The following is a 115,343-nucleotide window of genomic DNA, read 5'->3' on the forward strand; positions in this document are numbered from 1 at the left end:
CGGCAATCCCGGCCATGGCGATGGCATTGTTGCGCTTAAGCGCGAGCGCCTGCTTGAGGGCCTCGAAACCATCCCGAAAGTAACCGGAACGCAGGAGCGCCACGCCTGAAATGGCGAGGGCTTCATCGTGCTTTGACAGCGGTGCAAGCAATGGACGCACCACATCGTAGGCTTCCGCATGGTGCCGGGTCTTGATAAGCAGCCAGGCCAGGCCGCAGCGTGCCGGGGCCAGTTCCGTATCGAGGGCCAGCGCCTGGCGGTACACGGCCTCAGCCGCCTCGAAGTCCCCGTTCCGCGCCAATTTGCGCCCCTGCTTCACGAGGTTGGCCGCCTGGCGACGCGCCTCGGAAGCCTCATCCCCCCCCAGGACTGAAGGTGCGGCCCACGTCACCGTCCCCCAGTGCGTAACGCAAAACGTCAGGCACAGGACGGTTGTCCACCGTACCAGGCTTTCAAAAGCCATCGGCCGCCATAAACGGGTAGCGCGGAGCAAGCTTCCCATGAGAACCAACCTCCCTGAATGAGCAGATGAGACACAACCGAATCCGCGCAAGCACGGGAACTGGGGGGCAGCCCGTTTGCACCATCACCGGGTTGCTGGAAACCTAAAGCCGAGCCGTCAGACCGAAACCCGCTCTGACCCAAAAAGGCGTTGCAACGTATGAAAAAGGAGTAAGCCGAACGATAGCCTGCGTTTGTTGTGCGTGGGCAGGATTATAGGCTAACCCGCGCCGGTATGCAAAAAGATGTGGCGTGGCCGCCGTCCCTCACCGGAGGTATCTGCCTGACGCCCGCGGAGCACCCAACCGGGGATATGCCCGCCGGACGGAATTCCGATTTACCCTCATCGCCAAGGGAACTAGCATGGGAGTCACCATCTTCTGTGCCTCGTCCTGGACGGACACCCGTCCCAGTCGAGCCATGAGTCGGGCCCTGAATTGAGCCATGAAAATTGTTTGTCCCGAATGTCAAACCGAAGCGGCGCCGGGGATGAAGTTTTGCCGCAACTGTGGCGAAAAGCTCCCTGACCCACTCGCATCGGCGCCGACGGTTGTTGGCACGGCCCTGCCACCACCAGACCTGGCAAGAACGGTTGAAAGTCCGGCCGCCATACCACCCAGTCCGCCACCTGAAGCCTTCAAAACCGTAGTGGGGCAGGCCGTCACACCGCCGAAGCCACCTCCCGACGCCTTCAAAACCGTAGTGGGGCAGGCCGTCACACCACCCAAGCCACCTCCCGACGCCCTCAAAACCGTGGTGGGGCAGGCCGTCACACCGCCCAAGCCGCCTCCCGACGCCCTCAAAACCGTGGTGGGGCAGGCCGTCCCGGCCGCTGCCCCATCCCAACCCACATCGTCAGGCCCGGCGGCCACGGAGCCGGAACCGGCACAGGAACTGGCAGCCGACAGCGGCCGGCGCTTTGTGTACCTCATGCTGACGCTGGTGGCGCTGGGTTTTCTGGCCGGACTGGCGCTGTTTGTTGCCGTCTATGTCTTTGGCGAAAAACCCACGCCAGCCACCCCGGCAGCGCGTACGGGCACGGAGTTCCTCGACGCTTCCATCACCCGCATCGAGCTGTGCAGTTTTCGGGTGCTGCCGACCGAACCCGATGCCTTTGACTTCCAGGCAGCGTCCAGTGCCTTTCCGGCGGGCATCCGGGCGGTTGCCATTCGCGTCAGTGGCCGCACCCGCCCCGATGGCGACTACCGTGTGGTCTGGCGTCGGCTCGAAACGGCCGCGCCGCTGATGGCCCAGTCCATTCAGTCCCTGACCGAAAGCCAGCAGGCCGTCCGTCTGCTCTATCAGCCGGATGGAATGCCCCTGTCTTCCGGGGCCTATCTGGTTGAAATTCAGGATGGTGACCGGCCGCTGGCCCGTGCCTATTTCACGATTGGTCTTCCGGCCAAACCGTAGGCCCACAGCCCGGAACTGCGCACGCGAACGGTCATCCGGGCAAGCTGGTGGGCAGGTCCGTTGTTTGGGCAGGGGACGCTTTGGCCGCGACACGGAGTTCCGCCAGCGCCGCCGAAAGCACCCGCACCGACGACACGAGCAGCAGAAGCACCAGCCCGCTGGCCACCACGACATCCGGCCACGCCGCCGCTGTCAACCACACCAGTGCGGCCGCCACCAGAACCGCCACATTCCCTGCCACATCATTCCGGGAACAGGCCCAGACGGAACTCATGTTGATGTCTTCCTCGCGGTGCTGCCACAGAAGCCACAGGCAGGCGCCATTGGCGGCGAGTCCGAGCAGACTGAAGACGCCCATGACCTCAAACAACGGCACGCCCGGATGGAAGAGCCGGTGGACGATTTGCACCACAACCCCTGCGGCGGCGGCAAGGATGAGGCCGCCTTTGAACAGGGCGACGCGCGCCTTGGCGGCCCGGTCACGGGAAACCACGTAGAGGCTCAGTCCGTAGGTCAGCGCATCGCCCAGGTTGTCCAGGCTGTCCGCCAGCAGGGCTGTCGAACGGCCATACCACGCCGCACCGACCATCACGCCAAACATGAGCGCGTTGATGCCGAGCGTCAGCCACAGCGTACGCCGTTGCCGCGCGGAACAGGGATTGAACGCACTTTCGTCGTGGCAGCAGCTTCCCATGGCAGCCTGTCTCCCGCACCGTCAGGCAAAAGTGATCGTCAGGGTGTCACCGCTGTAGTCGGCGCCAACGGCTTCCTTGTTCCGTACTTCGGCCGGCAGCGGGATGTTCCGCTTGAAATGACCGATTTCAAGCACGAGTTCACCGGCGCGGGTGACGAGGTCAAGACGTTCCAGCTCCAGGTTGGGAAGCCGGAGTTTGAGGGCATGCTGACCCTCGGCCCCCGCTTCCAGCGTCATCAACGGCGACGGCAAAGCCCGTTCCAGTGGATCGCGTCCTTTGAAGACATGTTCGGCCAGCGCCGTCAGGGCTGGCAACCCAATGGGTTCTTCCGCCTGGTCGGGTACTTCCACCACCGGCAGTCCGGCAGAGCTCTGCGCCAAGGTAGCCAGCGCCGCTTTCTGCGTGGGTAACTCCCGGCGGACACGATTGACGAAGATGCTTTCCACCGGACATTCGTACAAATGGTGATACGTCACCAGGCGAAGGCCGTCCGTCACGGCCAGCCGTTCCGGGCGCGTCACCAGACGGTGTGATGTCACTTCCGGGTTGGTCAGCGCCGCCCGCATTTCGCCGACCCGGCGGCTTACTTCCGGGAGCATGTCCATCGGATTCCGGCTGGGGAAAAGGGACTGCATCACGGGTGTCGCCACCAGGGCCAGCCGCCGATACCAGGTCTCGATGCTCGAAAGTATCCACTTGAGACCTTCCGGGCCGGACAGCAGGGTCATCATCCCGGCCGTGGGCGGCGTATCCACCACCACGACCTCATACTGCCCTTCGCGGCTGGCCCGCCAGATTTCCGTCATGGCCGTCAGTTCTTCGAGCGCCGGGAACAGCAGCACTTCCTGCACGTAGGCCGACTTGCCCGTGCCAATTCCGCGCAGAATCGTGGCCACGTAATCCTGTATTTCGGGCCACTGGGTGCGCATTTCGGCCAGGGCGCTGACTTCACGTGCCTCCAGGTTGGGAGCGACCGGCGTTGGTGCATGTCCGACCGTTGTTCCAAGTACGTCGCCGAGGTTATGCCCGGCGTTGACGCTCATCAGGAGCGTCCTGTGGCCACGGGCGGCACAGGCCAGGGCCGTGGCGGCTGACAGCGTCGTTTTTCCGACGCCTCCTTTGCCAAAATACGTCACAATCCGCATACGCTTTCCTTTGGAGCCTGCTTGCCAGAATGAGGGTTGTTCGTGGGCTGGCAGCCAACGATATGTGGTTCAGGCACGAAATGCCACACACCAGCGCGACCTGGGCTTGGACTCAAGCCTGCCACAACACGCCCAGCACGGTGACGTCATCGCGCTGCACGGCTGTTCCACAATGCCGCTCGAAAGCCAGTGCCAGTTCCTTCCCCTGAAGCGCCGGGGGCAGCAGCGCCTGACGTGCCAGCAACGTACGTAGTCCTTTTGCCCCCAGTCCACGAGACGAGTGTTCACCATTCTGGTCGGCGAAACCGTCGCTGGTGAGGTAAAAACTGCGCACCGTGCTGAGTTCGATAGTTGTTTCAGCAAAGTAGCGGTCACTCCGCTGTCGCTCCCCGCCGATGCTCCGGCGGGACCCCTTGACCTCACAGCAGGTTCCGTCCAGGTGAACCACATAGAGTGGGCGGCGCGCACCGGCAAACGTCATCTGTGTGCTGTCGTGCCGAAGATAGCACAGGGCCACTTCCATCCCGTCGCTGGCGGCCGTTCCATGTGTTTGGCCCTGTGTCTGGCGCAGGGCGTGGCGCACCGCCAGATCGAGCCGTTCGAGCAGCAGTCCCGGCGGAGGCATTTCCACCACCAGGCGATTGAGCAAATCAATCCCGATGAGGGACATGAACGCCCCGGCAACCCCATGTCCGGTACAGTCGGCAACGGCCAGGTACGTGACCTGGGAGGTGTGGTGAACCCAGTAGAAGTCGCCACTCACCACGTCCCGCGGACGGAAAAAGACGAAAGCGCCCCGGCCGATGCGGGCCAGGTCATCGGCTTCCGGCAGCAAGGCCTGTTGAATCCGCTGTGCGTAGGCAATGTTGTCCGTCAACTCGGTCTGCTTTTGTTCCAGTTCATCCCGCTGGCGGGTGATGACCGAGGTTCGCTCCACCACCTTGGCTTCGAGGTCACGATTGAGGGCATCGAGTTCGCCATAGACGCGGGCAAAACGGTTGGCGAGCGAAAGCGCCATGGAAAGAAGGATGGCTGCCAGGCCCCACGAAGTCAGAGGAATGGTTGTATAAAACCCAAGCCGGATGCCCAGCAGGTCGTTGAGTGTGCAGCTCATCGAGATAAGCAGTCCGACCACAATCGTCCGTGCTTCACGGTTTCCACGTCTGGCTTCGGCAACGATCAGCGCCACGAACAGCGCCGGGAACAACAGCGATACCCATACCCGTGGCGTCGAAATCAGCAGGGAAAAGGCCAGACTGGGTATCACCACGGGCGCTATCCCCAAAAGCGCCAGGAGGCCAAGGTAGCCTTTGACGAACCACCCCATGCGCCGCCCAAAGAGCGTCCACAGAAAACAGGCCTGCGGTATGAACAGGACGGAGATCGTGAAGCTGTTGAGCTGCCACAGCGACACATAATCTATCCATTCCGAAGCCCACCACCGCGCCCCTGACCCATACCAGTTGATGGCAAACAGAATGGCGAAAAGCCCGAACCACAGATACTCGCGCTGCTCGCGGCGGCGGAGAAAGAACAGCAGGTGAAACAGCCCGGCCAGAAAGAACACCAGCGCCAGCACGAGCTCGGTCACTTGTGACTGCTTGCGTTCCAGGATGGCCAACTGAACCGCCTGCTGCACCTGGAGGGCATCTCCGATGAGAAACAGGCCGCCGTCGAAACCACCTCCCTGGGGTGTCCGCTGCATGCTGGCCGGAAACGGCCGGAAGCGTACGGCAAGGACGAGCGGCCGGCCAGGCAAAAGGGCCTCGGCCGGTATGAAGAAAAACTGCGGATGTGGAACGGCAAACGTGCCTTGTCCAGCCCATGGCCCAAAGCGCCCCACCAGATACCCGTTGGCATAGACCTCATAACTCGCCCAGTCAGCTCCCCCCAGCGCCAGTCCCAGCCCGGCGCGGGAGGCTCCAGCTTCCGGCGGCAACTGCACGGTCTGGCGATACCAGGCCACGCCGGCATACCCGCGATAGCCCTGTTTTCCCCACGGCCGGGTGATTTCGATGGGCGTCCATCCGGTGCTGGTCGTGTCCGGCGCGGCCCAGGCCGGGTCATCTCCCGTCCGAAACAGCCACTTCCCATCGAGTGACGTTGGGTGTTCCATCGTCACCCTTGGAACCGGCTCTCCAAAGGCCGGACTTCCTGCGCTGAGGACAAGCCCCCACCAGAGACCCACCGCCCAGGGAAGCCACACTACAAACATTCGGGATGTCCGCCTTGACCAGGCTGTCATGCCCAACCGTCCTGCCCAATCATTCCTGTATCAATCCTGTACCGACGGCGCGTTTTTCGTCGGGCTACGCTAAAGTGTTCCCGGCCGCCCTGCAAGCGAGCCACCCCGGATGCCCACCCTTGCCGTCATCATCATTGCCCGCAATGAAGCCGCCCGGTTGCCGGCGGCGCTGGATTCCGTCGCCTGGGCGGATGAACGCATCGTCGTCGTGGATACGACAACCACCGATACCACGGCCGAAGTCGCCACGGCGCACGGGGCGCGGGTTGTCTGGCATCCCTTCACCGGCTACGCCGCGCAGCGCAACTTTGGCGACACCCTGACCACCTGCGACTGGATTTTCTGCCTTGATGCCGACGAACGTGCCACGCCGCCCCTGCACAAGGCCATTCACACAGCCATGCAGACGCCGTCGCCCTGCGTGGCCTTCACCGTCCGGCGGCGCAACCGTTACCTTGGGCAGTGGGTCCGGTACGGCGGCTGGTATCCCGACCGCCAGTTGCGGCTCTATCGGCGTGGCGCCGGGCGTTGGCGCGGCGAGTTCATTCACGAGTCCTTCGAGCCGATGGGGCCGGTCGGCCACCTCGACGCAGACATCGAGCACGAGGCCATCACCTCCCTGGCTGACCACCACGCCAAAATGAACCGCTACACCGACCTGGCCGCCCGGGCACTCCTGGCCGCCGGGCAGCAGTGCCCGTTCTGGAAGCTGCTTTTCTGGCCGCCGGCCACCTTTTTCAAAACCTATTTCCTGCGCCTGGGCTGTCTCGACGGCTTCCCGGGCCTGTGCATTGCCTGGTTTGCCGCGCATTACGTGTTTTTGAAGTACGCCAAGGCCCGCGCCCTTGCTGCCGCACCGCCCACGCCGGATAACCCGGCGCTGGAAAACCCGGCACAGACGCCGGAAGACGCCACCCACGCGGACTTGCCTCACTGAACCGGAGCATTGTTGACATGCTGTTCGGTTGTGCGCTGGCGCATCTGGCGGCGATTGAATCCGTAGAGCGGCAACCCAAGAGCAATGATGCCCAGACCAATCCCGGATGAAACCGGATTGGTCACCAGCGTGTTGACGATGAGCCACCCGGCCACGCCGAGAAACACCAGCGGCACGACGGGATACCCCAGCGTCCGGTAGGGACGCGCCACCTGCGGCTGCGTCCGGCGCAGCACGAATACCCCGGCCGTGGCGAGGCCGTAAAACACCCAGGACGCAAAGACGACATAATCCGTCAACTGGTCAAACGTGCCGGACACCGCCAGAACGCAGGCCCAGAGTCCCTGCGCCAGCATGGCCCAGGCTGGCACAGCCGCCCGGTTAAGCTGCCCGAAGCGGGCAAAAAACAGGCCGTCCCGCGCCATGGCGTAGGGCACCCGCGCGTTGGTCAGAATAGAACCGTTGAGCGCACCCAGGCTCGACAGCACGAACGCCACGGACACCAGCCGGGCCCCGCCGTCGCCAAAGAACGTCTGGGCGGCTCTGGTCGCCACGGGCGGCGCTTCCGGGTAGGCCGTGGAGTTGGCCGTGGCAATGGCGCTCATCGGCAGGGCGTAGCAGTACGCCAGGTTGGCCAGGCCATACACCGTCAGCACGATCAGCATGCCGAAGATGAGCGCCCGGGGGATGTTCCGTTCGGGATGCTGCACCTCGCCGGCCGCCATCGGCAGGTTGTTCCAACCATCGAACGCCCACAGCGCCGCCAGCATGGCCGCCCCGAAGGTTGTGACATTGACCGTTGCCGGCACGTCAGAGACCCAGACGTTGGACCAGTTCCCGGTCGGCGAGCCAAGCAGAATACCCCCCACAATGGCGACGATGGCGCCGACCTTGACGGCCGTCAGTACGGATTGCAGCCGCCCCCCAACCACGACACCCAGGCTGTTGAGCAGTGAAAACAACGTGATTGCGCCAATGGCGATGAGCTGGCGCGGCCCGAACTGCCAGGCTATATCAGCCCCGAAAAGGCGGAATGTCGTGACATACCAGGGACGGCCATAGTCCACGACCCCGCCCAGAAAAATGGCCAATCCCACGCCGTAAATGGCTATCGAACCGGCCGCGGCCACGGCAAACCGCATCCAGCCGTAGAGAAAGGCCAGCCAATCGCCATAAGCCGCGCGCAGAAACACGTACTCACCGCCGGCGCGTGGCAACATCGCACCCAGTTCGGCGTAGGTCAGGGCGCCGGCCAGAGACAGCAAACCGGCAGCCACCCAGGCGGCCAGCACGGCCAGCGGTGAACCCAGCGCCTGCCCCATCACGGCCGTCTTGAGAAAAACACCCGTTCCGATAATCGTCCCAACGGTCAGCGCCAGCGCGTCGGTCAAGGTCAGTCCACGCCGGAGTTGTGGTTCGTCGGTCGGTACAGAAGCCATAGTTTCAGGACGGACAGCCCGACGCCGGCGATGAAGCCGCTGCCGGTTGAGCCAGCCTCCGTCAGGGAGTACAAAGTTGTGACGACAAAGGTATGGTGTTGCCACCTTATCCCGCTTCCAAAAGAAAGCAACATGTTCCCGGCCCGCCTGACTGCCTGCTCCCTCGCCAGCTTCCTGCTCCTTGGACTCGTGACGCTATGGCCACTCCGGCCGGTCGCCCTGGCCCAACGGGCGGACCCGGAAGCCCCGCCCGCCCAGTGGACACGCATCAGTGATTTCGATACGCAGCACCTGGCGCTGGACCTGCGTTTCGACTGGCCAACCGAAACCGTCCACGGCACGGCGCGGTTGACGTTCAAGCCTGTCCGGTCGGATTTCCGCCGCCTCACGCTCGATGCCGGGCAGCCGATGACTGTTCTCGAAGTCACCACGGAAAGCGGTGCAAAGCTGGACTTCCAGCACGACAAAGCGGCCGAAAAACTCACGATTTCGCTCGACCGAGGCTATGGGCGAAGCGATACCGTGACACTGGTCATCACCTATCAGGCCCGGGCGACACCGCCCACCGGCGGACTCTTCGGCGTGTTTGGCACGGGACTGACATTTCTGCGCCCGACCTCGACGGCTTCCAAACGCCGGTATCAAATCTGGTCCCAGGGTGAGACCGAATACAATCGCAACTGGTTTCCCTGTTTTGACTTTCCCAGTGACAAGTTCACCTCGGAAGTCCGCGCCACGGTCGAAACACCCTACACGGTCATCAGCAACGGGCGGCTGGTTTCGGATACAGACAACGGCGACGGTACGCACACCGTCCACTGGCGGATGGAACAGCCGCATGCCAGTTATCTGCTCTCGATTGCCATCGGGCAGTACCGCGTCATCACCAACGAGTACGACGGCATTCCGGTGCAATCCTACGTCTATCCTGACCGGTACGCCGACGCCCGGCGCGCCTTCGCCAACCTGCCGCGCATGATGGCGTTTCTTTCGACCGAAACAGGCATCCGCTACCCTTATGCCAAATATGCCCAGACGATGATTGCCGAGTTTGGCGGCGGCATGGAAAACATCACGACGACCCACCTGGCCGATAACCTGCTCCCCCGCGCCCATGAGGAACTCGATAACATCGAAGCCCTGCAGGCTCACGAACTGGCCCACCAGTGGTTCGGCAATCTGGTGACGTGCCGGGACTGGTCGGAAATCTGGCTGAGCGAAGGTTTTGCCACCTATTTCGAGGCGCTCTACATGGGGGAGCGGTTTGGGATGGCCCGGCTGCGGGCCATCCTGGCCGAACACCACGCCACGTATCACCAGGCCTGGAATGAAGGGCTGCGGCGGCCCATGGTCACCCGGCAGTTCGCCCACCCGGACCTGCTCTTTGACGCCTACGCCTATTCACGCGGCGCGCTGGTGCTCGACATGCTGCGGTTTGTCGTCGGCGACGAAGCCTGGCGCGAAGGCATCCGGCACTACCTGCAACGGCACCAGTTCCAGAACGTCGAAACCGGCGACTTCCGGCGGGCGATGGAAGAAGCCAGCGGTATGGGGCTTGACTGGTTCTTTGACCAGTGGGTGTACCGCATGGGACATCCGGTGTTTGAAGTCACTCATCGTTACGACGCCGACCGGCGGCAACTTACCGTGAAGGTTTGCCAGGTGCAGAAGCCGGAGCCGGCATCCCGACACGTGCAGACGGAGTATTTCCGCACCCCGGTTGAAGTGGAGATCGTCTCGGCCCAGGGACGCCGGCAGACTGTCCGGTGGTTTGTCGAAGCCCGGGCCGAGCAGGAATTTTCACTCCCGCTTGACGCTGCGCCACGGGCGGTTCGCTTTGATCCGCAGCACCGCCTGATTCGGGAAGTCGTCGGCGAAACAGCGCCGCTCCGGGAAGTAGCGGGTGTGGGATGGTGGGGCTGTCAGCACCGGCATCAGCACTGGTATCAGCCGGGGCTGTCGGCCACGGCCGTGACACATCGGCGATGCAATCCATTGCTGAGTCGTGTAGTCTTTCCCCACAGGCATTCCCAGCACTGCGAGGACGAGGGCCATGAGCGAACCGACTTCACTCGATGAGCAACTCAGTCAGCTCGAAACCGAAATCCGCCGTCTCAAAATCGAGTTTGACATCTTTTTCAATGGGGGACGGGAGCGCCCGCCTTACGACACGAAATACCGCATTGACAAGATGGTGAAGCGAATCGAGGAAAACAAATCGCTGCGGTTTCAGCAACGGTTTCGCTTCAATCAAATCCTGGCGCGTCTGGCAGCTTTCCAGCGACTCTGGGACCGCACCGTGAAGGACCGGGAAGAAGGACGTGACCTGCGTACGCAGTATCTGGTGAACTTCCGTGAAAACGAGGAGCGCCGCCGCGAAGAGTTCGGCGAAGCCATTGACGAACTCGATGTGGATGCCGTGCTCAGTGACTTCCGAAACAACCCGCTGCCGCCACGTTTTGAACCCACCACGGTACAGATGAGCCGCCACGTATCGCAGGACCAACAGGAATCCAACATTCGCCGGCTCTACGAGAGCCTCCAGCAGGCCAAGCGCACGGTGGGTGAGCCAGTCAACACGAGTTATGAGCAGTTCCGGCAGATCATCGTCCAGAACACCCAGAAACTGTGCGCCGAACGCCAGACGGACCAGGTGAACTTCACCGTGGACATCGTTGATGGCAAAGTGAAGTTCAAAGCCAAGTAATCCTTTTCTCCACAGCACGGCACCCATGGCCAAACAACCTGAGCTGACACCGGATGCCATCGGGCAAACCCGCCTTGCGTCGTCAACCAGCGCGCCGGCCCTGACGGAAGGGCTGCCCGACCAGACGCAGGTCTCTGCCAGAGAGTCCGGCACCAGAGCGGAAACCGGCCCGGTGGCGGAACAAACCATCCAGCTTGGCACGGGGCCGGTGGACCAGCGGGAGGCAGGGCGGAAGACGGCCCCGGCGCAGCCGCCTTCCACCCAACCCGTCGGCATGGAGACAACCTCTCCTCCAAGACAACGTCCGGTTGAAGGGCTGGCTATCGGGCAACGCTTCCAGGGCAAGTACGAAATCCTCCGGCTGCTTGGCGTCGGCGGCATGGGGCGGGTCTATAAGGCACGTCACTGCGAACTCGATACGCTTGTCGCCATCAAAATCATGGTCGGCAGCCTGTCGAGTGACCGTGAAGCCATCGAGCGTTTCAAGCGTGAGGCCCGGGCAATGGCGCGCGTCCAGCATCCCAATGCCGTACGGGTGCTCGATTCCGGCCTCGAGCAGGGGGATTGCTACCTCATCATGGAGTTCCTCGAAGGCGAAACGCTCCGGGAACGCATGACGCGCCTGCGCCAGCAGGGCACATCCCCTTCGCTGGAAACCATCATCCGCTACGCCGAACAGGTTTTTGCCGTGCTGGAGTTCATGCACCGGCAAAACATCACGCACCGCGACCTCAAACCCGACAACATCTTTCTGGCCCGCACGCCTGACGGAGAAGAAATCGTCAAGGTGCTCGACTTCGGGATTGCCAAAATCCAGACCGCAACCGTGGTCGGCATGACGACCGAGGGTACGATGATGGGCACACCACGCTACATGTCCCCGGAACAGTGCCGTGGGGCGGCCATTGACGGACGTGCGGACATCTACTCCATGGGCGTCGTGCTCTACGAAATGCTGGCTGGTCAACCACCCTTCGACGGCGACACGGCCATTGCCGTCGCGCTCAAGCACATCAACGAGCCGCCGCCCCCGCTGCGGCAACTCAACCCCAACGTTCCCGAAGCCGTGGCCGCCGTCATCCACCGCGCCCTTGAAAAATCGCCCAGTCAACGTTTCCGCACGGCGCAGGAATTTTCGCAGGCGCTTCTAAAAGCCGCCGGCCTGACACCGGTGCAGCCGGGATTACCGGCGGCCGTCGCTCCTTCCAGTGGGATTCCCAGCGAGGACGTGCCCACGCTGAAGCGACCGGCCGACAGCGGTGACACGCGCCCCTACGGCAGCGGTCTGCCGCTGGACGAAGGTGCGGCCAAGCGGCCCAACTGGTTCCTTGCCGCCGCCGCCGGCATCATTGTCTTGGGACTGATCGTTGTCGGTGTACAACTGTCTCGGCAATCTGTGTCCCAGCCGGCTTCACCTGTTACATCCCCGTCCCCAAGTGCCCCGGCAGCGCCCAAGGTGCTGGAAAACTTCATCCTCATTCCGGCGGGAACCTTCACCATGGGGCGCGATGCCGGCCCGGACGATTTCACCTCCGACAAGCGCGTGCCGGCGGATGAAACCCCTGCCCACCAGGTCACGGTCCCGGCTTTTTATCTGGCGAAGTATGAGACGACCAATGCCGAGTACAAACGCTTTGTTGCAGCAACGGGCCACCGGGCACCGCGAAGCTGGAAGCAGGGCAACTATCCGCCCGGACAGGACGATTTCCCGGTCACGGATGTCTCCTGGCAGGATGCGGTAGCCTACTGCGAATGGCTGACGAAGACGAATGGGGAAGGCATCACCTTCCGCCTGCCTACCGAAGCCGAATGGGAGTATGCCGCGCGTGGCACGGACGGCCGTCTTTTCCCGTGGGGCAGCTTCTGGCGCGATGGCACCGCCAACACCCGGCAGGCCAAGGTAGGAGCGACTGGCCAGTCGCCCCTACTGTTGCTCCTGCCGGTCAATGTCGAGCCGAACAACACCCGCGACAAAAGCGCCTTCGGCGTCTTTGGCATGGGGGGCAACGTGTGTGAATGGACGGCATCCGATTTCGCGCCGTATCCCGGCAGCACCTACCGCCCGGCCGGGCGTGATCTTGAATGCAAGGTGTATCGCGGCGGCCACTTCGCCTCACCGCTCAGCGATGCCCTCGCCTCCAGCCGCAAATGGACCTTGCCCGACAAAACCCAGGAATTCCTTGGCTTTCGTGTCGCCGCCACCCCGGCGCAACCATGAGGTTGAAAACCGTCAACCACCCTCTGCATTCCCTGCTCGTGTTGCTCACCGTTCTGGCGGTCAGCGGCTCGTCCGCAATGGCCCAGAAAGAAGCCGGTGTCATCGTCGAGAAAAAAGTCAGGACGGCGAACTATCGCCCGCCTTCCGTAGGGTCGCTCATGGTCGCCAGCAACACCCCAACGGGCGAAGTACTGCTCAACGGCCAGCCCAGCGGACAGTTGACCGATGCCAGGTTCATGAAGCGGCTCAATCCGGGACGTTATCGGCTTGAAGTCCGTGCCGCCGACTACCTGCCCTTCTCCCGCGAAGTCACCATCACGGCCGGACGCGCGGAAGCCGTCATTGCCGAACTCAAACCCAACTTCGCCACCCTTTCCCTGCCAAACCTGCGCCTGCGCCCAACGCCCAAGCCGGCCGTTTTCGTGGACGGCCAACCCCTGGACGAAGGACGGTGGCGGTTGGACGGCCAGCGGCTGGAAGCACGCATCAGCCCACCGGGCACACGCACCATCCTGGTCAGGCAGGGAACGCGCGTCGTCTATCGGGGAACCCTCAAACTGGAAGCGGCTGCAGCCAAGGTTGAAGTCGCCGAACCGCCGAAAGCCATCCTCCGCATCGAGTCGCTACCTACGGCCCGCGTCTATGCCGACGACGTGTACTGCGGAGATGTTTCAGCCGACGGCACGCTGGTGATTGACCAGCTTTCACCCGATGAAACCCACCGGCTGCGCATCGAGGCCGAACGCTACCGGACGTTTGAAACCGACCTCATCGTGACGACTGAGCAACCGACCCTGCTGCGCGCCCGCCTGGAAGCCATCATCGAGTTTGCGGACAACTTCACCAACCTTTACAAATGGGACGCCCCGCCCGGATGGGCCGTGGAAAACCAGCTTCTGCGTGTCAGCGGCCCGGCGTTTGCCGTCGGACTGCCCAGAGACGTTGGCTTTCGGGGCTGTGAAATCAACTTCGACCTGCGGATGACCCAGGGCTGGCGGGCCGCATGGATCGTACGTGGGCGCGATGAACGCAACGGCTACCTGTTCATTCTGGAAGCTCCAACGCCCACGACGAGTCGGATTGACACCTATCTCTACCGGGACGGCGCCATCGGGACGCCGGTGCAAAGCGACCCGCTGCCGCTGCGCTTCGAGGCGCGCAAGTGGAACCGCATCCGCATCGTTGCCCGCGACAACAAAATCAGCCACCTCATCACCCCCAGCGACAGCCCCGACGAAATCTCGGTGGCGCTGTTCCAGGACCGCGACAAGCTCTTTCCCTACGGTGCGCCGGGCTTTGTTTCCCTGCCGGACGCGACGTTCTATGTCGGTGGGTTTGTCGTCTGCCCGGAAGGGGCCGACTGCCGTCCCGAAATCAGGTAGCTGGTGCGGGCATCCACCAGCCCATCAACCCCACGGTCACATCCAGGAAGGCGGCAGAAACCACAGATGCGGTTTCCCAACGTGACAGTGCAGTGCCCGTGCGATGAGATTGCCCCAGGGCATCGAAAGCCAGAATGTCAGGCGTGGCAACGGCAACATGCTTCATTGACCTCCATTCTTCCCGGAGTGGGCCGTGGCGATGTGGGCCAGGCGGGTATCCAGACTCGGTAGCGGGTGAAACACCTGCTGCTTGCGACCGGTGATGTCCGGCTGGGCGCGATTGATTTCTGCCAGTGCAATCAGGGTGTCGCGCAACACCCGTGGATCACCGCCCTGGGCAAGGTAAAAGCGGTCTGCCGCCAGAACGCTGCGCCGTCCCAGGGCTGGCAGGACAAACAGGCCGGCAAAGTTCCACCACGTCATGCCAACGGCCAGTGTCAGCAGGTCCGCCAGTCCGCCATTCAGCCCGAAGTTGGTCAGTGCAGCCACAACGGCCAGCCCGGCAGAAAGCCACAGGCTGGATACCAGAACGCCCAGCGTACGGTGGCCCGTCTGGAGATGCCCCACCTCGCGCACGAGCAGGCAGGCCACCTGCTCCGGGCGCAGCTTGTCAAGCGTCGTCTGGCTTATCCACAACTGCGTCGTTGGCCCCCAGCCGACCAGGCCGCCATTGACGGCTTCATCCGCATCACCGGTGAAGACCACCAGTTTGGGTAGCTTTGAGCGTAGCGCAGGCGGCACCGCGTCAACGACCGGCGGCGCGTCAAAGGGCTTCCGGCGCACCACCGGCGGCAGCAGGAAAGGCTGGAGCAGGGCCAGCACCAGAGAGACGCCGGCCACCAACCCGGCCGCCGCCAGCCACCACCAGCCGGGCAGCCACTGATGCAACTGCCACAGGGCGGTCAGGCCGAGCACGAACATAACGCCCTGTCCGGTCACGCCGGTCAGATAAGCCATCAGCCAGTGACGCAACGTGCGCTGCGTCATGGCGAAACTGCGTTCTGCTGCCCAGCCGGTCAAAAGCTCCAGCGGTGCGTTGACGGCGGCGTACAGGACATAAAAGGCCGCCAACCCCAGCACAATCCTCCCGACCGAAGGCTGGGCCTCGATACCCAACGCACGGGACAGGGCAACGTGTCCCCCGGCCAGGATGAACACCGTGAAAAACATCAGATTCCAGCCAATTGCGCCAATTCCGCTCCAGAGACGAAAGTCCTGGTAGGCGCGGCCTGCCGTCAGCAAAGCGGTTTGATTCGTCATACGTCGTGGTGTTGCGAGGGGCAACCGGAGTAGCGCCCGGAGGGAGTCTGTGATGGTGATGCGCCAGTGAGCGGGACGCAACCCGTCTTTCCCGTCCGGTTTCCTGTCCGGCAACCCGGCCGTCCGCGCCGGGCAGGGGCAGGCGAGAAGACAGATTTTTCCGTTGCATCCCGGCGTCGTTCGGCCTAATGTTCTGAATGATGGTTCATTCAGTGCATCAATCCGGTGCACGCCTTTTGTCCCACCAAACCTTGTCCCTGTTTCTGGAAAGGCGACTCCACCTATGGCGCGACTCGTGGCCAGCCGTACCGCCGACAAGCCTCCGGCCCCGGCTTCGCGGGGCGAAAACGGCAAGCATGACACGATTTTACGCGCGGCCGTCACGGTCTTTGCACGCAACGGCTACTTCAACTCGAAGGTGTCGGACGTGGCACGGGAAGCTGGCGTGGCGGATGGGACGGTCTATCTGTACTTCAAAAACAAGGACGACCTGCTGTTTTCCATCATCACGGAAATGCTGGATTCGTTCATCGTCCACGTCCGAACGGCGATTGCGCCTCTGAGCAGCCCACTGGCCCAACTGCGCGAAATTGCACGCCTGCACCTCGAAATGCTTGGCCGTGACCGCGACCTCGCCGTGGTGTTTGAAGTCGAAATCCGGCACTCGACGAAGTTCATGGAGGAGTTTTCGACCAAAAAACTGAGCGAATACCTTGACCTTATCCAGCAGGTCATTGAAGCCGGTCAGAGGGCCGGCGAGTTTCGTCCTGACATCAACCCGCGCATTGCCACCAAGGTCTTTTTCGGTGCGCTCGACGAAATGGTGACGAACTGGATTCTAAGTCGTCGCGGCAAGCCCCTGGCGGCAGCCGTCGAGCCGGTTCTGGACATCCTGCTGCATGGTTTTGTGCCCCATCCGGCGTCTGTCGCCGCATCACCGACCAAGGAGTAGCCCATGGCTTACGGAACGTCCCCTGCCGTTGCCAAAGTCCCGACGACCCTGTGTGAAGCCTATGCTGCAGCCATCCGCAACCATGCCAAAGACGATGCCTTTGCCTACAAACACGCCGGGCAGTGGGTCAAGGTCTCGCACGCGGCCTTTGCCGAGCGCGTCCGCAAGGCACGCACTGGTTTCCTGGCACTGGGCATCCGACGCGGCGACCGGGTGGGGCTGCTTTCGGAAAACCGCCTCGAATGGACGATTACCGATGTGGCGCTGCTGAGCTGTGGCGCGGTGGATGTACCAATCTACGCCACCTCGACCGGCAGCCAGATTGCCTACATCATCAACGATGCCGGCGCGGAAGCCTTAGTGCTGTCGAACCAGAAACAGTTCGACAAGGTGGCGGCCGCTATCGGCGAGATGCCCCAACTGAAGTTCATCGTGACGTTCGACCCGGTCAACGTCACGGCTCCGCTGCCGTCGCGGGTGAAAGTCCTCACCTTTGAAGAGCTGGCACAGCTTGGCGACCGTGGTGGCGCCGGCGAATTCCTCGATGAGATGGCCCATGCGGCCAGCCCCGAAGACCTGGCCACGCTCATCTACACCTCTGGGACAACGGGCGACCCCAAAGGCGTCATGCTCACCCACGACAACCTGACGTTCAACCTCGTCGCCAATGTCGAACGGCTGACTGACCTGGGACCTGAAGATACCGCCCTGTCTTATCTGCCGCTTTCCCACGTCTATGAGCGGACGGTCATGAACGTCTTTGTGTATTCGGGCGTCTCGATGTACTTCGCCGAAAGCGTGGACACGGTGGCCCAGAACCTCATGGAAGTGCAGCCGACAGTCATGACGAGCGTCCCCCGTATCTTCGAGAAAATTCTGGCCAGGATTGAAGAAGAAGGACGCAAGGCCGGCGGACTGAAAACCAAACTGTTCACCTGGGCTATGGAAACCGGCCGCGAGTACTCGCGGGCTGTGCACCGGGGAAATGTTCCTCCGATGCTTTCGCTTCAGTATGACATTGCCTATGCCTTGGTTCTTTCCAAAATCAGAAACAAAATCGCTCCGCGCATCAAGTTTTTTTCCTCTGGTGGTGCAGCCCTGGCCGAAGACGTGATGCATGCCTTCTCCAGCATGGGGCTTACCATCCTGCAGGGCTATGGGTTGACGGAAACTTCTCCGGTCATTACCTCCAACACGAAACACGAAAACCGGCCCGGCACCGTCGGCAAGCCTCTCCGTGGCGTGGAGATCAAAATCGCTCCCGACGGTGAGATTCTCACCCGCGGCCGGCACGTCATGCGTGGCTACTACAACAAGCCGGACAAGACCGCCGAAGTGCTCACCCCGGATGGCTGGTTTCACACGGGCGATATTGGTGAAATTGACCCTGATGGTTTCCTGCGTATTACCGACCGCAAGAAAGACCTGTTCAAAACTTCGGGTGGCAAATACATCGCCCCGCAACCGATTGAAAATGCCCTGGTGACCTCCCCCCATATCACCCAGGCGGTAGTGGTTGGCAATGGGCGCAAGTTTCCCGGAGCTTTGATTGTGCCAACCCCTTCCAGTGTTCAAAACCTGGCCCGTGAGTTTGGACTCACCAATGCCAGTTACGCAGAACTGCTCAAGCATCCCAAGATTCTTGATTTCTACCGTCAGGAAGTGGCACGTCTGACGCCACATCTTGCCCAGTGGGAAAAGATCAAAAACATTGCCCTGCTTGAAAATGAACTGACGATTGAAAGTGGCGAACTGACGCCGACACTCAAAGTCAAACGACGTATCGTGGATGAAAAATACAAAGCTGAAATTGATGCCATCTACGACGAAAAAAACCTGGCTTCGGCCAGCTAAAGCCAGCGGGTGTCAGGCTGGCTTGGGCTGTGGCGATGACATTTCGACGACAAAGGATGACATTTCGACGACAAAGGACGTGTGACTATGGCTCGTAATATGGAAAAGGCGGCCGTACTCGGCGCCGGCGTGATGGGCGCCCAGATTGCCGCGCACCTGGCCAACGCCGGTATCCCCGTGGTTTTGCTGGACATCGTTCCGCCGGACACCCCGGCGGCGGCTGACGCCACAGCGCGCAGCCGTTTTGCCCGGTCGGCGCTCGAAAAGCTGCACAAGATGAAACCGGCGCCTTTTTTCCTGGCCAGCCATGCCGCCCGAATCCGGGCCGGCAACTTTGAAGACCACCTGGAATGGCTCCGGGACGCCGACTGGATCATCGAGGCCGTTACCGAAAACCTCGCCATCAAACGGGCGCTCTACGAAAAGATCGAACCGTTCCGCAAACCCGGCAGCCTCATCACTTCCAACACGTCCGGGATTCCCATTGCCTCGCTGGCCGAAGGCCGTTCGGAAGACTTCCGGCGGAACTTTCTGGGCACGCACTTCTTCAATCCGCCGCGCTACATGTATCTCGTCGAGCTGATCCGCACGCCCGACACCGACCCCGAAGCGTCCTGCTTTGCGTCCAAGCTGTGCGACGAGCTGCTCGGCAAAGGCATTGTCTATGCCAACGACCGCCCCAACTTCATTGCCAACCGCATCGGGATTTACGGCTTCATGCGGACGATTCAGGTCATGATGGAAATGGGGCTTTCCGTTACCGAAGTGGACAAAATGACCGGCCCGGCCATCGGGCGTCCGAACAGTGCCACGTTTCGTACCGGTGACCTGTCCGGTCTCGACACCACGGTGGCCGTGGCCCAAACCGTCTATGAGACCATCCCGGAAGATGAATGCCGGGCGCTGTTCGTTCCGCCGGACTTCATTCGCCAGATGGTTGAGCGGCGCTGGGTTGGCGACAAAGCCGGACAGGGCTTCTACAAACGGGTGCAAACCGAAGCCGGGCGCGAGATTTATGAACTGGACTACCGGACGATGGAGTACCGTCCCCAGCCGAAGGTCAACTTCCTTTCCCTGGAAGAAGCCAAACGCATCAGCGATCCCCGTGAACGGCTGCGGTTTCTCATCAACGGCAAGGATACGGTCGGGCAGTTCCTGTGGTCGGTCATTGGAGACGCCCTGGTGTACACCGCCAATCGCATCCCCGAAATCACCGACGATCTCGTGCAGGTGGACCGCGCCATGAAGTGGGGCTACAACTGGGAACTGGGGCCGTTTGAGACCTGGGATGCCTTGGGTGTTGCGGAAACGGCCAAGCGCCTGGAAGCCGACGGCAAACCGATTCCATCCCTGGTCACCGACCTTCTCTCCAGCGGCAAGACCAGCTTTTACGACAAGTACGAGACACAAACGGTCGTTTTCGTCCCAGCCAAAAAGACTCACGAACCGGTTGGCGACCGGGTGGGTGTGATCCTGCTCAAGTCGGTCAAAGAGCGGACGGGTGTCATCAGGAAAAATGCTGGTGCGTCACTCATTGATCTCGGCGACGGTGTGGCCTGTCTTGAGTTTCACACCAAGATGAACGCGCTTGGGGGCGACACCATTCAGATGATCCAGTTCGCCGTCAAGGAAGTGGCGCAGAACTTCGTCGGCCTGGTTGTCGGCAACCAGGGCGAAAACTTCAGCGCCGGCGCCAATTTGATGATGATGCTGATGGGCGCCCAGGAAGGCGAATGGGACGAACTCAACCACGCCATTCGGACATTCCAGAACACCGTCATGTCCCTGCGCTACTCGCCCAAGCCAACGGTCGTAGCGCCATTTGGGCTGACGCTGGGCGGCGGCTGCGAAATGACCCTGCACGGCGACCGGGTTCGGGCGGCGGCGGAAAGCTACATCGGGCTGGTTGAAGTCGGCGTGGGCCTTCTGCCGGCCGGCGGTGGCACAAAGGAGATGCTGGTTCGCTGCGCTGACCGCGCCCGTGGGACGGAAGCTGACCTCATGGTGTTCATCAAGGAAGCCTTCCAGAACATCATGCTGGCGAAAACCTCCACCAGCGCCGAAGAAGCCCGCGAACTGGGCTATCTGCGGCCGACCGACGGCATCACCATGAACCGTGACCGCCTCATTGCCGATGCCAAGCAAGCTGTTCTGGCGCTGGCGCTCGAAGGCTACCGGCAACCGGCGATGCGCACGGATATTCCTGCGCTGGGGGAGTCGGGGCTGGCGGTGCTCAAGCTGGGGCTGCACCAGATGCTCCGCGCCGGCTATGCCACCGAACATGATGTGGTCATCGGAACCAAAGTCGCCAAAGTGCTGACCGGCGGTGATTTGAATCACCCCAGCACCGTTTCGGAGCAGGACCTGCTCGACCTGGAACGGGAAGGATTCCTGAGCCTCCTGGGCGAACGCAAAACCCAGGAACGCATCCAGCACACACTCAAAACCGGTAAACCACTGCGCAACTAGGCAGTGGCCCGAACAACACAGCTTACCCCGTGGAGGACGTATGGCCCGCACGCCTGAAGAAATCGTCAAGCGTTACAAGGAAGCCAACATCTGGCTGCGTCACTGGAAACAACAAATTGGACTCGCCAAAGATGCCGAGCAGCGGGAGATGTTTACGCAGTACTACGAAGAGCGTGTCCAGGAAATTGCGGCGCTCGAAGAACCCTACCGCGCAGCACTGAAGATACTCAACCAACAGGAGAGCTGAACGCTGAACCGCAGTTTTTTCCGAGGTGTCACTTATGAAGGAAGCCGTCATTGTTTCTGCCGCCCGCACGGCGGTCGGAAAAGCCAAAAAAGGCGCTCTGGCGCACGTTCGTCCCGATGACTTCGGCGCAGTTGCCATTCGCGCCGCGGTCGAGCGGGCATCCCCGCTCGACCCGGCCGCCATTGACGATGTCATCTTTGGTTGCGCCATGCCGGAGGCCGAACAGGGCATGAACGTGGCCCGGATCGCGGCCCTCCGTGCCGGCCTGCCGGTATCGGTCAGTGCGGTGACGGTCAACCGCTTTTGTGCTTCCGGTTTGCAGACGATTGCGTTTGCCGCTGACCGCATCCGGGCTGGGGGAGCTGAAGTTATTGTTGCGGGTGGCACGGAGAGCATGTCGCTGATTCCGATGACCGGCAACAAGCTGTCCCCCAATCCCACTCTGGTGGACACCTACCCCGATGTGTACCTGAGTATGGGGCTGACGGCTGAAATGGTAGCCCGCAAGTACGACATCTCCCGTGAGGATGCCGATGCGTTTTCGTACCGCAGCCATCAGCGCGCCCTTGCTGCCCAGCAGGCCGGCAGGTTTCAGCCGGAAATTGCCCCGGTGACCGTCATCCGCAAGGACCGTGACGCCCGTGGAAAAACCATCACGACCGAGCAGGTGTTCGATGTGGATGAAGGCCCCCGGTCAGACACCACGCTCGAAGCCCTGGCCAGGCTCAAGCCGGCCTTTCACGTCGCCGGACAGGTGACGGCCGGTAATGCTTCGCAAACCAGCGATGGCGCGGCGGCCGTGGTGGTGATGTCGGAAACCAGGGCCCGGGAACTGGGCCTCCCCCCCCTCGCCCGCTTCGTGGCGTTTGCCACGGGCGGTGTGGCTCCCGAAATCATGGGCATCGGACCCGTGGAAGCCGTTCCCAAAGCTCTCAAGCAGGCCGGCCTGAGCCTTGATGCCATCAAACTCATCGAGCTCAACGAGGCCTTTGCGGCGCAATCGCTGGCAGTGATGAAGGTGCTGGAACTCGACCCGGAACGGGTCAACATCAACGGTGGCGCCATCGCTTTGGGGCATCCACTGGGCTGCACCGGCGCCAAGCTGACAGCTTCACTCATCTATGAACTACGTCGCCAGGGTGGGGGCTACGGGATGGTCACAATGTGTATCGGCGGCGGCATGGGTGCGGCCGGCATCTTTGAGGTCTTCCCCGAAGCTGCATAAATCCAGATGCGCGGAGGAATCGCCATGATGATGCGTCGTACCTGGTACTGGGTTTCACTGACGATGGCCCTGTGGCTGACTGGGACGGTGGTGGCAGCCGCCCCCAGATGCGCACAGGAAAAAGCCGAACCCAACACCCGTGCAGCTTCGGCGCCGGAAGTCGTCAGCGAGGCGCTCGGCATCCGGTTCACCAAACCGGACCGGCTGTGGACGGTCCTGAATGAAGAGGATTCAAGCCTCCCCAAGCTGGTCTGTCTGGCCGAGGAAGCCGATACTTGGTCTCCCCGTTTTGCGGTCTTGGCGCTTCCAAGCATCATCATGCCGAACGGCATGGAAGCCCGCCTGCGACATGTGAAGATAAGTTATGCCGACAATCGCCGCCTGGCCCAATCACAGGACACGGCCGACATCACGGCCTCTCAGCTTCGCATTCTCAAATTTGAGAAAACGACCTTTGCCGGCAGAGAGGCAACGCTCTTTGTTTACGAAATCAACAGTGAAAAGAGCTACCGCACGGTTGAATATGGGTTTCTTCATCAAAACAACTTTTACATCATCCAGGCTGCAGCACCGACTGACCTCTGGGAAAAACCGGAGGGCGCGGCCATGTTTGATCGCTCGTTCAAAAGCTTTTCATTCCTGAAGTCTTCATCACGTAAATAGGCGTTGCTCCTCCCTCGACGCCAGCCATCACAACCCACTGACGATACCGGGCCGGGAAGGCTTCCAACCCGGTATGGAAAGGATGTTCACCCATGTCAGCCGCAAGACCTGCCCCTGAAACCCAGGCCACCTATCCCAAAGGTGGTAGTTTCCTCATCGAAATGGTCTCTCCCCAGGAAGTTTTCACACCAGAAGACTTCAACGATGAGCAGCGCATGATTGCCAAAACAACGGCTGACTTCGTCAACAACGAAGTCCTGCCAAATATGGAAAAACTTGAAGAACAATACAAAACCGGTGACTTCAGTTTGACCGTCAGCCTGCTGCGCAAGGCAGCCGACATCGGACTCCTCGCTGGGGATATTCCGGCGAAGTATGGGGGACTCGAGCTGGACAAGGTATGCCAGATGCTGGTGTCTGAATTTATTTCGCGTTCGGGTGGCTTCTCCGTGTCGCTGGGTGGCCACACCGGCATTGGCACATGGCCCATCACCTACTTTGGTACTCCAGAACAAAAGGCATACTACTTGCCCAAGCTTGGAACTGGTGAGTGGCTGGCGGCCTACGCTCTTTCTGAACCGGGCAGCGGCTCGGATGCCCTTGGCGCGCGGGCCAGGGCGGTTCTCAATGCGGAAGGGACGCACTACATCCTCAACGGCACGAAGATGTGGATTTCCAATGCCGGATTTGCCGACATCTTCATTGTCTTCTGCAAGGTGGATGGTGAAAAGTTTTCAGCCTTTATTGTCCACCGCGACTACCCTGGTGTTTCGACCGGCAAGGAAGAAAACAAGATGGGTATTCACAGCTCATCCACCCGGCAACTCATTCTCGAAAACGTCCCGGTGCCAAAAGAAAATTTGCTTGGGGAGATCGGCAAAGGTCACCTCATTGCTTTCAACTGTCTGAACTTGGGGCGCTACAAACTCGGAGGTGGGGTCGTCGGCGGCGCAAAATCCATCCTCGAACACACGGCCAAGTATGTGATGGAGCGCAAACAGTTTGACCGTCCGATTGGTTCATTTGGCGCCATCAAGCATAAGATCGGCGAAATGGTGGCCCGTATTTATGCTACGGAGAGTATGTCCTACCGCACGGCCGGACTCATCCACAACATTCTGGCCGAGGTTGATGCCGACGATGCCGATCGCATCCTCAAAGGGATTGAAGAGTACGCCATCGAGTGCTCGATTATGAAAGTCTATGGCAGCGAAATGCTTGGCTACGTCGCTGACGAGGCGGTTCAGAGCTTTGGCGGGTATGGCTACTCCGAAGAATATCCGGTGGCCCGGGCCTACCGTGATGCGCGCATCAACCGTATCTTTGAAGGGACAAATGAAATCAACCGCCTTCTCATTCCCGGCATGTTGCTCAAGCGGAGCATGCGTGGAGAGTTGCCGATCCTGCAGGCCACACAGCGCATTCTCGATGAACTGCTGGCTGGGCCTTCCTTTGAGGAGGAGGATGACGCACCGCTGTCCAAAGAACGGAAAGCTATTGTGGATGCCAAGAAAATTGCCCTGCTCATTGCCGGCATTGCCGTCCAGAAATACGGTCAGAAACTGACTGAAGAGCAGGAAGTCCTGATAGCGTTCAGCGACATTGCCATGGATGTCTTTGCCATGGAGAGCAGTTACCTGCGGGCGCTCAAGCTTCACCAGTCCCGCCCCGCTGAAGCTGCGACCCGTGACGCCCTCGCCGCAACGCAGGTCTTTATTAACGATGCCGTCGGACGCATTGAGCTGACAGCCCGCCGCATCCTGCCCACCCTCTCGGAAGGTGACAACCTTCGGATACAGCTTGCCGCCGTCAAACGCTTCAGCAAGTACGATCTGGTGGACACGGTTCGGCTGCGCCGCTACCTGGCTGACCGCGCCTGTGAGGTGCAGGGCTATCCGGTCTTTGCCATCTGATACTGGCTGAGGGTGCCAATCCTGACGCGGGAGCCGTTCCTGGCTCCCGCGCTTTTCATTGACCTGCCTCTTGCCTCTGCGCCGATTGACGAAAACCAATTGCCGGAGTCAGCTTAATTCACCTACCGTTTGAATATGGGGCCAGGAAGCACGGACTGTACGGCAGGCCGCTGCGCGACCAGGCCCCGGGACAAGGCATATCCAACAAGGAAGGCGGCACGTGTCGGACTGGTTGTGGATGATGACGGGCTTGCTTGTATGCCTCCCCGTTGGCGGGCTGGCTTTGGTTCTGCTCTATCGCACGATCCAAGTGCGGCGTGTCGCCCGGCAAAGACAGGATTACGAGCGTTGTCGCGCCCAGCTCCAGGAACTGTCTGACACCCTTGACCAGGCCCAGTCACCTGAAGACATTCTGCCGCTGACCCAACGGTTCAAGGCCACCACCCGCGACGAAGTGGCAGCTATCAAACATGTCATCATCGAGGCATACGGCACCGCACCGGAACCCACACGGAAAGCGCTCGCCCTGCTCTATGAAAGCCTCGGACTCATCGCTGATGACCTTCAAATCATCCACAATGGCAACCTCGAAGAACGTTCACGGGCCACATTCCGGCTTGGGCGGCTCCGGTATCTCCCGGCCCTTGATGCCTTGGAGCGGGTCAGCAAACACAGCTCGACTGAATTGCGTTTGGTGGCCATCTGGGCATTGACGGAGATTGCCGATACCCGGTGTGTCAAGCCGGTTGTCATCGCTCTTTCCGAGGCCAATGGTTGGCAACTTATGCAGGCGGCCAACCGCCTGTTGGGGATGCAACGTGACCTGACACTGCCTCTGATGGAACTCTTGGATTCTGCCGGGGGCATGCGCGAACGCCGCGAGCGCATTATGACGACGGTGCTCGATCTCATCACGGACTTTGGAAGGCGCGCCCAAGAGTACATCAACCCCATTGCCGGACGCCAGGCAGCACTGCGCCTGCTGCAAAGTGACTCTGTCAATCTTCGTACCCGTGCCCTCCGCGCCCTGACGGCACTTGGAGTCGAGTCTTCCCAGGAAATCGAAAGTGTCTTACGGGCCCTCAGGGACAAAGACTGGGAGGTCCGTGCTGTGGCAGCCCGGGCAATTGGTGACTTACAGATCACGGCCGGACTGTCGGGACTTCAGGAAGCCGTGAGCGACCAGGCGTGGTGGGTTCGGCACAATGCAGCCCACGCCCTCAAAAAGCTGGGGGATGCCGGGGAAGTCGTCCTGCTTCAACTTCTGCAAAGTGATGACCGCTTCACCCGTGAAACCGTTACTCAGGTCCTGCAGGGCAGTTGACCCCTCTGGGACATTGGACAACCTATGTCACTCGCCAGCTTAATCGATCATACATGGCTTAAACCTGAAGCTACCAAGGCCGACATCGCGCGGCTTTGCCACGAGGCACAGACCCATGGTTTTGCAGCCGTATGTGTCAATCCCATCTGGGTTTCCCATGCCGCCCGGATACTGGCTGGTTGTGGTACAGCCGTATGTACCGTCATCGGCTTTCCCCTGGGGGCCACAACAACCGAGGTCAAGGTCTATGAAGCCCGACAGGCGCTTGAGAACGGTGCCCGTGAAATAGACATGGTTATGGCTGTCGGGCAGCTCAAGGATCGGGATTTTTCATTTGTTGAAGCCGACATCCAGTCCGTCGTCAACCTGACGCACCAATATAAGGCCCTGTGCAAAGTCATTATCGAGGCTGCATTGCTCACTGATGATGAAAAGGTACAAGCCTGCACCATTATCCAGGCGGCCGGAGCAGACTTTGTCAAAACATCAACTGGCTTCAGTCAAGGTGGGGCAACAGTAAGGGATGTCGTGTTACTCCGCCAAAGCGTAGGTCCAGCCATCGGGGTCAAAGCTTCTGGTGGGATCCGCAGTCGGGAAACTGCCGAACAACTGATTGCGGCCGGTGCAACCCGCATTGGCACAAGTAATGGCATAGCTATTCTGCAGGACCGTCAGGTATCTTCCACGTACTGAGCTACTCGGCAGTTTTGTCCTTGAGCAGGGTTACACGGGTGAGTTGGGTAGGCAGAGACTCACGATAGACAACTTCCAGGCGCTGCCCCGGCTTGATGTCTGACAGGCGAATTTCCTTACTACGACCAAGTATTGGAAAACCCTTTTCAGTTCCTATTTTGGCATTGCGTGAAACACGGTAGGTCAGTTCATCGCCCGTAATCTCGTCAGTTGCATCTATTGTATACAGGTCCGGGTTCACCGATTTCACGACCAGAACCGTCTTCAGATTGCGCTTGACTTCACTTGCCGTACGTGGTGCCCTCCCAACTCCAACGCTGCCCTGCCCGAACATGGGGACAGAACAGGTCAGCAGAAAGAAACCTGCAAACCAAACCAGATTGGCTGAAAGAAATCTCATAGTTTACCTCCTCAGTAGGTTCAGAATCAAAGCAACCCAATATGATAAAAGCCGTCATCTTTGACTTCGATGGAATTATTGCGGACACCGAAGAACTTCATTTCACTTGCTTGAAAGACATCCTATATCAGGAAGAAATCTTCATCAATCGTCAAACGTATGACGAGATTTATTTGGCACTGGATGACAAAAACTGCTTTAAGAGGGCTTTTGCAACAGCCAAATCAAAAGAACTTTCTCATCAGGAAATTGAAGAACTAGTCAAGCGCAAGGCAAATTTACTTCAATCTAATCTAACAGAGGTTAAATTATTCTCAGGAACTTCCGAGTGGATAAAAAAACACGCATCAGAAGTTTTACTTGGTATATGCTCAGGCGCACTCCACCGGGAAATTACACAAGTTCTTAGCAAACACTCTTTGTTGGAATACTTTGCAGTTATTGTCACGGCTGAAGATGTTGAGCAAAGTAAGCCATCACCAGAAGGCTACCTGTTGGCTTTGCAACGGCTGCAGGAAATATCAGGCAGACACATCTCCCCCTCCGAGTGCCTTGTCATCGAGGATTCAGTAGCCGGTATAGAGGCGGCCAAAGCGGCCCGCATGTACTGCGCAGCTATAACCAACTCTTATTCCAGAGAAAAACTCTGTCAGGCTGACGTTATCTTTGACTCAATCCTAGAGCTTTCCTTAGAAAGACTCGACATCCAGCTCAGGCCGCCTGACATTCTTCCATCTGGCTAGTATGTCACGTCAACTACCCAATTGGCTTATTGAACTCTGTAGAGACATCAGCTCAACAGGTGGAAAAGCATTGCTCGTAGGTGGCTGCGTCAGGGACAGACTGCTTGGCTACCCGGTAAAGGATTACGATATTGAGGTTTATGGACTACCCAGTGAACAACTCAGGGAGGTGCTCGAAAAACATGGAAGAGTAAACACAGTGGGCGAACACTTTGCTGTTTATAAGCTGAAACCCAATGCCGAACCAACTTATGAGGTAGATGTATCACTACCCAGACGCGAGTCCAAGCATGGGTCTGGACACCGCGGCTTCATCATTCAGGGAGACCCCTGGATGACATTTCAGGATGCAGCGAATCGGCGTGACTTCACCATCAATGCCATCCTGCAAGACCCACTCAGCGAAACCATCATTGATCCCTGTCAGGGGTTGTCTGACCTCGGTAGAAGAGAGCTACGCGCCGTCAATGCAAATACATTCAAGGATGACTCGTTGAGAGTTCTGCGGGCAGCACAACTGTCTTCCAGATACAGGCTGAAAATAACTGATGAAACAAAACTCCTATGCCAAGAGACGAACTTGAAAGATATTCCCAAAGAACGGATATGGGATGAGGTTAAAAAACTTCTCTTGCTTTCTCCCTGCCCATCCTTGGGATTTGGCTATTTCTTGGAGCTTGGAGTTGTTGGGCAGCTTTTCCCTATGCTGTGGGAGTTGCAAAGCTCACTCGTTGGGAAAAACCCGTACTCAGCAGAATCTGCTTGGAACTACGTACTGTCTTCCCTCGACCGAGGGAAAACGTATATAGAAGAGTTGAGTGAACCTGAGAAAATATCAGTCCTTGTGTCTGTTATTGGGACAAGATTAAGTGAAAATAATCTGATAAAGCTCTTGGATGCTCTTGGTATTTATACTTATCAGGGTTATCAACTGCGCGCTCAAATTATCACATTGAGCAAGATACACCTGCTTCCGTATAAAATTTTTCACCAGATTCAGGAGCAGAGGTTTTATGCTTTTGCCCTGAAGAGAGTGGCCAGACTTACTGATCTCAAGCTGATTGTCTGTCTCTCAGAGTCCCTACACCTTGATGCTTCGGAACAAATATCAGATTGGCTTAGGAAAAGTTCAAACTCGATAAGCCGATCGGAAAGTCCAATACTCAGAGGTCATCATATCCTGAGAACGGGCTTGAACCAAGGACCGGCAGTAGGAAAACTGATTCGGCAGATTTATGAATATCAAATTGAAGGCAGAGTCAAAAACCTTGAAGATGCTGAGCAATTGGCAACAAATCTTCTTCTGAGAGAAAAGTCAATTAGTGGTTTAGGAAAGTTTCAAGAAAACGGGTAGAGAAATGGCCCGATCTGAAAGTATCACTGTCCATAATTCTTTGGTGAAGCGGTATTGTTGTCTTGATCCCCTCGATAACAAAGGTTTCCAGTGCTCTTTTCATGCGGGCAATGGCTTGGTTTCGATTTGGTGCATGGACAATCAACTTGGCAACCATTGAGTCGTAGTAAGGCGGAACCCTGTAGCCTGAATACACATGGGTATCAACCCGAACACCAGGTCCACTGGGAATATTGAGGGAAGTGATACATCCCGGTGAAGGAGTAAATTTTTCTGGGTCTTCAGCATTGATCCGGCATTCAATTGCATGCCCCTTGAGATTAACTTTATCCTGCGAGATGGTCAGTTTCTCTCCGGCAGCAACAAGGATTTGCTCACGCACCAAGTCAACATCAGCGACAAACTCCGTCACTGGATGCTCAACCTGTATCCTTGTGTTCATTTCCATAAAATAAAAGTTTAATGCTTCATCTACAATAAACTCTACCGTTCCCACACCGGCATAATTCACCTTATGACAGGCCCCGAGTGCAGCCTGCCCCATCTGCTCACGCATTTCGGGCGAGACAACTGGACTTGGAGACTCTTCTATAAGCTTTTGGTTTTTGCGCTGTATTGAGCAATCTCTCTCACCGAAATGAATTGTATTACCATGTTTATCTGCCAAGACCTGAATTTCAATATGCCGGGGCTTTTCAATGTACTTCTCCACGTAAACACCAGGATTTCCAAAAGCAGCAGCAGCTTCTGATTGAGCCGACTGAAAGGCCGAGCGCAGTTCCTCAACTGATCTGACAATACGCATGCCCCGCCCACCACCACCGGCGGTAGCCTTGATCATCAAAGGGAAACCTATTTCGGCCGCAACAGATTCCGCCGCATCCAGCGACTCAAGCACTCCATCGCTACCCGGCACGACAGGAACACCCGCAGCCTGCATGGTGGACTTGGCTGTCGCCTTGTCACCCATAGTTCTGATAGCGCTTGGTGAAGGCCCGATGAAGGTGATGTTACAGGCTTCACAAACCTCAGCAAAGTGGGCGTTCTCTGATAGAAATCCATATCCAGGATGGATCGCGTCAGCATCCGTTACTTCAGCCGCACTAATCAAAGCGGGTATGTTCAGGTAACTTTGCTTGGAGGGTGGCGGGCCAATGCAGACAGCCTCATCGGCAAAGCGCACGTGCAATGAGTCAGCATCCGCCTGAGAATAGACAGCGACTGTTTTCAGTCCAAGCTCCTTACAAGCCCATATAATACGGCAAGCAATCTCGCCTCGATTTGCAACAAGCACTTTTCTGAATAAAGGCACTATTGCTTCCTCTTCAAAGAAAAGAGTGGCTGACCGAATTCTACGGGTTTTCCATTCTCCTGATGTATTTTTACTATTTCGCCAGCAACATCAGACTCAACCTCATTCATCAACTTCATGGCCTCTATGATACAGAGCACAGTACCTGGTGAGACCTGACTGCCTACTTCAACAAACGGCTTGGAATCTGGACTGGGAGCACGGTAGAAAGTCCCAACAATTGGCGAAAAGATTACATGCAGCGTACTATCTTCCATTTGATCTTCAGCACTGGCCGGCTCTTTTGCAGACTGACCAGCAGGAGGCTTTCCCTCTTGGGGAGAGAAACGTGATTCGGCAGAGGAATCAGCAGAGGAAGAAGACACTGATGTGGTTGGGGTGCCGGTCAAATGAGTTGTCCTGATGCGGAGTTTCAAGCCAGCTTTATCAATTTCCAACTCAGCTATGTTTTTACCGCTGACAAACTCTATAAGCTCTTTAATTTCTTTTAAGTTCACCAGAGCCAACCTCTTAAAAAAGGAGCTTCGACACCTCAAGTACCGAAGCCTGTCAGGATACCTGCTTACTTACAAGGGGACTTTCTTACAAGGGGACTTTATCTATCGCTCAGTGTCAACAAACTCGATGACGGCAAGCTCTGCTCCATCGCCCCGGCGGCTTCCAAGTTTCAGGATCCGGGTGTAACCGCCCTTCCTTTCTGAGTAACGTGCAGCGAGTACATCAAAAAGCTTGGCCAAGGCAGCAATCCCAGCCGTTCTTTCAGAACCGTGTTTCAAGCGTTTCGGATTTGCATTCCACCCCTGGTTGCCAGCATGAAAGTAGCCTGCCGCTAACCGTCGGGCATGTAAGTCGCCTCTTTTCCCAAGAGTGACAGCCCGCTCAACAAAAGGGCGAAGTTCTTTTGCCTTCTGCAGGGTAGTGATCAATCGCTCATTTAAAACCAGGGAGGTAGCCAGATTTCTCAGCAGAGATTTTCTGTGAGACGAAGTACGTCCCAATTTTCTGTGTGCATTCAAGTGTCTCATATCTGCAACTTCTCCATAAATTCAGTCAGAGAAATCTAGTCATTTCTGTAGCCCATTATGTTTCCGTCCTCGTCGAATATCGCCCCCAAGCCAAGTCCCATGGCTGCCAGAATCTCTTTTATTTCGTTGAGAGATTTGCGCCCAAAGTTCTTGGTTTTCAACATCTCCTGTTCGTTTTTCTGTACAAGCTCCCTTATAGTCCTTATGTCTGCGTTTTTTAGGCAATTGTATGATCTTACACTCAGTTCCAGTTCCTCTACAGAGCGATCCAGATTCTCATTCTGCACTGGTCGTCGCTCAGTTATCTTGACTGGCTCCATGTCAACTTCAGTTTCCTCGAAGTTTATGAAAATTGACATGTGATCCTTGACTAATTTTGCGGCCAGTCCGATTGAGTCAGCAGGCTTTATGCTTCCATTTGTCCAGACTTCAAGTATCAGCTTTTCATAATCTGTGTCTTGCCCAAGACGTGCTGACTCAACATTGCAACGAACACGTTTGATTGGTGAATGAACTGAATCGATTGGTATATATCCGATAGCAAGGTCTTCATCAAAATTCCTATCCGCAGATACATATCCACGCCCCATCTTCAAACGCATCTCGATATTGAGCGATCCACCTTCACTGACAGTAGCTATGTAAGCATCGCTCTCTAAGACTTCTACCCCTTCCTCTACTTCTATGTCACGAGAATATACTTCACCGGGCTGGTCACATTTCAGACGCAATGTTGAAACCAGCTTCCCGGAAGTTATCTTGAATGGTATCCTTTTGAGATTGAGAATTATGTCTGTTGCATCTTCAACAACGCCGGGTATCGAAGAGAACTCGTGCAGCACGCCCTCAATTCTGACGGCCGTAATAGCAGCCCCCTCCATCGAAGAATAAAGGGCACGCCGGATGCTGTTGCCAACAGTTGTTCCAAAGCCTCTCTCGAATGGCTGTGCATAAAAACAGCCATAAGTCTCTGTGAGGGTTTCAAGATTACAATCCAGTTTTTTTGGTCGCTGAAAGGGCGTCAACATAATTTCTCACACCGTCTTGCAAATCGTTGGAAGTGGTTACTTGGAGTACAGCTCCACTATCATCTGTTCGTTGACTTGGTGCGTAATGTCCTCACGTCGTGGAAGTGCAACAATGCGCCCGGACAAAACCTGTCTGTCTCCAACCTCTATCCAGTCTGGACGTCCTCTGCCGACCGCAGTCTCAAAGGATTGAAGTATGTGCGGGTTGGATGCACTTTCTCTCTTTATTGAGACAATATCTCCCACTTTTACCTGAAATGAAGGTATGTCTATCTTTCTTCCATTTACCAAGACATGTCCGTGATTAACCAACTGCCTTGCATGAGCTCTGGAGGTAGCAAAACCAATTCTGTAAACAACATTGTCTAAGCGTCGTTCTAGCAGGATTAACAGATTTTCTCCTATGATCCCACGTTGACGGGATGCTTTTTCAAAGTAATTCCTGAACTGGCCCTCCAGCATTCCATATATTCTTTTTACTTTTTGTTTTTCTCTTAACTGTTCACCGTATCCAGTCAACTTTCCACGCTTTGAGTCTTTGCCATGTTGCCCTGGAGGGTATGTACCTTTCTTCTCTATTGCACAAGAAGGTTTGTAACATCGATTTCCCTTGAGAAAAAGTTTTACCCCTTCACGACGACAAAGCCGACAAACAGCGTCACGATATCTTGCCACGTTTCTTCCGCCTCCTTAGCTCTTGAAAAGACAACTCACACACGACGGCGTTTGCGAGGGCGACATCCGTTGTGTGGGATTGGGGTTACATCGCGGATAAGCTGAACTTCTATGCCATTTGCCTGTATTGCTCTTATCGCCGATTCACGACCAGAGCCGGGCCCGCTGATTCTGACTTCGCAGGACTGCATACCTGACTCCTTGGCAATTGACGCAGCCTTGGCAGCAGCTTGCTGCGCAGCAAAAGGGGTTCCCTTTCTGGAACCTTTGAAGCCGAGTGCCCCGGAGCTGCTAGCAGCCAGAAGATTACCGCTCAAGTCAGTTATACTGACTATCGTGTTGTTGAATGAAGCTTGAATGTGGACTATACCTCTTGGGATATTCTTCTTTTCCTTTTTTTTGTAATTTTTCTTTTTCAGTCCACTCTTGGTAGTGTTGACCTTCTTTGGCATACTCTTAGACTCTCTCCAATCCTCAAGTCAATGAAGTTACTTCTTACCAGGCGCCTTCTTCTTAGCTATCGTTGCCCGGCGAGGACCTTTGCGGGTCCGCGCATTTGTATGCGTCCTCTGACCTCGAACTGGAAGACTTTTTCTGTGCCGTAAACCTCTGTAGGACTGAATTTCCATAAGGCGCTTGATGTCCAGTTGAATTTGCTTTCTCAGGTCTCCCTCTACAACAACAGAGTTGTCTATGACGGCTCTAATACGCCCCAACTCATCCTCAGATAGGTTACTCATTTTGGTATTGGGATCGACATTCGCCTTGTCTAGTATCTTAGTAGATAAAGACCGTCCTATACCATATATGTAGGTCAAGGCTATAAGTACTTTTTTATTTTCTGGAAGATCAATGCCAGCAATACGCGCCATGTTACTATCTCCTGGTTTTCTATTCTGTCAGCCCTGCTTCTGTTTATGTTTGGGATTGACACAAATTACCCGAACGGTCCCAAACCTGATAATTACTTTACAGGATTTACAAATCTTTTTTACTGAAGCTCTTACTTTCATAAACAATTTGCTCCTATTTCATTTATACCGGTAAACAATTCGTCCCCTTGTCAGATCATAGGGGGAAAGCTCAACTAGAACTTTGTCACCGGGTAGTATTTTTATGAAGTTTTTTCGCATCTTACCAGAAATACGCGCAAGCACTACATGCTTATTTTCAAGCTCAACCTTGAAGGTTGCATTTGGTAGTGCTTCTATGACAAATGCCGAAGCTTCAATTGAATCTTCTTTAGGCACAACCTTTACCCTTACCTGAAACAAGAAGACTTGAGGTGATAACCTTTTGCCCCTCTCAGAGCGCCGTGAGAATCAACGGACCATTGGGTGTGATAGCAACAGTATGCTCAAAGTGGGCCGAAGGTTTGCCGTCATTTGTTACCACTGTCCAGCCATCACTTTCAATCTTCACACCAGCAGAGCCCATGTTAACCATGGGCTCTATAGCCAAAACCCACCCGCTTCTCAAACGAGGGCCTGTATTCGGACGATGCCCACAGTTAGGAACCTGTGGGTCTTCATGCATCTTACGCCCAACTCCATGACCACAGAACTCTTTCACCAAGCTATACCCATACGATTCAGTGTATGACTGTATTGCATAAGTAATATCGTATAGGCGGTTTCCTTCCACCATCTGTGATATTCCATAGTAAAGTGAACGATTAGTGATACTTATCAGCTTTTGAAGCTGTTCTGAAACCTCCCCAACAGGAATTGTAATTGCAGCATCAGCTACATATCCATCAAATACAACCCCCGCATCTATGCTTACAATATCTCCATTCTTTATCAGCTTTTGACCCGGAATACCGTGAACAACTTGTTCGTTCACAGAAACACATATACTTGATGGATATCCTCTATAACCTTTGAACGGCGAGTAAAGTTTTTTACGGACCAACCAGCCTTCTGCAATTTCATTCAACCTGGCTGTCGTTATACCAGGAACAGCAGTTTCCTTCAGCAAAGCCAAAAGCTCTGCCAGATACTTTCCGGCAGAATGCATTCTCTCTATTTGCTGACGTGTTTTAGTTGTAATCATAGCACCTTGGATAAATGGCAGGTCAGCTCATCATAAACTTCATCCAGTGATCTATTCCCATCTACTGACACTAGCAGGTGCTTGGCTTTATAGTAATCCAAGACAGGAAGCGTTTGGAGCGTGTACTCTCTCAATCGCTCTCTGACAACGAGCTCATTATCGTCAGACCTGTAAGCAAAATCAGCACTTCCACACTGATCACAGATTTTCTCGTTTCGCGGTCTAAGGAAATACTTATTGTATATTGCTCCACATCCTCTACAAGAAAAACGACCAGTTACTCTCTTCAAAAGAACATCTTCAGGAACTGCAATTTCCACCACCAGCAACTTGTAGTTTTTGACCTGCAAAAGGCTTTCTAAAAAAATGACCTGATCGATATTTCGCGGATAGCCATCTAATATAAAACCCTTTTTACAATCTGGCTCAGACAGCCTGGAAGTAACCAAGTCAGCCAATATACTATCAGGAACGAGGCCACCCGTTTCCATAATAGCCCTAATCTCTTCTGAATTCCGGCTGCTTCCTGATGCCACTTGGCGAAGAATATCTCCCGTTGATATCTTGGGTATTCCTAAAAATGCGCTGAGCTTGCTGGATTGAGTACCTTTACCCGACCCAGGTGGACCGATCATAACTATCGCAACAGGAACACTACTGTCCATCCGTAACCTCCTGTTGCATACGACGCCCTCTGACTTTGACCCCTCCTCCAGTTAGATCATACTTCTTGGCCAACAAACGAGCCTCCACCTGTTGCGCCGTGTCCATAGAGACACTTACAGCAATCAATAAGGATGTACCACCAAAATAGAATGCATAGCCAAAGCCCTTAACAATCCAAGAAAGGGCAGAGTTGGAGGAAAGAGCTGCATAAAGCCATTCACCAAATAGGGGAAACTCACCAACATCCAGTCCGCTTGCAATAAACTGAGGGATAAAACAGACCATTGAAAGGTATAACGCCCCAACCAAGGTAAGTCTCGTTACAATCGTGTCCAAGTACTCAGCAGTTGATTTACCAGGTCTTACGCCTGGGATGTAACTACCGTATTTTCTAAGGTTGTTTGAGACTTCTTGAACATCGAAAATTACAGACACATAAAAAAATGAGAAAAATATTATTCCTACCGTAAACACCAACTCATACAATGGATGGCTGGGACGGAGGTATTTTGTCATGATTTCGGCTAATGATCCATCTGCACTTGCAAACTGAGCTATTGTTATTGGAAAAGCAAGAAGAGACGAGGCGAATATGACAGGTATCACACCTGACATATTTATCTTCAATGGCAGATAAGACTTGGACTCAGAAAGCTCATTTTTCCGTTTTGCATATTCAATGAGTATAGGGCGATACGCCTTCTCGACGAACACTATCACTGCCACAAGCCCGAGTAGCAATGCGAGTAGCAGAACTGTCTCGAGCGCCGAAATGGGATCAGATCCTATGTTGCCAAAAAACTGAACAAGCATAGAAGGGAACCTGACTATAATACCAGCAAATATCAGAAGGCTGATACCATTCCCAATGCCTCGCTCTGTAATTTGCTCACCAAACCACATGACTATTGCCGTGCCAGTGGTCAGAGTGATCACTGAAACAGGAACAAACAAACTTGACGATATACTGACAAGACCAGGCTGAGACCGTATCCAAAGGGTTATGGCTACGGACTGAAATACAGACAGGCATATAGTCAAGTACCTTGTGTATTGATTGATTTTACGCCGCCCTACTTCTCCTTCTTCCTGAAGTCGCTTCAGAGACGGGATAACGACTGTGAGTAGCTGTACAACGATCGAGGAGGTGATATATGGCGTGATACCCAGCGCAAATATAGATATTACCTTTAGATTCCCACCCGAAAACAAATCCAAAACGCCAACTAGGGAGCCCTGTAAGCTCTGCCATAGTATTTTCAGCTTTTCCTGATCTATTCCTGGGACACGGATGTGACTGCCTATTCTATACAACAAAAGCATCAAAAGAGTAAAAATCAATCTACTCCTTACGTCCTTTGATTGCAGAATAGCTGCTATTTTCTGCCTTATATCCTCTATTCTTAGCATTTCAGAAGCCTACTGACTTTCGTAGCTTTGTCGAGAGAGTCAAGTTTTCTTCAATTACAACCTTCTTGCCTGCTGGTATCTCGCCAATTATCTTGAATCTCTGTGAAGACAACTTAATAAGTCCTTTTTCTACTAAAGATTTGGTAGATATTTGCTCATCTGAAGTGTAATGCTGGATGAGCTTACCAATGTCCAATGTGTGAAATTTGCTCTTTTTTTCTGTTGGACGGGTAAAACCTCGCTTTGGCAGTCTACGGTGCAAGGGCATTTGCCCACCTTCAAATCCACGCTTTGAAGCAAAGCCTGAACGAGACTTCTGACCCTTAACTCCTCGTCCCGAAGTTTTGCCAGTTCCAGAAGCCGGGCCGCGCCCTATCCTTTTCTTCGCCTTTCTGTCAGGACAGACAAGACTTTTCAAAGACAACATCTCAATCCCTCTCACTTTATAAGTCTGCTAAGTTCTTTCCCCTCATCAAAGCCACCTGCTCCTTCGAACGAACAGCAGCGAGGCCGGCAAAAGTAGCTTGTACTATATTGGCTGGATTGTTAGATCCAAGAACCTTGGTGACAGCATCTCGAACGCCAAGAACTTGTAGGACAGACCTTACAGTCGCACCAGCAATTACCCCTTTTCCTTCTTTGGCTGGCTTGATGAGCACCTTACCAGCACCAAACCTGCCAATTACACCATGAGGTAGAGTTCCACCATCCAAGTTTACCTTTATCAGATTTTTCTTCGCTGACTCTATGCCTTTCCTGATAGCTACAGGAACCTCTGATGCCTTTCCCCGCCCAAAGCCCGCAACTCCGTTTCCGTTACCTACAACAACAAGAGCACTGAAGCTCATGTTTTTTCCACCCTTTACAACTTTTGTAACCCGCTTGATGGATATAACCGAGTCCTTGAGTTCAGTTTCACCCAACTCAAATGAAATTTTATTTCTCATGAGATTACCCTAAAAAATTAGTCCTTCTCGTCGAGCTGATTCAGCCAACTGCTTAACTCTGCCATGATATTTGTAACCATTTCTGTCGAAAAAAACTTTGGTTACACCTTTTTCTTTTGCTTTTTCAGCAATCTGCCTGCCAACTTGATCAGCTATGTACACCTTCCGGGTCATTCCAGCATCAGCGCGCGTTCCCTCTTGGAGATTCAATGAACTCGCTGCACAAAGGGTGATGCCTTTTATGTCATCTATAATCTGCGCATAAATATGCTTTGCACTTCGGTGTACGCACAAGCGAAGTCGAGAAGGTAACAGGTTTTTTCTTGTTCTCTTGTGATTCATACTTACTGTCCCCATAGTTCTATTTTTTGCCACCCTTGGCACCTGATTTTCCAGGCTTCAGAAGCATTGGCCTGCCGGCATAGCGAATACCTTTACCCTTGTACGCATCAGGAACCCTGAGATTTACCAAGTTGGCAGCAACTTGTCCAACTTTTTCCTTGTCAGACCCTCTAATAGTTAGTGTTGTTTGATATTGTTGTATCTGTTTTTGCACTTTTTCAATCGTACAGTCTATGCCATCTGGGAGTAAATACTCTACGGGATGTGAGTATCCCAAGCTGAAGATGAGCTTGCCATCTTTCTTTTCAACTTTATAACCAACGCCAACCAAGTCCAGATCAATTGAGAAATTGGACTTGAATCCATTAACAGTGTTGTTGATTAGAGTCCTCAACAATCCTTGATACTGATGGCTCGACTTGTTTGTAGGTATAACACTAAGGTATCCATCTGAAATATCTATCTTTAATCCCTCGTTGATTTTTAATTCAACGAAAGTATTATCTTTGCCAATAATAAGCGTATTATTGGCGACCTTTACCGAGAGGTCAGAAACTTGAATCGGGCGATTACCTATTCTTGACATGGTTTTTCACAGTGACTTCGTGCAGCAGTCAGTAGACCAGACAGAGAACCTCTCCTCCAACGCGTTTCTGGTAGGCTTCCTTACCAGTCAGTATTCCACAGGAGGTGCTCAGTATGCAGGTACCAAGTCCATTCAGCGGACGGGGTATTTTTTTTACGTTGACATAAACTCTTCTTCCAGGGCGAGACACCCTGGAAAGGTGATGAATTGCCGGCTCAGAAGATTGAGCATATCTTATGTAGATGCGTATTGTCCGCTTACAGCCGTCACCTGTAACTTTGTAATTATTGATATAGCCCTCTTCTCTCAAAAGTCTGACAATCTCCGCCTTCATTTTGGAGTAGCCAACGTCAACTTTCGAGTGACCTGCTTGGATGGCGTTTCGGATTCTGGTTAAGAGATCACTTATCGGATCGGTCATACTCCCCTCCCCAAGTCTAAGACCAAAGCATATCTGCTATTTTCTAAAAGGCATCCCAAGGCATGCGAGAAGCTCTTTTGCTTCTGTATCTGTTTTGGCTGAAGTAACAAATGTTATATTCATACCCCTAAGCTTCTCAACTTTAGCAATATCTATTTCAGGAAAAACAATTTGCTCCCTTATCCCAAGAGTATAATTTCCTCGTCCATCAAAGGATTTCGTGGATACTCCCCTGAAGTCACGAACGCGAGGTAGAGCTATGTTGACCAGTCGTTCAAAAAATTCATACATCCTTTTCCCACGCAAAGTAACCATCACACCTACGGGATCATTTTCACGGAGCTTAAATGATGCTATTGACAACTTTGCACGGGTTACCACTGGTCTCTGACCAGTGATAAGAGAAAGTTCCTGTAAACCTGTCTCAAGAACCTTCATGTTCTTCGAGAGAACATATTCCTTACCAAGGCCCATGTTTATGACGATTTTTTCAAGCCTCGGTACAGACATAACATTTTTGTAACCAAATGTTTTGCACATCTGGTCTATCAGAACTTCTCTACTGGTTAACATATCCAAAATCCATAACTGAGTTATGCTGCTATTGCTTTCTGACCTTTGAAAAAGAAATCCAAGCTTCTTTTTCCACTATCCCTCCATCCTCTTGGGATGAGGCGTTCCTCTTAACATGCTTTTTGCTTACACAGGCCCCTTCCACCAGAAGCCGCAAACTATAGCGATCTACTTTTTTCACCAGACCAGTCTTACGCTTGTCCTTACCCGAGATCAAAATCACAGTATCCCCAACTCTCAGATTCTTCATCAGCTTCTTGCTTTTCATATCACCTCTGGTGCCAGTGAAATTATCTTCATAAACTTTCTATCCCGTAATTCTCGGGCAATTGGACCAGACACACGGGTTCCCACAGGGTCCCATCCCTCACTTCCTTTTTTTACCAAGACGGCTGCATTCTGATCAAAGCGGACGTAACTGCCATCCTTTCTTCGTACCTCTTTGCGTGTCCTTACAATAACCGCCTTTACAACCTGTCCCTTCTTCACAGCACCATCAGAGGCTGCTTCCTTGACATTTGCAGTAATAATATCACCAAGAGATGCCTTTCTTCCGACTGAACCACCAAGCGGCAAGATACATGATATCTTTTTGGCCCCTGAATTGTCAGCAACATCAAGCATAGTGCGCATCTGTATCATAGAAACACCTCCGTGACTTGTAGAATGACACTACGGAATTCTCTGTATCAGCTCTTTTACAATCCAGCGTTTTCTTGCAGACAGCGGACGGGACTCAATAATCTTTACTTTGTCACCAACTCTACAGGAAAGTTCATCATGGGCCAGAAATTTTGATCGGCGACGAACAAACTTTTTGTAGATTGGATGCATCACCAAACGCTCTACCTTTACTGTAACAGTTTTCTTATTCTTCGTGCTGACCACAAATCCTATCTTTTCTACCTTTTTACTTTTCATTATCATACTTCTGCTCTCTTTTCATTTATTATCGTTTTAATTCTAGCTATACCTTTCCTGACAGTAGAAATTTTATTAGCCGCTTCGCGAATACCCAAGTTTTTCTTTATAGATAACTTTGCCAGCTCCAGCTTCATCTCTTTTTCCAACTCAACTAGTTCTTGCACAGACTTTGAGCGAATTTCACTAAGTGTCATCACAGTATTGCTCCGTTTTCAGATTCTCGGTGAACGAACTTGACCTTTATTGGTAGTTTTTGAGCAGCCAGATACATTGCATCACGAGCCAAGTCCTCACTTACCCCTTCGACTTCAAAGAGTATTCTTCCTGGCTTAACCACAGCCACCCAACCCTCAGGAGCGCCCTTCCCTTTACCCATTCGGGTTTCGGCTGGCTTCTTTGTAATGGGTTTGTCCGGGAAAATCCTGATCCATATTTTGCCGCCCCTCTTGAGGGAACGTGATATGGCTATTCTGGCGGCCTCTATTTGACGACTGGTTATCCAAGCCGCTTCCAATGCTTTCAGACCAAATTGTCCGAAGCTGATGGTAGCACCAGACGTGGCCAGTCCTGAACGACGCCCTCTTTGCTGTTTTCTGTACTTTGTCTTTTTTGGAGATTTATATTCGGCCATACTTCCCGTCTCATTTCACAGAGTTGCTAGCACCCCTCCAAGAGTCACCCTGATTGAGGCTACGCCTTGTAGAATATATTTCACCTTTGTATATCCAAACTTTTATTCCAATGACCCCATACGTGGTATGTGCCTCAGCAAACCCATAGTCAATATCGGCCCTTAGTGTATGGAGCGGCATTCTGCCCTCAAGATACTGCTCACTTCTTGCAATTTCTGCTCCATTGAGTCGGCCGGACACTATTACCCTGACCCCTTGCGCACCAAAGCGGCGTGAACTTTCAGTTACCTTCCGCATTGCCCTCCTGAAGGCAATGCGCTTTTCTATCTGTGAGGCAATCTGTTCCGCCTGCAACTGAGCGTTCAGTTCAGGTTTTTGTATTTCCTGTATGTATATGTTTACATCACGACCTGTTTTTTGCTGTATTTCAAGTTTTAGCTTATCTATTTCAGCCCCCTTCCTGCCAATGATAACGCCAGGGCGTGAAGTATGGACAACGATCTTCAGCTTATTGACAGCCCGTTCTATATCAATGGAAGCGACTCCTGCGCCTGTAAAACGTTGTTTCAGGTCCTTGCGCAGGAAGAAATCTTCTGCGACGAGCTTTGCAAATTCAGCATCCTTACTTGAATACCAAGTTGACCGCCAATTACGTACAACTCCCAGTCGGAAACCATAGGGATGAACTTTTTGTCCCATTGTCTTCACCTATTTTTCATTACTGTCAGAAAGGACAAACTTTACAGTGAAGAGTCGACGCTGTTCTCTATAGGCCCTTCCCATCGGGGCGGGACGAACACGACGTCTGTGCTTTGTTAAACCCGTGTTTATGTAACACTCTGTAATGAACAACTGCTCTATGTTCAGCTTTGAGTTCTTTTTTTCAGACAAGTGCTCAGCGTTGGAAATGGCCGACCACAAGACTTTTTTCAGAACAGAAGCTACTCTTTTTTTACTCAGGGTCAACAGTGCGAGTGCTTCGGTGACATTACGCCCTCGGACTTGATCAATGATCAATCTGGCTTTTTGAGGAGACCCCTTTGTAGAACGAAGAACCGCAGTGGAGCGCATTGTTCAACCTCATTTTACGTATTATGACTATCTACGCTTAGCCGATTTTTCATTCTTGTCACCGGCGTGTCCTTTAAATGTACGTGTCGGCGCAAATTCACCTAGTTTATGACCCACCATGTTTTCGGATATAAACACAGGGATAAACTTTTTTCCGTTATGTACCGCAAAGGTGTGCCCAACCATGTCTGGTATTATTGTTGATCTTCTTGACCAAGTTTTGATGACACGTCGTTCGTTTGTTTCTTTCAGGTGCTGAAGAACGTCGTGTATGGAGTTATCCAAAAACGGTCCCTTTTTTATTGATCGAGGCATACGCTCCTCCCCAAGTCCCTCTATTTCCTACGGCGGACTATATATTTCTCTGTTTGCTTGTTGTGCCGGGTCTTGTAACCACGAGTTGGTATTCCCCACGGGGTGACCGGGTGTCTTCCGCCTGAGGTTCTTCCCTCCCCCCCTCCATGTGGGTGATCTACTGGATTCATAGCAACTCCACGAACTTCCGGGCGAAGCCCTCTCCAACGCGCCCGGCCAGCTTTCCCAAGGGATATGTTTTCGTGATCCGTGTTTCCCACCTGTCCCACAGTCGCATAACAGATAATAGGGATTTTTCTCACTTCACCAGATGGCATCCGCACCTGTGCCATCTTACTATCTTTCGCAATAAGCTGTGCTTTTACACCGGCTGCTCTCGCCAGTTGTCCACCTTTTCCCGGCTTCAGTTCAATGTTATGCAAATCTGTTCCGAGCGGTATTTTGTATATTGGTAAAGCATTACCAGGAATAATGTCCGCATCAGGACCGGATACCACAGCTTGGCCCACTGCCAAGCCGTTCGGTGCAATTATGTAACGTTTCTCGCCATCAACATAGTGTATCAGTGCAATTCTTGACGATCGGTTTGGATCGTACTCAATCCTTGCCACCTTACCAGGTATTCCAACCTTATCACGTTTAAAGTCTATGATTCTGTAAAGACGCTTGTGTCCACCACCACGATGGCGGGTCGTAACCCTACCGTCACTGTTTCTCCCTGAGATCTTCCTCTTTTTCTCTGTTAGGGACTTAACCGGGCGTTCCCGCGACAGATCAGTATCAACAATGAAAGTCTGAAAGCGTCTTGCAGGCGATGTGGGCTTTACACTCTTAACTGGCATATCAATTCCCCAACGTATTTACAAAGAATTCAGATAGTCTTCTATATTATACCCAGGTGCCAAGGTGACATAGGCTTTCTTCCAATCACTCTTCTTGCCAACGTAGCGCCCCCGACGCACAGTCTTTCCTTTGCAGTTTGCCGTGTTCACAGACCTGACTTTTACATTGAAGAGTTTTTCCACTGCGTTCTTGATGTCTGCCTTCTTTGATCTTCTGTCAACTCGAAAGGCAACCAATTGGCCTGCATTGGGTGACGAGTCTCTTAGATTAAGAGCTTTTTCACTCACTAGTGGCGATTTTATGACTTCATAAAATTTCATTCTTACCTCACCGTTGTCATTCAGGCAGTATGCGTGAGACACACTCAGTCAAAACGCCAAGAGCCCGCTGACTAATCAGTATTTTTTCATGAAGAAGTAAATCATATATATTGACACCAAGTGAGTCTAAAAGCTTTGTACCCTGAAGGTTCCTTGTAGCAAGCACCAAGTTTTTATTTTCTGTCGAGTCCAGGATCAAAACCTTATGGTTTACGAGCCCCAGTGCTTGTAACTTGGACCTGAAAAGCTTTGTCTTATGACTTGATAACGTGAGGTCATCAACAACAACTACAGCTCCCTCACGGAGTCGCTCGGCAAAAGCGACGGCGATTGCTTTCCAGCGTTTCTTCCTTGGGAGACTGTATGACCAATCCCGAGGCTGCGGGCCGTGAACGTTTCCCCCACCTTTCCACAGAGGCGAGCGGAGGCTTGAGATGCGCGCGCGTCCGGTTCCCTTCTGCTTCCACAATTTCTTTCCTGAACCAGAGACATCACCTCTTGTTTTGGTAGCAACTGTTCCTCTACGCCCTCTGGCGCGATACTCATGAACAGCTTCCCATATCAATGTGCTATTCAGCTCCTGCTCAGAAAGAAGGCTGCTTATCTCCAGATCGAGAAGGGGCTTGTTATCCAGGTTACACACTTTTACGGTTGGCATCTCAGAACCTCTGTCGCGGAGTCAATCTAGGAAGAAGCTTTCTTAATGACGAGATACGTTCCGTTGGCACCAGGAACAGCGCCTCGAACAAGTATGACTCCCGCGTTTTCGTCAACCTTCACAATCCTCAGATTTTTTACTGTGCAGTTTTTGTTTCCCATGTGCCCAGCCATTCGACTTCCCTTAAAAACCCGCGAGGGAAAAGCTGAAGCACCAATTGAACCAGGTGCACGATGAAACATCGAACCGTGTGTGGCACGCCCACCACCAAAGCCATGGCGCTTGACAAACCCGGCAAACCCCCGTCCCTTTGACTTCCCGGTAATGGTGACCAACTCATTTGAGCTGAATATATTTGCCAGAACCAGTGAACCTATTGGAAAATCTGCTGCGCTTTCCACCCGGAATTCTTTGAGAAGCCGGGTTGGTGGTGTCCCTTTAGCTGTTTTTTCAAAGTGTCCACGAAGCGGCTTTGTAACTTTCTTGGGTCCCTTTGCTTCAACCAGTCCAACTTGGATGGCATCATAACCATCTTTGGCTTTCGTTTTGTGCTGAGTTACAACACAGGGCCCAGCTTTTATAACTGTCACGGGAACCAGGAGACCATTCTCCTGAAAAATCTGCGTCATGCCGACTTTTACGCCCAAGATGCCACTCATTGTACGGTCCTACTTTGAAAGAGACTATCTTTTTTCCTTGAAAAAGGTTTTTATCTGGACATCAACCCCAGCCGGTAAATCCAGCTTCATGAGTGCATCTACTGTCTGGGGAGTGGACATCAAAATGTCAACCAGTCGTTTGTGGGTACGAATTTCAAACTGTTCCCGTGACTTCTTATCTACATGAGGTGAGCGAAGCACCGTAAAACGGCTTTTTGCTGTAGGCAGTGGGATCGGGCCAGCCACACGCGAACCCGTCCGGCGGGCAGTTTCGACAATTTCCATTGCCGACTGGTCGAGGATTCGGTGGTCGTAGGCTTCCAGTCTGATACGTATCTTGTCGTTCATCTCATTTCTCCCTACCAAATAAGAGCCGGTTTATTCGATGATTTCGGAGATAGTGCCGGCGCCCACCGTCCGACCACCCTCCCGAATCGCAAACCGCAGCCCCTTCTCCATGGCAATCGGCGTAATCAACTCCACCGTCAGCGCCACATTGTCGCCCGGCATCACCATCTCCACGCCCTCCGGCAACTCCGCCACCCCCGTCACATCCGTCGTCCGAAAGTAAAACTGCGGCCGATACCCCTTGAAAAACGGTGTGTGCCGCCCGCCTTCCTCCTTCGTCAGCACATACACCTCCGCCTTGAACTTCGTGTGCGGCGTGATGCTCCCCGGCTTCGCAATCACCTGCCCCCGCTCTATCTCCCGCCGCTCCACACCCCGCAGCAGCAACCCCACGTTGTCCCCAGCCTGCCCCTGATCCAGCAGCTTCCGAAACATCTCCACCCCGGTCACCACCGTCTTCCGTGTCGCCCGTATCCCAACCACTTCCACCTCGTCCGACACCTTCACCACCCCTCGCTCCACGCGCCCCGTCGCCACCGTCCCGCGCCCCGATATCGAAAACACGTCCTCCACCGGCATCAAAAACGGCTTGTCAATGTCCCGCACCGGCGTCGGAATGTAGCTGTCCACCGCCGCCATCAACTCCTCAATCTTCGCCTCCCACTGCGGCTCCCCGTTCAACCCACCAAGCGCGCTCCCCCGAATGACCGGTATCTCGTCCCCCGGAAAGTCGTACTTCGACAGCAGCTCCCGCACCTCCAACTCCACCAAATCCAGCAACTCCGCGTCGTCCACCATGTCGCACTTGTTCATGAACACCACCATCGCCGGCACCCCCACCTGCCGCGCCAGCAAGATGTGCTCCCGCGTCTGCGGCATCGGCCCGTCCGTCGCCGCCACCACCAATATCGCCCCGTCCATCTGCGCCGCACCCGTGATCATGTTCTTGATGTAGTCCGCGTGCCCAGGACAGTCCACGTGCGCATAGTGCCGCGTCGCCGTCTCGTACTCCACGTGCGCCGTGTTGATCGTAATCCCCCGCGCCTTCTCCTCCGGCGCCGCGTCAATCTGATCGTAGCTCTTCTTCTGCACCTTCGGATTCCGCTTCGCCAGTACCGTCGTGATCGCCGCCGTCAACGTCGTCTTCCCGTGATCCACGTGCCCAATCGTCCCAATGTTGACGTGCGTCTTACTCCGGTCAAACTTCTCCTTTGACATAACCACTCCTCAAAAAACCAGATTTTCTTTTGGCGCTCAGTTTGCGGCTGCCCCTTTTGCCTTTGCAATAATCTCTTCAGCCACAGACTTTGGAGCTTCCTCATAGGACTTGAAATGCATGGTGTAGATGGCACGTCCCTGCGACATTGAGCGAAGGACGGTCGAGTAACCAAACATTTCCGAGAGCGGCACTGCCGCCGTGATAACACGTGACCCAGCCCGCTCGGAAAAACCTTCGATTCGTCCGCGACGCGAGCTTAGATCACCGGTAATCGCACCAAAGTATTCCTCTGGTGATTCAACCTCCACAGCCATTACCGGCTCCAACAAAACAGGCTTGGCTTTTTTCGCAGCTTCCTGGAAGGCAATTGAACCCGCAATCTTGAAAGCCATTTCGTTTGAGTCAACTTCGTGGTAGCTGCCGAACACCAGCTCCACTTTGACATCAACAACTTCATAGCCAGCAAGAATGCCCCGCTCCATGGCTTCCTTGATGCCGGACTCGACCGCTGGAATATACTCACGCGGTATTACGCCACCCACGATTTTGTTCTCAAAAACAAATCCGGCACCTGGATCGAGGGGATACAGCTTGATTTCAGCATGCCCGTACATCCCGCGACCACCAGTCTGCCGCACATATTTCCCAATACCTTCTGCCGGCACCCGGATGGTCTCACGGTAGGCAACCTGGGGGCGCCCAACATTAGCATCAACGTTGAACTCCCGCTTCAGGCGATCCACGATAATCTCAAGGTGCAACTCTCCCATCCCGGCAATAAGCGTCTGATTCGTTTCGGGGTCCGTTTTGACCCGGAAGGATGGGTCTTCCTGCGCCAACCGCCCAAGGGCCACACTCAGCTTGTCCTGATCCTGCCGCGTCTTCGGCTCGATGGCCACCTCGATGACCGGTGTGGGAAACTCCATTGACTCCAGAATAATAGGAGCTTTTTCATCGCAAATCGTGTCACCGGTAATCACATTTTTCAGCCCGGCCACGGCCACAATTTCACCGGCATAGGCTTCTTCCAGGTCTTCACGCTTGTTGGCATGCATCTGCATGACCCGCCCCACCCGTTCCTTGACTTCCTTGGTTGAATTGAGAACGTAGGAACCGGATGCCAAAACGCCGGAATAAATGCGACAGAATGCAAGCTGACCGATATGCTTATCGGAGAGAATCTTGAAGACCAAAGCCGAAAACGGCTCATCGTCCGCTGCCCGGCGGGTAGCTTCCTCACCCGTACGCGGAAGCACGCCCTTTACCGCTGGAATGTCAACCGGTGAAGGCAGGTAATAGACCACCGCATCGAGCAACTGTTGAACGCCTTTGTTCTTGAAAGCCGAGCCACACAGAACGGGAACGATATTCATCGCCACCGTTTCACGTCGCAACACGGCACGCAGCTCAGATTCAGATATGTCGGCCCCCTCCAGGTACTTCTCGGCAATCTGGTCGTCAACGTCGGCAATCAGCTCAATCATCCTGTCACGAGCAGCTTTTGCCTCATCCAGAAGCGTCCCGGTTGGCTGTGAGAAAAGCATTTTCTGGCCGTTACTTTCTTCATCCCAGCGCACGGACTGCATGGTGATCAGATCGATAACCCCTTCAAAAGCGTCTTCCGCTCCGATGGGGTGAAAAATGGGAACCGGACGGGCATTGAGGCGGGTCCGAATGGAATCCACACTCTTGTAGAAGTCCGCGCCCGCACGATCCATCTTGTTGATGAAGGCAATCCGGGGAACGCCGTACTTGTTTGCCTGCCGCCAGACAGTTTCAGACTGCGGCTGAACACCGGCGACGGCATCAAACACCGCCACCGCACCATCCAGAACACGCAGGGATCGCTCAACCTCAATTGTAAAATCCACGTGTCCGGGAGTATCAATGATGTTGATGCGATACTGCTCACCTTCGGCAGCGCCACCGAGCCGCCAGAAACAAGTTGTTGCGGCGGAAGTAATCGTGATCCCGCGCTCCTGTTCCTGGACCATGTAGTCCATGGTTGCCGCCCCTTCGTGGACTTCGCCCAGCTTGTGGTTACGGCCCGTGTAGTACAAAATTCGCTCGGTCGTCGTTGTCTTGCCGGCATCAATGTGCGCCATGATGCCAATGTTACGAAACTTGCTCAGCGGCGCCTTCCGTGGCATAAGGTCCTCACCATCCCAGAAAAACTACCAACGATAGTGCGCAAAGGCACGGTTCGCGTCCGCCATGCGGTGGACTTCATCACGCTTCTTGACCGCTGCCCCGCGCAAATTGGACGCATCGAGCAGCTCATTGGCCAACCGGTCAACCATGGCCTTCTCACCACGCTGGCGCGCATAGGTAATCAGCCAGCGAATCGCCAGGGCATTTCCGCGTCTCCGGTAGTCCACCTCAATCGGCACCTGGTATGTTGCCCCACCCACACGCCGCGAGCGCACCTCGACCCGGGGACGGACATTGTCCAGTGCCTTCTTGAAAACCTTGAGCGGGTCATCATCGGTCTTGGCACGGATGTTTTCCATGGCGCGGTAAAATATCTTTTCCGCCACGGAACGCTTCCCGTCCCACATCATGCAGTTGATAAACTTTGTCACAATCTCACTGTTATATATCGGGTCAGGAAGCACTTCCCTTCTTTCAGCGACTCGTCTGCGCGGCATAGCTCACCCACTCCATCTCAGTGCGAGAGAAACTTTCCCGTCTCTCTGGAGACCTCTCTTTGGCTATTTCTTCTTGACGGCAGCGCCTTTTGCCGGCGCGCCCTTGCCCGTGTCCTTGGGACGCTTCGCCCCGTACTTGGAGCGTCCCTGGCGGCGATTGGCAACGCCCACAGAATCCAGTGTCCCACGCACGACGTGGTAGCGCACACCGGGCAAATCTTTGACCCTTCCACCCCGAATCAACACAATCGAGTGTTCCTGGAGGTTGTGGCCAATACCAGGGATGTACGTCGTCACCTCGATGCCGTTGACCAACCGCACACGCGCCACCTTGCGCAGCGCCGAGTTGGGCTTCTTGGGTGTCTGCGTGTACACCCGGGTGCAGACGCCCCGCTTCTGCGGACATCCCTGCAGAGCAGGGCTGCTCGTCTTATATTTGACCTTCTCCCGTCCTTTCCGAACGAGTTGATTGATCGTTGGCACACCAACCTCCGAAAAAACCCAACGCTGAGCAGAAAATCGTCATTTCGCAGCGACTTGCCACTCCCAAACGGCTGGCCGTCACCTTGCGAGTGACCCAACGGTTTTCCGAGTGACGAAACGTCTATGCTAGATGTTTCCCGGAAGAGCTGTCAAGCCCCAATCTACTTGAGGACTTCGTGACGTCGAAAATTTTGGCTTCCAAACCATCCAGCGCCGTTGTCCGGTCGGCACGGCCTGCCCTTCGCGCCCCGGCAGGCACCGGGCAGACTGATGCTGCCCTGGTTCGCAGGCATTCCCAGACAGACATTCCCAGACAGAAAAGAGCACTTCGCAATAGTGAGACAACAAAACGGCGTATGATGTCAGTTTTAATGGAAGCAGAGCGTACTGAGTCAAGTGGCGTGACGGCTGAACCTTTGCACGAACGTGGTCAAGCGGCTTCGTGCAAAGTTTTTGGAACGGTGCGTTCTGCTTCTGTTTCGTCGTAACGACCTTTACCTGCTGCTCGTTTCTGCCTACGATTGGTCGCCGGTTCTTCAGTGTAACGGCCACAGTTAAGCCACTTACGCTACTTTTGTGTCCTGCGATGTTGCCTGCCGTCGAGGCTTTTGCGCTTACCAAGCGTTATGGCGCACACCTGGCGCTCGCGGAGGTCTCGCTGCGGGTCGAAGCCGGTGAGTTTCTGACCCTTCTCGGTCCTTCGGGATGTGGCAAGACGACCCTGCTGCGGCTGATTGCCGGACTGACAGCACCTGATGCCGGGCAGATTTATCTGGCTGGACAGGAAGTCACCCACCTGCCGGCATACCGCCGTCCCGTCCACACGGTGTTTCAGAGCTACGCCCTGTTCCCGCACCTGAATGCGTATGACAACATCGCGTTCGGACTTGCCCGCAAAGGCCATACACCGCCAGCCATCCGGCAGCGCGTCGAAGCCTTGCTGGCACTTGTCGGATTGGAAGGCATTGCCTATCGCTACCCCCATGAACTTTCCGGCGGTCAGCAACAACGTGTCGCTCTGGCGCGGGCACTGGCCTGTGAACCGCCGGTGCTCCTGCTCGATGAACCCCTGGCAGCCCTTGATCCACACCTGCGCCGCCACATGCAGCGCGAGCTGAAAGCCCTCCAGCACCAGCTTGGCACCACCTTCGTCCTGGTCACTCACGACCAGACGGAAGCCCTGATGCTCTCGGACCGGATTGCCGTCCTGCGTCGCGGACGAATCCTTCAAACCGGAACACCCCAGACGCTCCACGACGAACCCGAAACGGCCTTCGTTGCTTCGTTTATCGGCAACTGCAACCTGCTCCACGGACGCTTGCACAGCCTCCAGCCTCCAGAAGCTGGCGTCATCATTGGCGGTGCCATCGTCACCGCCCGGTGCCGCCACAGGGACGTAAAGCCCGGACAGCCCATCACCCTGGCTGTACGCCCGCAGTCGCTCCGGCTTGAACGGGCCAGTGCAGACCAACCCCTTCCGCCGGGTCAGCTCACCGGAGTTGTGACCGAACGGCTGTACATCGGGGCCGAAACCCACTGGACGGTCTGCCTTCCAGACGGCCAAACCCTCGTCGCCGCCCTTCGCCCGGAAACGCCTCCAACCTGGGAGGTGGGTTCAAAGGTTCACGTCAGATGGCAGACCTCCCAGGCCGTTGTCGTCAAGCCGGACGATGAAGCCAACGACGCATCCCCGGTGTAGTTCCCCATTGTGCCGGTACATCACACGTGAACCGCCTGCGTGGCCAGCTCGAACAACCGCGCCCCAAGCACTTCAAGGCGGGCATGCCCTTCCAGGTGGTACACCCACTGCTGTGGCAACGCCAGACGGGTCAGTTTGGCTCCCAGCAACGCCCCCGCCACCGCCGCGTTGGTATCCGTCGCGCCGCCCAGTGAGACGACTTGTACCAAACCATCCTCAAAATTCGTGGCCGTTTTCAGCGCCCACAAGCCAACCCCCAGCGCCCCCAGGGCGCTGCCGGAAACATCCAGTTGTGCCGGGTCAGGAGACGACACCACGGCCTGCCGCACCTCCGGCAGCCCGTCACCTGGCAAACAGGCTTCAGGTGTGAAGGGTTTACCCTGGACAAGCTGCACCACAACCTCCCCCAGCACGAGTGCGGACTGCACAGCCAGAGCGTCCCAGTGGGTCAGACGCGCCATGGCAACCATGTCCGCCTGGCGGCGGGCGGCATCCATCACCCGGTACAAAGCCACCGGAAGACAGCGCGTCAGATGCCCGCCATCCGGCGGACTGAACTCAGGATCAAAGGACGCCCCTTCAGAGGCTTCAGCCGGGCTTTCCCCGGCCTGAAAACGGCCCAGAACATGGCGTACCAGCGGCGTCATGTCCTTCGGATGGCTCCGAAACCAACCTTTCAACCGCCGGACAAGATCAGCCTCGTCCAGCGCCCGCTGCGTACAGATACTTTCCAGCGTCAGCAGCAGAAGCTGCCCTTCATCCGCCAGTTCACCGGGCGCTGACCGGACAGATGGCACGGGTTGGAATTCACGGAGCGACTCGAAACGGCCATACTCGCCAATGTCGTTGGCACTGAGACCTTTGAAGGGAAAGCCCAGCGCATCCCCAATCGCGGCCCCCAGCAGGCAGCCCTGAAAGTTTTCCTTCATAACGGATTCACGCGGTCTTCAAATTCAGGCAGTTTTGTCGGCGGCACCAAAGCCGGACGAATTGAGCGCCGCCGGGCCGACACGTAACATGGCATTGGGTTGAACTTCGCTGGCACCTCCGCCTGGCCCTACCGGCGGCTTCAAATCATGTCCACACTGCTGCTTATCGCCGTTGCATGTTATGCGTTTGGCGCCGGTCATGCCATCTTCACGGTGTGGCGGACACCCCATCCACGCTGGTTCTGGATTGCACTGTGGCTGATGGCGGCGGGTTTTGCGACGCACACCTCGTCCATCGTCGTTCGCGGCTGGGAGGTCGCCCGGTGTCCCCTGCTGAGTTATCAGGAAGTCTGTTCCTTTCTGGGATGGTCCATTGCCGCATACTTTCTGGGCGCCTATCTGTGGTATCGCTCGAAATCGTTTGCGGCCTTCGCCATGCCGATGGTCTTTCTCTTTGCCCTGGCGGCCTGGCTTCTGCCCGCGCCAAGTGACACCGCCGCCGTTCTGAAATTTTATGGGCAGACGGCTTCCCTTCTGACCCTCCATGCCGTGCTGTTTGTCTTTGCCTACGCCGCCTTTGCCATTCTGTTCGTTGCCGCCATCCTGTACATCGTGCAGGAACGGCAGCTCAAGCAAAAACAGTTCGGCCCGCTCTGGTCCCGGCTTCCCTCACTGGACACCTGCGATGACGTGAGCGGCAAGGCGCTCCTCATCGGTTTTGTGCTTCTGACCCTGGGCATTCTGACAGGGATTGTCGGCTCACGCCGGCTCAACGGGGTGTACTGGCATGGCGATCCGCTGGAGTTTCTGTCTCTGGCCACTTGGCTAATCTACTTTTGTGTGGTTCATTACCGTCTGACGGCCGGCTGGCGCGGCCGGCGGGCCGCCTGGTTGGGCATCGTCGGCTTCGCCATGGTCATCGTGAGTCTGGTCGGCATCGGCTGGTTCAACGGTTTTCACAGTATCGGTTAGCCCCCTCTGCCGACTTTTTGCCAACCGGACTGGTTTTCCTTGATGCGGCTTGGCAAGTTTACGTCACCCCTGCCCCCGGTTTCCCAGACAGGTGTTCAGCTCATGAACGTGCTTCTCGTCGGCATCAACCACACCACGGCTCCAGTCGGCGTGCGCGAGCGTCTGGCTTTTTCTGAAGCCGGGCTGCCAGTCGCGCTCCAACGGCTGCTGGTCGGCGGCAGTGTCAGTGAAGCTGTCATTGTCTCAACCTGCAACCGGGTCGAAGTCATCGTTGTTCCCAGCCTGCCGACGGCCGAAGCCGTCGAGGCGGTCACGACCTTCCTCTGTGACTATCACGATGTCCCGGCGGGACAGGTCCGCCCCTACCTGTACGTTCACCAATCCAGCGCAGCGGTGCGGCACGTCCTGCGGGTGGCCGCCAGCCTCGACTCGATGATTGTCGGCGAAAGCCAGATTCTGGGACAGATCAAACGGGCTTACGCCTTGGCAGCGGCTGCCAACACCGTGGGTCGCCACCTGCACCGTCTGTTTGAGCGGGCTTTTGCGGTCGCCAAGCGTGTTCGGACGGAAACCGGCATCGGCGCTCATGCCGTTTCACTTGGCTCAGTCTCAGTGGAGTTGGCCCACAAGGTTTTTGACCACCTGACCGACAAGGTGCTGCTGCTCATCGGCGCCGGAGAAATGGCTGAACTGGCCGCCAAGTGCTTCTTTGAGTCCGGTGTGACCTCGCTTTTCGTTGCCAACCGCACGCTGGCCCACGCGCAGCATCTCGCCGATTGTTTCCATGGCGGCGGCCGCGCCCTTGGGCTGGATGAACTCCCGGCGCGGCTCCACGAGGCCGATGTCGTTGTGGCCTCCACCGGGGCCACCACCTATCACATCACTCCGGCCATGGTTCGCGCGGCGCTGGACCGCCGGCGCTACCGGCCGCTGCTGCTTTTCGACCTTTCCGTACCACGGACGATTGCCCCCGACGTGGCCGTCCTCGACAACGCTTTTGTCTTTGACCTCGACGACCTCCAGCGCGTCATTGCCGCCAACCAACGGGAACGCCGCCGGGAAGCCGAACGCGCCGAAGCCATTGTCGAAGCCGAAACCGTTGCCTTCATGACCGAGGCCGACCGGCGCGACATCGGCCCCACTGTGGCCGCGCTCAGGGAACGCCTGACCGACATCTGCGCTGCCGAGTTTGAACGGCACCGGAAACGCCTTGGCCCGCTGACCCCGGAACAGGAAGCCGCCATGCGTCAGTTTCTGCTGGAAGGCATCGTCAACAAGACGCTCCATCCGCTCATCCTGGGGCTGCGGGAAGCCGCCCGGCAGGGTTCCGAACTCGTTGACCTCCGGCGCGCTTTTGCCCTGGATAGCGTCTCCACGAAAACAGATGCCGTTCAGGACAGCGACGCGGTCAGCACCCACGAGGAACCGGCCAACCAACGCCTCTACCGATGACCTCGACTTCCTTCTGGCAGGCCACGGCCGGACGCCCTTCAGCCCCGACCCCAACAGTCAACGACGTTGACTGCCTCATCATCGGCGGCGGGATTGCCGGCGCTTCGGCGGCCTATGCCCTGGCGCAGGCCAGACCGGACTGGAAACTGGCGGTCGTTGACCGACGCCAAATCGCCGGCGGCGCAACCGGCCGCAATGCCGGTTTTCTGCTTGCCGGAACGGCCGACTACTACGCTGTCGCCGTCGCCAGATACGGCCGCGAAACGGCACGCGCGGTCTTTGCCACGACGGTGGCCAGCCATCACCACATTCGGACGTTTCTGGCTCACCGTCCTGACGTGGAGTGTGACTACATCCCCTGCGGCAGCCTGACGCTTGCCGGAACGGCCGAAGAGGCCGAGGTTCTCGCGCACTCGGCCGAACTGCTGCGCGAAGATGGCTTCGATGTGGACTTTGTTCCCCACGACCCACTCCAGCGCGGCTTCTGCGCCGCCATCCGCAACCGGCACGATGCCGGTATCCATCCGGTCAAACTCGTCCACGCCCTGCTTGCTGCCTCTGGCGCGGCCATTGTTGAAAACTGGCCCGTAGCCACGTTGGAGAGCACTCCGGCGGGTGTCGTCGTGCAGGGTGAACGCGGACAACTGCGCGCCGGGCGGGTCCTTCTGACGCCAAATGGTGAAGCGGCCAACCTCCACGCCTACTTTGCCGACAAGGTGTTTCCCAAACGCGGACAGATTTTCGTCACCGCCCCCTATCCCAGCCGACTGCTCTCCGAAGTCGTCTATGCCAACGACGGCTACGAATACTTTCGGCAACTGCCCGACGGACGTTTTCTGTTCGGCGGCGGCCGGCGCGCCTTTGCCGCCACCGAAACGGGGACGGATGAAACGCCGACGGCAGATGTCCAGAACTTTCTGGAACGCTTCAGGGACCGTCACTTTCCCGAACTGATTGACCTGCCCATCACGCACCGCTGGGCAGGGACGATGGGCTTCACGCCGGATGGACTTCCCCTGTTGGGGACGCTGCCCGGTCAACCGGAGATTGCCTTCTCCATTGCCTGCCACGGCCACGGCATGGGCTTCAGTCTGGAGGTCGGTCGGCTGGCGGCTGAACTCGTCATCACCGGCAAGCCGCCGGCGCTGTTCGATGTGGCACGGCTGGAACGAAGTCCGGCCTCACGCCCGGCGGCGCACGTATGAGTTACCCACAGCCCGGCGTCACCGGCAGCCACCGCAGCGGACGCACCTCATCAATCAGCCGGTGTCTGGCGGCCAGCGTCCAGTAGTGCGTCAGCCCTGCCAGATCATCGGCTTCCAGTCCGTAGTGGATGTTTTCTTCGAGATACGTCACCAGGGTTTCAACCGGCAGTCCCAGCCGGGGAGCATAACGCGCCGCCAGCGCCGGCCGGGCGCGCAGGCCAGCATCCCGCGCCGCGACGAAATCCAGCCCGGCCACGGCTTCCCGGGCGCTTTCCCGTACCGCCCAGATGGCAAACACGAAAGGGAGTCCCGTCAGGCGTCGCCATTCGCCCGCCAGATCGAAAACGTGCAGACCGGTTCGGTCAAAGGTCAGCGCCGGGTCGCCAATGATGACCGCAGCATCCGCCTCCGCCAGCATGTGCGGCACGTCCGGCGGTGCGGGATGGAAAGCAACTTCGCGGCGATAAAACTCGGCAAACAGAATCCTGATGAGTGAAACCGACGTGCGCGACGAGGTATCGAGCGCCACGGTTCTGATTTCCGGGAGCGGCTTTTTGGCCGCCATGACGACACTGCGCACCGTGTGTTTTGAGCCGATGGCTACCCCCGGCACAGCCAGCAGACCCGGAATGCGCTGATATTCAATGGCCGGTATCAGGGCGGCGGCGACATCGCCCTGCCGCAGCAGTTCCGCACAACGCGCCGGGGCCGCATCCGTGATGAGACGGCACCGCTGCCGCTGCTCACCGGTCAGAAAGTCCTCCATGAGCACCGCCGAGTTGAGGTAATCCGACGCCGCAATAATCGGCAGCTCCACAGCCACAGCGGTTCACCACTTCCCTTCGCGCTTCAGCTTCTGAATCTTGCGCCGGATGAGTTCGCGGCGCAGCAGACCGGCCTTCTCGATGAAGAGTTCACCCTGAAGATGGTCATACTCGTGGAGCACACAGCGGGCTTCGAGGTCGAGAAAGTCCCCCTCGAACCATTCGCCCTTGACGTTCTGGGCCCGCACAATGACCCGCGCGGCGCGCTCGACATCGAAGTAAATGCCGGGAAAGCTGAGGCAGCCTTCATCCCCCACCTGAGTGCCTTCGGTCTGGAGGATTTCCGGGTTGATGAAGACAAACTGCCGGTTTTTTTCCTTGCTGCAGTCCATGACGAACAGACGCCTGGAGACGCCCACCTGGGGCGCAGCCAGCCCGACTCCCGGCGCGTCATACATCGTCTCAAACATATCGGCGACGAGCTGTTCCAACGCCGCATCGAATTCGGTCACGGGTGAGGCCTTTTCCGTCAGCACCTTGGCGCCATACTTGACGATTTCACGTTTCATGCCCTTCATCCATCTCCGTTGATGGTCACTTGCCGGAGGTAGCATAGCACCGGAAAGGCCGGGCGTCTCAGCCGGTTTGCCGTGCCGGTTTCAGCGTAAACCTTGCATCCGGCAAAACGACAAGCTCCCGGCCGGCCGGGCATGGTAGTGTCCGCTGCCTTATGGCTACGGCGACTTCCCTTTCCGCACCGGCTTCCACGGCCCACACCGGCAGTTTTGCCAACCCCAGGGCGCTCAGCCTTGCCTGTCTGGCGCACTTCGTCAACGACGCTTATTCGAGCTTTATTTTTCCGCTGCTGCCCCTGATGACGGCGCAGTTGCACCTGTCGGCCGCTCAGGCCTTCTGGCTCATTCCGGTCTATGCGCTGTTCTCGAACTTTCTTCAGCCGGTCTATGGCATGCTCTCTGACCGCTGGTCGCGGCGGAGTTTTGCGCTGGCCGGCCCCCTGCTGGCGGCGCTGTTTTTGTCGGCCATCGGCTATGCGGGCAGTTACGGCTGGCTCATGGTCGTCCTGATTATGGGCGGCATGGGTGTGGGAATGTTCCACCCGCAGGGTGCAGCCATGGCGGCGGTCGCCAGCGGCCAGCGCCGCCGACTCGGCATGGCACTCTTTTCAGCCGCCGGTACGCTGGGGGTGGCGTTTGGGCCGCTCGTCGTGACCCAGACCATCACCCACTTCAGCCTGGGGAGCACGTTGTATCTGGCGCTGGCCGGTATCGCAGCCATGGTCGGGCTGTTCTTCTGGCTGCCGCCCCTGCCGGCCCCCAAGCGGCTGGCGGCTGAAACGACGACGACAGAAACCGGCCCGGGTCTGGTTCAGGCGCTCCAGCTTGCTAGTGTGCCGCTTCTGGCGCTGTATGCCATTACGGTCGTGCGCGCTGCCACGCAAATGCTGATCAACGCCTACTACCCCTTCATCCTGCAGGCGCAGGGGGCCTCGCTGACCCACATTGGCAACGCCCTTACCGTCTTTCTCCTGGCTGGCGGTATCGGCGGGCTGGCCGGCGGCTTTCTGGCCGAACGGTTCGGCGGACGCATCGTGACCGTGCTTTCCGGCCTCACCTCCGGCCCTCTGCTCGCCGCGGCCTTTCTCGTCCCGCCCCACTGGACACTTCCGTGGCTGGTCTGTGGCGGCTTTGCCCTTGGGGCCACGATTCCCGTCAACGTCGCCATGGCGCAGGAACTCGTCCCGCAGCGGACGGCCACCGTGTCGGCGCTGATGATGGGTTTTGCGTGGGGCGTCGGTTCGCTGGCCCCACGCGCCTTCGAGCCGCTGACACCGTTTATCGGCGGCTATCACGGGGCCATTATCGGATTGGCGCTCGGCACGACGCTCAGCACCATCCTTGTCCTCTGGCTGCCACGGGAGGCCCGGCGCCCGCTGCTGCGTCTCTCATGGCGCCTGCCGCACCGGTTTACTCCGACACAGCCGGATTCATCACTCGCCCCATAAACAGCGCCGCACCGCTGCGGTTGTCCCGGATGACGAACAGAAACGGATGGTCCGCCCGAAACACCACCGGGCGCGGCGGTTCGGCACCGATGGACGTTATCCGCATGCCGACGCCCGTGGCGGCGGCAGCTTCCGTACCTTCCTCGTTGACCTCGACGAACGCCTTGTGGGCAATGGCGTCAATGAAAAGTTTGGCCTGCCGGGTCATCGCCGAGAAATCAGCGCCTTCCGTAAACGCCAGGGTCATTCCCAGCGCCTTCATGTCATCTGTCAGGTGTTCCAGCCGCAGCGTCAGTTTGAAGCGCGGCACACTGACCTGCACCTCGCGCGCAATGGCTTTTTCGACGACTTCCTGAAGCTGGGCGGCGGTGAGTCCCTTTTCCAGCGCCGGCAGGCCATCCGTGGCATTCGGCAGCAGGATGACCATGGAGAGTTCGTTGCCGCGATAGGGCAACGTCAACGCCTGGAACGTGCCGCCGTCAAAATGGGCGTAGCGCCCGGTGCGGTTCATCATCGCCACCGTGACCGTCCCTCCGCGTGCCAGGCGGAACTGGTCCCGTTCGTTTGTGGCATCGCGGTCAAAGGCCTCAGCCCAGTTGCCCTTGAAGTAAATGGCATTGGTCAGCACCAGCCGCGTCATGGGCGTGATGAAGCCCGGCGGAAGCAGGTCGGGAATCCGGCGGTTGGTCTTTGTGGAAACCCAGTCGTTGATTCGGCTGCGCGTACCTTCCGGGTTGCCCCGAAAATCAACTTCCTCCAGCCCGGCCCCATAGTGCTGCCGGGTGGCCGAAAGGAAATCCGGCTCGAAACCCAACCCGCGCTGTCCCCACAGCGCATTGGCTACAGCCAGCGTGTAGGGCGCGTTGGGCGTATTGATGAGCCGGTCCTGGGCGGCAAAAGCGGCGTGGGGAATGCCATCGGGAAACTGAAGTGCAACCTGCATTTCCGCCAGTGTTGCGCCCCGCGCACCGAGCGCCGTCATCGCCAGGGCGGAACTGATGCTGTAGGGCGAAAAAAACAGATTGCCGTCCGTTTGACGGCTGAGCCGTTGGTGCAGGGTCACAGCAAAGCGGTTGACCCCGGCAGCGGCATCGCGGGGGGCAGTAGCGGTGTTCATACGTGGCTCCTTGGAAACAGGGGAAGTCGTGGCCGGTGTCCCGGACGCCGGGCGCGAAGCCGGGCGGCGTTTGCGCTTCTGGGCTGAAGCATCATGGCTTGCCAGCAGCCACAGCGCCACCAGACACAGGCTGAAGATACGGATGGGCATCGTCATTGAGAAAGTTCCTCCGAAGTCAGTGGGCGTCAGCCGTCAGTGAGGTCGGCGCATGGACGCCTTCACACCGCATCCGGTTCCCCAAGCGACTTGTCCGGCGGCGGCGCGGCTGAAAGCGTCGTCAGCGGCGAGAGTCCCATCAGCACCAGCCAGCCGGCCGCCACCAGAAACGCCGATGCACCCGTGGCCAGAACCGTCACCGTCGGGGTCCAGCCCCACACATCGAGCGCCCGTCCCATCAGCCACAGGAAACCCGCCATGGCAAACGTCAGCGCGCCAAACTCGAAGGCAAACACACGCCCGCGCAGTTCGTCCGGGACGAGCCGTTGCAGCAGCGTCGTGCTGACCACCCAGAGCAGACTGCCACAGATGGTGATGAGGACCGTTGCCACGACAACCATCCACAAATGGACAGACCCGGCCCAGAACCCAAAGAACACGCCCCGCAGCACAAAGAGCCAGAAAATGCTCCACGCAATGTTGAGGCGCTGGCGCAGAAACCAGCCGGCGGTCAGCGCGCCGACCAGCGCCCCAAGACCGTGCGCGCCGTTGAGTATCCCCACGGACAACGCTCCATCGCGGCCCACCGGAAACACCGTCTGCCCATACACCACGGCCAGCAGCCACACCCCACTTCCCGCAACGGAAATCCCGGTTTTGACGAGCGCCACGGCCAGCGTCACCGGATGCGCCAGCAGGTACTTGATAGCCACCCAGAAACCCGTATCGGGCGGCGCATCCAGGGACACCGGCTTCAGCGGCGCATCCCGCAAACCAAGCAGGATGACAAACGAAACCAGGAAGGAAGCGGCATCCACGATGAACGCCACCGTCAGACCAAACGCATTGGCCACGACACCGCCCAGAAAACCACCCAGCCCAAGCGTCAACGACCAGGTCAGACTCGTCAACTGGTTGGCCGTGATGAGTTCCTCCGGCTGCGCCACCGACGGGATCAGCGCCTGCCGCGCCGGCTCGAAAAAGGCTGCCAGGGAAAACTGAAGCGCCGACAGGACGTATATCAGCCAGAGCCGTTCGGGGCGGTCAACAAGCAGAAAACCAAGAACAATGACGGCGCGCAGCAGGTCGGCGGCCATCATGACATACCGCCGGTTGAACCGGTCGGCCACCATGCCGGCCACCGGACTCCAGAGCGGGAACGGAAGCAGCTCAATGGCAATGATGAGCGCTGCCATTTCCGCACCGCCGCCATACTGCCGCGCAAGCTGCATGAGCGCCGCGTAGTTGAGCCAGTCACCCAGCTCACTGACAAGCTGCGCTGCCCAAACCCGCCGGAAGCGCGGATTCTGCCGCAAAAGCCCGATGTAGCCGATGGTCGTCATGCCTGGGATGCTTCCTAAGCCCTTTGTGCGCCGGATGCAAGCTGACCTGCCCGCGCACAACAACCGGATTGCCCCCAGGACGATTGCCTGCCAGTGCTATGGCTCCGCCCGCGCGGTCATTCGTAGCGCAGGGCTTCCACCGGATCGAGCCGCATGGCACGCCAGGACGGATACAGCGCGCCAACCGCCCCACTCAGCACCGCCACCGCTGCCACAATGACAAACCACACCGGCTCGAACTCGATGGTACGAAAAGCCGTGAAGCTCACAATCCACCAGCGGCCCAGATAGGCCAGTCCAATTCCCAGCAACACTCCGGCGCTGCTCAGAAGCAGGGCTTCCTGCTCAATGGCCAGCAGAATGAAGGCGTCCGTAGCGCCCAGGGACTTGAGAATGCCGATCTCACGGGTGCGCTCGACCACCGAGGTGTACATCGTCAGCGACACAATGAGCAGGCTGATCATCAGCGCCAGCCCGATGACGACCCGGAGAAAGGTATCCAGCGCCGGGAGTCCGCGGGCATACAGCCCTGGCAGGTCGCGGACAAAGACGAGCTGATCGGTTGGGAACGCCTCCCGCAGGCGTTTGGCGACGGCTTCCTGCTGGCTGGCTTCCGCACACTGGACAAACACCATCGAACAGCGTCCCGGCGCGGCAAGCATCGTCTGGAGGGTTTCCAGCGGCGCTTTGAGGCGGGCCCCGCTTGGCGGGTCATAGATGCCCACGACCGTAAACACATGTCTGGAGAGCGTCACCTGCGCCCCGAGCTGGAAGTCACGGCTGCGCGCCTGCTCCCGGTCAATCACCAACTCATCAGGTCCCTGCGGCGCACGTCCGGCCACAATCTGAATGCCGCTCATGGCCGCGTAGTCCGCCCATGGCACGCCTTCGAGCAGCCGGAACCCGATGCCGCTGTCCGACGGCAACGCATACTGAATGACCGGTACGGCCGCCCGTACGCCGGGGATGGATGCAATACGCGGCAGCCGCTCCAGCGGATAGGCCGGCTGATTTGACACCACGCCCCCGCCAAACGAACCGGACGGCCGCAGCATGATGTGCGCTCCAACCCGTGCTTCGCGCTCGGCGCGTTCGGCAATGACGCCATGCGCCAGCCCGGTCGTCAGCAGTACCAGCACCGCGCCGACGGCGACGCCGAAAGCCGTGGCCAGCGAGCGTGCCGGACGATGACAAAGATTGGCCCACGCAAGTGATGGCATGTGTTGCAAACGTTTCTCCTTCGTTGGCGTGCCGTTCCGGCCCGCTTACAACCGTGGTCACGGGCAACGGCGCGTGGCCGAAAAGCCAGTCCTTTGCCGCCAGACTGCCTTGCAGGAGGATACCGAATCGGTCACATTCCAGACATCGCAAACCATGTGAGCTGGTTTCACTGCCCCGCACCGGCCACATTTTCAGCCTTTGTATCCGAATAGCTCCATGAACCGCGACCGATTCCTGACACAGCTTGCCATCGTCCTGCTTTCCCTGGGAACGGCCCTGTGGATGAAACCACTTGGCTCCACCCTCTGGTCAGCCGTTCTTGGAGCCGGGCTGGGCAGCGCGGTTGTCACCCTTGAACACTACCTGCGGTCACGTCCCATCACGACCCTGATTGGCGGCACACTCGGACTGTTTACCGGACTGGCGGCCGCCGTCCTCGTCGGCCTCGTTCTCAGCCTTCAGCCGGGCATCCCGGACGCCCCCAAGACCTACCTGGTTCTGACCGCCCTGCTGGCACTGGGTTATCTGGGTATGGTTCGCGGCAGCGCCAGTGATCGCTGGTGGGAGCTGTTTGGCACTGCTGCCAAAAGCCCCGGCAGCGCCGACAACCGCCCACTCAATCTCGTCCTCGATACGAGTGTCATCATTGATGGACGCATTGCCGACATCGCCGAAACCGGCTTTCTGAGCGAGCGCCTCATCATTCCGCAGTTCGTCCTGCGCGAGTTGCAGCACGTGGCTGACAGCCCGGAAGCCACCAAGCGCAACCGTGGACGGCGGGGACTCGACATCCTGCAACGCCTCCAGAAAAACAAAAAGCTCGACACCATCATCACCGACATGGACTTCCCCAACATTCGGGAAGTTGACCTCAAGCTCATCGAGTTGGCCAAGCAGCTTGGGGCCAAAATCGTCACCAACGATTTCAACCTCAACAAGGTGGCGCAGTTGCGCGGCGTTCTGGTACTCAACATCAATGAACTCGCCAACGCCCTGCGCCCGGTTGTCCTGCCCGGCGAAACCATGCAGGTGTTCATCCTGAAAGAAGGCAAGGAATACAACCAGGGCGTGGCTTACCTTGACGACGGGACGATGGTCGTCGTGGACAATGCGCGCCGGCAGATTGGCCGGGCCGTGGACATCAGCGTAACGAGCGTGCTGCAAACCACAGCCGGCAAGATGATTTTTGGCAAACTCATCGAGGAAACGACGCCACGCCTGGCCTCTGACCGCCCGCCCGGAGAGCGCCCTGAACGTCCACGGCCGCTCAGCGCCCCAACCTCGACACCGCCGGCCGATACGCCCGCGGCCGGTACGCCCGTGACGCCAACGCCGCCGGAGATGCCGGAAGTCAAGCTTTCTCAGCCGTGACCAGATAGCCGGTCAGCAACGAGGACGTAAAAGTAAACTCGAAGTCTTCCGGCACGACGCGCGTCCAGAGCAGTCGCCAGAATGCCCGGTTCAGGCGCGGGCGCAAACCGCGAAACCGTATGCGGTGCAGTCCGGCCGCCTGGCAATACCGGGCCATCTCGCGTGGCGTGATGAACAGGTGCAGCACGTGCATGTTGGGCGGCACATTCGGCACGAACCACTCCACGCCCTTGATGACCACCAGCCAGCTCAGCCAGTTCCGGTTGAAGGTCGAAGCAAAAAACAGCCCGCCCGGCCGCAGCACCCGTGCCGCTTCCCGAATGACTCCGGCCGGGTCTTCCACGTGTTCGAGAAAATCCATGGCGCACACGGCCGAAAACGAAACCTCCGGGTAAGGCAACCGCATGGCATTGCCGACCTCGTAGTGCACGCTGTGTGTCGTGTCGTGGCTTTGCGCGATGCTCAGGCTCTCCGCCGACTGATCCAGACCGGTGACGGCAAAACCGGCCCGGGCCAGTTCGTTCGACAGAAAGCCGCCGCCACAGCCGATGTCCAGCACGGCCGCGCCAGCGCCGCACCGGGCGGCAATTTCCGTGGCAATCCACGGGTTGCGCAGGCGTCCTTCGGCGCGCAGCAGCGCCACGGGATCATCCTGGGCCGTGTACCACCGTTCGCCCAGTTCGTCATAGAGTGCGTTGTTGACCGGCGTCATTCCGGCAGACATGCCTTCCGCCCTTTCCAGAGATTCCAGTACAGCAGTTGGTAACACCCGAAAGCGGTCACGATGACAAACGTTCCAACCAGAACGTCACGCCATGCGCCAGCCCCCTGCGGCATATCCATCCAGATGAGTGCCGCCGCCGCCAGCGTCACCGGATGAAGCAGGAACAGCAGGGCGTGTAACCAGTGCTCGCCGGCAGAGCAGGCCCGGGCGTGAACGAACTCGTCCTTGGTCACAAACAGCATGGAAAACACCGCGCAGCCGGCATACCACGCCAGAGCCGTTGGCGAATAAGGCACCCACAGCACGATGGCGTAGCAGACCAGAACGGTCAGCGTATCAAGCGGATGCCCCAGCCGTTCCCACCGGCCCAGCCCACGTCGCCGGTGAAACCAGAACTCATCCCAGAGCATGGCGCCACCCTGTACGAGAAACGGTGCCATCAACCACCCGTGGGCCATCGTCAACGCATCACCTCCCTGGCTTCCTTGCATCAGCGCCGGCTTCCGTCGGCCGCTGCGGGTCTGAACAGAGACGTTTGACCAGCAGGTTGCCACACAGCGTCAGACCGGGACCGAAGGCCAGACTGACCACCGGCGTCCCATCGGCAACCGTGTCATCGGCCAGCATCTCCGCCCAGACGTAGGGCAGCGTGGCCGACGACATATTCCCGTATGCCCGCAGCACGCGCCGGCTGGCATCCACCTGGGCGTCTTCGAGTTCGAGCGCCGCCTGAACCTGCTCGATGATTTTCGGCCCGCCGGGATGAATGGCAAACCGGGCCCGGCGCGCATCGGCTTCGGTGTAGCCCGCCTTCGCCGCCAGTTGTGCCACAAAACCGGACAGCGCCTGCGCCAGACGCTGCGGCACATCCCGCGCCAGCGTCATGTGAAACCCCCAGTCGGCGCATCGCCAGGTCATGGCTTCGGATGAATCCGGCAGCAGTTCTTCCCGCATCGCCACCAGCTCGAAGTGTGGACGCTCCGGTGCCCGGTTTTCGACCACATAGCGCGCGAAACCGTCGGCAAACAGACTCTGGATGACAAGCTGCTCCGGGTCGTGGAGCGCCGGGTTGAGGTGCAGCGTACACAGCTCCGTGTGCACGACATCCGCCCGCCCCGCTGCACCGTCGGCAAGCAGAAACCCGACCGCCTGCCGAATCGCCGGAAAGGCCGCATAGCAGCCCATGTGGTAGGCATGGGTCACAACGGTCGTCAGCCAGCCTTTGGACGCCACGAGACGCTGGGCGGCGCTGGGTGCGACGTAGCCCGTACATGTGACGTGAATGAGATGCTCCGGCGCAACGGCTTCATCGGCATAGAGACTGGCGAACACTTGGGAGGTGACTTCGGCAAAACAGTCCATCCGTGCCGCCAGGCCCCGTCCTTCGGGATGGTCGGTCAGGTTGAAAATCCGCATCCGCGCCCAGTCCTGGTGGGTGAAATCTTCGAGCGCGTGGAATCGCCGGGCAATGCGTTCCGGGTCGCAACCAAAACGGTCGAATGCGCGGCGCAGACGGGCGGCGGCCAGCGCCTGTTCGCTCCCGGTCTGGGCAGCGGCATGCGCATGGGCAAGCCAGTCATGAATGGCGGACTGCGGCGTGACATACGCCGGCAGCAGGCACTGAAACGTGTGCAGAACGATTGGCATTGAGTTATTCCCATCGGCTTTTTGCAGCCGGAATTCCACCGTGCAAGGCCGGCGGACAGCCACGGCCCGCTGCCGATGAGGGCGTTACCAGCCCGTAAGAACGGAAGTACATCGGGCGGCGACACGTCACGACCGGGTATCGGGCGTGGGCGCTTCGCTGCCGGTGGTTGTGGAGGGGGCTTCATCTTCGGATTCGTCATCCCCGGCAACCCGCTCGCGGACGCGCTTGGCCAGCTCCCGGACGCCCCCCTGCTTGCGCACGATCAGCGCCGCTGCGGCCCTGGCCGCTTCCTCGGCGGCCTTTTCGGCCGTTTCCAGATCGCCCGCTTCCATAACGACGCGCATCAGCTCGTCTGACTGCTCCAGCATCTGGCGCAGGTCGGTGGTGTTTTTCTCAAGGGCAAGTTTTTTGGCATCAACTGGATTGACCGGCATTGTCGTCCCTCTCCAAAATCATCAGCGTTATGTGTGCCCGGACACGCTCAGGCGGGGAAGCACGGCGATGATAGCGCATCCCGTCACAGGATTCAGCCCGATATGCGGGAAGCTGCCGCGTGAAATGCCCGCCGCACATCCTGCAAGCTGGCCTGGTAAGGAAAGGTACGGTTGGTCAGCAGGATATAGACCCGCTCGGTCTGGGGGTCGCACCAGAGACTTGTGCCGGTAAAGCCAAGGTGGCCAAAGGCGGTCGGCGACAACCCGACGCCGGTTGCGTTCGGTGAACCGGCCAACATCCACCCAAACGAGCGGGCTTCGGCTTTCCCCGGCGTCAGGTTGGTCGAAAACCACTGGCAGGTTTCCGGGCGCAGCAGAGGGCTGCCCGGCAGAAACACCCGCGCCAGCTTCCACACTTCCCCGGCCGTCGCAAACAGCCCGGCATGGCCGGCTACGCCGCCGAGAAAATACGCATTGCCATCGTGGACTTCACCCTGAAGGCGCTGCGTACGCCAGCCGGCATATCCCCGCAGCCGCGCCTGCACCAGAGGATGGTTCTCTGCGGCGATGAGCTGTTCCACCATACGGCGTTCATGGGCGTTGCCGTCTTCGGTCGGGGCCGTTCGTTCGCGCCATTCCGGCGGCGGACAGAACCGGGTGGCCGTCAGGCCCAAGGGCTGCGCCACGTGTGTCCCGAACAGAATGGCGAGCGGCTGTCCGGCCAGGTGTTCAAGCAGACGGCCCAGCACGATGTAGCCCAAGTCGCTATACACAACATTTTCGCCAGGTTTAGCCATCGGCGGTGTCTGCGCCATGACCGGCAGGACTTCATCCGGCGTCGCACACATGGCATAGAGCGGCCGCCAGGCCGGGAAACCGCCGGTGTGCGTCACGGTCTGTGCAACCGTGACGCGCCCATAGGGACTGTCGTGCAATGCTGGCAGCCACTTGCCCAGGTGGTCGTCGGGCGTGCACCGCCCCTGCTCGATAAAGAGCGCCAGCAGCAGCGCCGTGACCAGGGGTTTCGTCAGTGAAGCCAGGTCATACAGCGTATCGAAGCCGGCCGGGCCGACTGCGCCATGCGCCACCATGGTTTCACGGCAGGCGACGAGCCAGACGGCGCTCTGGATTTCCCCGGCATCCAGGGCGGCTTCGAGCTGTTCCCGCAACACATCGCCCATTACTTCTTGTTGATGAGCTGGGTATGCAGCCCCGGACGCTGCGCGCGCTGAAGCCTGCGATACTCAGCCACGGCCACCTGATGCTCGGCTTCGTTGCGCGAGAAGCGATGTCGTCCGCCGGGGCCCAGCACGAAGTACAGATACTCCGTCTGCGCCGGCTGAAGGGCGGCCCGCAGCGATTTTTCACCCGGCGAGGCAATCGGCCCCGGCGGCAGCCCCGGAGAAAGGTAGGTGTTGTAGGGCGACAGCAGGCGGCGGTGCGCCGGGTTGTTGACGTTGTCATCCCACGTGCCGTTGAGTTTGGCGGCGTAGATAAATGTTGGGTCACATTCCAGCCGCATGCCCTTGCGCAGCCGGTTGTGGAAGACACTCGCCACCAGCGGGCGTTCGGCATCGTCGGCGGCTTCCTTTTCAATCATGGAAGCCAAAGTCACCACCTGCCGCAGCGTCAGACGGCGGGCTTCCGCCTGCTGGCGCAGTTCCGGCGTCCATGCCCGGCGGAAACGGGCAACGGCCTCAGCCAGGATTTCAGCGTTCGTTGCCCGCTTTGGAACGATATAGGTATCCGGGAAAATGTACCCTTCGAGACTGGTGGCCTGCAGGTCAAGGTCGGCAATCAGGCGCACATCCAGCAGCGCCGGATCGAGTTTCCCGTTGGCCGGACGGTTTGGCAGCAGGTCGTTGACCTCGTGGATGGTCAACCCGGGCCGAAACATGATGCGGCGCGTGGCAACCGCGCCCCGGCGGATTTTTTCCAGCGCGGCCAGCGGAGCAATCGGCGATTCAAACTCGTAGTCTCCGGCCTGCAAACGGCGTCCGGCTGGGTTGAGCATCAGATAGACCAGTGCCGGGTAGCGGTTCGGGATGATGCCGCGCTCGTAGAGCAGTTCCACGACCTCGCGCGCGCCCATCCCCGGCTCGATGGTGATGAGTTCGTCGGCAGCCCGGTGACTGAACGGTACGTGCAGGCTCCGGTAGGACAGAAATCCCATCCCGACCACAGCCAGAAGGGCTACTGTGACGACCGCAAACCAGGCCAGTCGGCGGCGTAGATGTGCCATGACATATCCTGCTGGGGCAGATGATCAGACGCCCGCCACCATGCGAAGAATTACAGGTGAAACGGCGCGTTATGGCGCAGCATGACACGAAACACAGCGGAGAACAACCCGCCGCATCATTCCGCGCCGCGACTGGAAAAAGGCTGAAGCAGGTCCGGCAGGAAGAAAAAAGCGGTCACGCCCGCGTGGAGCGTGACCGCCGGAAATCAGGTCAGGCTACCCTGACCGGGTTGAAGGTTAGCGCCGCCGCCCGGGAGCCATCACAACCGGCGTCCGGGCAGGCGTCGTCGCTGTGGCATCCTCGCCAGACGTGGCCTTTGGCGTCACAGGCTCATCGCTGATGACCCGTGCCACCATTTTGCCGTTGGCATCAGGGGACACTTCAACCACCATCGTCCGAATCACCTGCCGCTGGTTCTCAACGCTTTCCGTCGTTGAAACCGGGCCGACAATCGCCAGCACGTCCACCAGCATACGCATCGTGCCGGTCGAAGGCATGTGCACCCGGAAGAAGATGTTGGTGGATTGTCCCGGTGCCAGCGAGCTAATTGGCGTACCCGAGCCAATCGGCGGCTGCCCGTTGAGGGTGGTCTGGATGGAGCCAGCCTGCCCACCAGTGTAGGCGCAGGGCCCGGCGTAGTCATCCGCCGACGCCAACCGGTGTGGATTGGGCGACGCCAGAATGACGGCGTTCGGATTGGTGAAGTCCGGGAAGCCCAGCCCTTTCACCTGAATGGCGATGTTGGAGAGGGGCGCCGCACCGGTGTTGGTCAGCAGCCCAGCCAGAATCCCCCGGAACGGATAGCCGGGGCAGCCAAACAGCGCCGCCGTTGCCGACGGGTAAATCAGCATCTGCACCTGCGGGTTGACATTCGTCAGGCAGGCTGTGGTGAAGCAGTTGAGCGTGCCGGTCTGGATGGTCATGGACCAGCCGCCGTTGATGTTGCCGACATCACCACCGGCGAAGTCCTGCACGAACAGTTCCCACGTGCCGTTCACGCTTGCCCCGGACAACCCGTTGAAGATGTTCAGGTTGCTGTTGTAGGGCGGCGGTGGCAGCGGTGCCGCGAAGGTCCGCGACCCACCGTTGTTGTTCGGGCTGTAGGTTCCGCTGGGCGGGAAGCCTGTCAGTGGCAATGGCGGGGCTGTCTGGTCAAACGTGTAGGTGCGGCCCGTCACGCCACCGGAGCCGCCGATAGCGTTGTTGAACAGCACACAAATCTGACCGCCCGGACCCCGCAGGGCCACCCCCACGTCGCTGGGCCAGGTATGGTTGAAGTTGTTGATCGTCACCGTCACCTTCGTAATCGGCGCTGTGATGCCACTCACGTTGATGGTGGACGGATAGGGTGCTGCTGGTCCTGACGTTCCCGAGGCTGGAATCGTGATCGGCGCCGGGTTGGAGAAGGTAAACGTGCCGCCCGGCGTCAACGGGCAGCCCGTCGCCACCGTGTAGCTGGCCGTACTCGGACTCGGTCCGCCCGGCCCGAATGCCACCGACACGTTGATGGTGACGGTCGTCCCCGGAACAAAGCTCGGTAGGAGCTTGAAGGTCACGTTGCCGGTCGCACTGCCACCCGGCGCCAGCGGGCCAAGGTTGACCGTGCTGCCGTTGACAATCGTCACCCCTGTCGTCGGTGAAGTGATGGTGGCAATGGCTGTCGTCGCCGTCGAGCCGCCCACGTTCGTCACGGTGATGGCCGATTGCAGGGTCTCGCAGGGTTCAAAGAAGCCATCGCCGTCGCTGTTGAGCGTCCCCGGCAACTCGGTTGTGGTCTGACCCGTGAAGGTGACATTCGGAGCCGTCACAATGCCGCAGCACTGGAAGCCGTCCTGCACGGTGAGCGTGTCAATCCGCCACCCGGGCGCACCGATAATCGAGTCACTGCCCATGCGGAACCGCAGGATAACCGTCCGCGAGCCGCTTCCCGGCAGGTTCACCGTCGTGGTGATGTAGCCGCCGGAGTTGCCCGTCCAGGCCTGCCGCCCGCCGATGGGCGAGCCACTGTTGAGTGTGGCGTTGTAGCCGCCGGTGACAAAGCTTCCGCCGGCCGTGAGGATGTCCTGGAACGGCCCGCCGTTGATGCTGATCTCCAGCACCCCGCCGTCCCAGAGATTTTCCGTGTTGTAGAAGTTGCGGAAGGTCAACCGCGCCTGATTCGTCGTCAGGTTGATGGGTGGTGTATCCAGCCGCTTGTCGCTGACCACAGCCGGGTTGTCCACGAAAGCGCAGTTGGGGGCTGTGTCGGGTGTGACATTCGATGTCACCCACAGAGGCGACGGGCCCGAAGCATTCGTTGCCGTCCAGCCCGCCGGAAGTGCCGGCGGCGTGACCGTATCGAAGTTCTGCGTCAGAACGTTGTTCGGCGTCCCAATCTGGAACGAGAACGTCGCCGTTCCCAGACTGCCGTTGCTGTCGCTGAGGTTGAGTGTCATCGTCAGCGTCGTTCCGCACAGCCCGTTGACCGTGAAGGTGAAGGCCCGCGTCGCGCTGGCCCCAATCCCCAGCACACCGTAGTTCTGCGGGTTCGTGCCACCAATCGCGCCTACCCCGCCACCGGGCACCAGCGTGGCAATGAGGTTGCCGTTGGTCGGGGCTGTACCGTCATTGCGCAGCGTGATGTTGTAGGTCACGGTCTCGTTCTGATCGGGTACACCATTGTTGGGCACACAGCTTTCCGCCGTCAGGGTAGCGCTTACCCCGGTGATGACCGGCAGGGTCGCCGGCTGCCCATTGTGGACCACCAGCGCAAAGTCCTGGTTGTTCCCGGAAACGGTCGGGTCCGCCTGGGAATTGATGTTGGCTGCCCGTACGCGAATGACAAACGGTGTACCGGCTGCAAAAGGCGGCAGAAAGACATTCTCGACGTTGTTGCGGAAGTCGGCCGTCCCGCCCGTCACCGAGTTGGCGCCGCTGAAGACGTTCCCCCGGTACGTATTGCCGCCAATCGTCACTTCCAGATCGAGGTCGTTGTTATAGGCATTACCTATCGTGGAACCCGGGGCATCTGTCCATCCCAGCGTCACCCGGAACGGGGCCGTTCCGTTGACCACCGTCCCGACAAACACCCGCTCCTGTCCCGTCGCCGTAAACCGGTCCGCCGGCACCTGGTCGCGGATAATCCGCTGCACGCCATTGAACGACGTGCCAAGGTTCATCATCCCCATCCCCTGGGAGTTCGACCACAGCGTATCGTTGGCGCCCGTACCCGTCATATACCGCGCCGTGTTCATCAGGTACGCCTTCAGCATTGCCGGGCTGGGCGGGGCGCTGCCGGAAGGTGTCCGGTGTGCGCCAATGTAGGCCGGGTTGTTGATGAACTGCTGATAGACGAGCGCCGCCCCACCGGCCACGGCCGGGCAGGAATGGCTCGTCCCGGACGAGGTGGTGTACCACCGCTGCCCGGTCGAGGTCGGGAAGTAATTGTTGGGATTGCCGGCCGTGCCACCGCCCGGCATTGCACACACGCCACTACCCCGGAAGCCGGGATCACCCGTACCCGTATTATCTGGTGGTGACACCGGGTCTGAGGTGGCGGTTACATAGGCCATCCCGGTGATGTGCGTCCCCGGCGCGACGATGTCCGGCTTGCGGCGACCGTCCGCGCATGGCCCACGGCTTGAAAAGCTGATCATGTCATTGGCGCTGTCCGCGCCGGTATCCGGGATGCCACAGCCATCGTTCCCGGCGGCGTTGTTCCCACCGTTGGCCGTCGCGTGGGAATGCACGTTTTCGGCGGCGCCGACGGTGATGACGTTCTTCGCCGTACCCGGCGCGCCAACCGTCTGTGCACCGGGACCGGCGTTCCCGGCCGCAAAGACCATGGCAAGCTGCTGATTGCCGGCCGTACCCGTATCCGCATCGCGCGTCCGCGCGTCATAGGTCTGGGAGTTCACGTTGTAGCCACCAGCCGTATTAGCGCCCCAGCTATTGCTGGTGATTCGGGCACCGCTGTTGTAGCCCGCCGCCAGCATGTTGTTGAAGTTGGGATTCCTGAAACTCGGGTCAAAAATGACCGAGTTGGCCAGCCGCACAAACGGCGCCACGCCCAACCCGTAGCGGAAGCCCTGCGGATCACGGTGGATGCGCGTGCCACCCGGGTCAAAGCTGTCCGGCACAAACCCGCCCACGATGCTCATGTTGAGCTGCCCGTGACCGTCAAAACCCAGCCCACCATCCGTACCGGGCGAATTCCAGATACCCTTGTAGATAAAGCGCGACGTGCCGCCCAGAACACCGCTCTGCCAGAGGCTGAAGTGGCGTGCTGGCACCGGCCCGGCATTGCTGCCGGACGGCACCGTGCCGGGGTCAGCCCCCGTCGGATTCCGGTCAGCGCCGTCGTCGGTCACGTCCACGACAAACCCGGACGAGTTGAACTGCGCCTGCGTAAAGCCCCAGCCCGACAGCAGTGAAAAGTAGTTGCCCGGATTTGGATTGTTGCCCGTGATGTTCCCGGCCACGATCATGTTCTGCCGTTCATCGAGCTTCTTGACCTCGACGTTCGGGTGAATCGAGACCACATCGGGCCGGTTGGCGACATCCGCCAGATAATCCGGCGACATCTTGATGAACAGGTTGACGTACGGCCCCCATGCCTGGGTCTCCGCGATCTGCCGCGCCCCAATCTCGCGCAGCAGCTCAAACGTCCCCCGATTTCCCTGCTGGTCGGCGAAAAGCTGCACCTGATACTCGCCGTTCGTGTCAATGTACTGCTTGCTGCCCGGAATCGCCGACGGGTGCACCTTGAACAACCCGTAAAACGGGCTGTCCCACTGCACGGCTTCCGTCCGCTGCGCCAGCGCACTGAGCGCCGCCAGGCTCTTGCTGTTCCCATAGACCAGATAAGCGTTGCTGGGAACGGCCGTGACAATCTGCACCCCGGTCGCTTCCAGCATCCGCACCCAGGCCGGCTGGATGGGCCCGGCAAACTGCACCAGCCGCATCCCAACCCCATCCACCAGCTCCTGCTGCCCGCGCAGCGACTGTGCGGCCGGCGAAGTGGTGTTGATTTCTACGGCGTTGAGATAGACATAGTTGAAATCGTTGCGCTGCGTCACGCCCGGCTGGTCAGCCAGCCGTGCCGCTTCCTGTTCCGAGACTTCAATGACCCGGAAACCCTCGTACTCGCTGATGACTTTGGCGCTGCGCATGGCTTCCGTTGCCGGCGCGTCCGACTCGACACGCAGCTTGGCCCGGTTGCCAGCTACTGAAAGCTCCCGGAGATTGGACAGGTTGAACGTTCCGGCGGTCAACTGCGCCCGCCCGGCCGCGCGCGTCAGCGGCGCGCGGAACGTGACCGCTATGCCGGCCACCAGAACCGTGGCCGCCACGACGAGCGGCAGAAGGCGTCGCCACGCCGGACGCCGACGCGGGCGTTCGGTGGGCGGAGAAGATGTGATGTCATTCATCTGTGTTTTCCCTCATGAGGCTCTGCAAACTCACGCCACTGGCGGCGTGAGGGGGTGGATACAAACGGCACTGGCACACTCCACAAGGGGCGGCCGCCCGATACACTGAGCGTGGCAGAAACCGCATACAAAAAGCTGGCCTTCCAAAATGACCCGCGAGGCTGGATAAATTGCCGCGACAAGCCGTTTTCAAATGTGTGTGTCGTTGTTTACGCTTTGCGTGTGCCGTTTGTCAATGTCAAAACCGGCCGGACCACCTGGCCTGGCACGCGATATGCAAAGCACAAGCACGGCCGCGACGCCGGACGGCAAGCGGGTAAAATGCAGTAAGGGGGCAGCATACTCCAGCATGCGTATTGTCTTTATGGGCACGCCCAGCCTGGCCGTCCCAACCCTGCGGCGACTGCACCAGGACGGGCATGACCTCGTGGCTGTGGTTACACAGCCGGACCGCCCGGCCGGGCGCGGCCACCGCCTGCAACCTTCGCCGGTCACGGTTGCCGCCCGCGAACTGGGGCTGCCGGTCTGGCAGCCAACCAAAATCAAGACACCGGAATTTCATGCCGACCTGGCGTCCCTTGCCGCCGACATTGGCGTGGTTGTGGCTTATGGGCGGATTCTGCCGCCGCACCTGCTGGAAACCCCACGGCAGGGTTTTCTGAACGTCCACTTCTCGCTGCTTCCGAAGTATCGCGGCGCAGCCCCGGTCAACTGGGCCATTGCCCACGACGAAGCCCTGACCGGTGTGACCGTGATGTATATGGACGCCGGGCTGGACACCGGCGACATTGCCCTTCAGACCGAGTGCTGGATTGGGCGCGAAGAAACGGCCCCGGAACTGGGCGCGCGCCTGGCGCACCTTGGCGCAGAACTGCTCAGTGACGCACTGCGACAACTGGCAGAAGGCCAGCTTCCCCGGCGTCCCCAGGACGCGACGCAGGCAACCTACGCCCCGCTGCTCAAACGTGAAGACGGCTGGATTGACTGGTCCCTTCCGGCCACGGCCATTGCTGCGCGCATCCGGGCGTTCCAGCCCTTTCCCGGCAGTCACACGTACCTTGCCGGCCGCCGTGTCACCTTCTGGCGGGGGCAGGCGGCGCCGCTGCCGGATGGGACAACGCCCCCACCCGGTACGCTGCTGGCCGTCACGGATAACGCGCTGCTCATTGCCTGTGGGCAGGGCACGGGCCTGGCCGCACAGGAACTTCAGCTTGAAGGGCGCGCGCGGGTTTCGGCGCGGGACTTCGCCAATGGGTTGCGATTGCAGCCGGGGGCATGTTTCATGTCGCCGATGCCGGCCTCGCTGCGCACCGACTCTGAGTAACGCGCCAACCACCCCAAGCAATGTCTTCACCGCTGAGTTGGGATGCCTTTTGCACGCAGTTGCGCCCGACGTTCATCCCCCCTTTTGGCTGCCCGGAGTCGCTGGCCTTTGCCCTGCCCACGCTGGAGCATCTCCACTGGCTCGACCGCCAGGCCATCAAGCTCGCCGCGCGCCTCGACCGCCCGACCCGCCTCGTCCTTGACGACGACCCGCCGGCGCACCTGCGGGCGCGCCTCGAAGCCCAGTGCCTGACGCACGCTGACGCTGCCCCCCACCTGGGGCAGGTTGTTCCCTACGCGCCCGGCTTCATCCTGCACTGGATCCGGTGCGCCCTGCCCACGGCCCGGCTCGTGGCGCTGTGGCGGGATTACCAGACAAGCCTCGACCGGGCCCACCGGATTCCCACCGGCAGCAGCTATGCCGAGCGTTTTCCCCACCTGCGGCTGGGACTGATGCTGGGCGCCGACCTGTTCAACTGCGGCGAGTTCTATGCCGCCCACGAAGACTGGGAAGCCCTCTGGATGCGCCTGCCGGAAGGCGGCGAAAAGCTGGTCATCCAGGGTCTCATCCAGCTCTGCGGCGTCCACATTCACCGCCTCAAAGGACGGGCCGAGCCAATGCAGGTGCTGTTTGACAAGGCGCGCCTCAACCTGGCCGAAGGCGGACAGGACACCCCCTGGCTGGACGTTGCGCAGCTTTTGCGCGAAACGGAAACCATCCTTCAGACCCCGCTCGCAGCTCCCATCCGCGCGCCGGAAATCCCGCTCGTCAACGAACACGCCGATGTCCCGTGCAAGCATCGGTAAATCTGGTCTATGCGGACGGTCATCCTGCTCATTCTCAGCAATCTGTTCATGACGGTGGCCTGGTACGGACACCTGCGCCACCGGGGTGTGACCCTGTGGAAGGTCATTCTCATCAGTTGGGGTATCGCGTTTTTTGAATACTGCCTGCAGGTGCCGGCCAACCGCTGGGGCTACGGGCAGTTCACGGCCTTCCAGCTCAAGATTCTGCAGGAAATCATCACGCTTCTGGTCTTTGTCGCCTTCGCCATCACCTACCTGCACGAGCCGCTGCGGTGGAACTATGCCGTGGCATTTCTCTTCATCCTCGCGGCCGTGTACTTTGCCTTCCTCCCGGCATCATCCACGCCGGCGCACCCATGACGGAAGCCTTGAAAAAGCGATGAAAGCAAGGCGCGAAACACTGGTTGGCGGTTGGCTCCGGGTTTTCCTGCTGGTGGGCCTCGTGTCCGGCTTCCCTGCATCAGCGGCCGGCGCGCTGGCGGTTCAGACGATTCCACGCGAGAGTGTCCGCTGGCACTACGAACGGGCGCTGGTGCTCGATGCCCAGGGGCATACCGGACGGGCCATCGCGGCACTCTACCGCGCGCTCGATGCCGCCGAAGAACAGCGCCACGCGCTTGAAGTCGCCATCAAGGCAAAACTGACGGAAACCGACCGTATGGCGTTGGAACAACTGGAGCGTACGGCCCGCGACCGCCGTCTGGCCGGTTCATCCCGGCAGCAGCAGACGCAGGTGGAGCTGGCCCAAGCCTTTGACCAACTGGCTGCCCGGCATCTTTCGGCTGCCGATCTGGGCCTCTGGCAGACGCTTGCCGTGCAGGTGACGGAGTGCCGCTACTTTCTGGCCCGGCTGTACTGGCGCAGCGAGCGCACGGCCGACGCCATTATGACGCTGGTTCAGGTGATGGACGTGCCGGCGATGCCGGAGCACATCCTGGCGCGTCTGTTGCTTGCGCGGGCCTATGGACAACTCGGCGCGTGGGAATATGCCCAGCCCCATCTGGAACGGCTGGCGGCACTGACCGATCTCCAGGACCCGGCGGCCCGGCGCGCACTGGAACGCCTCCGCAAAGCCGTGGCCCAGCCAAAGAGCAGCGATCCATCGTCCGCTCGCGCCGACCTGCAAGCCGTGGTCACGGCCATCGAGCAGGCTTTCCTGTCCAGCCCGGCCGCCTACCGCGCGTTGACGCTGGGCCGTCACCTGCACGACCCGCTGGCCTATCTGGAGCTGGCGCATCTGTGCGAGGAGGAAGACACCCCGGAGGAACTGCGCGCCACCCTGCAGGAAGGGATTCGCGTGCGGGGCAACTTCTTCCCGGTTGCCTGGCTGGCGCTTGGAGCCGAAGCCGAACAGCAGGCGGCGGAACTCGAAGCGGCCAACCAGGCCGCCGAGGCGCAGCAGGCTTACCGGCGCGCCGCCGAGGCCTTTGCAACGGCGTTCGAGCAGCTTCAGCAGCTTGATTTTCAGCCGGTCCGCGATTTTGACCCGGAACGACTCACCACCCTGCGCCGGAAACTGGCGCAACGTCAGGAACAGCCGTAGCTCTTTCCAGCACAAACAAGTCCTTTCCGCCGGGCACAAAAGGCACGTCAAATCCTGTCCGGCAGACAAAAAAGCGGTCACGCCCGCGTGGAGCGTGACCGCCGGAAATCAGGTCAGGCTACCCTGACCGGGTTGAAGGTTAGCGCCGCCCGGGAGCCATCACAACCGGCGTCCGGGCAGGCGTCGTCGCTGTGGCATCCTCGCCAGACGTGGCCTTTGGCGTCGCCGGCTCATCGCTGATGACCCGTGCTACCATTTTGCCGTTGGCATCAGGGGACACTTCAACCACCATCGTCCGAATCACCTGCCGCTGGTTCTCAACGCTTTCCGTCGTTGAAACCGGGCCGACAATCGCCAGCACATTCACCAGCAGGCGAATCGGACCGGTCGAAGGCACCCGCACCCGGAAGAAGACACTCGTGGACTGCCCTGCCGCCAGCGGGCTAATCGGCACACCAGTGCCAACCGGCGGCTGCCCGTTGAGCGTGGTCTGGATGGAGCCAGCCTGCCCGCCAGTGTAGGCACACGGCCCGGCGTAGTCATCCGCCGACGCCAACCGGTGCGGATTCGGCGTCGCCAAAATGACCGCGCTCGGATTGGTGAAGTCCGGGAAGCCCAGCCCTGTCACCTGAATGGCGATGTTGGAGAGAGGTGCTGCACCAATGTTGGTCAGCAGCCCAACCAGCGTCGCCTGCAACGGATAGCCGGGGCAGCCAAACAGCGCCGTGGTTGCCGACGGGTAAATCAGCATCTGCACCTGCGAGTTGACGTTCGTTGGTGTTTGAATCACCACCCGCTTCGGGTCGTGGTCAGACAAGCGCCTGGGTGACAACGGATTGTTGCGGTCCACTTCCGGGAAATCCGCGTTGACCCGCGCCGTTTCAGAGAAGGCAATGCCCGACAGGTTTTGGGTGACTGCCACCTGGTCTAGCGTCTGGGCACTGCCGTCAAACAGGAAGGAATAGTTCGCCGAGTTCACTGCCGTCCCCGTCAGACTCACCAGCGGGGGCGTCGGCGGATTCCACCCCGCCGTCGGCGCCAACACCACACGGGTGTCATTCGCGCCACTGGTCGGCGGCGTCGGCGCATTGCCCAGAATCGTGTTGTAGATGTCCGCGTAACCGTCGTTGAACTGGAAGCCGTTGAAGTCGCCGATGACCACCATGCGCTCATTCGGATTCAGTATCTGTCGCTGGCGAATGAGGTTAGCGACGAACTCGGCCTGCAACTGCCGCTTGTGGCGGACCCGGTAGCCCTCATTCGGATAACCGTTGACCGGAGAGCCGCCGCTGTCAATGCCACTTAGTGAACGCTGGTGCACGTTGATGACCGTAAACGCAAAGCCCCCCAGCGCCCCCTGCAAAATGATCGGCGGACGGTCGTTGAGAATGGCCGTCGAACTGTCAGGACGCACATACGTATCGGTCGCGCCCACCTGCGTCACACTGCTCACTGTGACGCGGTTGGTATTGACCAGATAGGCCACGGCAATCCCGCCCACGTCATTGGTCGGGAAGATGTACCCCACGTAAAACGGCAGCGCCGGGTTGCTGTTTGTGGGATTGCCGTTGTCGGTGTTGAGCCGCGCCGCCATGTCGTTGATGACGACATTGAGATCGTCGGTCGGCGCTTCCACTTCCTGCAACCCAATCACATCCGGGTTGCGCAGAATGTTCCGCACCTGAAGGGAAAACTTGCTGAGGCGATTGCTGTACGCCGTCGCCGTCAGCACCGGTTCGCTCCGCCCCGGATCATTACGGTTGTCAAAAAACCGCTGCACGTTCATCGAGGCAATCGTCAACTCACTGGCTGCGCGCACCGACAACGGAATCGCCTCCCCTACCCCCGGCCCACCACTGTTGGAAAACACCGGCGGATTGGCCGCCTCCGGCAAAATCGTAAACGTGCGGAAGCTATAGTCCAGCGCCCCGACCAGATTCGTCACAATGGCCGGATAGGGCGTACTTGGGTCAAAATCCCCCGACGGCACGTTGAGCGCCGTCGTGTTGGGTTGCGCCGTGCTGTCCACCCGCAGCACCTCCGGGTTGGCATCCCAGCGCGGCACGTTGACCGGCGGCGGCAACGTCCCCGTCACTCCGCCATTGGGAACAGTGTCCGGGAAGCGGATGCCCGGCTCACGAAACGGACGGTCGGCGCAAAAGCCGCTGCCGCACACCTCCGCCACAACGCCAAAAAACCGCCCGTTTGTCGTTGATGTGGCATTCGTTTCATTGATGCTCCCCCCGGTGGGCGACACCACCGCCAGATGCTGCACTGCCACCCGCATCCCCTCAAACCGCTCGTAGCGCAACGGCAGGGTCGGCTCCAGTGGCGACGGCGTGCTGGCAATGGCCGGAGTGATGACCGTCGGTGCCGGCAAGGGAACACTGCACGCCAGCCGGGCAATCGTCAGTGACCCCGAAAGCTGCGTCACCGACGGCTGCTGCGGGTCAGCCGCGGGGACAAACTCATTGACCGTACCCCGTACCCGCACCAGGTTCCCAATCTGCACCGGCGGCGTGCTGCCCGTGAACACAAACAGCCCTTCGGACGTGTTCGGATTGCCGTCATCGAGCGCAGAGCCGTCCGGCGTCTGGACGAAAAACCCGTTGCTGCGCAGCCCATACACCACGCCTTCGGTCGTCTGCACCGTGCTGACCAGCGGCGAGGTGTTGCCTGTCCCCTGAATCTGGTTGATGGGCGTGACCGGTGTTGCCGCCACGACGTTGACCGTGATGGTGCAATCCGCGGTCTGGGGCGTCGGGGTGTCGTTGTTTGACCAGCGGACGACAACGCTGTAGCTCCCAACTGGCACGGTGTTGGCAATCTGCAGGGTGGCCGTGGCTGTGCCGCCGACGCCGGTTGCCGGAACAAAGTCCACAATGGAGAAGCCAGCCGTGGGTGGCGTGACACTGAAGACGACGGCGCTGTTGACGATGCTGTCGTTATCTGTAGCGCTCAAGCCGCAGGCAACAGCAGTCGTTCCCTGAAACGCCGCCACCGTCCCCGGACACGACGGCACAATCGGCGCGGTTGGCGGCGGACCGCCGCCGGTCAGCGTGAAGTTGTCAATGCCAAAGCTGTCACGGTTGCCGGAGCCGCTTGAAGCACTCAGCGCCACGATGCGGAAGAAGACACTGGGCTGGTTGCTGACCTCGGCCGACTGCGTTGGCGACAGCGTCACAGAGATGTTGGTGTTGCCCCACGTGCCGGGGTCGGTGTAGGTGGCCAGCGTCACGAAGGAGGTTGGGTTTGCGCCGACGCCGTATTGCAGCGTCCAGGTTGTACTGCGCGGCTGGACGCTCAGCATCTGGGCATCGAAGCTGACAGCGGTGATGGTTTCCCCGGTCGTATTCCGCTGGTAGGTAAAGGCCGCACCGGGGTCGCCGAAACTTCCGGTCTGCCGGATGCCCAGTGCCCGGTCCGGGGCGCTGTTTTGGGTCGCGTCGGGCGTTGAGGCATTGAAACCGGCGTTGTTGGCCGAGGCAAAGTTTTTGAAGGCCCCGCTGGTGTTTCCCCAAGGTATGGAAGCGGTTGAAAATGAAACCGGCGTGCCAAGTGAGGATGCTGTCGCGCCGGTGTTCACCGTCCAGCCGGATGGCAGACCGCTGCCGATGCCGTCAAAGGTTTCGACATAGGGGATCATCGTCGTGGCCGGGACGGCCGGCGCCGCTGTGGAAGGACGGGCGGCGGTGTTGGCGCTCATCGGCCGCGACCACGGCCCATACACCGCGAGCAGCGCACAGGCCATACCAATCACGAACACTGACGCCACATAGCGCCAGCGTGTCTGATTCATCATAACGTGCATATTGGCTTTCGCTCCTGGGTCTGTGCTGCGCCGGCCAACCGGGTATCCACGCCGCAGGCAGCCGGGCAGTGAAAGAGAAAGTTCATTGAGGACAACTGGACATTGTGTAGAGTGGCCCAACCTTATGCCTGCTGTGTAAACGACACGTTACTGGCAGAGCGGTTTTTTTCAGTGTTTGTGCGCTGGTGCCCGCAGTGCTTCTCCACAGCTTTTCGTCCACAGAGGGCATTCACACCCCCTCTGAAAAGCACATTGGGTGGCAGGGATGCGCCCCCACCACCCAACGGTAAGATGCAGGTTCAAAACCGACGGCTACCGCCGACGACCAAACCGCGTTCCAGGTATTGCCGTACCGGAAGTCAGCGGCGCTACTGTCAGCCGCCCTTTGTCCTGCAGCAGTTCAAAGCCGAAACCTGTCCCTTTCAGCGGCACGGTCGTTGCCATCACCAGCCCCGGTGCCTGCCCTTCGTTCAACGCCACCGGGCAGGCCGTCCCGCCAACCCCGAAGACGTTGACAAAGAACCGCAGCCGCCGCACACCTGGCAAGGCAAGACGAAGGGTTATTACTCGCGACTCTCTTGGATTGAGAGTGCCAATTGGTGTGTTGCTGCCAATCGGCGCCTGTCCGTTGACCGTGGACTGGTCCGCGCCAGCCTGCCCGCCACTGCTGCACGTGGCCCCATCCGCCGTCAGCAGCCGGTGCGGGTTGGGCGTGGCCACAATCACGCCGGTCGGCGTACTGTCGGGATACCCCAGTCCCACCACCTGCACAAAGACATCCGAGATGGTCTGGGTACTCGTGTTCGTCAGCACGGCCGTCAGCACGAGGTCGCCGGCGTAGTTGGGCAGCCCGCAGGTGTTCCCCGCCAGCGCCTGCCCGGTGATGTTGAGCGAAACCCGGCAGTTCTGGAGCACCGGCGTCGCCGTCGGCACCAAAATGGTAACCCGCTTCGGATCGTGGTCGGACAACCGCTTGGGCGATGCCGGATTGTTCCGGTCCACTTCGGGGAAGTCCGCGTTGACCCGCGCCGTTTCAGAGAAGGCAATGCCCGACAGGTTTTGGGTGACTGCCACCTGGTCAAGCGTCTGTGCGCTGCCATCGAAGAGGAAGGAATAGTTCGACGAGTTCACCGCCGTCCCTGTCAGGCTCACCAGCGGCGGCGTCGGTGGATTCCACGCGGCCGTCGGTGCCAGCACGACCCGGGTATCATTTGCGCCGCTGGTCGGCGGCGTCGGCGCATTGCCCAGAATCGTGTTGTAGATGTCCGCGTAACCGTCGTTGAACTGGAAGCCGTTGAAGTCGCCGATGACCACCATGCGCTCATTCGGATTCAGTATCTGTCGCTGGTGAATGAGGTTAGCGACGAACTCGGCCTGCAACTGCCGCTTGTGGCGGACCCGGTAGCCCTCATTCGGATAGCCGTTGACGGGACTACCGCCCGTGGCAATGTCATTCAACGAACGCTGGTGCACGTTGATGACCGTGAACGCAAAGCCCCCCAGCGCCCCCTGCAAAATGATCGGCGGACGGTCGTTGAGAATCGCCGTCGAACTGTCCGGCCGCACATACGTATCGGTCGCCCCCACCTGCGTCACACTGCTCACTGTGACGCGGTTGGTATTGACCAGATAGGCCACGGCAATCCCGCCCACGTCATTGGTCGGGAAGATGTACCCCACGTAAAACGGCAGCGCCGGGTTGCTGTTTGTGGGATTGCCGTTGTCGGTGTTGAGCCGCGCCGCCATGTCGTTGATGACGACATTGAGATCGTCGGTCGGCGCTTCCACTTCCTGCAACCCAATCACATCCGGGTTGCGCAGGATGTTCCGCACCTGAAGGGAAAACTTGCTGAGGCGATTGCTGTACGCCGTCGGCGTCAATACCGGTTCGCTCCGCCCCGGATCGTTCCGGTCGTCAAAGAATCGCTGGACGTTCATCGAGGCAATCGTGAGGTCAGTTGCAGGACGGACGGACAGCGGGATGGCCTCGCCTACCCCAGGATCGCCGTTGTTGGAGAAGACCGGCGGGTTGGCCGCTTCCGGCAAAATCGTGAACGTGCGAAACGCATAGTCCATCGCTCCGACCAGATTCGTCACAATGGCCGGATAAGGTGTACTCGGATCAAAGTCCCCCGACGGCACGTTGAGTGCCGTCGTGTTGGGTTGCGCCGTGCTGTCCACCCGCAGTAACTCCGGGTTGGCATCCCAGCGCGGCACGTTGACCGGCGGCGGCAACGTCCCCGTCACTCCGCCATTGGGAACAGTGTCCGGGAAGCGGATGCCCGGCTCACGAAACGGACGGTCGGCGCAAAAGCCGCTGCCGCACACCTGCGCCACAACGCCAAAAAACCGCCCGTTCGTCGTTGATGTGGCATTCGTTTCATTGATGAAACCGCCGGTGGGCGACACCACCGCCAGATGCTGCACTGCCACCCGCATCCCCTCAAACCGCTCGTAGCGCAACGGCAGGGTCGGCTCCAGTGGCGACGGCGTGCTGGCAATGGCCGGAGTGATGACCGTCGGTGCCGGCAAGGGAACACTGCACGCCAGCCGGGCAATCGTCAGTGACCCCGAAAGCTGCGTCACCGACGGCTGCTGCGGGTCAGCCGCGGGGACAAACTCATTGACCGTACCCCGTACCCGCACCAGGTTCCCAATCTGCACCGGCGGCGTGCTGCCCGTGAACACAAACAGCCCTTCGGACGTGTTCGGATTGCCGTCATCGAGCGCAGAGCCGTCCGGCGTCTGGATGAAGAACCCGTTGCTGCGCAGCCCATAGACGACACCTTCCGTCGTCTGCACCGTGCTGACCAGCGGCGAGGTGTTGGTTGTCCCCTGAATCTGATTGATGGGCGTGACCGTCGCCGTCGCCACGACGTTGACCGTGATGGTGCAATCCGCAGTCTGGGGCGTCGGGGTGTCGTTGTTTGACCAGCGGACGACGACGCTGTAGGTCCCGGTCGGGACGGTGTTGGCAATCTGCAGGGTGGCCGTGGCCGTGCCACCAGGGCCGGTTGCCGGGACGAAGCCCACGATGGAAAAGCCGGTTGTGGGCGGCGTCACGCTGAAGACCGTAGCGTTGTTAATGATGCTGCTGGTGGAAGTGGCGCTCAGCCCGCAGGCAACAGCGGTCGTTCCCTGAAACGCCGCCACCGTCCCCGGACACGACGGCACAATCGGCCCAGTCGGCGGTGGGCTGCTGGTCAGGGTGAAGTTGTCAATGCCAAAGCTGTCACGGTTGCCGGAGCCGCTTGAAGCACTCAGCGCCACGATGCGGAAGAAGACACTGGGCTGGTTGCTGACCTCGGCTGATTGCGTTGGCGACAGCGTCACAGAGATGTTGGTGTTGCCCCACGTGCCGGGGTCAGTGTAGGTGGCCAGCGTTACGAAGGACGTTGGGTTTGCGCCGACGCCGTATTGCAGCGTCCAGGTTGTGCTGCGCGGCTGGACGCTCAGCATCTGGGCATTGAAGCTGACAGCGGTGATGGTTTCCCCGGTCGTATTCCGCTGGTAGGTAAAGGCCGCACCGGGGTCGCCGAAACTTCCGGTCTGCCGGATGCCCAGTGCCCGGTCTTGGGCGCTGTTTTGGGTTGTGTCGGGCGTTGAGGCATTGAAACCGGCGTTGTTGGCCGAGGCAAAGTTTTTGAAGGCCCCGCTCACATTTCCCCAGTCTATGGGCGTGGTTGAAAATGAAACCGGCGTGCCAAGTGAGGCTGCCGTGGCATCGGTCCGCACTGTCCAGCCGGGCGGCAAACCGCTGCCGATGCCATTGAAGTTTTCAGCATAGATTGTTGTCGTTTTTGTCGCCAGAACGGTCGGTATGGTCCTTGTGCGCTCAGCGGCCGTGTCGGCGCTCAGCGGCCATTGCCACGGCCCATACACGGCAAGCAGCCCACAGGCCGCACCAATCACGAACACTGACGCCACGTAACGCCAGCGCATCTGATTTATCACGACGTGCATAATGGCTTTAGCTCCCGGTCTATACTGCGCCGGCTAACCGGGCACCTATGCCGCAGGCAGCCGGACAGTGGAAAAAGAAAGTTCATCAAGTGCATACGGACACGGCATAGAGTATCCCAACCTTCACAAATTGCAGCCTTTTGTTTTATGCAGGTATGAGGATTACACGCGATGGCTTCGGCTGGAGCTGACCTGCGTGATGGTCTTGAGCACTTGCCCTTTGGACACCCTTCCCCGCCTGGCTGCGCTGCTGGTTTCATTTCGGCGCTGGCTATGTTGCCGTGGGAGTGCTTTGAAAAACCCTTCATTCGACATGGACAGCCGTTTCGCTATGATTTACCGGCATAGGACCATAACCCGGTTTGGGCTTATTCAGGTGGTGAGCGGGCCAGGCCCAACGCACCCTAGGCGTCTGCCAGGCAACCTGGTATGTGCTACCGTTCACGTAACCGGGTTTTGAAACCTGCCGCCGCAAGACCTAATTCTGCACCTGTGGGGACTCCACACATGATGCGTAACCCGATGTTGGCTGCCTTGGCCATGCTGCTGCTTGGGCCGTCAGGTCCGGTAGCCCAAGAAACCGGCCCGAATCGTCCGAAAACTGCCCCCGGCAGCGGAGCGCCGCGCACGACCCCATCTGCACCCCAGTCCAAACCGCCGGCCCCCAGGCCAGCCGGACAGACACCAGCGGAGACAGAAGCCGCGCCCAAACCCAAGCCCATGCACGAAACCCTGCGCGGCTACCTGCGCCAGATCAAGGGCGTCCGGCTGGAGCGTGCCGACAAAGACCCCAACACCATCGTCAGCCACTACACCGCAACCACCGGCGAAACCTTTGACATCGTGGTGATTCATTCGCCGCGCAAGAAAATGGTCGGACTGTATTCCTATGCGTTTGGCAACGTTGCCGAGGCCAGGAACGCCAACGACCTGCGCGCGCTGTTGCTCAATGCCAACGAAGCCCTGGCCTTTGGGAGTTTCTTTGTCGATCGCGAGCAGGACATTGGGCTGAAGTGGTCGCTGCGTACCGAAACACCGATTACGTTCGAGGCGTTCCAGACGGTGTACCTGGGACTGGCTGCCGCCGCCAGGGAATACGGGCCGCAGATTGCCGACTGCATGAAGGACAAAGCGAAGGAAGGGGAAAGCGATTCCACTCCTCCCCCACCACGCGATGACGGAGAAAACGGCGCCGACAGCCCGGCGCCTTCCAAAGTCACGCGCGAGCGGCGCGTGCGCAATCCGCAATAACGCCGTGCTGACGCTTGCCCTGGCCAAAGGCCGCCTCCAGGAAACGACCCTTGCCCGGCTGGAGCAGGCCGGTATCGTGCTGCCGCCGGAGCAACTCGACAGCCGGCGGCTCGTTCTGAACGATGTGCGCGGCGAGTACCGCTTTCTGCTCGTCAAACCGGGTGACGTGCCGATTTATGTTGAACACGGCATTGCCCAGGCCGGGGTCTGCGGGCGGGATGTCCTGCTCGAACAGGAACCGGACGTGTATGAACCGCTCGATCTGGGTTTTGGCCGCTGTCGGCTCGTGGTGGCCGGCTTCCCTGACACGCCCTGGCGGGAAGCCAACCATCTGTCAAAACTCCGCGTGGCCACGAAGTACCCACGAATCACGCAGCGTCATTTCCAGGCGCGTGCCACGCCGGTGGAGATCATCCCGCTGAGCGGTTCGGTTGAGCTGGCCCCGGTGCTGGGGCTGGCCGACTGCATTGTGGATATTGTCGAAACCGGCCGCACCCTGGCCGAAAACGGGTTGGCCGTTCTGGAGGACATCGCACCGGTGAGCGCGCGTTGTATCGTCAACCGGGCAGCCTTTCACCTTGCCCGCCATCAGGTGACGCGGTTGCTCGAACAACTCGCCCCGCCAGCTTGAATCAGGCGCGACCTTATCAACGGGCTGGCTGCACAGAAACCAGTCTCTTTTGGCGAGTGTTCTCCCCGCCGGGACGGCTTACCTTTACCCTTCCGCCGCTTTGGGTCATGCTTTTTGGCGTTGAAACCTGACCACACCATAAGCGCTACCGGGTCAACGCTCGACTCAGGAAACCGGTTTTCCCTCTATGCACGAAAAGTACCAACCACACGTCGTCGAAGAAAAATGGCAACGGATTTGGCGCGAGCAAAACACCTTTGCCGTCCGTGATGATGGCCGCCGCCCGCGCTACTACATGCTGGAAATGCTCCCGTATCCATCCGGGCGCATTCACCTCGGGCACGTACGCAACTACAGCATTGGCGATGCCGTCGCGTGGTACAAACGGCTTCAGGGCTATGACGTACTGCATCCGATGGGATGGGACGCCTTCGGACTTCCGGCCGAAAACGCCGCCATCAGGCAGGGTGCGCGCCCTGACGAGTGGACCTACCAGAACATTGCCGCCATGCGCACCCAGCTTCAACGGCTGGGCTTCAGTTATGACTGGAGCCGCGAGATTGCGTCCTGCCAGCCGGAGTATTACCGCTGGAATCAGTGGATGTTCATCGAGCTTTTCAAAAAGGGACTGGTGTATCGCAAGCGGGCGACGGTCAACTGGTGTCCGAAGTGCAACACGAGCCTGGCCAACGAACAGGCGGAAGGGGGCTACTGCTGGCGGCATCCCGACACGCCGGTGGAGCAACGGGAACTCGAACAGTGGTTTGTCCGCCAAACACACTACGCCGAGGAACTGCTGGCCGGCATCGAGGGGCCGCTCAAAGCCGGCTGGCCCGGACACGTGCTCAAGCGCCAGCGCGACTGGATTGGGCGCAGTGAAGGGGCCGAAGTGGACTTTGCCCTGGCCGAGGCCCCGGCTATCACCGTGCGCATTTTCACGACCCGGCTGGACACGATCTATGGCGCGAATGCCGTCATCATCGCGCCGGAACATCCCCTGATGGAGCAACTGCTTGAACGCTCGCCCGTGCGGAGTCAGGTCGCGGCTTTCGTGGCGCGGATCACGGCGCAGTCGTTGCGCGAGCGGACGGAATCGCGGGAAAAAGAAGGTGTGGAGACCGGTCTCCATGCCATCAATCCCTTCAACGGGGAGCGGCTGCCGGTCTGGACGGCGAATTTCGTTCTGGCGCAGTATGGAACCGGCGCACTGATGAGCGTTCCGGCGCACGACGAACGGGACTTCGAGTTTTCACGCAAGTACGGGCTGCCCATTCGCCGGGTCGTATGGGATACAACGCCCAGTGATCCACAGTCCACACTGAAGATTTCAACCGTGCCCTTCATGGATGAAGGTGTACTCGGCTCCGACTGCGGGCCGTTTTCCGGCCTGACCTCGGCCGCAGCGCGTCAGGCCATGGCGCACCATGCCGAAACCCACGGATTCGGGAAACGCACGGTTGTGTATCGGCTGCGCGACTGGGGCATTTCCCGGCAGCGCGCCTGGGGCACGCCCATCCCAATGATTCACTGTGACGCCTGCGGGACCATCTCGCCGGAAAAGGAAGAAAACCTGCCTATTACGCTGCCGCCGGACCTGGATTTCTCAGTCGGCGCACCGCTGGCAACCCATCCGACGTTCACAAAGGTGACGTGCCCCAACTGTGGCGCTCCGGCCCGGCGCGACACCGACACCATGGACACCTTCGTGGACTCCAACTGGTACTACTTCCGCTACTGTGATCCCCACAACGACCGGCGTCCCTTCGACCGGGAGATCGTCCAGCGCTGGCTTCCGGTGGATTTCTACATCGGCGGCGACGAACACGCCGTCATGCATCTGATCTACACCCGCGCCTGGACGATGATGATGCGCGACCTGGGGCTGATTGACTTTGGTGAGCCAGTCAGGCGGCTGCTCACTCAGGGGATGGTCATTCTCAACGGGGCGAAAATGTCGAAGTCGCTGGGGAACATCGTGGACCCGGACGACATGATCCGGCGCTACGGGGCGGACGCCACGCGGCTGTCCATCCTGTTTGCGGCCCCACCCGAACGGGAAGTAGATTGGAAGCGGGTTACGGATGAATACGGCGAAGATGACTACCCGGCGGCCGAAGGTGCCATGCGCTATCTGGCCCGGGTCTGGCGGCTGGTTCACCGGTGGCGTGACCGCTGCCGTGGCGTCACGGGGCTGCCGGCGACAGTCTCTCCGGCGGCAGAAGCAGCGCGGCGCGCCACCCACCGGGCGCTGGCGCGGGCAACGGAGGCGTTCGAGCAGGGACTACGGCTCAATGTCGTCGTCGCCACGTGCATGGAACTGACCAATGACCTCTACGACTTCGACACGGCGGTGGGTGAAACGACGGAGACCACGGATGCTCAAACCATGCGTGAAGGTCTGGAGGCAGTGGTGCTGATGTTGACGCCGCTGGCCCCGCACATTGCCGAGGAACTGTGGCAGGAACTGGGTCACACGACTTCGCTGGCTCAGGCACGCTGGATGACGTATGACCCGGAGCTGGCCCGCGAACCGCAGTTGGAAATTCCGGTGCAGATCAACGGTAAACTCAAAAGCCGGATTCTCGTCGCGCCGGACATCTCCGATGCCGACCTGGAAGCCGCGGCGCTGGCCGATGAGCGGATTCGCGCGCTGACCACGGATAAAACCGTTGCCAAGGTCATCGTTGTTCCCAAACGGCTGGTCAACCTCGTCCTGCGGTAGGGTTTTCATCCGGCAGCGACACCTGCCTGAAAGGTTTTTTGTGTATGGATGCCATTGTTTTCTATGCCCCGCACGAAATCGGGCTGCAATCCATTCCCCTGCCTCCGATGACACCGACTTCGGTGCGGGTCGCCACGAAGCTGACCTCCATCAGCGCCGGCACGGAGCGGATGACCCTTGAAGGGCGGCTGCCCGGAATGCCCCAGCTTCGGTATCCGCTCATTCCCGGCTATGAGAACGTAGGTGAGGTCATCGAAGTCGGCGCGGATGTTGACCCGGCACAGTTTCAGGTGGGCGACCGCGTGTTCCTGCCCGGCACGGTTCGCTACGAGGGGTTTTTCTCGGTTTTTGGCGGTCAGGTTTCGGAATCGGTCAACGATGCCAAACGTCCCATCAAAGTTCCGGCTGGCATCTCGAATGAAACGGCACTGCTGCTTGCGCTGGGGGCCACGGCGCACCACGGCATACGGGACCTGGTTGCGCCCGGCACCCGTCCGTCCATTCTGGTGCTGGGGCAGGGTATCGTCGGGCAGTTGGCGGCGCGCATGCTGACCCAGTACGGCGCGGAAGTGACCATTGCCGATACGATTCCCTTTCGCGTCGGGCTGGGCGAAGCCGATCACTTCATCGTGGTCCATCAGGAAACGGATATTCCGTCGGACAGTTTCGATGTCGTCATTGAGGCGACCGGCAATGTGGGTTGTTTCGACACGGCCGTGCGCGCCCTCAAAAAGCACGGACATCTGCGCTCGCTGGGCTTTTACGAGGACGTCCGCTTTGCCTTCGGCCCGGCTTTCATCAAGGAAATCCGGCTCGACATTGCCGGCGAGTGGGATGCCGCCGACATGGCCGCCACCCTCCGGTTTCTGGCCGACCATGACGCGGCGCTGCACCAACTCATCACGCACCAGTTGCCGGCGCGCGATCCCAACCGGGCCTATACGGTCGCCCTGCGCGACCCGGAGTGTTTGAAAATCGCACTCACATGGTAAGTTGGTGACAAGGGTGGAGGCGGCGGCGTCCACCCTGAAATGTTTTTCTCAATGTTTTTTCACACCGGGCGACGTTCCCCAGCCCCATTTCTGCCTTGAAGGCGTCCGCAGCGGCGCCGGCGCGTTACCTTCTCACCTGACCGGGAGCGTTTCACCCATGCCATTGTCACAGGAAGTCGAAAACCTTGCCCAAACGGCGCTGCGTGCCGGACTCACGCTCAACGTCAAACGGGATGTGGACACCAGCAACGCCTTTTGGGGCGCTCTGTTCACCTTTGGGTGTCTGCCGGATTTGCAGGTCGTCATCAACGGCCCGGTCGGATGTTACACACTGCCCATCACTTCGATTCTCAACTACACGGACACCCTTCCCAACCTGCCAAACGTCATTTCAACCGATTTCACCGAACGGGAAGTCACACTGGATGGCACGAATCCCATTTTGCGGACGACCCTCAGCGGCCGCTCGAAGCTCAACCAAGGGCGGCGGGCAACCATCGTGCTGACGACCCAGGAAAGCGAACTCATCAGCACGGATGGTTTTGAGTCGGGGGCAAACACAGACGACGCCGTGGCGCAGTTTGACAGCCGGGCCCTCCAGGACGACGAATGGCAGGGGCGGGACGCTGCCCTGCTCTATCTCTACGAACACCGCGACTGGCTGCTTGCGTCATCCGGCCACGATGCCGAGGCCCTGCGCGCAGCCGCAGCCCGGCAGACGAAGCCACGGGTCACCATCATCGGCCCGACCTATGGCTGCTTCAACGGCTATTCCGATGTGGCCGAAATCGAACGGCTGGTGCGCGGCATTGGCGCGGAGGTGGGCTGTGTCCTGCCGCTGCGCGCCCACATTGCCGATCTGGCCACCGTGGATACGTGTGACGCCTGCATTGTCATGTACCAGGAATTCGGGGCCAGCCTGGCCACCCGGATGCAGAAACCCTATCTCTACGCCCCGTTTGGCATCCAGGATACGACGGCGTTTCTGCGTGAGCTGGGGCGGATGCTGGGCCTTCAGGCGGAAGCTGAGGCCTTCATCGCGCGCGAAAAGCAGACGACGCTCAAAGCCTTCTGGGACCTGTGGCGCAGTCCGCACCAGGACTTCTTCGGCACGTCAAGCTTTGGCGTTGCGGCGGGCGAAACCTATGCGCAGGGGCTGCGGCGTGTCCTGCAGGATGAGTTCGGCATGCGCCCCACGGTGGTGGCGTCGCGGCAGGCCAAGTCGGGGCCGCTGGCCTACAGCGCCAGTGACATCCGGCAGACCCTGCTCGACGACCCACCTATGCTGATGTTTGGCTCCATCAACGAAAAAATCTATATCAGCGAACTCGAGCTGCTGACCGGCTACATCCCGGCTTCCTTTCCGGGCCCCGTTGTGCGGCGTGCGACCGGGACACCGTTCATGGGCTATGCCGGGGTGGTGTATCTCGCCCAGGAAATCAGCAACTTCCTGTTCGAGCTGCTGTTCCGTCACCTGCCCGTCGAAAGCCTTGAACGGAAACAGGCGCAGGAAACGACCCTAGCCATCCCGGAGGCCGAAATTATCTGGAATCCCGATGCCGTGGAGCGGATGAACGTCGTGCTGAAGAAAGTTCCGTTCTTCGTGCGCATCTCGGCCAGCAAGAAACTCCGCATCGAGGCCGAGCGGGAAGCCGTCCAACGCCGCATCCGGGAAGTCACGCCGGACATCATTGACGATGTCGCCCGACGTTTTGCGCGCTAGGGTATCATCCTGACGCACCACGCCTACCTTGCGTCAGGGATGAGACTACAATGGATGACTATGCTGACTTTGCGCGCGCCGTCTATGCCACGGGCGTACTCTCTGATCCGTGGCTCTGGGGCGAGCCGCGCTTCCGTTTGCAGGGTGTGGTTATCTCCCCGGAGCTGGCCGCGCGGCTGGCTGAAGCGGCGGAAGCGGTCACATATCTGCATCAGGCGCTGGTTGAAATTCTGCTCGACGCCCCGGACGGCGTCACCTCCTTTTACCGACTCACCCCCTTCCAGAACCTGATGTGGCATGCCTCCGGGGGGCTGTGGCACGGCATGGCGCGCGCCGATCTGTTCCTGTGTACGGATGGTCACATCCGCTGCTGCGAACTCAACAGCGATACGCCGTCGGGTCAGCCCGAAGCGGTCTGGCTCAACCGGCTGCGCCAGGCCGCGCATCCCGGACTGGACGATCCCAACGCCCATTTCCCCACCCGCTTCGTTGCCATGCTGCATGAAAGCCATGCCAAACGTACCGAAGCACCACTGACACGGGTTGGCATTGTCTATCCAACCGAGCTGACCGAAGACCTGTGCATGATCACGGCCTTTTCCCAATGGCTCGAAGCAGAGAACATCCAGGTTATCACCGGATCGCCCTACAATCTGCGCCGGACACCAACCGGTGTGGCCCTGCTTGGGGAGCCGGTGGATTTGGTTCTGCGCCATTACAAAACCGACTGGTGGGGTGAACGGCTTCCGGTTTGGGCGGATGCGGAAGGCTACCCGGATGACGAACCGCTGACCGAACCACTGCTGGCGCTGCTGGATGCCGACCTGCAAGGCCAGGTCACGGTGGTCAATCCGTTTGGCGCGGTCATCACCCAGAACAAATTTTCGCTGGCCTTTTTCTGGGAGGAAATGACGCGCTTCCCGGCCGAAGCCCGGGACATCATCCGGCGTTTCATTCCTGAAACCTACCGCCTGGTACACATGGACACTGAACGCCTGCTTGACGAACGTGAGCAGTGGGTGCTCAAAAGCAACTACGGCTGTGAGGGCGCCGAAACGGTGTGTGGGGCCTTTGTCACACCGGAGATATGGGAAAAGACTGTCGAGCTGGCGCTGCCGGAGCACTTCGTGGTGCAACGTTTCTTTGAAGTCCAGGCAGATGCAGAAGGCTGGCTCCCCAACTATGGGGTGTTTGTGCTGGGGGGGAGTGCCGCCGGGTTCTTCACGCGGCTTTCCAGGGCGAGCACCGAATACAATGCCATCACCGCACCAACCTTCATCGGCCCCGGTTGCCTGTAAAACTTCCCGCGATCAAGTGTCACGGCGCAGCCGCCTGAAGCTGGATTGTCGCCGATTGCCGCAGGATCGACACGCCATCCACCGGGGGCAGATCGAGAACACCCAGCGCATCGGTGACATAGGCTTCCTGACGCATCCCCACAAGGACACAACTCAGGTTGGGCAGGCTGCGCAGGGTATTGATGGCCATCTGGCTGAGTGTTTGGCCGTCATCCGCATAGCCAAACGCGCGGAGCCGCTGCCGTATCTCATCCGACTGCGGCTGGGCCTGGGCGGCAGCAAAGTGTGCAACGCAAGCCAGCGCGTCATTGGCGAGTTCGATGAAACGCTCGCGCCAGCTTTGGAAAGCGGCTTTCTGACGGGAAGGCGGCGCAAGCTGTCCCAGCCACTGCTGCACCGGAGCAATGACCAACCGGTAGGCATTCTGCTCCCAGACAAGCGGCGAATCGAGGCGGGGCGCAAGCTGAAGCAGCCAGTCGGCCAACCCCTTCCCGGACATCAGGGGCAGTCCGAAATCAGCTACCAGAAGCGCCTCGTGATCCCGAAGTGGCGACAACCGTTGGGAGAGGTCATCCAACACCATCTGACTGCCGGGTGGGATGAAGTCCGCCAGCCGTACCAGACGTTGCCGGGCAAAGGCATTGAGCGGGCGATTGGCGAGCGTGCCCAGCCCGTGGGTGGCGCAAAATTCCAGGGGCGTGAGGTCATCGTTGTTGATTTCCGTGACGGCCCCGGTTTCAAGAAGATTGAGGGGAAACTGAACGACCCTGAAGTGATGGTTGGGCGTCACGGACTCGGCCTGGGCCAGACAGCGCGCGAGGCTGACATGTGTCGGGTCATCAGCCGACAGAGGAAAGTGATTCGACGAAATGCCGTAGAAGCGGATGACGCCGGCCGCAACTTGGGTTTCGAGAAAAGCAAAGGCTTCCCGAATCCGGCGGTAGAATTCCTCGTGATCGGCTGTCGTAATGCTGCGCTTGGCACAGGCCATCAGGAAGTATTCGGGATTGTGCAGCAGGAGGACATCGAGCGTGGCCACACCCATGCGTTCACGGCTGCGCTCGATTTGGGTGGCCAGGAATTCCGGGTGGATGCAGTGCCACAGCCCCGGGCCGTACCTGACGACTTCGGGAAAGTTGCGGCTCTGGGCCAAACGCATGTTGTCTCCCTGGATGTAACCGGCCTTGGTCACGAGAATCACTGCCGAACGGTCGGTCTCACGCAGGACACGTCCAATTGTGCGTTCGGCTCCACCGTCCGTGTAGTTGGCACTGGTGTCAATCAGATTCCCCCCGCGCTCCAGATAGGCCCGGAGTGCGGCTTCATGGGAGGGTTCGTCTTCCTCCACGCGATAGCAGCCAAAACCCAACGGGTGGCACCACAGTCCTGTCGTTCCGAGTGGCTTGAAGCCAGGTGGAGGCGGCGAACCTGCCGGCAGTGCGTGACCTTCGATTCGGGGGGACATAGCCAAGGCAAACCTCCGGGCAATAAAAAAGCCTTTGCAGAAGCAAAGGCAATGAATGGCACAAACCTTCCTGCCTTACCTGCGGGGCGTTTCAGATGAACTCCTTTTCGAGAAGCAGGTGGGCTTTGCGCAGCTCGAAGCGCGCGCGGCCAAGATTTCCGCCGGGACTGAGGGCGATGATGAGGAAGTATTCACGCCCAATAAGGCGCACCACCAGCAGAAACCTGTCCGACATCAGGGTGAGTTCGTTGAGCGCCCCAACCCCAGTGTCGGACGACATGCGCATCGTGTTGCGGAGGAGCGTGGCATGCGAGGTGGCAATCAACGCGACCCGCTCCCCCAAATCTGTTTTCGATGGAACTTGCGCCTGTTCGATGGCCAGCCCGTCAAGTCCCATGATGGCGATGCCGATGCTCCCCTCGACCCGCGCCAGAATCCCCTGGAGCAGCTCCGAAAAGGTCACGGTTGGCCTCCACTGGTTGCCGGCTGCGGTGAAGCCGGTGGCTCACCGCCTGAGAGGATGTTCTCCCCACGTCCAATCCGGGGCGTGATGAAGAACAGCAACTCGCCGGTCGTGCGCGACACGGCACGCCGCTTGAAGAGTTCACCCAGCAGCGGCAGGCTCGAAATGCCCGGTGTCCGAAACACGTCTGTGGTTTCAAGGTCATTGAGCACCCCACCGATGATGGTTGTACCACCATCAGGTACGATGACCTGGGTGGTGGCAGCGCGACGGCTGATGCTCGTAAAGCCGTTGATGGCCTGCCCCGGCGCGTCATTGGTCACAGAAACCCGCAGCAAAACATTGCCTTCGGTCGTGATCTGCGGGGTGATCGTCAGACCGATGTTGGCATTGACGAAGGTCACCGTCTGCGCCACCCCCACCCCGGCTGTGGCGATGAAGGGAATCTGGGTTCCGGAAACAATGCTGGCTTCGGCGTTGTTGAGTACCGTGACGCGCGGAGCCGCAATGGATTTGGCAATCCCCTTCTGCTCGTTGAGCGACAGTGTTGCGGATAGCAGAGCTGTACCGATAGGACCTGTGGTCAAGGCTAACACAGAAGAGCCGCCGCCGGAAATTCCCCCGCTGGCTCGGGGCCCAATAAGTAACCCATTTGCCAGTGAGTTGCCAGTGCCCAAAGGCCCATCAGTGCCAGCGAGGAATGTGCCTCCTGAAGTCGAAAATACGGCTGTCCGCCCCTGACGGGTCGTTGCCGCAGCAAAGAGCTGAACTCCGAGTTCGCGGGCAAAGTTACGCGAAGCAAAAACGATACGGGCTTCGATTTCCACCTGCGGCTCTGGCACGTCGAGACGCGCAATCACGTCGCGTACCTGTTCAAGGTAGGAAGGAATGTCGGTGATGATGACCGTGTTCGTCCGGGGATTGATGGAAATCCGCCCGGCCGGCGAAAGCGCCTGCTGAACAATGGTGACGAAGCCGATACCACCGAGCAGACCGCCCATAGGCTGCCCGCTCGGACTCTGAAGCGGGACACCACCAGCCGCCTGCTGCTGGGCGGCATTCTGGTCAACGCGCTCATATTTCAGCTTGAAGTACTCCGTCACCGTCGGCGCACTGTAAATTTCCTGAAGGCGCTGGTTGCGCCGGTTCTGCTCTTCTTGCGTGATGGCCGCTACCGTAGCCACCCGAACGATCAGTCCTTCGCGCCGGTAGGTCAGTTGGTTGGCGCGGAAGATGGATTCGAGGACCTGCGTCCAGGGCACCTGGTTGACCTTGAGCGTGACCGGCACTCTGCCAACAGATTTATCAAGGACGAAGTTCACGTCGTAGTTATCCGAGATAAACCGGAGAATGTCTGAAAGATCGACATTCGTAATGTCCAGACTCACCGGATCGCCTTGGTAGGAAGGATCGCCAAACTGGGCACCGCGGCCGCCCTGTGGGGCGCGCTTGCCGGATGGCGCAGGGGCGTTGGCAGGCGCACCGGACGGAGCAGCCGGGGCGGTTTTGCCTTTGGCTGTCGGTGCGGATGCAGCTACTGGAGGTGCGCTCCGGGCCGGCGGTACGGTCAACGCGGCTGGCTCCGGTTTTACACTGGTTTGGTGGGTCGGCATCACGGGTGGTTCGGCCGCGGCTGGTGTTTCAGTGGCAACCGAAGCGGTGGATACCGCCGGGGTGGCATCCGGGGCAGAAGCGGGCGCGGCGGCAGCCGTCGTGACTGGAGTCGTGACCGGATTGGCAGCGGGCTGGGTCGTTGTTGCCGGACGGTCGCCAAACTGCACGACCAGACCGGTTTCGGATTCAGAAACCGCGTAGGCCACCGCCTGCTTCAGGTCGAAAACCACGCGGGTGGTGCGCCCATCCGGCTCTCCCACGCGCACCCGGGTCACCACCTTGTCCTGACCGGTCAGCACACGCTTTTCGACCGCAGCCACGGTATCAAACAGGTCCACGACCAGGCGCGGCGGGTTCTGGAGCAGGAAATGGTTGTACTTGGCCTTAGCGGTCAGCCCCAACTCGGCCATCGTCGTCTGCTCAACTTGTGACAACGTCACCGACTGAAGCATCAGCGACCTGGCACCCGTAGCCTTGGCCGTCCGTGCCGCACCAGCTTTGCTGAAAACAACCGGCTGCGTGGGAGCGGACGCCGCTGCGCCAGCATCTGAATGACCAGTTGCCGGTGTGACCGATGGCGTACCCGCCGCTGTCGCCCCCCCTGCCGCTGCCGGGCTTAGCGGCTCAAACTCGATGACCAGGGTTTTGGCATCGTTTCGCAGATAGGAACGCACGTGGCAATCTTCGCGCAGGGTAATATCCAGCCGGGCCGTGGCCTCGCCGACCAGTCCCGCCTTGACGGCCACGGACGCCACCAGCCCCTGCTCAGCGCGATATTCAGGCTGCAACGCCGATGTGTCGGCACCATACAGGTCAATGGAAACCAAGCGCGGCTCTGGCTTCGATACGTTGTAATCCAGACGGGCGGTGCTCTGTAGCTGCACGCACGTCACACGCGACGCATCAGAACGCACATCAAGTGTCGAGACGACAACGGTTTCCGACGCCACTTCCGCAGCCCGGAGAGGTACGGCACCACACCATCCAAATCCACAGAGCAGGAACAGTGCCGCACCAGCGTAGGAGCGTTTCGGCAGGGATTTCATAACTCTCCTCCGATAAAAGAATCCATTTCCTTAGAATCTCGACCTGACCAAATAACCTACGTACTCTGAACGTGCAGGGAAGAAAGTCATCCAGGACCTGCCGAGCCTTTCATAGGCTGGCCGCTTTCCAACCCGCCTTCCCACGGGCCAGCCCACCGGACCGGCCCCACCACCTTCACCAGTTTCCGTACCGGGCACCAGTTTCCGTACCGGGTGACGGCAACGGGTGCTACTGACCGGCCGTGCGGCCCCCTCCCGGAGTTTTTGGAGCATAATCAAGAAAACGCTGCTTGGTGACGAGCTGCCCATTGCTCCGCACGATAATCTCCGAACACGTCACCCGCCCCACAACCTGGGCATCACCAACACCAAACGAACGGGGTGCACGCTGGATACTGATGACCGAGCCATTCCAGAACTTTGAGCCTTCACGCACGAACATGGTCGTGCCCAGCTTCTGGTCCTTGAGCAGGGCACCAAGGCCACGCTCCGTCGAGTAAATCCCGATGACGGTCAACTCCTCCACCAGGTACTTTTCCGATTCCGCCGGGGGAGGCTGCCCCTGCTCCAGACGACGGTCACGAATTTCACGCCATTTGGCTTCCCGCGTAGGGAAGTCAGGATAGGGAAGGTCTGTGACCGGCGGGCGAAACGGCTCCCGAACCTTGGCGCTGTCCTTGAAGGGATCGCCTGAACGACGGAACGGGTCACGCCCGGTTCCGGTGTAGTTTGGAGAGATAGCATCGGCAGGCGGACCCGAAGCCGTCCCACCCTGACTTCCCGGACCCTGATTTTCTGTGGATGACGACAACCCGGCCGTCGCCTTCCGGGCCACCGACGAGGGCGACTGGGCAAATGTCGTCCCCATCAGTCCCGGAAGCGCCAGGCAAGCCAGGCCGATGACAAACGTGGTTCGGCGTGTACGATAAACAGTGTGAATACCCATGGGGTTTTTCCTCGATGTTCGACTGACCTGCCCCCCCAATCCGCAAAAACCTTATGACTTCATCCGGTCTGGCACATCTGCCCAGACCGAATGCCGTTTCTACTTCGGCTCATCCTCAGTCCCCAGAATGTCCTTCTCCGAAGCAAAAAACGTCGTGAGCTGGTAGCTGGCCTCGATGGTCAGCTTCGGTGTCTGGGCGCTGGCCTGCCGGATTTCCACATCCGACACCCGGACGATGCGCTGGAGCGCTGCAATGTCGGCAAAAAGCTGGCCAATCTGGTCGTACGTTGTACCGGCTTTGATACTGACCGGCTTCTCATAATAGAAGCCTCGCTTCTGAACGTTACCGGGACGGAATTCACGGACGACCGCCGAACGCGCCTGCGCGATTCGCTGTAGCTGTGCCAGGGTTTCAGACAGGCGCACCTCTTCGGGGATGTTGGCCCGATACGCCTGCAGGTCACGCATGTATTCTTCGATCTTTTTCTTGTAGTCGTTGAGCTGCACGCGGACATTTTCCAGCTCGCGGACTTCAGCATCCAGTTTTTGTGCTTCCTTCTCATCCTTCTCGGCCTGGGCTCGCACGTCACTAAACAGGGTGAGGTCAATGAGGAAGCACACCACGAGAACCCCCAAAATGATGATGAGGATTTGCGCCCACAAAGGAATGCGATCAAGCATGGCGTGAACTCCTCGCTATTTTCCAGTTTGTGCCGCCTGGGCAGAACCCGGCGGTGCTGCCGGCTGAGGCGGGTTATAGTCACAGACGATTGTAAATTTCAGTGACTGCTGCTCGGTCGCATCCGGCAGGGTTTGGCCCGTCTCCTGGAAGGTTGGGTTGACATTGGTGAAGAGACCGTTCGAGCGAAGTTCGAGCTGTTGTGCAAACTCGGTGATGATGTCCCGGTTTTTCTTTTCCCGGTCCTTTTCAGCCCGGTCCACGACGCCCTCGATGGTGACACTGTTACCCCGCAGACTGATCCGCTCCAGCCGGACACCAGCAGGAATGCGCGCATTGACCTGAGACATCACCCCGACCGGGCCACGCCGCTCGGCATCAAGTTTTTTGATGATTTCCAGGCGTGTCTCCAGCAACTTTTTCTTTTTCTCATACTCATCCCGCTCTTTCTTGACCTGCTCCAGTTCGGCCTTTTGTTTCTTGGCCTGCTCCAGATGTTCCTTGGCCTTGCGGGCAAGATCGTTACTGTAAACACTGTCACCGAGGTAAAAGCCGAGCACCACCACGAGCGCAATGATCACCAGAATGATCTGCGCCACCCCCCGGACAGGAGCGGGGGCAATGGTAGGTGTCGGCTCGCTAACCGCACTTGTGGCAAGATTGATTTTCGGCATATTCAAAATGTTCGTCAGCCGGCATCAGATGCCCGACCGACTCCCTTTCTATCACGCCTGTGTCACGAGGCACGAGTTGGACCAGGTACGAACAAACTTTCCACGTGTTCCCCGGCTGGCTCCCCCTGCTGGCCGCAGCCCTACTGCCCGGGCGGACGCGCGGCCAGCCCGACCGCTACAGCCATCGTAGGTGACATTTCACGAATATACTCTTCATCAAATTTCCGCGGATTCACGATAATCCGGGAAGGGTTGAAAGCATTGAACCGCTCGACCGGAATCCCAAACCGTTCCGAGAAGGCAGACGTCAAACCGGATATTTTCGAGCTACCTCCGGCAACCAGCACCCGGTCTATAGGCGCCACATCCGACGAACTGGTGGCGCGCCAGAAGTCAATCGTTTTCTGAACTTCCATGGCGAGAATGTCCGTCACCGAATCAATCAGCGACTGGGCATCGCTCGGCTGCAAACCATTGTCTGTCGGAACACCCCGTTTCAGGGCTTCGGCCTGCTCAAAGGTCAGCCCCAACTCTTTCTGGAGCAGATCGGTGTATTGATTGCCGCCGGCCGAAATATCACGGGTAAAGACCGAGTTTGAGCCCCGGACAATGTTGATGCTCGTCACAGTCGCACCCATATCGAGCAGCGCCACCGTGGCGGTCGGCATGGGCTGGTAGTTGACTTCGTAGGCGTTTTGCAGGGCAAAGGCATCCACGTCAATGACGACCGGATTTCGCCCGGCCTGTGAAATGACCGTCGTATATTGGGCAATCTTGTCGCGCTTGCAGGCCACCAGCAGCACCTGCATGACACCACTGGCCGGATCGCGGCCCACGACGGAGTAATCCAGATTGACGTCCGTAATATCGAAGGGAATGTGCTGGTCGGCTTCCCACTGAATCCGTTCGGCCAGCTCATCATCGCTCATGTAGGAGACTTCAATTTTCTTGACGATGACCGAGTGCCCGGAGACCGACGTATGAACATCCCGGGCTTTGATGTTGTGCTCCCCCAAGAGGCGACCGATGGCATCGCTGACGTGGTTGAGGTCAATGATGTGACCATCCACGATGGCATCGGGTATGAGATTGGCATGGCCGATGGCGATGAGTTCAAAGCCATTTTTGAGCGGTTTGAGTTCCACCGCCTTGACGGCACTCGAACCGATGTCAATACCAACCGTGGTTTTGGCACTACCGAAACCCAGCAGTCCCATGGCAAAGCTACGGCCTCCATTTCTCGCAGGAGTGGGATAAATAAACAGCAAGCTTGGAAAAGACAGAATCCGGCCTGTCAGCAACCAAAGGCAATGACAGCGGCCAGCGGACCCGGCGCCAGCTCCGACCGCGGCTCAACGAATCTGTTTGCGCCACTGCGTCATGCATTCCAACGCACTCGTCACTTGTAGAGAAAACGTCAACCTGGCTCTGGAAAGCGCACGCCACGCAGTGCAAGCGATGTAAGCCTTGGAGCAAATGAGGGTACGCCCCGTGATGACAACTGCCCTGTTCTTTTGCGTGCCGTATGGTTATCACCACGCTCCCGGCACGTCAACCTCTTTTTGAGAAAGGTGTACGTGAAGACGATACAAAGTGCTGCACTTTCAACCAATTGGTGACGGCCCCCGGCCGGCTTCCCCCTCGCCGGTCTCCAGGTGGTTCATTGCACCCACGCCCCAAACGCACTAGAGTCGCGGGCGTGAAGGCACGCACAGGGTCCTACCTCACACGCCACGGTGGATGGTTTGCTCTTGGGCTGGCGCTGGTTGGGATGCTGCTCTGGATGCTGTGGCTGCGGCCGCAACCGGCGTCACCCGATCTGGCACGCTACAGCCCACGGGAGGCACTGGTCTTCATCGAAGCCGGTTCGCTGCCGGACGGACTGCGTCGCCTTGAAGAGCTGTCGTTCTGGAAAGACCTCAAATCCGCTATTGGCACTCCCGGACAGTTCGAGGATGTCCTACACGGGGGCCGGCTCATCGAGTGGTTCGACATTGGCCCCGCGGAAGCACGCCTGCTGGCCCGCGCCCGCTGGGGGCTGATCGTGACGGGCATCACCGCCGAAGTCACGCCTCCCCCTGCGGCGGCCCCGTCAGACACGCCCGGCTCAAATCCGGGCAAGCCCGCGGCTCCGCCGTCTGCGGAGGGCGCGACGCTGGATGTGACGCCCCAACTGACGCTGTGCCTCGCCACCGGGCTGTCTGGGGCAGAACTCACCAGCCTCGCGCAGGAGCGGCTCCCGCTCGTGGCGCGCCGGCTGCTTGGCCCGGACCCGCAGCGTTCCGACCACGCTGATGCTGGCGGTCAGGTGCTGTGCTTTCGCTCGCCAGCGCGTCCTGAAGCGACACTCTGGGCGGCCACACGCGGCGACCTGCTCTTTCTGGCCAATCACGAAGCCGCCCTGCGGGCCTGTCTTGATGTCGCCGACGGCCGCCGACCGCCCCTTGCCGGAGTTCCCGCCTTTGAAGACGCCCGTCAAACGGTGCAAGGTCAATCGTCCTGGCTTTTTGCGTTCATCAATCCGGCAGGGCTGGAAGCCGCGCTTCGGCTCAGGCAGGGACTCCCCGGCGCTGGTGGCACTATCTCGGCCAACGGTCAGGAACAATCACTGCTGACGGCCCTGCTGACCGGACTTTCCAACGGACTGGGCTACAGCCTCGACGTTCAGGCGGGACAGGTCGTGGAGCGTTACCATCTGGCGCTGCACCCGAATATCGTCGCCGCCCTCCGGCCACATTTGCGTCCGGCGCTGGCGACGCCCCGTGTGGAGCGATTCCTGCCGCCGACCGGTGGACTGACGGCCGTCGGACTGGCACAACCGCTCACGGCGCTTGATCAGGTACAGCTTGCCCTTGCGGCCCGCAGCCCGGCTCCGGTGGCGTTTCTGAGCCGGGAGCTGGTGGTTGGACTGCGCGAACGCTATGGGATTCGCCCCCAGGAAGCCCTCGATGACTTCCTTGGCGAGCAGTGGCTGGTGGTTGACCCCGGCCGCAGAACTCCAACCGCTCTGATTTTGGGCGTGCCAGTCCGTGACCGCACCCGTCTCCTGCCGACGCTGGACCGTTACCTGCGCGCGGATGGTGCCAGCATCGCCAACCTGAGTCTGGGCGCAACCGGTATCCCGCTGGCTGCGTCAACGCACCGGGACGGACGGGCGGCATGCTTTCTGGATGACTGGTTGTTTCTCGGCGAGCGCAGCGCCCTTGAACAGACGCTTCCCCAGGCCGTGGACGGTGCGCCACCGCAACCCGTCCGTTCCACATGGCACGGGACACCTGACGCCTTCCTGCACCGCGTCAACCAGCCAAGGGAAGACCTCGAACGCGCCACGCTGGCGCTCATCGCCCTGACCCGCGCCGGCGAGGCCACGCCTTCCAGGCTGGGTGAACCGGCCATCCGGCGTGCCATCGAGCGCCAGCCACCGGCCACCGGCTACCTTCAGCTTCGGGACGATGGCTGCTTCGGTGAAATGCGCTCGCCGCTCGGCAATCTTGCGTATTTGACTTCGCTGTTCGACAGCCAGTGACGTAAGCTACAGGCTTTGACATCCATCCCGGTCAACGGAAAGGCGCACCTGACATCATGACAGCTCCCAAACCAAGCCTTGGTATGGTCAGCCTGGGCTGTCCCAAAAATCTGGTTGATAGTGAAGTCATGCTCGGCCTGGCCGCGCAAAGCGGCTATGCCCTCACCGACGATGCCGGTAGCGCCGATGTCATCGTCGTCAACACCTGCGGCTTCATTGAAGCGGCCAAGCAGGAATCCATAGACACCATCCTGGAGATGGCGGCGCTCAAGGCCGAACGGCCAGGACGGCGACTCATCGTGGCCGGATGTCTGGTCGAGCGTTACCGCCAGCAACTGCCGGCAGAACTCCCGGAAGTGGATGCCTTCATCGGCACGAATGAACTGGAGCAACTGCCACATCTGCTCCGTACGCCTGCGGCCACCGTCACGCCCCGGCCGGTCGTGCTTCGTCCACGAGGCGGCGTCCCCCAGCGCGAGCGTACGCGGCCGGACGCTGATTATCTCTACAGCGAGACCACCCCGCGCCAACGGACCACCCCCCGGCACTATGCCTACGTCAAGATTGCCGAGGGCTGTGACCATCCCTGCGCGTTTTGCTCCATTCCGCAGATGCGCGGCAATTTGCGCAGCCGGCGCATCGGCTCGATTCTCGCCGAAGTCGAACGCCTGGCAGAGGAAGGCGTCCGGGAAATCATCCTCATCGGACAGGATACGACAAGCTACGGGGAAGACCTGGGGCTGAAACACGGACTGGCCGACCTGCTGCGCGCCCTGGCGCAAGTACAGGGCATCACCTGGATACGGTTTCTCTACGCCTATCCCACCCGCATCAGCGACGCGCTGCTCGATGTATTGGCCAGCGAACCAAAGCTCTGCCCCTACATTGACATGCCGCTCCAGCATGCGGCGACCCGGATGCTGCACGCCATGCGCCGGCCCGGTTCACGGTCGTTTATGGAAAAACTCATTGCGCGCATCCGTGAGCGGGTGCCGGGGGTTGCCCTGCGGACGACCTTCATCGTTGGCTACCCCGGCGAAACTCAGGCGGATTTCGAGGTGCTGCTTGACTTCTGCGCAGCCCAGGCTTTCGACTGGGTCGGCGTCTTTACCTACTCCGACGAGGACGGCACGCCAGCCTTTGACCTGCCGGACAAAGTGCCCTCCCGCACGGCCGAAGCCCGTCGGGCAAAGCTGATGCGGTTGCAGGCACGACTCTCCAAACAGCGTCTCAGGCAGTTCAAACGCCGTGTCGTCGAAGTGTTGTTTGAAGGGCCTTCTGACGACAGCGACCTGATCTGGCAGGGCCGGATGGCCACCCAGGCGCCGGGCATTGACGGGCGGGTGCTCATTACCGACGCGCCGGAAGGCTTCGCGCCGCCACAACCGGGCGACCTCGTCCACGTGGAGATTACAGCCACCCATACCTACGACCTCGTGGGGCGCATCGTCGCCAATCACCGGGCTTGAAACTTCATGCCGGCACATCCTTCATCGCCACATCAGGCATCGCCAAATCAGGGCGCACCGGTTCTCGTCGAAGTCTGGCGCGGCTCAGCCGTGGAGTCGCGTCACCGGGGCGCCATCGTGGCCGCGACCGCCACCGGACAGATTGTGGCCGCCGTAGGCGATCCGAACTGGCTCTGTTTCCTGCGCTCGGCGGCCAAGCCTTTTCAGGCCATGGCCGTACTCCGCACCGGCGCCGCCGAACGCTTTGCTCTCACCACGCGCGAACTGGCCATCATGGCCGCTTCACACAATGGCGAGCCGGAACATACGGCCGTCGTTGCCGGATTGCTCAGCCGACTGGGACTTACGGCAGACGCGCTCCGGTGCGGCACGCATCCGCCGTTCAACCGCGCTGCGGCCCGCCGCCTTGCCGGGGTCACCATCACGGCATTGCACAACAACTGTTCCGGCAAACACGCCGGCATGCTGGCTGGCTGTCTCGCAGCCGGTTTTGCGACCGCGGATTACGATGCTCCGACACACCCGCTTCAGACTGAAATTGCCAACACCATCGCCACGATGTGCAACGTGGCAGTGGGAGCCATGCCCCGTGGCCTGGATGGCTGCACAGTGCCTACCTGGGCCGTGCCACTCCAGAACCTGGCCGTTGGTTATGCCCGGCTCTTTGCCCATTCCCCTTACCCGGAGGAAAGCCGGCGGGTGGCGACGGCCATGCTGGCGCATCCCGAACTCATCGGCGGAACCGAGCGCATTGACACGGACCTGATGCGCGCCGTACCGGGGCACCTGCTCTCGAAGGTCGGCGCGGAAGGTGTCCACGCTGTTGCCGTCCCGGCGAGCGATCGCTTTCCCGATGCGCTTGGTCTAGCAGTCAAGATTGAGGATGGCGACAGCTTCCGCGCCCGCAATACGGTCGTACTGGAGGTGCTCCGGCACCTGGAGCTGCTCGGTGCTCAGCCGTACGCGGCGCTCATGGCAAAGTACAGCCAGCCCATTCTGACCCACCGCCAACAACCGGCCGGTGAACTGCGCGCCGTGTTTCAGCTCACCCAGGCCACCCCGTAGAAACCTATGGCTTGGGCTGGTAGGTCGTGCGGATGCGCTGACCTTTCGCGCCGCCTGAAGCCCGGACACTCCCTTCTGATTTGACGAAGGAAATCTCCGGTGCCACGGACACCCCGCGCTCGACATCCTCGACCCGGGCGAGATTGCCAACCACCACGTAGCGGTCGTCGGCCGCTGTGTACCGGGCGAGATCGCCCGTCACCCGGCGGCCGGGCTGGACGATGACCACCTGATTGGTGGCCGTCAGGCGCTCCAGCCGGTTCTCACGCGCAGCCAGCTCGATTTCGACTTCCCCGGCTGTCAGCGTCGTGTCGCTCTGCGTCAACCTGACATCTCCGGTGTAGCGCGCCCGCCGCTCCACATCGCTGTAGGTAAAGGTCTGCGCCGTACCAAACACCGGGGCATCTTCGGGAGTGGATGCAGCTTTTGGTGAGGCAGGACGGGCCAGGCGGTAAAAGGCCGTGGAGACGTGCCCGGTTGCCGTCAGGCGGCGGTCAGCCTTGAACAGTTCCAACCGGTCGCCACGTACGAAGCTGTCTCCCTGCCAGCAGCGCGCTTCGCCGGTGAAGACGGCCCGCTGTGGTTCGACCTGCGCTTCCTGCGCCGTGATGAAAACAGGTGCCATTGGCTGCCCGAACATCCCCGTGTTGCCGGTCTGGCGGGCTTCGTAGTACGTCGTACGCACGTCGCCGCGCGCCACATGGGAGCGTGCCGCCGTGGACAGGTCGAGTTCCCGGGCCTCTGCCCGCAAGGTCTCGTCCCATACGACCGGACGCTTTTCACGACCGCGCAACTCGACGACTTCCTGCGCCCGAAGAAATGTGGCCTGCTCGGCCCGCGCCTGGCGTGGACCTTCCTCGAAAGCCACCTGGCCGGTTTGCACAATACGGACCAGCTCGCCCTGCGCTGCATCAAACGTGGCTTCCGCCCGATCACTCGTCGTCCGGCGGGGAATCCGCAGTGAGTTGTCCAGCGCCGGCTCGGCCCGCATCTCGACGCCGCCGGTGGCTGTACAGGTCTGCACTTTTCCGTCGGGGTAAAAGTCTGCCGTGAGACGTGGTGCGCGGAGGATTTTGCTTTCGCTGCGCGGCGTCGGTGCCAGTGGCGCTACGGTCAGGACGGCAGCCCCATCCGCCTCGGCGCTCTGCATGACCTGTCCCCCCGGCGCAAAAGTCACGCGCAGCGTGTCGGATTGAAGGTTTTTCCGCTCCGGCGTCCGGCCAGCCGTGGTACTGACCGGCTCAATGTGCAGGTGCGCGTTGCCGGTTGCCTGCGCCCGTGTGATCTCACTGGCATTTGCGCCACGGGTAAAGGAAGCTTCCAGACGCTCGCCGGTCACTTCGCGGTGTTCAGTCCCGGTTTGCTGCCGGAGGACAGGTTGCCCCGTACCGACGGCCTGCGTCAGCCCTCCCAGGGGATCGAAGTCGAAGGTCAGCACCGAGGCCGTCAGAACAAAACCTTTTTCGGCACTCTGCAAGGTGGCCGCCGTCTGGGCTTCGACCCGGCGGAGGCGCTGGGCGTCATCGAGTTGAGCGATCAGGGTTTGCGCCGCAAGGGCATCCCCGCGTTGTGTCACCCGCGCCCCCTGGCCAAGCACGAGGCGTTTTTCGCGGGCCAGATATTCAGCCCGACCGGCAGTGATGACGGTCGTGGGCTGGGTTGGCTTTTCAGGGGTAACGGTCGTGCGCACGTCCTTTTCCAACACCAGCCGGTCGGCCTTGCCATCGAACTGCGCCCCCCTGGCTTCTCCGCTCACACGCCCGCGGACGAACTGCACCGGGTCGGACGTGGTGGCCGCTTCAGCCTCGCGGTCATAGCGGATGGACTCGGTTTTAACGGTCAGGCCCTGGGTCGTCGTCAGCACGACGTTGCCCCTGAAATCCGAAGTCCGCGCCGTTGGATCATAGTCACAGGTTTCGGCCGTCAGCTTGCCCGTAGGCTGTCCTTGGGCGTCAAATGTCTGCAACTCAACGCCTTCGAGTTTGTGCTGTCCGTTCACAAAAGCCGTATCCCGCTTCGCCCGGAGGATCAGCCGGGTGATGTCGCCTTCTTTGTGAAGGTACTGGAAATCGTTGGAAACAACCTCGATGTCCGGGGTGAGGTCCCGGCGTGCCACATCTGGCGGCCTGGAGGGCGCGCGCCGGGTCACGAAATAGGACAGGAGATAGGCCGTCGTCACCAGCACGCCGGTCAGCGCCAGGAATCGAAGCCACCGCTGTGCACCCAACGTCATGGGCCGATTTTCTCTTCAGGACAGACTTTCCTGTGGCGCGGCTGACCCCATCACCGCCCGGTGAAGGACGGCCAACCGCTCTGTTGCCCGGCGGAACGCTTCGGCGCTGTAGGCATAGGGAGCCATGACCATGGCCTTGACTTTGGCAATCCGGTCAATCGAGACCTCCAGACGCGACCGGGGAATTCGCCCGGTCTCCACAGCGCGCACGAGCGTCGTCTGGGCTTCCTGCATCAGGTCAGGACGGCTACAGACAAGCAGCATATCGTTACCGGCTTCGACGGCACGGACGACAGCTTCTGAAAACTCAACGGTTTTCTGGATGGCGCCCATTTCGAGATCGTCACAAATAGCGATGCCGGAAAACTCCATGCGCTTGCGGAGCAGGTCCGTCACGACGTTGCGGGACAGCGAGGCCGGAATACCGCTGTGACCGTCAAAGGCCGGATAACTGGCATGGGCGGTCATCACCGCCGGGACACGGGTGTAGAGCGTGCTGAACAGGTCGGCATAAACCCGCAGGTCTTCCGCCAGAAGCTGCTTTTCCGAACGGTTGACGGTGGGCAGGGCGTGGTGGGAATCCACGGCTGTGTCGCCCAGACCCGGAAAGTGTTTGCCGCACCCCAGAATGCCGTGGTTCTGCAAACCTTCGAGGTAGGTCCCGGCAAAGCGGATGACCGTCATGGCCTGCCCACCCCAGCAACGTTCTTCCAGCCCGTTGGGCTGATCGTTGGCGGCCTCGATGTCGAGCACCGGGGCAAAGTTCATGTTGAAGCCCAGCAGCCGGAGCAAATCCGCCGTCACCACCCCCAGTTCAAAGGCCAGCTTGGCATCGTCCGCAAGTGAAATTTGCTTTGCCGAGGGCATCGGCCCGGCCAGGTGGCGGAGGCGGTCCACACGCCCGCCTTCCTGGTCAATCGAGATGAGTGGCATCACCCGACTGAAGCGGCGGATGTCGGCTGTCAGTTCGGCCGTTTGCTGCGGGGACTCCAGATTACGGGCGAAGAGAATGACGCCACCCGGCTGGATGGACTTGACAAGCTGCTGTGCTTCGGCATCCAGGGTTGGACCGGGCAAGCCGATGAACAACAACTGCCCGACTTTTTGTTCCAGCGAAAACATGCGTGTTGGAGTGGTCATGTGCCGGCCGCCAACCGGCGCAACGACACGGTAAAGGGAGGGTAGGCAACCCCACGCTCCGTAATAATCCCGGTGATGAGATCGTGTGGCGTCACGTCAAAGGCCGGGTTGGCAACGGCCACACCAGCGGGCGCCACCGGTACGGACGCAATATGCGTGACTTCCTGTGCGGCGCGGTCTTCAATCGGAATGCCATCGCCGGTTTCAAGGGTCAGGTCCAAGGTGGAAACCGGCGCGGCCACATAGAATGGAATGCGATGGCGCTGGGCCAGCACGGCGACCATGTAGGTGCCAATCTTGTTGGCGGTGTCACCGTTGGCGGCAATCCGGTCAGCGCCGACAACAACACAGTCAATGCGCCCCAGCTTCATGAAGTGACCGGCCATGTTGTCGCAGATCAACGTCACCGGTATGCCGTCCTGCATCAGTTCCCACGTCGTCAGGCGTGCGCCCTGCAAAAAAGGACGGGTTTCGTCAGCGTAAACGGTAATCCGCTTTCCCTGCTCGACGGCCGTGCGAATCACTCCCAGCGCCGTCCCATAGCCAGCCGTTGCCAGTGCGCCGGCGTTACAGTGGGTCAGTACGGTTGCGCCATCGGGAATGAGTTCCGCGCCGTGGCGACCAATCTGGCGGCAGGTGGCAATGTCTTCCGCATGGATGGCCTGGGCTTCCGCCAGCAGGGCTTCCGCAATCTGTGCTTCAGGCGTCTTTTCGGCGCGCAGATGTTCAAACCTGCGACGCATGCGCTCGATGGCCCAGAACAGGTTGACGGCGGTCGGGCGGGTGGCGGCCAGCGTCTGGCAAATCCGCTCGAAAGCCGCCGGGAGGTCTTCCCCGGCGGCCACACTTGCCCGAACGCCCAAGGCAATGCCCAACGCCGCTGCCACGCCAATGGCCGGGGCCCCACGGATCACCATCGTCCGAATGGCCTCAGCAACCTCCTCATAGGTTGCGTACGTATGATATGTCTCCCTGCCGGGCAAAACGCGCTGATCAATGACACGCACGCCAGCCGGCGTCCACTCCACAGTGCGCATACAGTGTTCGGTACTTTTCACACCCTTACCGTCGCGGGCCAGTCTCTGGTAATCGGCGGGCCATACTAAGCAAGTCCCGGGAGCTTGGCAAACCCGTCACGGCGCATGGCTTGCCGCCTCGCCGGAAGTGGCTTTACGGCGCAGCAGCGCAATGCCAAAGGCCTCGCCAATCGGCGGCGCTCCATAGACCTGCACCACCTCATAGTGCTTGTCAACCCAGGCCAGGATGGTGCGTCCAAAGCGTGGGTCCTGTCCAAAGGGGGCCAGTCCGTATTCGTAAAAGTTACGCTGCACCAGGGCAATGTAATCGGGCGGATGAGCCGTCAGTGTTTCCACCACCCGTTCCTCCCCACCATAGACCGCCATCAGAACGGGATCGAAAACGGTGTACGGCGTCGGGTTTTCACGCCGTAGCAGGTAGTTGAGAACAATGCCGTCCGGGATGACGACCAGCGTTGCCCCCGGTGGCATGGTCTGCGCCATGTTCTCCAGCGCCGCAGCCGTGATGCCCCCGGTCTCGCTCAGCGGCGGTCCGAAGGTCTGCATGCGGTCGGCGCCAGCGCCGAGCGGTATGGTCTTTGCCGAGTGGAAGTAGCTACGGCTTTCCTGCGCTGCCAGAAAAAAGGCCACCAACACCCCGGCGCTTCCCCAGCGGACGAGCGCACCCGTGCCCCACGCCTTCGCCCGGATGAACTCCGGCCAGAGGCTGATGGCGCTCACCGCCAGCAGCACCGTGGCCGGCAACGCCAGCGTGAAACCATACTGGCCGGCGTGGGCTGCCAGTCCGAGTTTCCCCAGCAGCAGCAGCCCGAACACGCACCAGACCGTAAGGGGAATCCACCGCTGTGCAAGCTGCGTCTGATCAGAACAGTGCATGGTCGTCCAGGCCACACCGGCGAGGATCAGTCCGGTCAGCAGTGGGAGTGGGCGCAAAAAGAAAGCCCATGGCATGCACGTGTGGGCAATGAGCCAGGTGACCAAAAAGGCGGCCCCGGACCAAACCACCCATCCGCGTGTCACCCTGCGCAGCGCCACTTCCAGACCGGTAAATACGCCCAGGACGCCGATAAACGCCCCGCAACCGCCCCCCATACGGAGGAGGTTTTCCCTCCAGCGCCCCAGTCCCATGACGCGCTGGTAAAACACCTGTCCGACGGCATCCGTCCGGGCCACATTCAGCCAGTTCCCAAGCAAGCCCGTCAGGGCCACCCCCAACGGCATCTGGGTAGCAAGGTACAGGCCAAATCCAACCGGCACGACCGCGACACCGCCGACAAACCAGCCTATATCCTGTCGCCATCGTTCCCGTCGGGGCGGCAGGTAGTTGAAGCCGAGCCAGTAGCCACCAGCCAGCGCCCCGGCCAGGGCCACGGATGGTTCAATCTTTGTCAGGCAAACCGCGCCAAAGCAGAGACCAACGCCAAAGGAACGCCATTTCCCACCCTGCCTGAGATACGTGGCAAAGATAGCCAGCCCCAGGATGGCCAACCCAAGGCCGTGAACGGCTTCATGACGATAGGGCGCGACGTAATCCCAGCTTCCGTCGGTTTCATAGGCCTGAAAGGCAAACACGACGAGCAGGACCAACCCGGCGGTGAAGCCGGCGGCCCGCTCAATCGTCCGGGTGAAAAAGCGATAGAGCAGCACCGTCAGACCGGCCACGAACGCGATGTTGACCAGCGACAGGGTCAGATAGGACACCCCAAACAACCGGAACCACAGTGCATTCGTGTACTGCGACAGCGGCCCGCCCAACCACACGATGTCCCGGTACAGATGCTTCCCTTCGGACAACTGCCAGGCAACATACAGCTCGATGCCAAAATCCACGAATGGATTGCCCCACCTCCGCCAGCTTCCCCACACCAGAACGGCAAAGACGAGCGCCAGCAGCAGCGGATAGAACCAGCGGGTTGCCCCGTCGGATGGCGTCGCATTCGTCGTCATGAGCCGGCCTTCGGTGGGGCGACGGACGGGGCGCCCTGCCTCTCCAGAACCCAGGTCACGGCGTCCAGAACATCTTCGGCAACGTAGTCCGGCCAACCGGACCACTGCTCCCGTTGATACTCATACTCGCCCCGCCCGTAACCCGTAAGCACCAGCACGCCCTGCGCGCCCACCCGGTGCGCCAACTGCACGTCACTGTAGCGGTCGCCAACAACGACACACTGCGTAAGTTCCAGCCCAAAGTCACGCGCCGCCTGAAGCAGCAAACCGGGCTTGGGCTTGCGACACTCACAATCCAGCCGGTAGGGCGGCTCGCCGACGGTTGGA

The 115,343-nt window shown here is 59.2% G+C and carries 106 protein-coding genes (2 of these 106 cut by a window edge); 36 read left to right on the plus strand and 70 right to left on the minus strand.

Annotation, left to right across the window (positions count from 1 at the left end; all coding sequences use genetic code 11):
- Window positions 1–502, minus strand: partial view of an aspartyl protease family protein gene (locus tag J8C05_RS07075; RefSeq protein ID WP_211421552.1) — the beginning only. 1,184 nt of this gene lie to the left of the window's left edge; 502 of the gene's 1,686 nt are visible here — the first part of the coding sequence; the start codon lies at window positions 500–502; its stop codon lies beyond the left edge, outside the window.
- Between the two features lie 443 nt (window positions 503–945).
- Between J8C05_RS07075 and J8C05_RS07080 the strand changes: the two genes are divergently transcribed.
- Window positions 946–1,914: a zinc ribbon domain-containing protein gene (locus tag J8C05_RS07080; RefSeq protein ID WP_211421553.1), complete on the plus strand. Its 969-nt coding sequence runs from the start codon at window positions 946–948 to the stop codon at window positions 1,912–1,914.
- A 31-nt stretch (window positions 1,915–1,945) separates the two neighbouring features.
- Here the strand turns inward: J8C05_RS07080 and J8C05_RS07085 are convergent, their stop codons facing one another.
- The 3 genes from J8C05_RS07085 to J8C05_RS07095 all read right to left on the minus strand — a co-directional run bounded on the left by J8C05_RS07085 (window position 1,946) and on the right by J8C05_RS07095 (window position 5,870).
- On the minus strand, window positions 1,946–2,608 hold the full coding sequence (locus tag J8C05_RS07085; RefSeq protein ID WP_211421554.1) for a cation transporter: 663 nt from the start codon (window positions 2,606–2,608) through the stop codon (window positions 1,946–1,948).
- Between the two features lie 21 nt (window positions 2,609–2,629).
- Window positions 2,630–3,754 carry an ArsA family ATPase gene (locus tag J8C05_RS07090; protein ID WP_211421555.1) on the minus strand — a complete coding sequence of 375 codons (1,125 nt, stop codon included), beginning with the start codon at window positions 3,752–3,754 and terminating at the stop codon, window positions 2,630–2,632.
- 112 nt (window positions 3,755–3,866) lie between these two features.
- Window positions 3,867–5,870, minus strand: a complete 2,004-nt coding sequence (locus tag J8C05_RS07095) for a SpoIIE family protein phosphatase (RefSeq protein WP_211421556.1) — start codon at window positions 5,868–5,870, stop codon at window positions 3,867–3,869.
- A gap of 238 nt (window positions 5,871–6,108) precedes the next feature.
- Between J8C05_RS07095 and J8C05_RS07100 the strand changes: the two genes are divergently transcribed.
- A complete protein-coding gene (locus tag J8C05_RS07100) occupies window positions 6,109–6,936 on the plus strand; it encodes a glycosyltransferase family 2 protein (protein ID WP_211421557.1) in 828 nt (275 codons plus the stop codon).
- Here J8C05_RS07100 and J8C05_RS07105 read toward each other — a convergent pair.
- On the minus strand, window positions 6,930–8,375 hold the full coding sequence (locus J8C05_RS07105) for an APC family permease (protein ID WP_211421558.1): 1,446 nt from the start codon (window positions 8,373–8,375) through the stop codon (window positions 6,930–6,932). The two genes, J8C05_RS07100 and J8C05_RS07105, sit on opposite strands and share 7 nt — an antisense overlap.
- A gap of 132 nt (window positions 8,376–8,507) precedes the next feature.
- Between J8C05_RS07105 and J8C05_RS07110 the strand changes: the two genes are divergently transcribed.
- From J8C05_RS07110 to J8C05_RS07125, 4 genes are read left to right on the plus strand one after another with little or no spacing between them, the layout of a single operon-like run.
- The gene (locus tag J8C05_RS07110) at window positions 8,508–10,454 is read left to right on the plus strand and encodes a M1 family metallopeptidase (protein WP_211421559.1); all 1,947 of its coding nucleotides are present in this window, start codon (window positions 8,508–8,510) and stop codon (window positions 10,452–10,454) included.
- A complete protein-coding gene (locus J8C05_RS07115; protein WP_211421560.1) occupies window positions 10,429–11,082 on the plus strand; it encodes an MXAN_5187 C-terminal domain-containing protein in 654 nt (217 codons plus the stop codon). Before J8C05_RS07110 ends, J8C05_RS07115 begins: the two co-directional genes overlap by 26 nt.
- Before the next feature lie 25 nt (window positions 11,083–11,107).
- Window positions 11,108–13,300 (plus strand): bifunctional serine/threonine-protein kinase/formylglycine-generating enzyme family protein, encoded by a 2,193-nt coding sequence (locus J8C05_RS07120; RefSeq protein ID WP_211421561.1) that lies wholly within the window; start codon window positions 11,108–11,110, stop codon window positions 13,298–13,300.
- Entirely contained in the window at window positions 13,297–14,682 is a 1,386-nt protein-coding gene (locus tag J8C05_RS07125; RefSeq protein ID WP_211421562.1) for a PEGA domain-containing protein, read from the plus strand. Before J8C05_RS07120 ends, J8C05_RS07125 begins: the two co-directional genes overlap by 4 nt.
- 36 nt (window positions 14,683–14,718) lie before the next feature.
- Here the strand turns inward: J8C05_RS07125 and J8C05_RS15620 are convergent, their stop codons facing one another.
- Window positions 14,719–14,841 carry a hypothetical protein gene (locus tag J8C05_RS15620; protein WP_281503751.1) on the minus strand — a complete coding sequence of 41 codons (123 nt, stop codon included), beginning with the start codon at window positions 14,839–14,841 and terminating at the stop codon, window positions 14,719–14,721.
- 3 nt (window positions 14,842–14,844) lie between these two features.
- On the minus strand, window positions 14,845–15,942 hold the full coding sequence (locus J8C05_RS07130) for a M48 family metalloprotease (RefSeq protein ID WP_211421563.1): 1,098 nt from the start codon (window positions 15,940–15,942) through the stop codon (window positions 14,845–14,847).
- Window positions 15,943–16,225: 283 nt separating this feature from the next.
- On the opposite strand from J8C05_RS07130, the gene J8C05_RS07135 reads away from it, so the two are divergent.
- The 9 genes from J8C05_RS07135 to deoC all read left to right on the plus strand — a co-directional run bounded on the left by J8C05_RS07135 (window position 16,226) and on the right by deoC (window position 27,282).
- Window positions 16,226–16,894 carry a TetR/AcrR family transcriptional regulator gene (locus J8C05_RS07135; protein WP_211421564.1) on the plus strand — a complete coding sequence of 223 codons (669 nt, stop codon included), beginning with the start codon at window positions 16,226–16,228 and terminating at the stop codon, window positions 16,892–16,894.
- A gap of 3 nt (window positions 16,895–16,897) precedes the next feature.
- Window positions 16,898–18,748, plus strand: a complete 1,851-nt coding sequence (locus J8C05_RS07140; protein ID WP_211421565.1) for an AMP-dependent synthetase/ligase — start codon at window positions 16,898–16,900, stop codon at window positions 18,746–18,748.
- An 87-nt stretch (window positions 18,749–18,835) separates the two neighbouring features.
- Window positions 18,836–21,217: a 3-hydroxyacyl-CoA dehydrogenase/enoyl-CoA hydratase family protein gene (locus J8C05_RS07145; protein ID WP_211421566.1), complete on the plus strand. Its 2,382-nt coding sequence runs from the start codon at window positions 18,836–18,838 to the stop codon at window positions 21,215–21,217.
- 40 nt (window positions 21,218–21,257) lie between these two features.
- The gene (locus tag J8C05_RS07150; protein WP_058867684.1) at window positions 21,258–21,464 is read left to right on the plus strand and encodes a hypothetical protein; all 207 of its coding nucleotides are present in this window, start codon (window positions 21,258–21,260) and stop codon (window positions 21,462–21,464) included.
- A gap of 34 nt (window positions 21,465–21,498) precedes the next feature.
- Window positions 21,499–22,689 (plus strand): thiolase family protein, encoded by a 1,191-nt coding sequence (locus J8C05_RS07155; protein WP_211421567.1) that lies wholly within the window; start codon window positions 21,499–21,501, stop codon window positions 22,687–22,689.
- Between the two features lie 24 nt (window positions 22,690–22,713).
- On the plus strand, window positions 22,714–23,352 hold the full coding sequence (locus J8C05_RS07160) for a hypothetical protein (protein WP_211421568.1): 639 nt from the start codon (window positions 22,714–22,716) through the stop codon (window positions 23,350–23,352).
- A gap of 92 nt (window positions 23,353–23,444) precedes the next feature.
- Window positions 23,445–25,265: an acyl-CoA dehydrogenase family protein gene (locus tag J8C05_RS07165; RefSeq protein WP_246840673.1), complete on the plus strand. Its 1,821-nt coding sequence runs from the start codon at window positions 23,445–23,447 to the stop codon at window positions 25,263–25,265.
- Window positions 25,266–25,485: 220 nt separating this feature from the next.
- Window positions 25,486–26,589: a HEAT repeat domain-containing protein gene (locus J8C05_RS07170; protein WP_211421569.1), complete on the plus strand. Its 1,104-nt coding sequence runs from the start codon at window positions 25,486–25,488 to the stop codon at window positions 26,587–26,589.
- 24 nt (window positions 26,590–26,613) lie between these two features.
- Complete coding sequence (deoC, locus tag J8C05_RS07175; RefSeq protein ID WP_211421570.1) at window positions 26,614–27,282, plus strand: deoxyribose-phosphate aldolase; 669 nt, start codon at window positions 26,614–26,616, stop codon at window positions 27,280–27,282.
- A gap of 1 nt (window position 27,283) precedes the next feature.
- Here the strand turns inward: deoC and J8C05_RS07180 are convergent, their stop codons facing one another.
- Window positions 27,284–27,682: a hypothetical protein gene (locus tag J8C05_RS07180; RefSeq protein WP_211421571.1), complete on the minus strand. Its 399-nt coding sequence runs from the start codon at window positions 27,680–27,682 to the stop codon at window positions 27,284–27,286.
- Window positions 27,683–27,723: 41 nt separating this feature from the next.
- Here J8C05_RS07180 and J8C05_RS07185 point away from each other — a divergent pair, with 41 nt between their 5' ends.
- Both J8C05_RS07185 and J8C05_RS07190 read left to right on the plus strand, forming a co-directional pair.
- The gene (locus J8C05_RS07185) at window positions 27,724–28,425 is read left to right on the plus strand and encodes an HAD family hydrolase (protein WP_211421572.1); all 702 of its coding nucleotides are present in this window, start codon (window positions 27,724–27,726) and stop codon (window positions 28,423–28,425) included.
- 1 nt (window position 28,426) lies between these two features.
- Window positions 28,427–29,779, plus strand: a complete 1,353-nt coding sequence (locus tag J8C05_RS07190) for a CCA tRNA nucleotidyltransferase (protein ID WP_211421573.1) — start codon at window positions 28,427–28,429, stop codon at window positions 29,777–29,779.
- Here J8C05_RS07190 and accC read toward each other — a convergent pair.
- From accC to rpsL, 35 genes are all read right to left on the minus strand, one after another.
- The gene (gene accC, locus J8C05_RS07195; protein ID WP_211421574.1) at window positions 29,745–31,091 is read right to left on the minus strand and encodes an acetyl-CoA carboxylase biotin carboxylase subunit; all 1,347 of its coding nucleotides are present in this window, start codon (window positions 31,089–31,091) and stop codon (window positions 29,745–29,747) included. The two genes, J8C05_RS07190 and accC, sit on opposite strands and share 35 nt — an antisense overlap.
- Window positions 31,091–31,588: an acetyl-CoA carboxylase biotin carboxyl carrier protein gene (gene accB, locus J8C05_RS07200; RefSeq protein WP_246840674.1), complete on the minus strand. Its 498-nt coding sequence runs from the start codon at window positions 31,586–31,588 to the stop codon at window positions 31,091–31,093. The genes accC and accB overlap by 1 nt, the downstream gene beginning before the upstream one ends.
- A 102-nt stretch (window positions 31,589–31,690) precedes the next feature.
- A complete protein-coding gene (gene rplQ / locus J8C05_RS07205) occupies window positions 31,691–32,116 on the minus strand; it encodes a 50S ribosomal protein L17 (RefSeq protein WP_058880770.1) in 426 nt (141 codons plus the stop codon).
- 35 nt (window positions 32,117–32,151) lie between these two features.
- Window positions 32,152–33,147, minus strand: a complete 996-nt coding sequence (locus J8C05_RS07210) for a DNA-directed RNA polymerase subunit alpha (protein ID WP_246840762.1) — start codon at window positions 33,145–33,147, stop codon at window positions 32,152–32,154.
- A 33-nt stretch (window positions 33,148–33,180) separates the two neighbouring features.
- Complete coding sequence (gene rpsD, locus J8C05_RS07215) at window positions 33,181–33,819, minus strand: 30S ribosomal protein S4 (RefSeq protein WP_211421576.1); 639 nt, start codon at window positions 33,817–33,819, stop codon at window positions 33,181–33,183.
- 35 nt (window positions 33,820–33,854) lie between these two features.
- Window positions 33,855–34,271, minus strand: coding sequence for a 30S ribosomal protein S11 (gene rpsK, locus J8C05_RS07220; protein WP_211421577.1), 417 nt, complete (start codon window positions 34,269–34,271; stop codon window positions 33,855–33,857).
- Window positions 34,272–34,307: 36 nt separating this feature from the next.
- Window positions 34,308–34,691 carry a 30S ribosomal protein S13 gene (gene rpsM / locus J8C05_RS07225; RefSeq protein WP_058880767.1) on the minus strand — a complete coding sequence of 128 codons (384 nt, stop codon included), beginning with the start codon at window positions 34,689–34,691 and terminating at the stop codon, window positions 34,308–34,310.
- Between the two features lie 27 nt (window positions 34,692–34,718).
- Window positions 34,719–34,832 carry a 50S ribosomal protein L36 gene (gene rpmJ / locus J8C05_RS07230; RefSeq protein WP_072234203.1) on the minus strand — a complete coding sequence of 38 codons (114 nt, stop codon included), beginning with the start codon at window positions 34,830–34,832 and terminating at the stop codon, window positions 34,719–34,721.
- An 18-nt stretch (window positions 34,833–34,850) separates the two neighbouring features.
- Window positions 34,851–35,069, minus strand: coding sequence for a translation initiation factor IF-1 (gene infA / locus J8C05_RS07235; protein WP_072234226.1), 219 nt, complete (start codon window positions 35,067–35,069; stop codon window positions 34,851–34,853).
- 55 nt (window positions 35,070–35,124) lie between these two features.
- Entirely contained in the window at window positions 35,125–35,874 is a 750-nt protein-coding gene (gene map / locus J8C05_RS07240; RefSeq protein WP_211421578.1) for a type I methionyl aminopeptidase, read from the minus strand.
- Window positions 35,871–36,539 carry an adenylate kinase gene (locus J8C05_RS07245; protein WP_211421579.1) on the minus strand — a complete coding sequence of 223 codons (669 nt, stop codon included), beginning with the start codon at window positions 36,537–36,539 and terminating at the stop codon, window positions 35,871–35,873. The genes map and J8C05_RS07245 overlap by 4 nt, the downstream gene beginning before the upstream one ends.
- Complete coding sequence (secY, locus tag J8C05_RS07250) at window positions 36,529–37,950, minus strand: preprotein translocase subunit SecY (RefSeq protein WP_211421580.1); 1,422 nt, start codon at window positions 37,948–37,950, stop codon at window positions 36,529–36,531. Before secY ends, J8C05_RS07245 begins: the two co-directional genes overlap by 11 nt.
- Before the next feature lies 1 nt (window position 37,951).
- The gene (rplO, locus tag J8C05_RS07255; RefSeq protein ID WP_211421581.1) at window positions 37,952–38,377 is read right to left on the minus strand and encodes a 50S ribosomal protein L15; all 426 of its coding nucleotides are present in this window, start codon (window positions 38,375–38,377) and stop codon (window positions 37,952–37,954) included.
- Window positions 38,378–38,393: 16 nt separating this feature from the next.
- Window positions 38,394–38,897 (minus strand): 30S ribosomal protein S5, encoded by a 504-nt coding sequence (rpsE, locus tag J8C05_RS07260; RefSeq protein WP_211421582.1) that lies wholly within the window; start codon window positions 38,895–38,897, stop codon window positions 38,394–38,396.
- Between the two features lie 9 nt (window positions 38,898–38,906).
- On the minus strand, window positions 38,907–39,239 hold the full coding sequence (gene rplR, locus J8C05_RS07265) for a 50S ribosomal protein L18 (RefSeq protein ID WP_246840675.1): 333 nt from the start codon (window positions 39,237–39,239) through the stop codon (window positions 38,907–38,909).
- A gap of 19 nt (window positions 39,240–39,258) precedes the next feature.
- Entirely contained in the window at window positions 39,259–39,825 is a 567-nt protein-coding gene (rplF, locus tag J8C05_RS07270) for a 50S ribosomal protein L6 (protein WP_211421583.1), read from the minus strand.
- Window positions 39,826–39,853: 28 nt separating this feature from the next.
- The gene (gene rpsH, locus J8C05_RS07275; protein ID WP_072234201.1) at window positions 39,854–40,246 is read right to left on the minus strand and encodes a 30S ribosomal protein S8; all 393 of its coding nucleotides are present in this window, start codon (window positions 40,244–40,246) and stop codon (window positions 39,854–39,856) included.
- 36 nt (window positions 40,247–40,282) lie between these two features.
- Window positions 40,283–40,819 carry a 50S ribosomal protein L5 gene (gene rplE / locus J8C05_RS07280; protein ID WP_211421584.1) on the minus strand — a complete coding sequence of 179 codons (537 nt, stop codon included), beginning with the start codon at window positions 40,817–40,819 and terminating at the stop codon, window positions 40,283–40,285.
- A gap of 28 nt (window positions 40,820–40,847) precedes the next feature.
- Window positions 40,848–41,087 (minus strand): 50S ribosomal protein L24, encoded by a 240-nt coding sequence (gene rplX / locus J8C05_RS07285; protein ID WP_211421585.1) that lies wholly within the window; start codon window positions 41,085–41,087, stop codon window positions 40,848–40,850.
- Window positions 41,084–41,443, minus strand: coding sequence for a 50S ribosomal protein L14 (rplN, locus tag J8C05_RS07290; protein ID WP_459543822.1), 360 nt, complete (start codon window positions 41,441–41,443; stop codon window positions 41,084–41,086). Before rplN ends, rplX begins: the two co-directional genes overlap by 4 nt.
- A 48-nt stretch (window positions 41,444–41,491) precedes the next feature.
- A complete protein-coding gene (gene rpsQ, locus J8C05_RS07295) occupies window positions 41,492–41,740 on the minus strand; it encodes a 30S ribosomal protein S17 (protein ID WP_343316622.1) in 249 nt (82 codons plus the stop codon).
- Between the two features lie 2 nt (window positions 41,741–41,742).
- Window positions 41,743–41,937, minus strand: coding sequence for a 50S ribosomal protein L29 (gene rpmC, locus J8C05_RS07300; RefSeq protein ID WP_211421587.1), 195 nt, complete (start codon window positions 41,935–41,937; stop codon window positions 41,743–41,745).
- A complete protein-coding gene (gene rplP, locus J8C05_RS07305; protein ID WP_058880755.1) occupies window positions 41,937–42,374 on the minus strand; it encodes a 50S ribosomal protein L16 in 438 nt (145 codons plus the stop codon). The genes rpmC and rplP overlap by 1 nt, the downstream gene beginning before the upstream one ends.
- A 10-nt stretch (window positions 42,375–42,384) precedes the next feature.
- Window positions 42,385–43,074: a 30S ribosomal protein S3 gene (gene rpsC / locus J8C05_RS07310; protein WP_211421588.1), complete on the minus strand. Its 690-nt coding sequence runs from the start codon at window positions 43,072–43,074 to the stop codon at window positions 42,385–42,387.
- A gap of 9 nt (window positions 43,075–43,083) precedes the next feature.
- A complete protein-coding gene (gene rplV / locus J8C05_RS07315; protein ID WP_072234200.1) occupies window positions 43,084–43,446 on the minus strand; it encodes a 50S ribosomal protein L22 in 363 nt (120 codons plus the stop codon).
- A 27-nt stretch (window positions 43,447–43,473) separates the two neighbouring features.
- Window positions 43,474–43,761 (minus strand): 30S ribosomal protein S19, encoded by a 288-nt coding sequence (gene rpsS, locus J8C05_RS07320; protein WP_211421589.1) that lies wholly within the window; start codon window positions 43,759–43,761, stop codon window positions 43,474–43,476.
- 20 nt (window positions 43,762–43,781) lie between these two features.
- Window positions 43,782–44,603, minus strand: a complete 822-nt coding sequence (gene rplB, locus J8C05_RS07325; protein ID WP_211421590.1) for a 50S ribosomal protein L2 — start codon at window positions 44,601–44,603, stop codon at window positions 43,782–43,784.
- Between the two features lie 18 nt (window positions 44,604–44,621).
- A complete protein-coding gene (gene rplW / locus J8C05_RS07330; RefSeq protein WP_211421591.1) occupies window positions 44,622–44,924 on the minus strand; it encodes a 50S ribosomal protein L23 in 303 nt (100 codons plus the stop codon).
- A 16-nt stretch (window positions 44,925–44,940) separates the two neighbouring features.
- Window positions 44,941–45,582: a 50S ribosomal protein L4 gene (gene rplD, locus J8C05_RS07335; RefSeq protein WP_211421592.1), complete on the minus strand. Its 642-nt coding sequence runs from the start codon at window positions 45,580–45,582 to the stop codon at window positions 44,941–44,943.
- A 26-nt stretch (window positions 45,583–45,608) separates the two neighbouring features.
- Window positions 45,609–46,241, minus strand: a complete 633-nt coding sequence (gene rplC / locus J8C05_RS07340) for a 50S ribosomal protein L3 (protein ID WP_211421593.1) — start codon at window positions 46,239–46,241, stop codon at window positions 45,609–45,611.
- A 24-nt stretch (window positions 46,242–46,265) separates the two neighbouring features.
- Window positions 46,266–46,589 carry a 30S ribosomal protein S10 gene (gene rpsJ / locus J8C05_RS07345; RefSeq protein ID WP_058880750.1) on the minus strand — a complete coding sequence of 108 codons (324 nt, stop codon included), beginning with the start codon at window positions 46,587–46,589 and terminating at the stop codon, window positions 46,266–46,268.
- Window positions 46,590–46,619: 30 nt separating this feature from the next.
- On the minus strand, window positions 46,620–47,807 hold the full coding sequence (gene tuf / locus J8C05_RS07350; protein WP_211421594.1) for an elongation factor Tu: 1,188 nt from the start codon (window positions 47,805–47,807) through the stop codon (window positions 46,620–46,622).
- 36 nt (window positions 47,808–47,843) lie between these two features.
- On the minus strand, window positions 47,844–49,958 hold the full coding sequence (fusA, locus tag J8C05_RS07355) for an elongation factor G (RefSeq protein WP_211421595.1): 2,115 nt from the start codon (window positions 49,956–49,958) through the stop codon (window positions 47,844–47,846).
- Between the two features lie 24 nt (window positions 49,959–49,982).
- Window positions 49,983–50,456, minus strand: a complete 474-nt coding sequence (rpsG, locus tag J8C05_RS07360) for a 30S ribosomal protein S7 (RefSeq protein ID WP_058867254.1) — start codon at window positions 50,454–50,456, stop codon at window positions 49,983–49,985.
- A gap of 63 nt (window positions 50,457–50,519) precedes the next feature.
- Entirely contained in the window at window positions 50,520–50,939 is a 420-nt protein-coding gene (gene rpsL, locus J8C05_RS07365) for a 30S ribosomal protein S12 (protein WP_058867253.1), read from the minus strand.
- A 586-nt stretch (window positions 50,940–51,525) separates the two neighbouring features.
- Between rpsL and J8C05_RS07370 the strand changes: the two genes are divergently transcribed.
- Window positions 51,526–52,638: an ABC transporter ATP-binding protein gene (locus tag J8C05_RS07370; protein ID WP_211421596.1), complete on the plus strand. Its 1,113-nt coding sequence runs from the start codon at window positions 51,526–51,528 to the stop codon at window positions 52,636–52,638.
- Between the two features lie 20 nt (window positions 52,639–52,658).
- Here the strand turns inward: J8C05_RS07370 and J8C05_RS07375 are convergent, their stop codons facing one another.
- Complete coding sequence (locus tag J8C05_RS07375; protein ID WP_211421597.1) at window positions 52,659–53,567, minus strand: ADP-ribosylglycohydrolase family protein; 909 nt, start codon at window positions 53,565–53,567, stop codon at window positions 52,659–52,661.
- A 147-nt stretch (window positions 53,568–53,714) separates the two neighbouring features.
- Between J8C05_RS07375 and J8C05_RS07380 the strand changes: the two genes are divergently transcribed.
- The 3 genes from J8C05_RS07380 (at window position 53,715) to J8C05_RS07390 (ending at window position 57,196) form a co-directional block, all read left to right on the plus strand.
- Window positions 53,715–54,539, plus strand: a complete 825-nt coding sequence (locus J8C05_RS07380; protein WP_211421598.1) for a cytochrome C assembly family protein — start codon at window positions 53,715–53,717, stop codon at window positions 54,537–54,539.
- 102 nt (window positions 54,540–54,641) lie between these two features.
- The gene (gene hemA / locus J8C05_RS07385) at window positions 54,642–55,991 is read left to right on the plus strand and encodes a glutamyl-tRNA reductase (RefSeq protein WP_211421599.1); all 1,350 of its coding nucleotides are present in this window, start codon (window positions 54,642–54,644) and stop codon (window positions 55,989–55,991) included.
- Complete coding sequence (locus tag J8C05_RS07390) at window positions 55,988–57,196, plus strand: NAD(P)/FAD-dependent oxidoreductase (protein WP_211421600.1); 1,209 nt, start codon at window positions 55,988–55,990, stop codon at window positions 57,194–57,196. The genes hemA and J8C05_RS07390 overlap by 4 nt, the downstream gene beginning before the upstream one ends.
- A 1-nt stretch (window position 57,197) precedes the next feature.
- On the opposite strand, the gene J8C05_RS07395 is transcribed toward J8C05_RS07390, so the two are convergent.
- Both J8C05_RS07395 and def read right to left on the minus strand, forming a co-directional pair.
- Complete coding sequence (locus tag J8C05_RS07395; RefSeq protein ID WP_211421601.1) at window positions 57,198–58,019, minus strand: menaquinone biosynthetic enzyme MqnA/MqnD family protein; 822 nt, start codon at window positions 58,017–58,019, stop codon at window positions 57,198–57,200.
- A gap of 6 nt (window positions 58,020–58,025) precedes the next feature.
- Window positions 58,026–58,529 (minus strand): peptide deformylase, encoded by a 504-nt coding sequence (gene def, locus J8C05_RS07400; RefSeq protein WP_211421602.1) that lies wholly within the window; start codon window positions 58,527–58,529, stop codon window positions 58,026–58,028.
- 161 nt (window positions 58,530–58,690) lie between these two features.
- Here def and J8C05_RS07405 point away from each other — a divergent pair, with 161 nt between their 5' ends.
- Window positions 58,691–59,983 carry an MFS transporter gene (locus J8C05_RS07405; RefSeq protein ID WP_211421603.1) on the plus strand — a complete coding sequence of 431 codons (1,293 nt, stop codon included), beginning with the start codon at window positions 58,691–58,693 and terminating at the stop codon, window positions 59,981–59,983.
- On the opposite strand, the gene J8C05_RS07410 is transcribed toward J8C05_RS07405, so the two are convergent.
- The 3 genes from J8C05_RS07410 to J8C05_RS07420 form a co-directional block, all read right to left on the minus strand.
- Window positions 59,946–61,256: a serpin family protein gene (locus J8C05_RS07410; RefSeq protein ID WP_211421604.1), complete on the minus strand. Its 1,311-nt coding sequence runs from the start codon at window positions 61,254–61,256 to the stop codon at window positions 59,946–59,948. The genes J8C05_RS07405 and J8C05_RS07410 overlap by 38 nt on opposite strands.
- Before the next feature lie 62 nt (window positions 61,257–61,318).
- Window positions 61,319–62,599 carry an MFS transporter gene (locus J8C05_RS07415; protein ID WP_211421605.1) on the minus strand — a complete coding sequence of 427 codons (1,281 nt, stop codon included), beginning with the start codon at window positions 62,597–62,599 and terminating at the stop codon, window positions 61,319–61,321.
- Window positions 62,600–62,715: 116 nt separating this feature from the next.
- Window positions 62,716–63,819: an ABC transporter permease gene (locus J8C05_RS07420; protein WP_211421606.1), complete on the minus strand. Its 1,104-nt coding sequence runs from the start codon at window positions 63,817–63,819 to the stop codon at window positions 62,716–62,718.
- Between the two features lie 217 nt (window positions 63,820–64,036).
- Here J8C05_RS07420 and J8C05_RS07425 point away from each other — a divergent pair, with 217 nt between their 5' ends.
- Window positions 64,037–65,191 (plus strand): PIN/TRAM domain-containing protein, encoded by a 1,155-nt coding sequence (locus J8C05_RS07425; protein WP_211421607.1) that lies wholly within the window; start codon window positions 64,037–64,039, stop codon window positions 65,189–65,191.
- Here J8C05_RS07425 and ubiG read toward each other — a convergent pair.
- The 7 genes from ubiG to J8C05_RS07460 all read right to left on the minus strand — a co-directional run bounded on the left by ubiG (window position 65,172) and on the right by J8C05_RS07460 (window position 75,648).
- The gene (ubiG, locus tag J8C05_RS07430) at window positions 65,172–65,915 is read right to left on the minus strand and encodes a bifunctional 2-polyprenyl-6-hydroxyphenol methylase/3-demethylubiquinol 3-O-methyltransferase UbiG (RefSeq protein ID WP_246840676.1); all 744 of its coding nucleotides are present in this window, start codon (window positions 65,913–65,915) and stop codon (window positions 65,172–65,174) included. The two genes, J8C05_RS07425 and ubiG, sit on opposite strands and share 20 nt — an antisense overlap.
- Entirely contained in the window at window positions 65,900–66,355 is a 456-nt protein-coding gene (locus tag J8C05_RS07435; protein ID WP_211421608.1) for a hypothetical protein, read from the minus strand. Before J8C05_RS07435 ends, ubiG begins: the two co-directional genes overlap by 16 nt.
- A gap of 28 nt (window positions 66,356–66,383) precedes the next feature.
- Window positions 66,384–67,562 (minus strand): 3-oxoacyl-[acyl-carrier-protein] synthase III C-terminal domain-containing protein, encoded by a 1,179-nt coding sequence (locus tag J8C05_RS07440; protein ID WP_211421609.1) that lies wholly within the window; start codon window positions 67,560–67,562, stop codon window positions 66,384–66,386.
- Window positions 67,563–67,688: 126 nt separating this feature from the next.
- The gene (locus tag J8C05_RS07445) at window positions 67,689–67,997 is read right to left on the minus strand and encodes a hypothetical protein (RefSeq protein ID WP_211421610.1); all 309 of its coding nucleotides are present in this window, start codon (window positions 67,995–67,997) and stop codon (window positions 67,689–67,691) included.
- A gap of 92 nt (window positions 67,998–68,089) precedes the next feature.
- Window positions 68,090–69,178: a serine hydrolase domain-containing protein gene (locus J8C05_RS07450; RefSeq protein WP_211421611.1), complete on the minus strand. Its 1,089-nt coding sequence runs from the start codon at window positions 69,176–69,178 to the stop codon at window positions 68,090–68,092.
- Entirely contained in the window at window positions 69,178–70,239 is a 1,062-nt protein-coding gene (gene mltG, locus J8C05_RS07455; protein ID WP_211421612.1) for an endolytic transglycosylase MltG, read from the minus strand. The genes J8C05_RS07450 and mltG overlap by 1 nt, the downstream gene beginning before the upstream one ends.
- A 237-nt stretch (window positions 70,240–70,476) precedes the next feature.
- A complete protein-coding gene (locus J8C05_RS07460; protein ID WP_211421613.1) occupies window positions 70,477–75,648 on the minus strand; it encodes a S8 family serine peptidase in 5,172 nt (1,723 codons plus the stop codon).
- A gap of 349 nt (window positions 75,649–75,997) precedes the next feature.
- On the opposite strand from J8C05_RS07460, the gene fmt reads away from it, so the two are divergent.
- From fmt to J8C05_RS07480, 4 genes are read left to right on the plus strand one after another with little or no spacing between them, the layout of a single operon-like run.
- Window positions 75,998–76,972 (plus strand): methionyl-tRNA formyltransferase, encoded by a 975-nt coding sequence (gene fmt / locus J8C05_RS07465; protein ID WP_211421614.1) that lies wholly within the window; start codon window positions 75,998–76,000, stop codon window positions 76,970–76,972.
- 20 nt (window positions 76,973–76,992) lie between these two features.
- Window positions 76,993–77,778, plus strand: a complete 786-nt coding sequence (locus J8C05_RS15470) for a DUF309 domain-containing protein (RefSeq protein ID WP_246840677.1) — start codon at window positions 76,993–76,995, stop codon at window positions 77,776–77,778.
- 9 nt (window positions 77,779–77,787) lie between these two features.
- Window positions 77,788–78,138, plus strand: a complete 351-nt coding sequence (locus J8C05_RS07475) for a DMT family protein (RefSeq protein ID WP_211421615.1) — start codon at window positions 77,788–77,790, stop codon at window positions 78,136–78,138.
- 19 nt (window positions 78,139–78,157) lie between these two features.
- Window positions 78,158–79,321 (plus strand): tetratricopeptide repeat protein, encoded by a 1,164-nt coding sequence (locus tag J8C05_RS07480; protein ID WP_211421616.1) that lies wholly within the window; start codon window positions 78,158–78,160, stop codon window positions 79,319–79,321.
- 139 nt (window positions 79,322–79,460) lie between these two features.
- On the opposite strand, the gene J8C05_RS07485 is transcribed toward J8C05_RS07480, so the two are convergent.
- Together J8C05_RS07485 and J8C05_RS07490 are read right to left on the minus strand one after the other, a co-directional pair.
- Window positions 79,461–83,123: an endonuclease/exonuclease/phosphatase family protein gene (locus tag J8C05_RS07485; RefSeq protein ID WP_246840678.1), complete on the minus strand. Its 3,663-nt coding sequence runs from the start codon at window positions 83,121–83,123 to the stop codon at window positions 79,461–79,463.
- A 321-nt stretch (window positions 83,124–83,444) separates the two neighbouring features.
- Window positions 83,445–87,095, minus strand: a complete 3,651-nt coding sequence (locus J8C05_RS07490; RefSeq protein ID WP_246840679.1) for an endonuclease/exonuclease/phosphatase family protein — start codon at window positions 87,093–87,095, stop codon at window positions 83,445–83,447.
- A 507-nt stretch (window positions 87,096–87,602) separates the two neighbouring features.
- Between J8C05_RS07490 and J8C05_RS07495 the strand changes: the two genes are divergently transcribed.
- The 6 genes from J8C05_RS07495 (at window position 87,603) to J8C05_RS07520 (ending at window position 95,712) form a co-directional block, all read left to right on the plus strand.
- The gene (locus J8C05_RS07495) at window positions 87,603–88,346 is read left to right on the plus strand and encodes a hypothetical protein (protein ID WP_211421618.1); all 744 of its coding nucleotides are present in this window, start codon (window positions 87,603–87,605) and stop codon (window positions 88,344–88,346) included.
- A 4-nt stretch (window positions 88,347–88,350) separates the two neighbouring features.
- Window positions 88,351–88,977 carry an ATP phosphoribosyltransferase gene (gene hisG, locus J8C05_RS07500; RefSeq protein ID WP_246840680.1) on the plus strand — a complete coding sequence of 209 codons (627 nt, stop codon included), beginning with the start codon at window positions 88,351–88,353 and terminating at the stop codon, window positions 88,975–88,977.
- Window positions 88,978–89,164: 187 nt separating this feature from the next.
- Window positions 89,165–91,699, plus strand: a complete 2,535-nt coding sequence (gene leuS / locus J8C05_RS07505) for a leucine--tRNA ligase (protein WP_211421620.1) — start codon at window positions 89,165–89,167, stop codon at window positions 91,697–91,699.
- A gap of 44 nt (window positions 91,700–91,743) precedes the next feature.
- Window positions 91,744–92,691, plus strand: coding sequence for an alcohol dehydrogenase catalytic domain-containing protein (locus J8C05_RS07510; protein ID WP_211421621.1), 948 nt, complete (start codon window positions 91,744–91,746; stop codon window positions 92,689–92,691).
- Window positions 92,692–92,848: 157 nt separating this feature from the next.
- A complete protein-coding gene (locus J8C05_RS07515) occupies window positions 92,849–94,414 on the plus strand; it encodes a nitrogenase component 1 (protein WP_211421622.1) in 1,566 nt (521 codons plus the stop codon).
- Between the two features lie 50 nt (window positions 94,415–94,464).
- Window positions 94,465–95,712 (plus strand): glutathionylspermidine synthase family protein, encoded by a 1,248-nt coding sequence (locus J8C05_RS07520; RefSeq protein WP_211421623.1) that lies wholly within the window; start codon window positions 94,465–94,467, stop codon window positions 95,710–95,712.
- A gap of 19 nt (window positions 95,713–95,731) precedes the next feature.
- Here J8C05_RS07520 and J8C05_RS07525 read toward each other — a convergent pair whose 3' ends face one another.
- The 7 genes from J8C05_RS07525 to pilM form a co-directional block, all read right to left on the minus strand.
- On the minus strand, window positions 95,732–97,177 hold the full coding sequence (locus J8C05_RS07525) for an aldo/keto reductase (protein WP_211421624.1): 1,446 nt from the start codon (window positions 97,175–97,177) through the stop codon (window positions 95,732–95,734).
- A gap of 91 nt (window positions 97,178–97,268) precedes the next feature.
- Complete coding sequence (locus tag J8C05_RS07530; RefSeq protein ID WP_211421625.1) at window positions 97,269–97,640, minus strand: roadblock/LC7 domain-containing protein; 372 nt, start codon at window positions 97,638–97,640, stop codon at window positions 97,269–97,271.
- The gene (gene pilQ / locus J8C05_RS07535; RefSeq protein ID WP_211421626.1) at window positions 97,637–100,300 is read right to left on the minus strand and encodes a type IV pilus secretin family protein; all 2,664 of its coding nucleotides are present in this window, start codon (window positions 100,298–100,300) and stop codon (window positions 97,637–97,639) included. The genes J8C05_RS07530 and pilQ overlap by 4 nt, the downstream gene beginning before the upstream one ends.
- 229 nt (window positions 100,301–100,529) lie before the next feature.
- On the minus strand, window positions 100,530–101,246 hold the full coding sequence (locus J8C05_RS07540) for a hypothetical protein (protein WP_211421627.1): 717 nt from the start codon (window positions 101,244–101,246) through the stop codon (window positions 100,530–100,532).
- Between the two features lie 99 nt (window positions 101,247–101,345).
- On the minus strand, window positions 101,346–101,927 hold the full coding sequence (locus J8C05_RS07545) for a type IV pilus inner membrane component PilO (RefSeq protein WP_211421628.1): 582 nt from the start codon (window positions 101,925–101,927) through the stop codon (window positions 101,346–101,348).
- A gap of 15 nt (window positions 101,928–101,942) precedes the next feature.
- Window positions 101,943–102,599, minus strand: a complete 657-nt coding sequence (locus tag J8C05_RS07550) for a PilN domain-containing protein (RefSeq protein ID WP_211421629.1) — start codon at window positions 102,597–102,599, stop codon at window positions 101,943–101,945.
- Between the two features lie 140 nt (window positions 102,600–102,739).
- Entirely contained in the window at window positions 102,740–103,816 is a 1,077-nt protein-coding gene (pilM, locus tag J8C05_RS07555) for a type IV pilus assembly protein PilM (protein WP_211421630.1), read from the minus strand.
- A gap of 482 nt (window positions 103,817–104,298) precedes the next feature.
- Here pilM and J8C05_RS07560 point away from each other — a divergent pair, with 482 nt between their 5' ends.
- Genes J8C05_RS07560 through J8C05_RS07570 form a run of 3 tightly spaced genes read left to right on the plus strand, consistent with a single transcriptional unit; the run spans window position 104,299 to window position 108,659 of the window.
- The gene (locus J8C05_RS07560; protein ID WP_211421631.1) at window positions 104,299–106,125 is read left to right on the plus strand and encodes a hypothetical protein; all 1,827 of its coding nucleotides are present in this window, start codon (window positions 104,299–104,301) and stop codon (window positions 106,123–106,125) included.
- Between the two features lie 56 nt (window positions 106,126–106,181).
- Complete coding sequence (rimO, locus tag J8C05_RS07565; protein ID WP_211421632.1) at window positions 106,182–107,594, plus strand: 30S ribosomal protein S12 methylthiotransferase RimO; 1,413 nt, start codon at window positions 106,182–106,184, stop codon at window positions 107,592–107,594.
- Between the two features lie 6 nt (window positions 107,595–107,600).
- On the plus strand, window positions 107,601–108,659 hold the full coding sequence (locus J8C05_RS07570; RefSeq protein WP_211421633.1) for an asparaginase: 1,059 nt from the start codon (window positions 107,601–107,603) through the stop codon (window positions 108,657–108,659).
- A 4-nt stretch (window positions 108,660–108,663) separates the two neighbouring features.
- Here the strand turns inward: J8C05_RS07570 and lptC are convergent, their stop codons facing one another.
- The 5 genes from lptC to J8C05_RS07595 form a co-directional block, all read right to left on the minus strand.
- Complete coding sequence (gene lptC, locus J8C05_RS07575) at window positions 108,664–110,892, minus strand: LPS export ABC transporter periplasmic protein LptC (RefSeq protein WP_211421634.1); 2,229 nt, start codon at window positions 110,890–110,892, stop codon at window positions 108,664–108,666.
- A gap of 15 nt (window positions 110,893–110,907) precedes the next feature.
- On the minus strand, window positions 110,908–112,032 hold the full coding sequence (gene nagZ, locus J8C05_RS07580) for a beta-N-acetylhexosaminidase (RefSeq protein ID WP_211421635.1): 1,125 nt from the start codon (window positions 112,030–112,032) through the stop codon (window positions 110,908–110,910).
- Window positions 112,029–113,069, minus strand: coding sequence for an S-methyl-5-thioribose-1-phosphate isomerase (gene mtnA, locus J8C05_RS07585; protein WP_211421636.1), 1,041 nt, complete (start codon window positions 113,067–113,069; stop codon window positions 112,029–112,031). The genes nagZ and mtnA overlap by 4 nt, the downstream gene beginning before the upstream one ends.
- A 96-nt stretch (window positions 113,070–113,165) precedes the next feature.
- A complete protein-coding gene (locus tag J8C05_RS07590) occupies window positions 113,166–115,016 on the minus strand; it encodes an ArnT family glycosyltransferase (protein WP_211421637.1) in 1,851 nt (616 codons plus the stop codon).
- A protein-coding gene (locus J8C05_RS07595; protein ID WP_211421638.1) for a D-glycero-alpha-D-manno-heptose-1,7-bisphosphate 7-phosphatase crosses the window boundary here: on the minus strand, window positions 115,013–115,343 show its 3' portion. It continues 287 nt past the right edge of the window; only the last 331 of its 618 coding nucleotides appear in the window; the start codon falls outside the window, past its right edge — the gene reads right to left on this strand; its stop codon occupies window positions 115,013–115,015. Before J8C05_RS07595 ends, J8C05_RS07590 begins: the two co-directional genes overlap by 4 nt.

Origin of the sequence: Chloracidobacterium sp. N (assembly GCF_018304765.1) — a bacterium.
Taxonomy (GTDB): domain Bacteria; phylum Acidobacteriota; class Blastocatellia; order Chloracidobacteriales; family Chloracidobacteriaceae; genus Chloracidobacterium; species Chloracidobacterium aggregatum.

Excerpts from the sequence above, each read along its gene's own strand:
- rplQ (WP_058880770.1), bottom strand. The coding sequence starts at position 32,116 with ATGAGACACTTGAATGCACACAGAAAATTGGGACGTACTTCGTCTCAC.
- J8C05_RS07460 (WP_211421613.1), bottom strand. The coding sequence starts at position 75,648 with ATGAATGACATCACATCTTCTCCGCCCACCGAACGCCCGCGTCGGCGT.
- J8C05_RS15620 (WP_281503751.1), bottom strand. The coding sequence starts at position 14,841 with ATGTTGCCGTTGCCACGCCTGACATTCTGGCTTTCGATGCCCTGGGGC.
- J8C05_RS07435 (WP_211421608.1), bottom strand. The coding sequence starts at position 66,355 with ATGGCACCGTTTCTCGTACAGGGTGGCGCCATGCTCTGGGATGAGTTC.
- J8C05_RS07160 (WP_211421568.1), top strand. The coding sequence starts at position 22,714 with ATGATGATGCGTCGTACCTGGTACTGGGTTTCACTGACGATGGCCCTG.
- rplD (WP_211421592.1), bottom strand. The coding sequence starts at position 45,582 with ATGCCAACCGTAAAAGTGTGTAACCTGGATAACAAGCCCCTTCTCGAT.
- J8C05_RS07120 (WP_211421561.1), top strand. The coding sequence starts at position 11,108 with ATGGCCAAACAACCTGAGCTGACACCGGATGCCATCGGGCAAACCCGC.
- rpmJ (WP_072234203.1), bottom strand. The coding sequence starts at position 34,832 with ATGAAAGTAAGAGCTTCAGTAAAAAAGATTTGTAAATCCTGTAAAGTA.
- nagZ (WP_211421635.1), bottom strand. The coding sequence starts at position 112,032 with ATGACCACTCCAACACGCATGTTTTCGCTGGAACAAAAAGTCGGGCAG.
- J8C05_RS07485 (WP_246840678.1), bottom strand. The coding sequence starts at position 83,123 with ATGATGAATCAGACACGCTGGCGCTATGTGGCGTCAGTGTTCGTGATT.
- J8C05_RS07115 (WP_211421560.1), top strand. The coding sequence starts at position 10,429 with ATGAGCGAACCGACTTCACTCGATGAGCAACTCAGTCAGCTCGAAACC.
- J8C05_RS07090 (WP_211421555.1), bottom strand. The coding sequence starts at position 3,754 with ATGCGGATTGTGACGTATTTTGGCAAAGGAGGCGTCGGAAAAACGACG.
- J8C05_RS07540 (WP_211421627.1), bottom strand. The coding sequence starts at position 101,246 with ATGGGTATTCACACTGTTTATCGTACACGCCGAACCACGTTTGTCATC.
- J8C05_RS07180 (WP_211421571.1), bottom strand. The coding sequence starts at position 27,682 with ATGAGATTTCTTTCAGCCAATCTGGTTTGGTTTGCAGGTTTCTTTCTG.
- J8C05_RS07590 (WP_211421637.1), bottom strand. The coding sequence starts at position 115,016 with ATGACGACGAATGCGACGCCATCCGACGGGGCAACCCGCTGGTTCTAT.
- J8C05_RS07390 (WP_211421600.1), top strand. The coding sequence starts at position 55,988 with ATGACCTCGACTTCCTTCTGGCAGGCCACGGCCGGACGCCCTTCAGCC.
- pilM (WP_211421630.1), bottom strand. The coding sequence starts at position 103,816 with ATGGGACTGCTGGGTTTCGGTAGTGCCAAAACCACGGTTGGTATTGAC.
- ubiG (WP_246840676.1), bottom strand. The coding sequence starts at position 65,915 with ATGTCTGCCGGAATGACGCCGGTCAACAACGCACTCTATGACGAACTG.
- leuS (WP_211421620.1), top strand. The coding sequence starts at position 89,165 with ATGCACGAAAAGTACCAACCACACGTCGTCGAAGAAAAATGGCAACGG.
- rplR (WP_246840675.1), bottom strand. The coding sequence starts at position 39,239 with ATGAATCACAAGAGAACAAGAAAAAACCTGTTACCTTCTCGACTTCGC.
- rpsM (WP_058880767.1), bottom strand. The coding sequence starts at position 34,691 with ATGGCGCGTATTGCTGGCATTGATCTTCCAGAAAATAAAAAAGTACTT.
- map (WP_211421578.1), bottom strand. The coding sequence starts at position 35,874 with ATGATTACAACTAAAACACGTCAGCAAATAGAGAGAATGCATTCTGCC.
- rplV (WP_072234200.1), bottom strand. The coding sequence starts at position 43,446 with ATGCGCTCCACTGCGGTTCTTCGTTCTACAAAGGGGTCTCCTCAAAAA.
- rpmC (WP_211421587.1), bottom strand. The coding sequence starts at position 41,937 with ATGACACTTAGTGAAATTCGCTCAAAGTCTGTGCAAGAACTAGTTGAG.
- rplX (WP_211421585.1), bottom strand. The coding sequence starts at position 41,087 with ATGAAAAGCAAGAAGCTGATGAAGAATCTGAGAGTTGGGGATACTGTG.
- J8C05_RS07440 (WP_211421609.1), bottom strand. The coding sequence starts at position 67,562 with ATGCCAATCGTTCTGCACACGTTTCAGTGCCTGCTGCCGGCGTATGTC.
- J8C05_RS07190 (WP_211421573.1), top strand. The coding sequence starts at position 28,427 with ATGTCACGTCAACTACCCAATTGGCTTATTGAACTCTGTAGAGACATC.
- J8C05_RS07495 (WP_211421618.1), top strand. The coding sequence starts at position 87,603 with ATGATGCGTAACCCGATGTTGGCTGCCTTGGCCATGCTGCTGCTTGGG.
- rpsQ (WP_343316622.1), bottom strand. The coding sequence starts at position 41,740 with ATGAAAAGTAAAAAGGTAGAAAAGATAGGATTTGTGGTCAGCACGAAG.
- J8C05_RS07165 (WP_246840673.1), top strand. The coding sequence starts at position 23,445 with ATGTCAGCCGCAAGACCTGCCCCTGAAACCCAGGCCACCTATCCCAAA.
- mltG (WP_211421612.1), bottom strand. The coding sequence starts at position 70,239 with ATGGCACATCTACGCCGCCGACTGGCCTGGTTTGCGGTCGTCACAGTA.
- J8C05_RS07480 (WP_211421616.1), top strand. The coding sequence starts at position 78,158 with ATGAAAGCAAGGCGCGAAACACTGGTTGGCGGTTGGCTCCGGGTTTTC.
- J8C05_RS07405 (WP_211421603.1), top strand. The coding sequence starts at position 58,691 with ATGGCTACGGCGACTTCCCTTTCCGCACCGGCTTCCACGGCCCACACC.
- J8C05_RS07135 (WP_211421564.1), top strand. The coding sequence starts at position 16,226 with ATGGCGCGACTCGTGGCCAGCCGTACCGCCGACAAGCCTCCGGCCCCG.
- J8C05_RS07445 (WP_211421610.1), bottom strand. The coding sequence starts at position 67,997 with ATGCCGGTCAATCCAGTTGATGCCAAAAAACTTGCCCTTGAGAAAAAC.
- fmt (WP_211421614.1), top strand. The coding sequence starts at position 75,998 with ATGCGTATTGTCTTTATGGGCACGCCCAGCCTGGCCGTCCCAACCCTG.
- secY (WP_211421580.1), bottom strand. The coding sequence starts at position 37,950 with ATGCTAAGAATAGAGGATATAAGGCAGAAAATAGCAGCTATTCTGCAA.
- J8C05_RS07185 (WP_211421572.1), top strand. The coding sequence starts at position 27,724 with ATGATAAAAGCCGTCATCTTTGACTTCGATGGAATTATTGCGGACACC.
- J8C05_RS07570 (WP_211421633.1), top strand. The coding sequence starts at position 107,601 with ATGCCGGCACATCCTTCATCGCCACATCAGGCATCGCCAAATCAGGGC.
- J8C05_RS07375 (WP_211421597.1), bottom strand. The coding sequence starts at position 53,567 with ATGAAGGAAAACTTTCAGGGCTGCCTGCTGGGGGCCGCGATTGGGGAT.
- J8C05_RS07550 (WP_211421629.1), bottom strand. The coding sequence starts at position 102,599 with ATGCCGAAAATCAATCTTGCCACAAGTGCGGTTAGCGAGCCGACACCT.
- J8C05_RS07420 (WP_211421606.1), bottom strand. The coding sequence starts at position 63,819 with ATGCCATCACTTGCGTGGGCCAATCTTTGTCATCGTCCGGCACGCTCG.
- J8C05_RS07370 (WP_211421596.1), top strand. The coding sequence starts at position 51,526 with ATGTTGCCTGCCGTCGAGGCTTTTGCGCTTACCAAGCGTTATGGCGCA.
- J8C05_RS07545 (WP_211421628.1), bottom strand. The coding sequence starts at position 101,927 with ATGCTTGATCGCATTCCTTTGTGGGCGCAAATCCTCATCATCATTTTG.
- J8C05_RS07100 (WP_211421557.1), top strand. The coding sequence starts at position 6,109 with ATGCCCACCCTTGCCGTCATCATCATTGCCCGCAATGAAGCCGCCCGG.
- J8C05_RS07515 (WP_211421622.1), top strand. The coding sequence starts at position 92,849 with ATGCCATTGTCACAGGAAGTCGAAAACCTTGCCCAAACGGCGCTGCGT.
- J8C05_RS07085 (WP_211421554.1), bottom strand. The coding sequence starts at position 2,608 with ATGGGAAGCTGCTGCCACGACGAAAGTGCGTTCAATCCCTGTTCCGCG.
- J8C05_RS07150 (WP_058867684.1), top strand. The coding sequence starts at position 21,258 with ATGGCCCGCACGCCTGAAGAAATCGTCAAGCGTTACAAGGAAGCCAAC.
- rpsJ (WP_058880750.1), bottom strand. The coding sequence starts at position 46,589 with ATGAACGACAAGATACGTATCAGACTGGAAGCCTACGACCACCGAATC.
- rplF (WP_211421583.1), bottom strand. The coding sequence starts at position 39,825 with ATGTCAAGAATAGGTAATCGCCCGATTCAAGTTTCTGACCTCTCGGTA.
- rpsS (WP_211421589.1), bottom strand. The coding sequence starts at position 43,761 with ATGCCTCGATCAATAAAAAAGGGACCGTTTTTGGATAACTCCATACAC.
- J8C05_RS07105 (WP_211421558.1), bottom strand. The coding sequence starts at position 8,375 with ATGGCTTCTGTACCGACCGACGAACCACAACTCCGGCGTGGACTGACC.
- J8C05_RS07080 (WP_211421553.1), top strand. The coding sequence starts at position 946 with ATGAAAATTGTTTGTCCCGAATGTCAAACCGAAGCGGCGCCGGGGATG.
- tuf (WP_211421594.1), bottom strand. The coding sequence starts at position 47,807 with ATGTCAAAGGAGAAGTTTGACCGGAGTAAGACGCACGTCAACATTGGG.
- deoC (WP_211421570.1), top strand. The coding sequence starts at position 26,614 with ATGTCACTCGCCAGCTTAATCGATCATACATGGCTTAAACCTGAAGCT.
- rplB (WP_211421590.1), bottom strand. The coding sequence starts at position 44,603 with ATGCCAGTTAAGAGTGTAAAGCCCACATCGCCTGCAAGACGCTTTCAG.
- rpsG (WP_058867254.1), bottom strand. The coding sequence starts at position 50,456 with ATGCCGCGCAGACGAGTCGCTGAAAGAAGGGAAGTGCTTCCTGACCCG.
- J8C05_RS07510 (WP_211421621.1), top strand. The coding sequence starts at position 91,744 with ATGGATGCCATTGTTTTCTATGCCCCGCACGAAATCGGGCTGCAATCC.
- J8C05_RS07490 (WP_246840679.1), bottom strand. The coding sequence starts at position 87,095 with ATGCACGTCGTGATAAATCAGATGCGCTGGCGTTACGTGGCGTCAGTG.
- J8C05_RS07425 (WP_211421607.1), top strand. The coding sequence starts at position 64,037 with ATGAACCGCGACCGATTCCTGACACAGCTTGCCATCGTCCTGCTTTCC.
- J8C05_RS07475 (WP_211421615.1), top strand. The coding sequence starts at position 77,788 with ATGCGGACGGTCATCCTGCTCATTCTCAGCAATCTGTTCATGACGGTG.
- J8C05_RS07125 (WP_211421562.1), top strand. The coding sequence starts at position 13,297 with ATGAGGTTGAAAACCGTCAACCACCCTCTGCATTCCCTGCTCGTGTTG.
- J8C05_RS07520 (WP_211421623.1), top strand. The coding sequence starts at position 94,465 with ATGGATGACTATGCTGACTTTGCGCGCGCCGTCTATGCCACGGGCGTA.
- rpsK (WP_211421577.1), bottom strand. The coding sequence starts at position 34,271 with ATGCCAAAGAAGGTCAACACTACCAAGAGTGGACTGAAAAAGAAAAAT.
- rplC (WP_211421593.1), bottom strand. The coding sequence starts at position 46,241 with ATGAGTGGCATCTTGGGCGTAAAAGTCGGCATGACGCAGATTTTTCAG.
- J8C05_RS07095 (WP_211421556.1), bottom strand. The coding sequence starts at position 5,870 with ATGGAACACCCAACGTCACTCGATGGGAAGTGGCTGTTTCGGACGGGA.
- rplN (WP_459543822.1), bottom strand. The coding sequence starts at position 41,443 with ATGCTTGATGTTGCTGACAATTCAGGGGCCAAAAAGATATCATGTATC.
- J8C05_RS07155 (WP_211421567.1), top strand. The coding sequence starts at position 21,499 with ATGAAGGAAGCCGTCATTGTTTCTGCCGCCCGCACGGCGGTCGGAAAA.
- rplE (WP_211421584.1), bottom strand. The coding sequence starts at position 40,819 with ATGTTAACCAGTAGAGAAGTTCTGATAGACCAGATGTGCAAAACATTT.
- mtnA (WP_211421636.1), bottom strand. The coding sequence starts at position 113,069 with ATGCGCACTGTGGAGTGGACGCCGGCTGGCGTGCGTGTCATTGATCAG.
- J8C05_RS07145 (WP_211421566.1), top strand. The coding sequence starts at position 18,836 with ATGGCTCGTAATATGGAAAAGGCGGCCGTACTCGGCGCCGGCGTGATG.
- J8C05_RS07415 (WP_211421605.1), bottom strand. The coding sequence starts at position 62,599 with ATGACGACCATCGGCTACATCGGGCTTTTGCGGCAGAATCCGCGCTTC.
- J8C05_RS07410 (WP_211421604.1), bottom strand. The coding sequence starts at position 61,256 with ATGACGATGCCCATCCGTATCTTCAGCCTGTGTCTGGTGGCGCTGTGG.
- J8C05_RS07130 (WP_211421563.1), bottom strand. The coding sequence starts at position 15,942 with ATGACGAATCAAACCGCTTTGCTGACGGCAGGCCGCGCCTACCAGGAC.
- J8C05_RS07380 (WP_211421598.1), top strand. The coding sequence starts at position 53,715 with ATGTCCACACTGCTGCTTATCGCCGTTGCATGTTATGCGTTTGGCGCC.
- J8C05_RS07140 (WP_211421565.1), top strand. The coding sequence starts at position 16,898 with ATGGCTTACGGAACGTCCCCTGCCGTTGCCAAAGTCCCGACGACCCTG.
- rplO (WP_211421581.1), bottom strand. The coding sequence starts at position 38,377 with ATGTTGTCTTTGAAAAGTCTTGTCTGTCCTGACAGAAAGGCGAAGAAA.
- def (WP_211421602.1), bottom strand. The coding sequence starts at position 58,529 with ATGAAACGTGAAATCGTCAAGTATGGCGCCAAGGTGCTGACGGAAAAG.
- rpsC (WP_211421588.1), bottom strand. The coding sequence starts at position 43,074 with ATGGGACAAAAAGTTCATCCCTATGGTTTCCGACTGGGAGTTGTACGT.
- fusA (WP_211421595.1), bottom strand. The coding sequence starts at position 49,958 with ATGCCACGGAAGGCGCCGCTGAGCAAGTTTCGTAACATTGGCATCATG.
- rpsE (WP_211421582.1), bottom strand. The coding sequence starts at position 38,897 with ATGAGAAATAAAATTTCATTTGAGTTGGGTGAAACTGAACTCAAGGAC.
- lptC (WP_211421634.1), bottom strand. The coding sequence starts at position 110,892 with ATGACGTTGGGTGCACAGCGGTGGCTTCGATTCCTGGCGCTGACCGGC.
- J8C05_RS15470 (WP_246840677.1), top strand. The coding sequence starts at position 76,993 with ATGTCTTCACCGCTGAGTTGGGATGCCTTTTGCACGCAGTTGCGCCCG.
- rplP (WP_058880755.1), bottom strand. The coding sequence starts at position 42,374 with ATGGCCGAATATAAATCTCCAAAAAAGACAAAGTACAGAAAACAGCAA.
- rplW (WP_211421591.1), bottom strand. The coding sequence starts at position 44,924 with ATGAAATTTTATGAAGTCATAAAATCGCCACTAGTGAGTGAAAAAGCT.
- J8C05_RS07525 (WP_211421624.1), bottom strand. The coding sequence starts at position 97,177 with ATGTCCCCCCGAATCGAAGGTCACGCACTGCCGGCAGGTTCGCCGCCT.
- rimO (WP_211421632.1), top strand. The coding sequence starts at position 106,182 with ATGACAGCTCCCAAACCAAGCCTTGGTATGGTCAGCCTGGGCTGTCCC.
- J8C05_RS07110 (WP_211421559.1), top strand. The coding sequence starts at position 8,508 with ATGTTCCCGGCCCGCCTGACTGCCTGCTCCCTCGCCAGCTTCCTGCTC.
- rpsH (WP_072234201.1), bottom strand. The coding sequence starts at position 40,246 with ATGACCGATCCGATAAGTGATCTCTTAACCAGAATCCGAAACGCCATC.
- pilQ (WP_211421626.1), bottom strand. The coding sequence starts at position 100,300 with ATGAAATCCCTGCCGAAACGCTCCTACGCTGGTGCGGCACTGTTCCTG.
- J8C05_RS07450 (WP_211421611.1), bottom strand. The coding sequence starts at position 69,178 with ATGGGCGATGTGTTGCGGGAACAGCTCGAAGCCGCCCTGGATGCCGGG.
- J8C05_RS07245 (WP_211421579.1), bottom strand. The coding sequence starts at position 36,539 with ATGGACAGTAGTGTTCCTGTTGCGATAGTTATGATCGGTCCACCTGGG.
- hemA (WP_211421599.1), top strand. The coding sequence starts at position 54,642 with ATGAACGTGCTTCTCGTCGGCATCAACCACACCACGGCTCCAGTCGGC.